Annotated in this window: 108 protein-coding genes, 1 tRNA gene and 1 pseudogene (2 of these 110 cut by a window edge); 74 read left to right on the top strand and 36 right to left on the bottom strand. The window is 69.2% G+C overall.

All coding sequences use genetic code 11. The features are described from left to right. The 7 genes from ACLJPX_RS25375 to ACLJPX_RS25345 all read left to right on the top strand — a co-directional run. Positions 1–1,049, top strand: the 3' portion of a protein-coding gene (locus tag ACLJPX_RS25375; RefSeq protein WP_410602262.1) for an Hsp70 family protein. Its footprint begins 859 nt before the window's first position; 1,049 of the gene's 1,908 nt are visible here — the last part of the coding sequence; its start codon lies beyond the left edge, outside the window; it ends in the stop codon at positions 1,047–1,049. A 980-nt stretch (positions 1,050–2,029) separates the two neighbouring features. Next, the gene (locus ACLJPX_RS25370; protein WP_410602261.1) at positions 2,030–2,224 is read left to right on the top strand and encodes a DUF3046 domain-containing protein; all 195 of its coding nucleotides are present in this window, start codon (positions 2,030–2,032) and stop codon (positions 2,222–2,224) included. A 206-nt stretch (positions 2,225–2,430) separates the two neighbouring features. Then, on the top strand, positions 2,431–3,471 hold the full coding sequence (gene recA, locus ACLJPX_RS25365; protein ID WP_101606377.1) for a recombinase RecA: 1,041 nt from the start codon (positions 2,431–2,433) through the stop codon (positions 3,469–3,471). A 79-nt stretch (positions 3,472–3,550) separates the two neighbouring features. After that, positions 3,551–4,078: a regulatory protein RecX gene (locus tag ACLJPX_RS25360; protein WP_174720528.1), complete on the top strand. Its 528-nt coding sequence runs from the start codon at positions 3,551–3,553 to the stop codon at positions 4,076–4,078. Between the two features lie 158 nt (positions 4,079–4,236). Beyond that, on the top strand, positions 4,237–4,860 hold the full coding sequence (locus ACLJPX_RS25355; RefSeq protein WP_410602260.1) for a glyoxalase: 624 nt from the start codon (positions 4,237–4,239) through the stop codon (positions 4,858–4,860). A 50-nt stretch (positions 4,861–4,910) separates the two neighbouring features. After that, complete coding sequence (locus ACLJPX_RS25350) at positions 4,911–5,351, top strand: iron chaperone (RefSeq protein ID WP_410602259.1); 441 nt, start codon at positions 4,911–4,913, stop codon at positions 5,349–5,351. 95 nt (positions 5,352–5,446) lie between these two features. Then, positions 5,447–5,884 carry a GNAT family N-acetyltransferase gene (locus ACLJPX_RS25345; RefSeq protein ID WP_410602258.1) on the top strand — a complete coding sequence of 146 codons (438 nt, stop codon included), beginning with the start codon at positions 5,447–5,449 and terminating at the stop codon, positions 5,882–5,884. Positions 5,885–5,929: 45 nt separating this feature from the next. Here ACLJPX_RS25345 and eda read toward each other — a convergent pair whose 3' ends face one another. Then, a complete protein-coding gene (gene eda / locus ACLJPX_RS25340; RefSeq protein WP_005164729.1) occupies positions 5,930–6,550 on the bottom strand; it encodes a bifunctional 4-hydroxy-2-oxoglutarate aldolase/2-dehydro-3-deoxy-phosphogluconate aldolase in 621 nt (206 codons plus the stop codon). Next, on the bottom strand, positions 6,547–8,436 hold the full coding sequence (gene edd / locus ACLJPX_RS25335) for a phosphogluconate dehydratase (protein ID WP_410602257.1): 1,890 nt from the start codon (positions 8,434–8,436) through the stop codon (positions 6,547–6,549). The genes eda and edd overlap by 4 nt, the downstream gene beginning before the upstream one ends. A gap of 263 nt (positions 8,437–8,699) precedes the next feature. On the opposite strand from edd, the gene ACLJPX_RS25330 reads away from it, so the two are divergent. From ACLJPX_RS25330 to ACLJPX_RS25310, 5 genes are all read left to right on the top strand, one after another. Next, positions 8,700–8,987 carry a hypothetical protein gene (locus tag ACLJPX_RS25330; RefSeq protein ID WP_101606383.1) on the top strand — a complete coding sequence of 96 codons (288 nt, stop codon included), beginning with the start codon at positions 8,700–8,702 and terminating at the stop codon, positions 8,985–8,987. Further along, positions 8,984–9,814 carry a hypothetical protein gene (locus ACLJPX_RS25325; RefSeq protein WP_410602256.1) on the top strand — a complete coding sequence of 277 codons (831 nt, stop codon included), beginning with the start codon at positions 8,984–8,986 and terminating at the stop codon, positions 9,812–9,814. The genes ACLJPX_RS25330 and ACLJPX_RS25325 overlap by 4 nt, the downstream gene beginning before the upstream one ends. A 51-nt stretch (positions 9,815–9,865) precedes the next feature. Beyond that, complete coding sequence (locus ACLJPX_RS25320) at positions 9,866–11,782, top strand: fumarate reductase/succinate dehydrogenase flavoprotein subunit (RefSeq protein WP_410602255.1); 1,917 nt, start codon at positions 9,866–9,868, stop codon at positions 11,780–11,782. Then, entirely contained in the window at positions 11,779–12,531 is a 753-nt protein-coding gene (locus ACLJPX_RS25315) for a succinate dehydrogenase/fumarate reductase iron-sulfur subunit (RefSeq protein WP_410602254.1), read from the top strand. Before ACLJPX_RS25320 ends, ACLJPX_RS25315 begins: the two co-directional genes overlap by 4 nt. Positions 12,532–13,181: 650 nt before the next feature. Then, positions 13,182–13,253 (top strand) — tRNA-Arg (locus ACLJPX_RS25310). A gap of 205 nt (positions 13,254–13,458) precedes the next feature. On the opposite strand, the gene ACLJPX_RS25305 is transcribed toward ACLJPX_RS25310, so the two are convergent. From ACLJPX_RS25305 to ACLJPX_RS25285, 5 genes are all read right to left on the bottom strand, one after another. Further along, positions 13,459–13,902, bottom strand: coding sequence for a class I SAM-dependent methyltransferase (locus ACLJPX_RS25305; protein ID WP_410602253.1), 444 nt, complete (start codon positions 13,900–13,902; stop codon positions 13,459–13,461). Between the two features lie 149 nt (positions 13,903–14,051). Further along, positions 14,052–14,918, bottom strand: coding sequence for an amino acid ABC transporter permease (locus ACLJPX_RS25300; protein ID WP_410602251.1), 867 nt, complete (start codon positions 14,916–14,918; stop codon positions 14,052–14,054). Beyond that, positions 14,915–15,562, bottom strand: coding sequence for an amino acid ABC transporter permease (locus ACLJPX_RS25295; RefSeq protein WP_410602250.1), 648 nt, complete (start codon positions 15,560–15,562; stop codon positions 14,915–14,917). Before ACLJPX_RS25295 ends, ACLJPX_RS25300 begins: the two co-directional genes overlap by 4 nt. A gap of 85 nt (positions 15,563–15,647) precedes the next feature. Next, positions 15,648–16,565, bottom strand: coding sequence for a glutamate ABC transporter substrate-binding protein (locus ACLJPX_RS25290; protein ID WP_410602249.1), 918 nt, complete (start codon positions 16,563–16,565; stop codon positions 15,648–15,650). Positions 16,566–16,621: 56 nt separating this feature from the next. Beyond that, entirely contained in the window at positions 16,622–17,350 is a 729-nt protein-coding gene (locus tag ACLJPX_RS25285) for an amino acid ABC transporter ATP-binding protein (RefSeq protein WP_410602587.1), read from the bottom strand. A gap of 383 nt (positions 17,351–17,733) precedes the next feature. Between ACLJPX_RS25285 and ACLJPX_RS25280 the strand changes: the two genes are divergently transcribed. Next, positions 17,734–18,423, top strand: a complete 690-nt coding sequence (locus tag ACLJPX_RS25280; RefSeq protein ID WP_410602248.1) for a response regulator transcription factor — start codon at positions 17,734–17,736, stop codon at positions 18,421–18,423. 4 nt (positions 18,424–18,427) lie between these two features. After that, the gene (locus ACLJPX_RS25275; RefSeq protein ID WP_410602247.1) at positions 18,428–19,831 is read left to right on the top strand and encodes an ATP-binding protein; all 1,404 of its coding nucleotides are present in this window, start codon (positions 18,428–18,430) and stop codon (positions 19,829–19,831) included. A 6-nt stretch (positions 19,832–19,837) separates the two neighbouring features. Here the strand turns inward: ACLJPX_RS25275 and ACLJPX_RS25270 are convergent, their stop codons facing one another. After that, positions 19,838–20,749, bottom strand: coding sequence for a TAXI family TRAP transporter solute-binding subunit (locus ACLJPX_RS25270; RefSeq protein WP_410602246.1), 912 nt, complete (start codon positions 20,747–20,749; stop codon positions 19,838–19,840). A gap of 16 nt (positions 20,750–20,765) precedes the next feature. Here ACLJPX_RS25270 and miaB point away from each other — a divergent pair, with 16 nt between their 5' ends. Further along, positions 20,766–22,280, top strand: a complete 1,515-nt coding sequence (miaB, locus tag ACLJPX_RS25265; protein WP_410602585.1) for a tRNA (N6-isopentenyl adenosine(37)-C2)-methylthiotransferase MiaB — start codon at positions 20,766–20,768, stop codon at positions 22,278–22,280. Beyond that, positions 22,277–22,738, top strand: coding sequence for a hypothetical protein (locus tag ACLJPX_RS25260; RefSeq protein ID WP_410602245.1), 462 nt, complete (start codon positions 22,277–22,279; stop codon positions 22,736–22,738). Before miaB ends, ACLJPX_RS25260 begins: the two co-directional genes overlap by 4 nt. Positions 22,739–22,833: 95 nt before the next feature. Here ACLJPX_RS25260 and ACLJPX_RS25255 read toward each other — a convergent pair whose 3' ends face one another. Next, entirely contained in the window at positions 22,834–24,147 is a 1,314-nt protein-coding gene (locus tag ACLJPX_RS25255; protein ID WP_410602244.1) for a DUF349 domain-containing protein, read from the bottom strand. Positions 24,148–24,382: 235 nt separating this feature from the next. Here ACLJPX_RS25255 and ACLJPX_RS25250 point away from each other — a divergent pair, with 235 nt between their 5' ends. From ACLJPX_RS25250 to dapF, 3 genes are read left to right on the top strand one after another with little or no spacing between them, the layout of a single operon-like run. Continuing rightward, positions 24,383–25,069, top strand: coding sequence for a class III extradiol dioxygenase subunit B-like domain-containing protein (locus tag ACLJPX_RS25250; RefSeq protein ID WP_410602243.1), 687 nt, complete (start codon positions 24,383–24,385; stop codon positions 25,067–25,069). Beyond that, the gene (gene miaA, locus ACLJPX_RS25245; RefSeq protein ID WP_410602242.1) at positions 25,066–25,968 is read left to right on the top strand and encodes a tRNA (adenosine(37)-N6)-dimethylallyltransferase MiaA; all 903 of its coding nucleotides are present in this window, start codon (positions 25,066–25,068) and stop codon (positions 25,966–25,968) included. Before ACLJPX_RS25250 ends, miaA begins: the two co-directional genes overlap by 4 nt. Positions 25,969–25,978: 10 nt before the next feature. Then, on the top strand, positions 25,979–26,806 hold the full coding sequence (gene dapF / locus ACLJPX_RS25240) for a diaminopimelate epimerase (protein ID WP_410602241.1): 828 nt from the start codon (positions 25,979–25,981) through the stop codon (positions 26,804–26,806). On the opposite strand, the gene ACLJPX_RS25235 is transcribed toward dapF, so the two are convergent. Then, on the bottom strand, positions 26,803–28,047 hold the full coding sequence (locus ACLJPX_RS25235) for an MFS transporter (RefSeq protein ID WP_410602240.1): 1,245 nt from the start codon (positions 28,045–28,047) through the stop codon (positions 26,803–26,805). The genes dapF and ACLJPX_RS25235 overlap by 4 nt on opposite strands. A gap of 60 nt (positions 28,048–28,107) precedes the next feature. On the opposite strand from ACLJPX_RS25235, the gene ACLJPX_RS25230 reads away from it, so the two are divergent. The 3 genes from ACLJPX_RS25230 (at position 28,108) to ACLJPX_RS25220 (ending at position 31,282) form a co-directional block, all read left to right on the top strand. Next, a complete protein-coding gene (locus ACLJPX_RS25230; RefSeq protein WP_101606400.1) occupies positions 28,108–28,605 on the top strand; it encodes an ArsR/SmtB family transcription factor in 498 nt (165 codons plus the stop codon). A gap of 43 nt (positions 28,606–28,648) precedes the next feature. Beyond that, entirely contained in the window at positions 28,649–30,082 is a 1,434-nt protein-coding gene (gene hflX / locus ACLJPX_RS25225; protein WP_101606401.1) for a GTPase HflX, read from the top strand. Between the two features lie 186 nt (positions 30,083–30,268). After that, positions 30,269–31,282 (top strand): hypothetical protein, encoded by a 1,014-nt coding sequence (locus tag ACLJPX_RS25220; protein ID WP_410602239.1) that lies wholly within the window; start codon positions 30,269–30,271, stop codon positions 31,280–31,282. 117 nt (positions 31,283–31,399) lie between these two features. Here ACLJPX_RS25220 and lexA read toward each other — a convergent pair whose 3' ends face one another. Further along, positions 31,400–32,116 carry a transcriptional repressor LexA gene (gene lexA, locus ACLJPX_RS25215; RefSeq protein WP_184902249.1) on the bottom strand — a complete coding sequence of 239 codons (717 nt, stop codon included), beginning with the start codon at positions 32,114–32,116 and terminating at the stop codon, positions 31,400–31,402. Between the two features lie 322 nt (positions 32,117–32,438). Here lexA and ACLJPX_RS25210 point away from each other — a divergent pair, with 322 nt between their 5' ends. From ACLJPX_RS25210 to ACLJPX_RS25195, 4 genes are all read left to right on the top strand, one after another. Next, positions 32,439–32,933, top strand: a complete 495-nt coding sequence (locus tag ACLJPX_RS25210; protein ID WP_410602238.1) for a LysM peptidoglycan-binding domain-containing protein — start codon at positions 32,439–32,441, stop codon at positions 32,931–32,933. A gap of 301 nt (positions 32,934–33,234) precedes the next feature. After that, positions 33,235–33,723 carry a transcriptional regulator NrdR gene (gene nrdR / locus ACLJPX_RS25205; protein ID WP_026467942.1) on the top strand — a complete coding sequence of 163 codons (489 nt, stop codon included), beginning with the start codon at positions 33,235–33,237 and terminating at the stop codon, positions 33,721–33,723. 33 nt (positions 33,724–33,756) lie between these two features. After that, positions 33,757–38,934: an adenosylcobalamin-dependent ribonucleoside-diphosphate reductase gene (locus ACLJPX_RS25200; protein ID WP_410602237.1), complete on the top strand. Its 5,178-nt coding sequence runs from the start codon at positions 33,757–33,759 to the stop codon at positions 38,932–38,934. A 147-nt stretch (positions 38,935–39,081) separates the two neighbouring features. Further along, on the top strand, positions 39,082–39,489 hold the full coding sequence (locus tag ACLJPX_RS25195; protein ID WP_410602236.1) for a hypothetical protein: 408 nt from the start codon (positions 39,082–39,084) through the stop codon (positions 39,487–39,489). On the opposite strand, the gene ACLJPX_RS25190 is transcribed toward ACLJPX_RS25195, so the two are convergent. The 3 genes from ACLJPX_RS25190 to ACLJPX_RS25180 are packed head-to-tail and all read right to left on the bottom strand — an operon-like array spanning position 39,477 to position 41,531. Further along, positions 39,477–39,833, bottom strand: a complete 357-nt coding sequence (locus tag ACLJPX_RS25190) for a DoxX family protein (protein WP_410602235.1) — start codon at positions 39,831–39,833, stop codon at positions 39,477–39,479. The two genes, ACLJPX_RS25195 and ACLJPX_RS25190, sit on opposite strands and share 13 nt — an antisense overlap. A 39-nt stretch (positions 39,834–39,872) precedes the next feature. Further along, positions 39,873–40,913, bottom strand: a complete 1,041-nt coding sequence (locus ACLJPX_RS25185; RefSeq protein WP_410602234.1) for a DUF2293 domain-containing protein — start codon at positions 40,911–40,913, stop codon at positions 39,873–39,875. Between the two features lie 18 nt (positions 40,914–40,931). Continuing rightward, complete coding sequence (locus ACLJPX_RS25180) at positions 40,932–41,531, bottom strand: CGNR zinc finger domain-containing protein (RefSeq protein ID WP_410602233.1); 600 nt, start codon at positions 41,529–41,531, stop codon at positions 40,932–40,934. Between the two features lie 55 nt (positions 41,532–41,586). Between ACLJPX_RS25180 and ACLJPX_RS25175 the strand changes: the two genes are divergently transcribed. After that, positions 41,587–41,982 (top strand): SRPBCC domain-containing protein, encoded by a 396-nt coding sequence (locus ACLJPX_RS25175; RefSeq protein WP_410602232.1) that lies wholly within the window; start codon positions 41,587–41,589, stop codon positions 41,980–41,982. On the opposite strand, the gene ACLJPX_RS25170 is transcribed toward ACLJPX_RS25175, so the two are convergent. Then, positions 41,983–42,570, bottom strand: coding sequence for a TetR/AcrR family transcriptional regulator (locus tag ACLJPX_RS25170; protein WP_410602231.1), 588 nt, complete (start codon positions 42,568–42,570; stop codon positions 41,983–41,985). 92 nt (positions 42,571–42,662) lie between these two features. Between ACLJPX_RS25170 and ACLJPX_RS25165 the strand changes: the two genes are divergently transcribed. Together ACLJPX_RS25165 and ACLJPX_RS25160 are read left to right on the top strand one after the other, a co-directional pair. Continuing rightward, a complete protein-coding gene (locus ACLJPX_RS25165; RefSeq protein WP_410602230.1) occupies positions 42,663–43,319 on the top strand; it encodes an FMN-dependent NADH-azoreductase in 657 nt (218 codons plus the stop codon). Further along, positions 43,319–43,633, top strand: coding sequence for a DMT family transporter (locus ACLJPX_RS25160; RefSeq protein WP_410602229.1), 315 nt, complete (start codon positions 43,319–43,321; stop codon positions 43,631–43,633). The genes ACLJPX_RS25165 and ACLJPX_RS25160 overlap by 1 nt, the downstream gene beginning before the upstream one ends. Positions 43,634–43,711: 78 nt before the next feature. On the opposite strand, the gene ACLJPX_RS25155 is transcribed toward ACLJPX_RS25160, so the two are convergent. Next, on the bottom strand, positions 43,712–45,718 hold the full coding sequence (locus ACLJPX_RS25155; protein WP_410602228.1) for a prolyl oligopeptidase family serine peptidase: 2,007 nt from the start codon (positions 45,716–45,718) through the stop codon (positions 43,712–43,714). A 117-nt stretch (positions 45,719–45,835) separates the two neighbouring features. Here ACLJPX_RS25155 and ACLJPX_RS25150 point away from each other — a divergent pair, with 117 nt between their 5' ends. The 3 genes from ACLJPX_RS25150 to ACLJPX_RS25140 are packed head-to-tail and all read left to right on the top strand — an operon-like array spanning position 45,836 to position 47,726. Then, positions 45,836–46,768 carry a neutral zinc metallopeptidase gene (locus ACLJPX_RS25150; RefSeq protein WP_410602227.1) on the top strand — a complete coding sequence of 311 codons (933 nt, stop codon included), beginning with the start codon at positions 45,836–45,838 and terminating at the stop codon, positions 46,766–46,768. Then, positions 46,765–47,247 (top strand): hypothetical protein, encoded by a 483-nt coding sequence (locus tag ACLJPX_RS25145; protein WP_410602226.1) that lies wholly within the window; start codon positions 46,765–46,767, stop codon positions 47,245–47,247. The genes ACLJPX_RS25150 and ACLJPX_RS25145 overlap by 4 nt, the downstream gene beginning before the upstream one ends. Before the next feature lie 47 nt (positions 47,248–47,294). After that, the gene (locus tag ACLJPX_RS25140) at positions 47,295–47,726 is read left to right on the top strand and encodes a CBS domain-containing protein (protein ID WP_410602225.1); all 432 of its coding nucleotides are present in this window, start codon (positions 47,295–47,297) and stop codon (positions 47,724–47,726) included. Between the two features lie 53 nt (positions 47,727–47,779). Here ACLJPX_RS25140 and ACLJPX_RS25135 read toward each other — a convergent pair whose 3' ends face one another. Continuing rightward, positions 47,780–49,588, bottom strand: coding sequence for a glycoside hydrolase family 15 protein (locus ACLJPX_RS25135; RefSeq protein ID WP_410602223.1), 1,809 nt, complete (start codon positions 49,586–49,588; stop codon positions 47,780–47,782). 185 nt (positions 49,589–49,773) lie between these two features. Between ACLJPX_RS25135 and ACLJPX_RS25130 the strand changes: the two genes are divergently transcribed. Genes ACLJPX_RS25130 through ACLJPX_RS25120 form a run of 3 tightly spaced genes read left to right on the top strand, consistent with a single transcriptional unit; the run spans position 49,774 to position 51,922 of the window. Further along, positions 49,774–50,307: a DUF1269 domain-containing protein gene (locus tag ACLJPX_RS25130; RefSeq protein ID WP_410602222.1), complete on the top strand. Its 534-nt coding sequence runs from the start codon at positions 49,774–49,776 to the stop codon at positions 50,305–50,307. After that, positions 50,304–50,750 carry a hypothetical protein gene (locus ACLJPX_RS25125; RefSeq protein ID WP_410602221.1) on the top strand — a complete coding sequence of 149 codons (447 nt, stop codon included), beginning with the start codon at positions 50,304–50,306 and terminating at the stop codon, positions 50,748–50,750. Before ACLJPX_RS25130 ends, ACLJPX_RS25125 begins: the two co-directional genes overlap by 4 nt. Continuing rightward, positions 50,747–51,922 (top strand): AI-2E family transporter, encoded by a 1,176-nt coding sequence (locus ACLJPX_RS25120; RefSeq protein ID WP_410602220.1) that lies wholly within the window; start codon positions 50,747–50,749, stop codon positions 51,920–51,922. The genes ACLJPX_RS25125 and ACLJPX_RS25120 overlap by 4 nt, the downstream gene beginning before the upstream one ends. On the opposite strand, the pseudogene ACLJPX_RS25115 reads toward ACLJPX_RS25120, so the two are convergent. After that, positions 51,865–52,386: pseudogene (locus ACLJPX_RS25115) on the bottom strand (GAP family protein); the annotation flags it as partial. The gene ACLJPX_RS25120 and the pseudogene ACLJPX_RS25115 sit on opposite strands and share 58 nt — an antisense overlap. Before the next feature lie 385 nt (positions 52,387–52,771). Between ACLJPX_RS25115 and ACLJPX_RS25110 the strand changes: the two are divergent. Then, on the top strand, positions 52,772–52,990 hold the full coding sequence (locus tag ACLJPX_RS25110; RefSeq protein WP_410602219.1) for a hypothetical protein: 219 nt from the start codon (positions 52,772–52,774) through the stop codon (positions 52,988–52,990). Then, entirely contained in the window at positions 52,975–55,635 is a 2,661-nt protein-coding gene (locus tag ACLJPX_RS25105) for a LuxR C-terminal-related transcriptional regulator (protein WP_410602218.1), read from the top strand. The genes ACLJPX_RS25110 and ACLJPX_RS25105 overlap by 16 nt, the downstream gene beginning before the upstream one ends. 36 nt (positions 55,636–55,671) lie before the next feature. Here the strand turns inward: ACLJPX_RS25105 and ACLJPX_RS25100 are convergent, their stop codons facing one another. Next, positions 55,672–57,243, bottom strand: coding sequence for a DUF4139 domain-containing protein (locus tag ACLJPX_RS25100; protein WP_410602217.1), 1,572 nt, complete (start codon positions 57,241–57,243; stop codon positions 55,672–55,674). A gap of 82 nt (positions 57,244–57,325) precedes the next feature. On the opposite strand from ACLJPX_RS25100, the gene ACLJPX_RS25095 reads away from it, so the two are divergent. The 3 genes from ACLJPX_RS25095 to ACLJPX_RS25085 all read left to right on the top strand — a co-directional run bounded on the left by ACLJPX_RS25095 (position 57,326) and on the right by ACLJPX_RS25085 (position 61,363). Continuing rightward, a complete protein-coding gene (locus ACLJPX_RS25095; protein ID WP_101606423.1) occupies positions 57,326–59,137 on the top strand; it encodes a Xaa-Pro dipeptidyl-peptidase in 1,812 nt (603 codons plus the stop codon). A gap of 158 nt (positions 59,138–59,295) precedes the next feature. Next, positions 59,296–60,150: a M23 family metallopeptidase gene (locus ACLJPX_RS25090; RefSeq protein WP_410602216.1), complete on the top strand. Its 855-nt coding sequence runs from the start codon at positions 59,296–59,298 to the stop codon at positions 60,148–60,150. Positions 60,151–60,298: 148 nt separating this feature from the next. Next, positions 60,299–61,363 carry a DUF4192 domain-containing protein gene (locus ACLJPX_RS25085; RefSeq protein ID WP_410602215.1) on the top strand — a complete coding sequence of 355 codons (1,065 nt, stop codon included), beginning with the start codon at positions 60,299–60,301 and terminating at the stop codon, positions 61,361–61,363. On the opposite strand, the gene galE is transcribed toward ACLJPX_RS25085, so the two are convergent. From galE to ACLJPX_RS25070, 3 genes are all read right to left on the bottom strand, one after another. Next, positions 61,332–62,291, bottom strand: a complete 960-nt coding sequence (galE, locus tag ACLJPX_RS25080; protein ID WP_410602583.1) for a UDP-glucose 4-epimerase GalE — start codon at positions 62,289–62,291, stop codon at positions 61,332–61,334. The genes ACLJPX_RS25085 and galE overlap by 32 nt on opposite strands. A gap of 608 nt (positions 62,292–62,899) precedes the next feature. Continuing rightward, entirely contained in the window at positions 62,900–64,081 is a 1,182-nt protein-coding gene (gene galK, locus ACLJPX_RS25075; RefSeq protein WP_410602214.1) for a galactokinase, read from the bottom strand. Continuing rightward, complete coding sequence (locus tag ACLJPX_RS25070) at positions 64,078–64,797, bottom strand: metal-dependent transcriptional regulator (RefSeq protein ID WP_101606427.1); 720 nt, start codon at positions 64,795–64,797, stop codon at positions 64,078–64,080. Before ACLJPX_RS25070 ends, galK begins: the two co-directional genes overlap by 4 nt. A 108-nt stretch (positions 64,798–64,905) precedes the next feature. Between ACLJPX_RS25070 and ACLJPX_RS25065 the strand changes: the two genes are divergently transcribed. From ACLJPX_RS25065 to ACLJPX_RS25055, 3 genes are read left to right on the top strand one after another with little or no spacing between them, the layout of a single operon-like run. Then, positions 64,906–65,754, top strand: a complete 849-nt coding sequence (locus ACLJPX_RS25065; protein WP_410602213.1) for a sulfurtransferase — start codon at positions 64,906–64,908, stop codon at positions 65,752–65,754. A 57-nt stretch (positions 65,755–65,811) separates the two neighbouring features. Beyond that, on the top strand, positions 65,812–66,984 hold the full coding sequence (locus ACLJPX_RS25060; protein WP_101606429.1) for an acetoin utilization protein AcuC: 1,173 nt from the start codon (positions 65,812–65,814) through the stop codon (positions 66,982–66,984). A gap of 1 nt (position 66,985) precedes the next feature. Continuing rightward, the gene (locus ACLJPX_RS25055) at positions 66,986–69,682 is read left to right on the top strand and encodes a GNAT family N-acetyltransferase (RefSeq protein ID WP_410602212.1); all 2,697 of its coding nucleotides are present in this window, start codon (positions 66,986–66,988) and stop codon (positions 69,680–69,682) included. A gap of 28 nt (positions 69,683–69,710) precedes the next feature. Here the strand turns inward: ACLJPX_RS25055 and ACLJPX_RS25050 are convergent, their stop codons facing one another. From ACLJPX_RS25050 to ACLJPX_RS25030, 5 genes are all read right to left on the bottom strand, one after another. Next, positions 69,711–70,136, bottom strand: coding sequence for an SgcJ/EcaC family oxidoreductase (locus ACLJPX_RS25050; protein ID WP_101606431.1), 426 nt, complete (start codon positions 70,134–70,136; stop codon positions 69,711–69,713). A 25-nt stretch (positions 70,137–70,161) separates the two neighbouring features. Continuing rightward, positions 70,162–71,256: an alpha/beta hydrolase family protein gene (locus tag ACLJPX_RS25045; RefSeq protein WP_410602211.1), complete on the bottom strand. Its 1,095-nt coding sequence runs from the start codon at positions 71,254–71,256 to the stop codon at positions 70,162–70,164. Positions 71,257–71,342: 86 nt separating this feature from the next. Continuing rightward, the gene (locus tag ACLJPX_RS25040; RefSeq protein WP_410602210.1) at positions 71,343–72,854 is read right to left on the bottom strand and encodes a long-chain-fatty-acid--CoA ligase; all 1,512 of its coding nucleotides are present in this window, start codon (positions 72,852–72,854) and stop codon (positions 71,343–71,345) included. Then, positions 72,851–73,924 (bottom strand): acyl-CoA dehydrogenase family protein, encoded by a 1,074-nt coding sequence (locus tag ACLJPX_RS25035; protein ID WP_410602209.1) that lies wholly within the window; start codon positions 73,922–73,924, stop codon positions 72,851–72,853. The genes ACLJPX_RS25040 and ACLJPX_RS25035 overlap by 4 nt, the downstream gene beginning before the upstream one ends. A 9-nt stretch (positions 73,925–73,933) precedes the next feature. After that, a complete protein-coding gene (locus ACLJPX_RS25030) occupies positions 73,934–75,115 on the bottom strand; it encodes an acyl-CoA dehydrogenase family protein (protein ID WP_410602208.1) in 1,182 nt (393 codons plus the stop codon). 102 nt (positions 75,116–75,217) lie between these two features. Here ACLJPX_RS25030 and ACLJPX_RS25025 point away from each other — a divergent pair, with 102 nt between their 5' ends. The 13 genes from ACLJPX_RS25025 to ACLJPX_RS24965 all read left to right on the top strand — a co-directional run bounded on the left by ACLJPX_RS25025 (position 75,218) and on the right by ACLJPX_RS24965 (position 86,985). Continuing rightward, the gene (locus ACLJPX_RS25025) at positions 75,218–75,409 is read left to right on the top strand and encodes a ferredoxin (RefSeq protein ID WP_410602207.1); all 192 of its coding nucleotides are present in this window, start codon (positions 75,218–75,220) and stop codon (positions 75,407–75,409) included. A gap of 71 nt (positions 75,410–75,480) precedes the next feature. Continuing rightward, a complete protein-coding gene (locus tag ACLJPX_RS25020; RefSeq protein WP_410602206.1) occupies positions 75,481–76,365 on the top strand; it encodes a 3-oxoacyl-ACP reductase in 885 nt (294 codons plus the stop codon). Between the two features lie 10 nt (positions 76,366–76,375). Beyond that, positions 76,376–77,137 (top strand): glucose 1-dehydrogenase, encoded by a 762-nt coding sequence (locus tag ACLJPX_RS25015; RefSeq protein ID WP_410602205.1) that lies wholly within the window; start codon positions 76,376–76,378, stop codon positions 77,135–77,137. Positions 77,138–77,255: 118 nt separating this feature from the next. Beyond that, entirely contained in the window at positions 77,256–78,014 is a 759-nt protein-coding gene (locus ACLJPX_RS25010; RefSeq protein WP_101606438.1) for an MlaE family ABC transporter permease, read from the top strand. A 1-nt stretch (position 78,015) separates the two neighbouring features. After that, the gene (locus ACLJPX_RS25005) at positions 78,016–78,864 is read left to right on the top strand and encodes an MlaE family ABC transporter permease (protein ID WP_101606439.1); all 849 of its coding nucleotides are present in this window, start codon (positions 78,016–78,018) and stop codon (positions 78,862–78,864) included. Further along, positions 78,861–80,177 (top strand): MCE family protein, encoded by a 1,317-nt coding sequence (locus ACLJPX_RS25000; RefSeq protein ID WP_410602204.1) that lies wholly within the window; start codon positions 78,861–78,863, stop codon positions 80,175–80,177. Before ACLJPX_RS25005 ends, ACLJPX_RS25000 begins: the two co-directional genes overlap by 4 nt. Positions 80,178–80,313: 136 nt before the next feature. Then, entirely contained in the window at positions 80,314–81,351 is a 1,038-nt protein-coding gene (locus ACLJPX_RS24995; RefSeq protein ID WP_410602203.1) for an MCE family protein, read from the top strand. Next, positions 81,348–82,379: an MCE family protein gene (locus ACLJPX_RS24990; protein ID WP_410602202.1), complete on the top strand. Its 1,032-nt coding sequence runs from the start codon at positions 81,348–81,350 to the stop codon at positions 82,377–82,379. The genes ACLJPX_RS24995 and ACLJPX_RS24990 overlap by 4 nt, the downstream gene beginning before the upstream one ends. Further along, positions 82,376–83,566: an MCE family protein gene (locus ACLJPX_RS24985; protein WP_410602201.1), complete on the top strand. Its 1,191-nt coding sequence runs from the start codon at positions 82,376–82,378 to the stop codon at positions 83,564–83,566. The genes ACLJPX_RS24990 and ACLJPX_RS24985 overlap by 4 nt, the downstream gene beginning before the upstream one ends. Further along, on the top strand, positions 83,563–84,774 hold the full coding sequence (locus ACLJPX_RS24980; protein ID WP_410602200.1) for an MCE family protein: 1,212 nt from the start codon (positions 83,563–83,565) through the stop codon (positions 84,772–84,774). The genes ACLJPX_RS24985 and ACLJPX_RS24980 overlap by 4 nt, the downstream gene beginning before the upstream one ends. Further along, complete coding sequence (locus tag ACLJPX_RS24975; RefSeq protein WP_168214265.1) at positions 84,771–86,006, top strand: MCE family protein; 1,236 nt, start codon at positions 84,771–84,773, stop codon at positions 86,004–86,006. Before ACLJPX_RS24980 ends, ACLJPX_RS24975 begins: the two co-directional genes overlap by 4 nt. After that, on the top strand, positions 86,006–86,494 hold the full coding sequence (locus ACLJPX_RS24970) for a hypothetical protein (protein WP_410602199.1): 489 nt from the start codon (positions 86,006–86,008) through the stop codon (positions 86,492–86,494). The genes ACLJPX_RS24975 and ACLJPX_RS24970 overlap by 1 nt, the downstream gene beginning before the upstream one ends. Continuing rightward, on the top strand, positions 86,491–86,985 hold the full coding sequence (locus ACLJPX_RS24965; RefSeq protein WP_410602198.1) for a hypothetical protein: 495 nt from the start codon (positions 86,491–86,493) through the stop codon (positions 86,983–86,985). The genes ACLJPX_RS24970 and ACLJPX_RS24965 overlap by 4 nt, the downstream gene beginning before the upstream one ends. Here ACLJPX_RS24965 and ACLJPX_RS24960 read toward each other — a convergent pair whose 3' ends face one another. Next, positions 86,986–87,489, bottom strand: a complete 504-nt coding sequence (locus ACLJPX_RS24960) for a hypothetical protein (protein ID WP_410602197.1) — start codon at positions 87,487–87,489, stop codon at positions 86,986–86,988. 176 nt (positions 87,490–87,665) lie between these two features. Here ACLJPX_RS24960 and ACLJPX_RS24955 point away from each other — a divergent pair, with 176 nt between their 5' ends. From ACLJPX_RS24955 to ACLJPX_RS24945, 3 genes are all read left to right on the top strand, one after another. Continuing rightward, the gene (locus tag ACLJPX_RS24955; RefSeq protein ID WP_410602196.1) at positions 87,666–88,910 is read left to right on the top strand and encodes an aminotransferase class I/II-fold pyridoxal phosphate-dependent enzyme; all 1,245 of its coding nucleotides are present in this window, start codon (positions 87,666–87,668) and stop codon (positions 88,908–88,910) included. A gap of 87 nt (positions 88,911–88,997) precedes the next feature. After that, positions 88,998–89,945, top strand: coding sequence for a ferritin-like domain-containing protein (locus ACLJPX_RS24950; protein ID WP_410602195.1), 948 nt, complete (start codon positions 88,998–89,000; stop codon positions 89,943–89,945). A gap of 67 nt (positions 89,946–90,012) precedes the next feature. Continuing rightward, positions 90,013–91,113 (top strand): FAD-dependent oxidoreductase, encoded by a 1,101-nt coding sequence (locus ACLJPX_RS24945; protein WP_410602194.1) that lies wholly within the window; start codon positions 90,013–90,015, stop codon positions 91,111–91,113. A gap of 64 nt (positions 91,114–91,177) precedes the next feature. Here ACLJPX_RS24945 and ACLJPX_RS24940 read toward each other — a convergent pair whose 3' ends face one another. Beyond that, positions 91,178–92,974, bottom strand: a complete 1,797-nt coding sequence (locus ACLJPX_RS24940; protein WP_410602193.1) for an AMP-dependent synthetase/ligase — start codon at positions 92,972–92,974, stop codon at positions 91,178–91,180. A gap of 126 nt (positions 92,975–93,100) precedes the next feature. On the opposite strand from ACLJPX_RS24940, the gene ACLJPX_RS24935 reads away from it, so the two are divergent. From ACLJPX_RS24935 to ACLJPX_RS24905, 7 genes are read left to right on the top strand one after another with little or no spacing between them, the layout of a single operon-like run. Next, positions 93,101–93,511, top strand: coding sequence for a polyketide cyclase / dehydrase and lipid transport (locus tag ACLJPX_RS24935; protein ID WP_233224250.1), 411 nt, complete (start codon positions 93,101–93,103; stop codon positions 93,509–93,511). Between the two features lie 24 nt (positions 93,512–93,535). Next, a complete protein-coding gene (locus ACLJPX_RS24930; protein WP_101606453.1) occupies positions 93,536–94,324 on the top strand; it encodes a metallophosphoesterase in 789 nt (262 codons plus the stop codon). Positions 94,325–94,351: 27 nt separating this feature from the next. Continuing rightward, positions 94,352–94,792 carry an SRPBCC family protein gene (locus ACLJPX_RS24925; RefSeq protein WP_101606454.1) on the top strand — a complete coding sequence of 147 codons (441 nt, stop codon included), beginning with the start codon at positions 94,352–94,354 and terminating at the stop codon, positions 94,790–94,792. A gap of 15 nt (positions 94,793–94,807) precedes the next feature. Beyond that, a complete protein-coding gene (locus ACLJPX_RS24920; protein ID WP_410602192.1) occupies positions 94,808–95,950 on the top strand; it encodes an ArsA family ATPase in 1,143 nt (380 codons plus the stop codon). Continuing rightward, positions 95,947–96,369 (top strand): hypothetical protein, encoded by a 423-nt coding sequence (locus ACLJPX_RS24915; protein WP_410602191.1) that lies wholly within the window; start codon positions 95,947–95,949, stop codon positions 96,367–96,369. Before ACLJPX_RS24920 ends, ACLJPX_RS24915 begins: the two co-directional genes overlap by 4 nt. Before the next feature lie 16 nt (positions 96,370–96,385). Then, positions 96,386–97,345 carry an ROK family protein gene (locus ACLJPX_RS24910; RefSeq protein WP_101606457.1) on the top strand — a complete coding sequence of 320 codons (960 nt, stop codon included), beginning with the start codon at positions 96,386–96,388 and terminating at the stop codon, positions 97,343–97,345. 4 nt (positions 97,346–97,349) lie between these two features. Continuing rightward, positions 97,350–98,213: an NUDIX domain-containing protein gene (locus ACLJPX_RS24905; protein WP_410602190.1), complete on the top strand. Its 864-nt coding sequence runs from the start codon at positions 97,350–97,352 to the stop codon at positions 98,211–98,213. Here ACLJPX_RS24905 and ACLJPX_RS24900 read toward each other — a convergent pair. The 3 genes from ACLJPX_RS24900 to ACLJPX_RS24890 are packed head-to-tail and all read right to left on the bottom strand — an operon-like array spanning position 98,210 to position 100,688. Then, a complete protein-coding gene (locus ACLJPX_RS24900) occupies positions 98,210–99,352 on the bottom strand; it encodes a glutamate--cysteine ligase (RefSeq protein WP_101606459.1) in 1,143 nt (380 codons plus the stop codon). The two genes, ACLJPX_RS24905 and ACLJPX_RS24900, sit on opposite strands and share 4 nt — an antisense overlap. A 20-nt stretch (positions 99,353–99,372) precedes the next feature. Continuing rightward, on the bottom strand, positions 99,373–99,921 hold the full coding sequence (locus ACLJPX_RS24895; RefSeq protein ID WP_101606460.1) for a hypothetical protein: 549 nt from the start codon (positions 99,919–99,921) through the stop codon (positions 99,373–99,375). Beyond that, a complete protein-coding gene (locus ACLJPX_RS24890) occupies positions 99,918–100,688 on the bottom strand; it encodes an alpha/beta hydrolase (RefSeq protein ID WP_410602189.1) in 771 nt (256 codons plus the stop codon). The genes ACLJPX_RS24895 and ACLJPX_RS24890 overlap by 4 nt, the downstream gene beginning before the upstream one ends. Before the next feature lie 214 nt (positions 100,689–100,902). On the opposite strand from ACLJPX_RS24890, the gene ACLJPX_RS24885 reads away from it, so the two are divergent. Together ACLJPX_RS24885 and ACLJPX_RS24880 are read left to right on the top strand one after the other, a co-directional pair. Beyond that, the gene (locus ACLJPX_RS24885; RefSeq protein ID WP_101606462.1) at positions 100,903–101,664 is read left to right on the top strand and encodes a lysophospholipid acyltransferase family protein; all 762 of its coding nucleotides are present in this window, start codon (positions 100,903–100,905) and stop codon (positions 101,662–101,664) included. A 20-nt stretch (positions 101,665–101,684) separates the two neighbouring features. Then, entirely contained in the window at positions 101,685–102,170 is a 486-nt protein-coding gene (locus ACLJPX_RS24880) for a polyadenylate-specific 3'-exoribonuclease AS (RefSeq protein WP_101606463.1), read from the top strand. Positions 102,171–102,252: 82 nt separating this feature from the next. Here ACLJPX_RS24880 and ACLJPX_RS24875 read toward each other — a convergent pair whose 3' ends face one another. Beyond that, a complete protein-coding gene (locus ACLJPX_RS24875; RefSeq protein WP_410602188.1) occupies positions 102,253–103,329 on the bottom strand; it encodes a 3-deoxy-7-phosphoheptulonate synthase in 1,077 nt (358 codons plus the stop codon). A 283-nt stretch (positions 103,330–103,612) separates the two neighbouring features. Between ACLJPX_RS24875 and ACLJPX_RS24870 the strand changes: the two genes are divergently transcribed. Further along, positions 103,613–104,638: a 6-phosphofructokinase gene (locus ACLJPX_RS24870; protein ID WP_101606465.1), complete on the top strand. Its 1,026-nt coding sequence runs from the start codon at positions 103,613–103,615 to the stop codon at positions 104,636–104,638. 133 nt (positions 104,639–104,771) lie between these two features. After that, a complete protein-coding gene (locus ACLJPX_RS24865; protein WP_410602187.1) occupies positions 104,772–106,283 on the top strand; it encodes an amidohydrolase family protein in 1,512 nt (503 codons plus the stop codon). Here ACLJPX_RS24865 and ACLJPX_RS24860 read toward each other — a convergent pair whose 3' ends face one another. The 3 genes from ACLJPX_RS24860 to ACLJPX_RS24850 form a co-directional block, all read right to left on the bottom strand. Next, a complete protein-coding gene (locus ACLJPX_RS24860) occupies positions 106,284–106,721 on the bottom strand; it encodes a VOC family protein (protein ID WP_101606467.1) in 438 nt (145 codons plus the stop codon). It lies immediately after the preceding gene. 83 nt (positions 106,722–106,804) lie between these two features. After that, positions 106,805–108,247, bottom strand: a complete 1,443-nt coding sequence (locus ACLJPX_RS24855) for an aromatic amino acid ammonia-lyase (RefSeq protein ID WP_410602186.1) — start codon at positions 108,245–108,247, stop codon at positions 106,805–106,807. A 36-nt stretch (positions 108,248–108,283) separates the two neighbouring features. After that, the gene (locus tag ACLJPX_RS24850; RefSeq protein ID WP_410602185.1) at positions 108,284–108,754 is read right to left on the bottom strand and encodes a group II truncated hemoglobin; all 471 of its coding nucleotides are present in this window, start codon (positions 108,752–108,754) and stop codon (positions 108,284–108,286) included. A 437-nt stretch (positions 108,755–109,191) separates the two neighbouring features. Between ACLJPX_RS24850 and ACLJPX_RS24845 the strand changes: the two genes are divergently transcribed. The 4 genes from ACLJPX_RS24845 to tesB form a co-directional block, all read left to right on the top strand. After that, positions 109,192–110,412: a glycoside hydrolase family 18 protein gene (locus ACLJPX_RS24845; RefSeq protein ID WP_410602184.1), complete on the top strand. Its 1,221-nt coding sequence runs from the start codon at positions 109,192–109,194 to the stop codon at positions 110,410–110,412. A gap of 91 nt (positions 110,413–110,503) precedes the next feature. Then, entirely contained in the window at positions 110,504–111,169 is a 666-nt protein-coding gene (locus ACLJPX_RS24840) for a DUF2461 domain-containing protein (protein ID WP_101606471.1), read from the top strand. 110 nt (positions 111,170–111,279) lie between these two features. Next, complete coding sequence (gene pyk, locus ACLJPX_RS24835) at positions 111,280–112,704, top strand: pyruvate kinase (RefSeq protein ID WP_101606472.1); 1,425 nt, start codon at positions 111,280–111,282, stop codon at positions 112,702–112,704. A 179-nt stretch (positions 112,705–112,883) separates the two neighbouring features. Continuing rightward, a protein-coding gene (tesB, locus tag ACLJPX_RS24830; RefSeq protein WP_410602183.1) for an acyl-CoA thioesterase II crosses the window boundary here: on the top strand, positions 112,884–113,194 show its start. The gene runs 589 nt beyond the window's last position; the window shows 311 of its 900 coding nt (coding positions 1–311); it begins with the start codon at positions 112,884–112,886; its stop codon lies off the right edge, out of view.

Here is a 113,194-nt window from a genome sequence, read left to right as displayed (position 1 = left end):
CGTCGATGCTGCGCAGTGTCGAGCTGATGGCGCGGGTGGTCCGCTCCGCCGGGATGACCCCGGACCGGCTCGCCGGTATCTACCTCGTCGGCGGTTCGAGCAGGCTTCCGCTGGTCGGCAGCCTGATCGCGGAGAAGCTCGGCGTCGTCCCCGGCAGCCTCGACCAGCCCGAGACCGCTGTCGCGCTCGGCGCGCAGCACGTCGCCTCCGACGGGATCAGCACGCGTACGCAGGGCGTCGAAGGCCAGGTCGCGGCGGGAACCGGCGCGCACCAGGTCGGCCCCGGCGTTTCGGGCCCGTACGCGCCGCCGCAGCAGGTCGCGTCGATCCCCGGTTACCAGAGCGGACCCGGCCAGTCCGGCGGCTTCCCGCAGTCGGGCTACCCCAACAGCGGCCCGCAGCAGGTGCAGCAGCCCGCGCCGACGAACTTCCCGACGTACTCCCTGGCCGGGCAGACCCCCGCCGACAAGGCACCCGCGAGCAAGAAGAAGCCGCTCGTCATCGGCGCCATCGCGGCGGTCGTCGTGCTGATCGCCGCCGGGCTCGTGTACTTCCTGACGGCCTCGTCGGCGACGACCTACACCGCCGACGAGTGCAAGACGGCGAGCTCGGCCGACGACAAGGGCCTCACCGGCTGCCTGCGCCAGCTCGCCGGGAAGATCGCCGACACCGGCGACTGCAAGCCCGGGATGGGCAACGGACCGGCCAAACCGGCGGAGAACCTCGGCGTGACGTCGACCTGTTCCGCGCCGGGGCGCGCCGGGACCCAGGTGACCTACCTGCAGAGCGATTCCGCGGAGAAGCTCAAGGCCTACACCGACGGACTGCTCAAGGCGGCGGGCGGCGACCGCACCGAGGCCAAGTGGGCGGGCAACGCCCTCGAAGGCCAGTACTCCTCGGCCGCCGGGCGGAACGCGGCCGTCCTGGTGTTCACCGTGACCGACCGGCCGCTGGTCGGCTTCATCTACCAGGTCCCGGCCGAAGGACAGACCCCGACGCCGGGTGAACTGGCCGACTACTTCGAGAAGAGCGTCCAGCCGGGGGAGTAGCTGGGTTCGGGCGGAAGTCCGTGAAGGGCTCCTTGAGGGACCCAGGGTCCCTCAAAGTTCCCCTCGTACGCTCGGAACCGCACCCTTGGCCTCAAGTGACCTCATGGCTGCGGCGCTTGAAGGCTCTTCCCTCGGCTGAGCCGAGGGAAGTCGATCTTCGCGCCTTCCCAAGTACGTGAAGGACCCCTTCCTTGCGTCTAGCGCCAGGGTCTCGGCGAAGTCGGCTATCCGCACGTGTCAGGTTTCGAACGTTTTCAGCGGGCTGGTTGTCGCATGGTGGGGTCGTGAGTGACAAAGAGCGTTAGAACGACTCTTACCGCTCACGACCTCCTCGCGAACCGCCTAAATCGGGCAAAGATGCGCCGGAAGTGTCCTCGGCGGACATTCGGGGAGTGTGTCAGGCCATGGATGAAGAGCCCCACTCCGTCACCCCTGCTGCCAGCGGATAGCCGACTTTGCGGGAACCCTGGCGCTAGACGCAAGGAAGGGGCCTTCACGTACTGCAGGCGATCAGGGTACCGAATCGCAGGGGGCTCGTGAGTGGCTAGAACGGACCGGTATTTGCCTACCCACACCTGGCCAGCGCACATGCGAACTGGCAGCGGCGGCGCGGTCGAGCGTGAAGGAATCGGGACGTCGAGTGTCCCAAATCCTTCATCGTCGAGGTGCGTTCCGGTCTCTTGGGCTTGATCAACGGAGGATTGGGGACACTCAACGTCCCCAATCCTCCGTTGATCAAGACCAGCCCACTCCCCGTACCCGTCGAGCGGGGAAGATTCCGGACGTTGAACGTCCCCAATCCTCCACGCTCGCCCACGTCAGCAACCAGAACAAGCCCACCGAGATGGCATCGGGATCCAGTGGGTAGGCAAACACGGGTCCACCAACCGTCCTAGCCACTCACGACCCCAAGCTCGCCCACATCGGCAACCAGGGGCCTTCACGCGTTTCGAGCCGGAGCCCGGGCTAGACTCCGTCCGATGCGTATCACGGTCTTCCGGCGGCTGATGGCCGACGAATTCGGTCCCGGACGTGCGGAAACCCTTTCCAGGGATCACGTCTTCGGTGAACTCGGGGGCCGGACCGTCGAACAGGCCCTCGCCGCGGGAACCTCGGCCAAGGACGTCTGGCGGGCGGTCTGCGATGCCTTCGAGGTCCCGCAGGAACGGCGCTGACCTCGGTGAAAGGGCAAGAACTCTAGCGCGACGGCGTGTCGGCCACGGGCTCGAACACACGTTCGTCTAGGGTGTTGTCCACAACGGGGTCAGCGATCCACAGCTTGGGCGCGAGGCCTGGAATTGTCGGTGGTCGCCCGTAGCGTCGGACCCGACAGCTCAGAACTGAAACAAGCCTTACCGGCTCAACCAACGAGGTGGACTCCATGGCACCAGCAGCACCCGACAAGGACAAGGCGCTCGAACTGGCCCTCGCCCAGATCGACAAGCAGTACGGCAAGGGCTCGGTCATGCGCCTCGGCGAAGAGGGCCGTGTGCCGATCGAGGTCATCCCCACCGGTGCCATCGCCCTCGACGTCGCGCTCGGGATCGGTGGCCTGCCCCGCGGCCGGGTCATCGAGATCTACGGTCCGGAGTCCTCCGGTAAGACCACCGTCGCGCTGCACGCGGTCGCCAACGCGCAGCGGAACGGCGGCATCGCCGCGTTCATCGACGCGGAGCACGCGCTGGACCCGGATTACGCCCAGAAGCTCGGCGTCGACACTGACGCGCTGCTGGTCTCCCAGCCGGACACCGGTGAGCAGGCGCTCGAGATCGCGGACATGCTGATCCGCTCCGGCGCGCTCGACATCCTGGTCATCGACTCGGTCGCCGCGCTCGTGCCGCGCGCCGAGATCGAGGGCGAGATGGGTGACAGCCACGTCGGTCTCCAGGCCCGGCTGATGAGCCAGGCGCTGCGGAAGATGACCGGTGCGATGAGCAACTCCGGCACCACCGCGATCTTCATCAACCAGCTGCGCGAGAAGATCGGCGTCATGTTCGGCTCCCCGGAGACCACCACCGGTGGTAAGGCGCTGAAGTTCTACGCGTCGGTCCGGCTGGACGTCCGCCGCATCGAGACGCTGAAGGACGGCGGCGAGCCCGTCGGTAACCGCACCCGCGTCAAGGTCGTGAAGAACAAGGTCGCGCCGCCCTTCAAGCAGGCCGAGTTCGACATCCTGTACGGCAAGGGCATTTCGCGCGAGGGCTCGCTGATCGACATGGGTGTCGACCAGGGCATCCTGCGCAAGTCCGGCGCCTGGTACACCTACGAGGGCGACCAGCTGGGCCAGGGCAAGGAGAACGCGCGCAAGTTCCTGCTCGAGAACCCGGACATCGCCAACGAGGTCGAGAAGCGCATCAAGGAGAAGCTCGGTATCGGTGCCGTCGTCGACGCCGAAGCCGCTCCCGCGCCGGTCGACTTCTAGGAGCCCCCGGACCCCCGGCCGTGGTCGTGCCGGGTGGATGACTTGCGACTGGAGTGAGAGCTGAATGCGTGCGCCCAAGGTGGATCCGGCGGAGCTGCCGCCGGACGAGCGGAGGAAGAAGGCCAAGGAGATCTGCTTCGATCTCCTGGCCGCGCGCCCGCGTTCCACGGATGAACTTCGTCAGGCGTTGAAGCGCAAAGGCTTCGACGAGGAGACGACGGAGACCCTGCTCGGTAAGCTGGACCAGGCAGGGCTCATCAACGACGCCGAGTTCGCCGAAATGTGGGTTCGTTCCCGGCATGCCAACATGGGCCTGTCGCGGAACGCTCTCGTGACCGAACTCAAACGCAAAGGAATCGATGGGGATATCGCCGTCCAGGCCGCCGACGAGGTGGACCGAGAGGCAGAGGAGCAGCGCGCCCGAGAGCTGGTACGGAAACGCATGCGCTCCTTGGGCAACGTCGACGAGCAGACGGCGATCCGCCGCCTGCTGGGCTTCCTCGCCCGCAAGGGCTATCCCCAGGGGCTGGCCTACACCGTGATCCGTGACGAACTCCGCGAGTTCGGCGCCGAAGCGGCACTCCTGGACGACGCCGCCCTCGACTGAGATCCTGCGTCACCCCACACTTGAGCTGCTCACCGGCCGAGCGGGCCCGTTGCCCGCCGGCCGGTGTTTGTTGTCCGCGGAAAGCTCTGACCTGCGTCGATGCGACCGATCAGGAATCGAGAAGCACCGGACGCCCACTGAGAAATAGCGTTACCGGCATGAACTTCATCGACGCCGTGACCCTCGAAGTGGCCGACACCGAGGCCGCCGAACGCTTCTACACCGCCGCTTTCGGGCTCGACACCCAACTGCGCCTGCGGGCCGCGCAAGAGCCGACCACCGGCTTCCGCGGCTACACCCTTTCCCTCGTGGTTTCCCAGCCGGCCAACGCCGACGCTCTCATCGACGCCGCCGTCGCGGCCGGGGCGACCGTCCTCAAGCCCGCCACGAAGTCGATGTGGGGCTACGGAGGCGTCGTCCAGGCCCCGGACGGCGCGATCTGGAAGATCGCCACCTCCGCGAAGAAGAACACCGGCCCGGCCACCCGCGAGATCGACGACATCGTGTTGCTGCTGGGTGTCACCGACGTGGCCGCGAGCAAGAAGTTCTACGTCGAGAACGGCTTCACCGTCGGGAAGAGCTTCGGCCGCGTGTACGTCGAGTTCGAATCCGGGTCGAGCCCGGTCAAGCTGGCGCTGTACCGGCGCAAGGCCCTGGCCAAGGACGCGGGAGTGGCCCCCGAGGGCACCGGCTCGCACCGTATCGCGATCTGCGGTGCCGCCCCGTTCACCGATCTGGACGGGTTCGCCTGGGAGACCTCCACGCTCGCCGCCCAGTCCTGATGTGCCACTACCGGATGCCCCCGCTCGCCGCCTACCAGGGAGAAAACGCCATGAGCACCACGTACGAAGGATTCACGGCCGAAGAAAAGGCCGCGATGAAGGAACACGCCCAGGACATGAAGAAGGCCGCGCGCCGCGGTTCGAGCGCCGGCAAAGCGGCGGCGGCCGAGCAGGACGTGGTCACGAAGATCGCCGAGATGCCCGACGAAGACCGTGTGCTGGCTGAGCGGGTCCACGCCATCGTGAAGGCCAACGCCCCGATGCTCGCGCCGAAGCTCTGGTACGGCCAGCCCGCTTACGCGCTGGACGGCAAGATCGTCTGCTTCTTCCAGGGCGCGTCCAAGTTCAAGACGCGCTACGCCACGCTCGGCTTCAACGAAGAGGCCCGGTTGGACGACGGTGAGATGTGGGCGACAGCCTTCGCGCTGACCGAGGTCAACGCCAAGGTGGAGAAGCGCATCGCGACCCTGGTGAAGCAGGCGGTGAGCTGATCCGGGTCGTGAGTGGCAGCTCGCTTTACCGCGCGATTGGCCACTCACGGCCCGGCGACCGGCGCCTAGGCTCGGGTGATCACCGGGAGGACACCATGATCACCATCGCGCCGCCGCAACCCGAAGACCGCGAAGCCTGGGAGAATCTCTTCCGCGCTTACATCGCCTTCTACGAACGCGTTGCGCCCCAAGAGGTCTACGACCGCGCTTGGCGCGAATTCCGTGAGGGACGACGGATGCACGCGCTCGGTGCCCGCCTGGACGGGAAGCTCGTCGGAATCGTGCACTTTCTGGTGCATCCCAGCACTTCCGCACTCACCGACGTTTGTTACCTGCAAGACCTGTTCACCGTGCCGGAAGCCCGTGGCAAAGGGGTCGCGCGAGCCTTGATCGAAGCCGTCGCGGACTGGGCCCGTGACCGTGACTGCGAGCGCGTTTACTGGCACACCAAGGAATCCAACGCCACCGCGCGACGGCTGTACGACCAGGTCGCGATCAACCGGGGCTTCATCCAGTACCAGCTCCCACTCTGAGAACGGTGAAGGCCGCCTTCGTGAAAGCGGCCTTCACCCTACGCATCAGAGCTTCGAAGCCTCCGCAGCGAAGGCTTCGATCTTCCCGAAGTCCTTGGCCGCCAACGCGTCCTTCGGTGTCAGCCACGAACCGCCGATGCAGCCCACATTGGACAGTGCGAGGTAGTCCGGCGCGGTCTTCACGGTGATCCCGCCGGTCGGGCAGAAGCGCAGCCCGGGCAGCGGCCCGCCGATCGACTTCAGGTACGCCACGCCGCCGCTGGCCTCGGCGGGGAAGAACTTCAGCGCGGTCAGCCCGCGTTCGGCCAGCCGCATCGCCTCGGACACCGTGCTCGCGCCCGGCAGGAACGGCAGGCCGGTGTCGAAGGCGGCGTCCAGGACCGAGTCCGTGCAGCCCGGGGTCACCAGGAACTTCGCCCCGGCGTCGGCGGCCTGCTTGGCGTGCTCGGGGGCGGTGACCGTGCCGGCGCCGATGACGATCTCCGGGACCTCCGCGGCGATCCGCTCGATCGAGGCGAGTGCCGCCGGGGTGCGCAGGGTCAGCTCGATCACGCCGATCCCGCCCGCGAGCAGTGCCCGCGCGGTGGGGACCGCGTCGGCGGCGTCGTCGAGGACGACGACGGGCATCACGGGGGACAGGCCGAGCAGGTCGGCGCCGGTGGTCACTGGGTTACCTCCACAGGGGTCAACGTGTGCGCCGGAGCGCCGAAGTGTTCCGGCGTGAGCGGTCCGAACACGCTCGCGCCCTGATCGGCGGGGCCGACCGCGCGGCGCAGCGCCGCGAACAGCTCCCGGCCGGTGCCGGTCCAGGATGCCTCCGAAGGCGGGGAGTCCACCAGTTCACGGCGGGCGAGTTCTTCGTCACCCACGAAGACGTCCAGCGTCCCGGCCCTGGCGTCGAGACGGACGACGTCGCCGTCGGCGATGCGCGCGATAGGGCCGCCCACAGCGGCTTCCGGGGTCACCTGGATCGCCGCCGGGATCTTGCCGGACGCGCCGGACATCCGGCCGTCGGTGAGCAACGCCACCTGGTGCCCGCGGTCCATCAGCACCCCCAGCGCGGGGGTGAGCCCGTGCAGTTCCGGCATCCCGTTGGCCTGCGGGCCCTGCTGCCGGATGACCACGACGACGTCGCGGTCCAGCTCGCCGGCCTCGAAAGCGTCCTTGAAGGACTTCTGGTCGGTGAACACCCGCGCCGGGGCCTGGACGACCCGGTGTTCCGGGGCCACCGCCGACACCTTGATCACCGCGCGGCCGAGGTTGCCCGCGACCATCCGCAGCCCGCCGTCGGCGGCGAACGGCCGCCACGCGGGGCGCAGGACGTCTTCGTCGAGGCTGAGCGTCGGCACGTCGCGCCAGACGAGCTCACCCTCGGACAGGATCGGCTCCTGCCGGTAGCGGTGCAGTCCCGGCCCGGCGACGGTCTGGACGTCTTCGTGCAGCAGGCCCGCGTCGAGCAGCGTGCCGACCAGGAACTGGATGCCCCCGGCGGCGTGGAAGTGGTTGATGTCCGCGCTTCCGTTCGGGTACACGCGCGCCAGCAGCGGGATCACCGACGACAGGTCGGAGAAGTCGTCCCAGGTCAGCTGGATGCCCGCGGCCGCCGCGATCGCGACGAGGTGCATCGTGTGGTTGGTCGAGCCGCCCGTGGCGAGTAGCGCGATGACACCGTTGACGACGGCCTTCTCGTCGATCACCCGCGAGACGGGCGTGTACTCCTCGCCGCGCGAAAGCTTCACCACACGCCGCCCGGCCTCTTCGGTGAGGACGCGCCGCAGCGGCGAGTTCGGCTGCACGAAGCTGGCGCCCGGCAGGTGCAGGCCCATCACCTCGACGACCATCTGGTTCGAGTTCGCCGTGCCGTAGAAGGTGCAGGTGCCCGCCGAGTGGTACGAAGCCGCTTCGGCGTCCAGCAGGTCTTCGCGGGTCGCCTTGCCCTCGGCGTAGAGCTGGCGCACGCGCGCCTTTTCCTTGTTCGGCAGGCCCGAGTTCATCGGCCCGGCGGGTACCAGGATCGCCGGGAGGTGCCCGAAGGACAGCGCGCCGATGAGCAGGCCCGGCACGATCTTGTCGCAGACGCCGAGCAGCAGCGCCGCGTCGAACATGTCGTGGGACAGCGCGATCGCGGTCGACATCGCGATCACCTCGCGGCTGAACAGCGACAGCTCCATGCCCGGACGGCCCTGGGTGACGCCGTCGCACATCGCGGGCACGCCGCCGGCGAACTGGGCCACCCCGCCCGCCTGGCGGACCGACCCCTTCAGCATGGCGGGGTACTCCTGCATCGGCTGGTGCGCCGAAAGCATGTCGTTGTAGGACGAGACGATCGCGACGCCCGGCGCCCGCGCGGCGCGCAGTGCCGCTTTGTCGACACCTTCCATCGCGGCGAAGCCGTGGGCGAGGTTGCTGCAGTCGAGTCCGCGCCGCACGGGACCTTCTTCGTGGGCGGCGGTGACGCGCTCGAGATACGCGGCGCGGGTTTCGGCGCTGCGGGCGGCGACGCGCTCGGTGACTTCGGCGATGATGGGGTGGACGTTCGGGGCGGTGCTCATTGTCCGGCTCCGGATCACAGGTCGTGGTGGTCCGCGGGACGGCAACGCTGGCGCCGCTGGGTCGTGACAGTGGCCACAGTAACCCAGGGGAAAGCCCGAATCAAAATCGATACAGAAGATCGACTCGCGTGACCTCCGTCACGCCACTGGGTTCTACTGTGCTACTTGTCACATTGCACAACGCGCGGCAGAGTCGGGATGGCGAGGATCGCTTGCCCTCTCAGGCTCAAGCGGCCAACCGAACCGACCATCGGGAGGTACCGATGTCCACCACAGAGATCGCCGAGCTTCGGCGAGCCATCGGTCAGCTGAGGCAGTGCGTCGGCGCGCTGCGGTCCCGATACGGCGACGCGTCGGCGGTACAACGCCTGGCGAACGACGTGGAGCGACTCGACATCGACGCGACCGATCTCGACACGACCCCGAACGCGGTGCCCGCGCAAGCGAAGGCCGCCGACCGTGTCCAGATACCCGACACGCCCTACGACCCGGCGCTCTGGCACGGCGCCGATGACGAAGGCGTCGGCGGCTACAAGCGCGACCAGCGGTGAGCGCCCCCGCCGGCAAAGAGGCCGGACGGGGTACGGGGGTCCGCGCACCGTCGCGGGCCCGGATCGCCGAACGAACGCTGCGCACCGACCGGTGGTGGCTCTCCCCGCTGCTGACCGTCCTCGGCCTCTCCACCTTCATCATCTACGCGACGATCAGGGCCTTCGTGCGCACCGCCTACTGGGTGCCCGAGTACCACTACCTGACGCCGTTCTATTCGCCCTGCGTCTCGGAATCCTGCGTCGAAGGCTCCCGGCACTTCGGGGCCTGGTTCGGCGAACTGCCGGGCTTCATTCCGCTCGGCTTCCTGGTCCTGCCGTTCCTGCTCGGCTTCCGGCTGACCTGCTACTACTACCGCAAGGCCTACTACCGGGCCGTCTGGTTCTCGCCGCCCGCCTGCGCGGTCGCCGAACCGCACGCGAAGTACACCGGTGAGACCCGGTTGCCGCTGATCATCCAGAACGTCCACCGCTACTTCTTCTACGTGGCCGTGGTCGTCTCGCTGGTCAACACCTACGACGCGATCACCGCGTTCCGCGGCCCCGACGGCGGGTTCGGTTTCGGGCTCGGCAACATCGTGCTGACCGGCAACGTGATCCTGTTGTGGGCGTACACGTTGTCGTGCCACTCGTGCCGTCACGTGACCGGCGGCAGGCTCAAGCACTTCTCGAAACATCCGGTCCGCTACTGGATCTGGACGCAGATCACGAAGCTCAACACCCGGCACATGGCACTCGCGTGGACGACGCTCGGCACGCTCGTGCTGACCGACCTCTACGTGATGCTCGTGGCCAGCGGTGCGATCTCGGATCTGCGGTTCATCAACTAGCGGCGAGGGAATCTCCCGTCCCCGGCGACAAGCTTTGAGGTGGCTCTTTCTATGACCGAGGTCGAACGGCTCAACTACGACGTGGTGGTGATCGGTGCCGGCGGTGCCGGTCTCCGCGCGGTCATCGAGGCCCGTGAACGCGGCTTCAGCGTCGCGGTGGTGTGCAAATCGCTGTTCGGCAAGGCGCACACGGTGATGGCCGAAGGCGGCTGCGCGGCGTCGATGGGCAACGCGAACTCGAACGACAACTGGCAGGTGCACTTCCGCGACACCATGCGTGGCGGGAAGTTCCTCAACAACTGGCGGATGGCCGAACTCCACGCCAGGGAGGCGCCGGACCGGGTCTGGGAACTGGAGACCTACGGCGCGCTGTTCGACCGCACCGCCGACGGCCGGATCAGCCAGCGCAACTTCGGCGGGCACACGTACCCGCGGCTCGCGCACGTCGGCGACCGCACCGGACTCGAACTGATCCGCACGATGCAGCAGAAGATCGTTTCGCTGCAACAAGAGGACTTCAAGGAGACCGGCGACTACGAGGCGAGGATCAAGGTCTTCGCCGAATGCACGATCACCGAGCTGCTGACCGAGGACGGCCGGATCTCGGGCGCTTTCGGGTACTGGCGCGAGAGCGGCCGGTTCATCCTGTTCGAGACGCCGGCGGTGGTACTGGCCACCGGCGGTATCGGGAAGTCGTTCAAGGTCACCTCGAACTCGTGGGAGTACACCGGTGACGGGCACGCGCTGGCGCTGCGGGCCGGGGCGACGCTCATCAACATGGAGTTCGTCCAGTTCCACCCGACGGGCATGGTCTGGCCGCCGAGTGTGAAGGGGATCCTCGTCACCGAAGGCGTCCGCGGCGACGGCGGTGTCCTCAAGAACACCGAGGACAAACGGTTCATGTTCGAGTACGTCCCCGACGTGTTCAAGGGGCAGTACGCGGACAGCGAGGAAGAAGCCGATCGCTGGTACACCGACCAGGAGAAGAACCGGCGCACCCCGGACCTGCTGCCACGCGACGAGGTGGCGCGCGCGATCAACTCCGAGGTCAAGGCGGGCCGGGGATCGCCGCACGGCGGGGTCTTCCTCGACATCGCCAGCAGGCTGCCCGCGGAGGAGATCCGCAAACGGCTGCCGTCGATGTACCACCAGTTCAAGGAACTCGCCGACGTCGACATCACCAAGGAGCCGATGGAGGTCGGCCCGACCTGTCACTACGTGATGGGCGGGATCGAGGTCGACCCGGACACCGCGTCGTCGAGCGTGCCGGGGCTGTTCGCCGCGGGCGAGTGCTCGGGCGGGATGCACGGGTCGAACCGGCTCGGCGGGAACTCGCTTTCGGATCTGCTCGTCTTCGGCCGCCGCGCGGGACTCGGCGCCGCGTCCTACGTCGCGGACCTGAAGGACCGCCCCAAGGTCGATCAGTCCGATGTGGACGCCGCCGCGGCGATGGCGCTCGCGCCGTTCGACCCGCCGGGCGACGGCGTCGAGGAGAATCCGTACAGCCTGCACACCGAACTGCAGCAGTCGATGAACGACCTGGTCGGCATCATCCGCAAGTCGGAGGAGATCGAGCGGGCGCTGGAGAAGCTCGGGGAACTGCGCGAGCGGATCAAGCGGGTCACCGTCGAAGGGCACCGGCAGTTCAACCCCGGCTGGCACCTCGCCGTCGACCTGCGGAACATGCTGATGGTCAGCGAATGCGTGGCACGGGCCGCGCTGCTGCGGACCGAAAGCCGCGGCGGGCACACGCGCGACGACCATCCTGGCATGGACGCCCAGTGGCGCAACAAACTCCTGGTCTGCTCGGCCGCACCCGGTGACAACCCGGTGGTGCCGGAGATCGGCATCGAGGTCAAGGCGCAGACCCCGCTGCGGCAGGACCTGCTGGAGCTGTTCGAACTGTCCGAGCTCGGGAAGTACTACACCGACGAAGAACTGACTTCGCACCCCGGGGGTCCGGCATGAGCTACAAGGCGAGTTTCCGGGTCTGGCGCGGCGACGCGGATTCGGGTGAGCTGCAGGACTACAGCGTCGAGGTCAACGAGGGCGAGGTCGTCCTCGACATCATCCACCGGTTGCAGGCCACCCAGGCCTCGGATCTGGCGGTGCGGTGGAACTGCAAGGCGGGCAAATGCGGTTCGTGCTCGGCGGAGATCAACGGCAAACCGCGGTTGCTGTGCATGACCCGGATGTCGACCTTCACCGAGGACGAGGTCATCACCGTGACGCCGATGCGGACGTTCCCGGTGATCCGCGACCTGGTGACCGACGTGTCGTTCAACTACACCAAGGCCAGGGAGATCCCGTCGTTCACGCCGCCCCCGGAGCTGAAACCGGGGGAGTACCGGATGCAGCAGATCGACGTGGAGCGCTCGCAGGAGTTCCGCAAGTGCATCGAATGCTTCCTGTGCCAGAACACCTGCCACGTCGTGCGTGACCACGAGGAGAACAAGGAGGCCTTCGCCGGGCCTCGGTACCTGATGCGCATCGCCGAACTCGAGATGCATCCCCTCGACGTCGCCGACCGGCGTGACGAGGCGCAGGAAGAACACGGGCTCGGCTACTGCAACATCACCAAGTGCTGCTCGGACGTGTGCCCGGAGGGTATCCACATCACCGACAACGCGCTGATCCCGATGAAGGAACGCGTCGCGGACCGGAAGTACGACCCCATCGTGTGGCTGGGGAACAAGCTTTTCCGGCGGGACCAGTAGACCGGCCTCGTGAGTGGTAAGGACGGTTCTAACCGTCCTTACCACTCACGAGGCCAGGGCGAAGGTGTGGTGCGGTAGTCGAGGGGTCGCTCCCGTCTCGGAGTTCGATGACACCGGACTCTCACCGTGGCACGTTCGAGTGTGGAGGATTTGGGACGTTGAACGTCTTAAATCCTCCACACTCGGTTGGGTGGCGGCTCACGCGTGTGCCGGGCGTTGACGATGAAGGAATGGGGACGTTGAGTGTCCCGATTCCTTCATCGTCGAGGGGTCGCTCCGGTCTTGGTACTTGATCGACGGAGGATCGGGGACACTCAACGTCAGACCTCGCGGCTGGCAGTCGGCATCCAGAACAAGCTCTACAAGCTCGCCGACATGACATCAGGATCCAGTGGGTAGGCAAATACGGGTCCACCAGAACCGTCCTTACCACTCACGAGCCCTAAATCGTTTGCCCCCGCTCACCCGCCCGTTGCACACTACTCGCACCCCAGTCCAGGAGGAGGACACATGCCGCGACGCCGCTACGCCATGGCTTGCCTCTTCCTTGGCATGGAAGAGAAACACGGCTCCCCGCCGTCGTCCTAGTACGACGTCGTGACAGTGAGCCGCCCTTCGGGAAACCGAACCGGGCGGCTTTTTCATGATGAACCCTTGTAGCTCAACGGAAAGAGCGCGGCACTACGAATGCCGAAGTCCAGGTTCGATTCCTGGCAGGGGTACTTCTGGAACGAGACGCCTCCGGTGCGCAGTGTGCACCGGAGGCGTGTTCCAGGCCAAACCCCCGGCACGGCGGGGAAACCTGTTCCGTCGTACCGGTGCGGCGGTGTGGGGTCCGTGCGCTCCACACCGCCAGACGCGCACGGTCCGGCGACCGGCCGGGATTCATAGCCCCGGCCAGCCTGGCTCGACACCAGGGTGCGCGACTCAGGACGCCTTGCGGGCGCTGTGCACGTCGCCGCTTTCGTGGCGGTGCAGCACGATGTCCCGGAAGCCGTTGTCCCGTAAGCCTTCCTCGAACGAGAGCCCGTTCGTGGCCACGACCACGAGCAGTCCGCCCGCCACCAGGCTCGCGGTGACACGGCCGAGCCGGCCGGGGGAGTCCAGGAAGGCCAGGACGATCTCGAAGGTCCCCATCACCGGCAGCCGGTCGAGCCGATGGACCTCGTAGGAGATCCCGATGGGATTCCGTTCTTCTTCGCGCTGGGCGACCGCGATCAGCACCTGGTCCGCGTCGACCCCGACGACCCGGCCGGCGCCCTCGCCGCGAAGCAGCCGGGGATAGCGGCCATCGCCGCACCCGACGACCAGGACCGACCTGCCCGCCAGGTCCGGCAGCACTTCGAGCAGCGCCGCGGCCTGGTCCGCCATAGCCCGACGCTAGCCGACGAGGTCACCGTCCCGACAGGACCAAGAGGCCTATCCCGGACCAGGGCCGTGCCCGTATCCGGGATGAGCCGGACAGCAAGAAGCCCCGCCGCGCGATACGCGGCGAGGCTTCTTGTGAACTGTCGAAACCGTCAGGTGGCCGCAGAGCCGAGCACGGTCTCCTCGGCCTTGTTGTCGGTCAGCGCGATGTGCTTCTTGCTGCGCCGGTTGCGCTTCTCGAGGTACGTCGCCAGTGCCGTCAGCAGGAGGCACAGACCGACGTAGATGCCGGTCGCGACCAGCGTCGAGGGCACGATCGGGCGGCCGAACTCGCCCTGCGTGCCGATGTAGCGCGCGTAGTACAGCAGTTCCTGGAACGTGATGATGAAGCCCAGCGCGGTGTCCTTGAGCAGCACCACCAGCTGGCTGATGATCGTCGGCAGCATCGCCCGGATCGCCTGCGGCAGCAGGACGAAGAACATCACCTGGGTCTTGCGCATGCCGAGGGCGTACGCGGCTTCCGCCTGGCCCTTGGGCAGCGCCTGGATACCGGCGCGGAAGACCTCGGCGAGCACCGAGCCGTTGTACAGCGTGAGACCGAAGACCACGCCGAGGAACGGGGTCATCGGCACGCCGACGGCCGGAAGACCGAAGTAGAAGAGGAACATCAGGATCAGCGCGGGGATGGCGCGGAAGAACTCCACGATCGCCCCGGAGATCCGGCGGATCCAGGCGTGGTCGGACATCCTGCCCGCCGCGAACACCGCACCGAAGACCAGCGCGAGGGCTGCCGCCACCGCGAAGGCCCGCAGGGTTTCGAGCACGGCGTTGAGCAGGTCGATCTGGACCTGCTGGTACTGAAGCCATTCCCACTTGCGCGCGGCGAACTGGCCGGTGTCGTAGAACCGGTAGACGACGAACGCGATCAGGGCGGCGATGGCGAGGACGCCGATGACCGCGTACAACCGGTGACGCATCCGGGCCTTGGGGCCGGGGACGTCGAACAGGACACTGCTCATCGGGCCACGCTCCAGCGCTTCTCCAGGCTCCGCTGGACGAAAGAAAGTACGGCGACCAGGATGATGAAGCCCAGCGCGACCCACAGGAGGCCGATCAGCTGGTTGTCACCCCGTTCGGAGAGGTAGGACCGGATCGCGCCCGCCTCGGCGACCGAGAAACCGGCGGCGATCGTGGTGTTCTTCAGCAACGCGATCAGGGTGCTGATCATCGGCGGCGCCACCGAGCGCAGCGCCTGCGGCAGGATGATCTGGCCGAGGATCTGGCCGAAGGTCAGCCCCAGCGCGCGCCCGGCTTCGGCCTGGCCGACCGGGACGGTGTTGATGCCGGACCGGACGACCTCGCAGATGAACGCCGAGGTGTACACGGTCAGCGCCACGACCGCGGCGGTGAAGAAGCTGAGCTTGACGATGTCCAGCAGCGGGTAAGCGAACACGAAGAACGCGAACACCAGGGTCAGCGGAGTGTTGCGGATGAGGGTCACGTAGGTCGTGCCCGTGGCGCGGAACGCCACGACCGGACTCACCCGCATCATCGCCAGAATCGTGCCGAGGATCAGGCTGCCGAAGGCGGACCAGATGAACAGTTCGATCGTGGTGAGGAAGAACGGACCGTAGAGGTCCAGGTTGTCGAGCAGGACGTTCATGGAGCCTTTCCCCGCTGCCGTCGACTGGAGGTGGGTGTGGAGCGGCCGGTGAACCCATCACTGGTCCACCGGCCGCGGGACTACATCAGTACTTCTGCAGGGTGGGCTTCTGCGCCGCCGAACCCGACTTGCCGAGGGTGGCGTCGTAGATCTTCTGCCAGGTGCCGTCGTCCAGCGCCTTCTGCAGGGTGTCGTTGATCTTGTCGCGCAGGACCTTGTCGTCCTTGTTCAGGCCGATGCCGTAAGGCTCCTTCGAGAAGGTCTTGCCGACGACCTTGAAGCTCTCGGAGTCCTCCGAAGCGAAGCCCTTGAGGATCGCGTCGTCGGTGGTGACGGCGTCGACCTCCTTGGTGGAGAGCTTCTCGACGCACTGCGAGTACTTCTGGAACTCGACGATGTTGCCGGGCTCGGTCAGGCCCTGGTCGCGAACGCGCTGGATCGGGGTCGAACCGGTGACCGAGCAGACCTTCTTGCCCTTGAGGGTCTCCGGGCCGGTGATCGAGGTGTCGTCCTTGCGCACCAGCAGGTCCTGGCCTGCCTCGAAGTACGGGCCCGCGAAGGAGATCTGGGCCTTGCGCTTGTCGGTGATGGTGTAGGTGCCGACGTAGTAGCCGACGTCGCCGTTCACGATGGACTGCTCACGGGCACCGGAGTCGACCGTCTTGAAGGTGATCTTGTCTTCGCCGAAGCCGAGGCTGGCGGCGACGAGCTTCGCGATCTCGATGTCGAAACCGGCGAACTTGCCGCTGGTCGGGTCCTTCTTGCCGAGACCGGGCTGGTCGTCCTTGACGCCCAGGGTCAGCTTGCCGTCGGCCTTCATCTTCGCGAAGACCGGGGAGCCCGCCAGGTCGACGTTCGACGCCACCGTGTACTGGGGCAGCTGCGCGCCGGCGTTCGCGCCTTCGGAGCTGGCGCCGGGCGAGCTGGGCGTGCCTTCCTTGCCACAAGCGGTCAGTGCGAGACTGCCGACGAGCAGTCCCACCGCAAGGGTGCGGATCCTCATGTGAACCTCTCCTGTTTCATCCGTCGATGCGGCACGCGCCCGCGCCGCGGAAATGCCTAGTGGGTCAGGATCTTGCCGAGGAAGTCCTTGGCACGGTCCGTCTTCGGCTTCGTGAAGAACTCTTCCGGGGTGGAGTCCTCGACGATCTCGCCGTCGGACATGAACACCACCCGATTCGCCGCACGCCGCGCGAAGCCCATCTCGTGGGTGACGACGAGCATCGTCATCCCGTCCTTCGCGAGCGTGGTCATCACGTCGAGGACCTCCTGGACCATCTCCGGGTCCAGCGCCGAGGTCGGCTCGTCGAACAGCATCACCTTGGGGCGCATGGCCAGCGCGCGGGCGATCGCCACGCGCTGCTGCTGCCCGCCGGAAAGCTGCGCCGGGTACTTGTCGGCCTGGTTCGCGATGCCGACACGTTCGAGCAGGTCCATCGCGGTCTTGCGGGCCTCGGCCGAGTTGACCTTGCGGACCTTCGTCGGCGCGAGCATGACGTTCTCGACGATCGTCTTGTGCGCGAACAGGTTGAACGACTGGAACACCATGCCGACGTCGGCCCGCAGCGCGGCCAGCGCCTTGCCTTCGGCGGGCAGCGGAACACCGTCCACGGCGATCTCGCCGGAGTTGATGGGCTCCAGCCGGTTGATCGCCCGGCACAGCGTCGACTTGCCAGAACCGGACGGCCCGAGCACGACCACGACCTGCCCACGCGGCACCTCGAGGTTGATCTCCTTGAGCACGTGCAGGTCGCCGAAGTACTTGTTCACGGCGGCCGCCTTGATCATCGGCGCCGCCACCTCCGCGGTCATCTGGCCTCCAGGAGCGTTCGTTTGCAGGGGACTGCGGGGTCAGGCACCACGCGATGGCGGAAACCTACTCCCGTCGGACCGCTTGTAAAGGCGGCTTGACCAATACTTAGGGTTTCAAGTCCGTATCGTTCCAAGCCACCGGACGGACCCGGTCCACCTCCGTCCGGCGCTGATCAGCCTAGACAAGGCAGGGGTGTCCCGTAACCGGGGTCACACGACATCTGTGACGCATCGTGACCGGACGGGCCGCCCACTAGGCCGGACGGCCCAGCGGTACGGGCAGCGCGAGAGGTGACTCACCCCATAGAGTCGTTCTTCAGTCGTCGCGGTGCGGGGACGGCGTGAAAGGGAAAACACGGGTGCGGGTACTGCTGGTGGAGGACGACGACCGGGTCGCGGGTGCCTTGACGCCCGCGCTGGCCCGGCGCGGCCTGACGATCAAACGCCTGGCCTCCGGCGCCGGGGTGCTCGAGCTGGTGCACGAGGTCGACGTCGTGCTGCTCGACCTGGGGCTCCCCGATATCGACGGGATCGTCCTGTGCCGCCGGATCCGGGCGGTCAGCGACGTCGCGGTGATCGTCGTTTCGGCGCGGGGCGAGATCGACGACCGGATCCAGGGCCTGCGGTCCGGCGCCGACGACTATCTGGTGAAGCCCTACGACGTCGACGAGCTCGTCGCCCGCGTCGAGGCCGTGCGCCGTCGCCGGGGTGAACGCCCGGCCGCGCCCGAACCGGCCGCCGTCATTCGCGCGGGTGATGTCTCGGTCGACATCGGACGGCATGAGGTGCAGGTCGACGGGCAGCCGGTTTCGTTGTCCCGCAAGGAGTTCCAGGTACTCGCGCTGGTGGTCACCGCCCGCGGCGCGGTGTGCGCCCGCGACCACGTGCTCAGCGAGGTCTGGGGGCACCGGGGGCCGGCGGAGAGCCGCTCGCTCGACGTCCACGTCGCCACCCTGCGGACCAAACTGGGCAGGCCCGCGCTGATCGAGACCGTCCGCGGCGTCGGGTACCGGCTCGGCGGCGCCTACGGCCCGGCCGAAGAGGGCTGATCAGGTGCGCGTCCGGCTCCAGGCGATCGTGCTGACGCTGGTCGCGGCGCTCGTGTTCGGTCTCGGCATCCCGCTCGCGCTCAGCGTGGCGGCCAGTGTGCAGCTCGACCTCTTTCTCGACCGCCTCACCGACACCTCCCGGTTCGCGTCACTGGCCCAGCGCCCGCTGGTGGAGAACCGGCCGGACCTGGTCGAGGACGAACTCCGCCGCTACACCGAGGTCTACGGGGTCCCGGTGGCGATCGCCGACCAGGACGGCGAGGCCGTGGCCGGCGGGCGTGCCGAAGCCACGAAGATCGACCTCAAGGACCCTGTCATCGCTTCGCATCTGCAGCAGGCGCTCGCGGGACGGCGGTCCGAGCCCGGTCCGCTGCTGATGCCGTGGGCCACCGAGCCGCTGGTGCTGGCCGAGCCGATCCTGATCGACGGCGAGGTGCGGGGCGCGGTGATCACCCTGTCCTCGACCGAGAAGGCCCGCGCCGACCTCTTGTGGTGGTGGCTGCTCATCGCGGCGGGAGCGGTGGTGGCGTTCGGGCTCGCGCTGCTGGTCGCGGTGCCGGTGGTGCGCTGGATCCTGCGCCCGGTCCGGCGGCTCGACGACGCCACCGGTGCCCTGGTTGCCGCCGTCGTCAGCGGCCGTGAGGTCGAGCGGGTGGGGGAGTCGGGCGGTCCGCCGGAACTGCGTCAGCTCGAACGGTCCTTCGACCGGATGGCCGCCAGCGTCGACGAGGCGCTGTCGGCGCAGCGCGCGTTCGTCGCCGACGCTTCTCACCAGCTGCGGAACCCGTTGACCGCGTTGAAGATCCGGCTCGGCAACCTCGACGGGCACGTCGACGACGACCTGGCCGCGGCCGACCTCGAAGCCGCCGTCGTCGACGCGCGGCGGCTCAACCAGATCCTCGACGAACTCCTTTCACTGGCCCGCGCCGAAGCTTCGGGCGGCGAGCTGGTGCCGGTCGGCCTCGACGAGGTGATCGGTGCCCGGGTCGCCGACTGGACCGTGGTCGGCGCGACGCGCGAGGTCACGCTGGTCTCGTCCGGACTGGGCGGCGGCCTGCGGGTGCTGACGCCCGCGCGCGGCCTCGAAGTGGTACTCGACGCGCTGCTGGACAACGCGCTCAAGTTCACCGAGCCGGGAACCGAGGTGCGGGTCGCCGTCACCACCGCGGACGGGAAGGTCGACATCGCCGTCCGCGACCACGGACCGGGCCTGCGCGAGGAAGAACTGGAGCGCGCGGCGGACCGGTTCTGGCGGAGTGCCGCGCATCAGAACGTGCCCGGCTCCGGCCTCGGCCTGGCGATCGTCACCGAGATCATGGTCCGCTCGGACGGTTCGCTGCGGCTCGGCTCACCCGAAGGCGGTGGTCTCGAAGTGACCGTGACCCTGCCGGTCGCTAGTCAGTGCTAGTCAGTGCTAGTCCTTGAGCGACCGGAAGTACCGCAGAGCACCCGGATGCAGCGGCAGGGGAGAGGTCTCGATGGCGGGGTGGACGTCGATCGACAGCGCGGCCCCGGCCGCCTTGCCCAGCTCGTCGCGTGCCTTGAACAGCCCTCGGACCAGCGCCTCGGCGACGTCGTCCGACATCGAGGCGGACACCACCAGGAAGTTCGGCAGCACGAGCGTGGTCACCGGCCCCGGCAGGTCGTAGGCCGTCGCCGGGATGGTCGCGGTGCGGTACACCGGGCTGGTGGCCCGCAGGGCGTCCGCGAGGTCGGTGATGTCGAGCAGCCGCAGGTCGACCGTCTTCGCCCGCTCCGTGATCGAAGGCGTCGGCACGCCGCCGGACCAGATGACGGCGTCGATCTGCCGGTTCTCCAGCGCGGGCAGCGCTTCGTTGAGCCCGAGGTTGCGGCGGTCGATCGCGCCGGTCAGGCCGGACGCCTTGAGCAACTGCTTCGACAGGAACTCGACGCCGGAGTCCGGCGAACCGATCGCGACCTTGTGCCCGCGCAGCTGCGCGAACGACTTGATCGACGAGTCGGCCCGCACGACGACGTGCAGGTAGTCGTCGTGCACGCGGGCCAGCGCGGCCAGCCCTGCGGTGTTCTCGGTGGCGACGTCGGCGGCCACGAACGCGACATCGGCCTTGCCCGCGCGGACCCTGGCGATGTTGTCCGGGGAGCCCTCGGTCACCTGGACCTCGGGGCGTTCGGCGTCCAGCTCCGCGGCCCAGGCGTCGGCCAGCGGCTCGGCGAGCTTGTCGTAGACGCCGCCGTTGAGCCCCGCCGCGATGCGCACCCGCGTCCTCGACAGGTCGGGCCCGCACCCGGTGACCAGGACGCAGACCACGGCCAGTCCCGCCGCCAGCACGCCCCGTCTCCTCATGAGGGTCGATCGTGCCATGGAACCCCGCCCGCGTACCCTCGAAGGCGAGATGAGCGCGCGCACATACCAGATCCGCACCTTCGGCTGCCAGATGAACGTGCATGACTCCGAACGTCTTGCCGGGCAGCTCGAGGACGCCGGCTACGTTCCGGGTGACGGCGAGGCCACACCCGACCTGATCGTGTTCAACACCTGCGCGGTGCGGGAGAACGCGGACAACAAGCTGTACGGCACCCTGGGGCACATCCGGCCGCAGAAGACCGCGAAACCGGACATGCAGATCGCCGTCGGCGGCTGCCTCGCCCAGAAGGACCGCGGCGAGATCGTCAAACGCGCGCCCTGGGTCGACGTCGTGTTCGGCACGCACAACATCGGCGCGCTGCCGACGCTGCTGGAGCGCGCGCGGCACAACTCCGAGGCCGAGGTCGAGATCCTCGAAGCGCTCGAAACGTTCCCCTCGACGCTGCCGGCGAAGCGCGATTCGGCGTACGCGGGCTGGGTGTCGATTTCGGTCGGCTGCAACAACACCTGCACCTTCTGCATCGTCCCGGCGCTGCGCGGCAAGGAACGCGACCGCCGTCCCGGCGAGGTCCTGGCCGAGGTCGAGGCGCTCGTCGCCGAAGGCGTGCTCGAAGTGACCCTGCTCGGCCAGAACGTGAACTCCTACGGCGTGGAATTCGGCGACCGCCTCGCGTTCGGGAAGCTGCTGCGCGCCTGCGGTTCGGTGGAGGGCCTGGAGCGCGTCCGGTTCACCTCGCCGCATCCCGCGGCGTTCACCGAGGACGTCATCGACGCGATGGCCGAGACGCCGAACGTGTGCCACCAGCTGCACATGCCGCTGCAGTCCGGCTCGGACCGGGTGCTGCGCGAGATGAAGCGGTCCTACCGTTCTGCGCGCTACCTCAAGATCCTCGACCGCGTGCGCGAGTCGATGCCCGACGCCGCGATCACCACCGACATCATCGTCGGCTTCCCCGGCGAGACCGAGGAAGACTTCCAGGCCACGCTCGACGTGGTCGCGCAGGCGCGGTTCTCCAGCGCGTTCACCTTCCAGTACTCGATCCGGGCCGGTACGCCCGCCGCCGAGATGGACGGGCAGCTGCCGAAGGAGGTCGTGCAGGAGCGCTACGAACGGCTCGTGAAGCTGCAGAACGACATCTCCTGGGACGAGAACAAGAAGATCGTCGGACGCCGCGTCGAGCTGCTCGTCGCCTCCGGCGAAGGCCGCAAGGACAGCGAGACGCACCGTATGAGCGGCCGCGCCCGCGACGGCAGGCTCGTCCACTTCACGCCGGCCGGGCCGCTGGTGGACCGCTCGGTGCGGCCGGGCGACGTCGTCGAGACCGTGGTGACCTACGGCGCTCCGCACCACCTGGTCGCCGACGGCGACCTGCTGTCGCACCGCCGCACGAAGGCGGGCGACAACTCCGAGGCCGGGCTCCGGCCGAAGACCAACGGCGTGACGCTGGGCCTGCCGGGCTTCGGTGCCCCGGCCGTCACGCCGGAACCGGTGAGCGGGTGTGCACTGTGACCGAACCGAAGATCGACGAACTCGCCGCGGAGATCGACGAGGTCGGCGAGCGCGCGGCCAAGACGATCGAGCTGGGCAGGCGCGGATTCTCCATCGCGGTACTGGCGTTCGTGCTGCTGGTCGCGCAGCTGCTGCCGTGGGTCGGCGAACACGCGGGCTGGGAGGTGCTGCTCGGCAGGGGCGGCGGGATCCCGCAGCTGTTCGCCGCGACCTCCACCGGCATCGGCGTCTTCGCCACCGCCGTGGCGCTGGTGACCCGGCGCTGGTGGCTGGCCTGGGTCTGCGCCGCGGGCGGCTGGTTCGCCTCCGTCGACGGGATGCTCGCGATCTGGTCCCAGCAGTCCTCGCACGCGACCGGCGCCGCCGGTGGCGGTCCGGGCTTCGGGATGATCCTCGCCTGGTTCGCCACCGTCGGGCTGGCCATCTACTGGATGCGCGCCGCCTTCTCACGGAGCTGACCCGGCGGCGCCGCTCGACCTCGCGTAAACGCTATGAAAGGCCCGTTACTTGCAAAATTTGCAAGTAACGGGCCTTTCATAGCGCGCTCTGGGGCTTACCGGTCCGCGATGGCCGCTTCCGCCGCTTCGAGCCACTCACGCCACTGCGCGGCCTGCTCGTCCGCCTTCTTCGCGCGACGCTCGTCGCCCGCCGCACGGGCCTTCTCCGCTTGCGACTCGAACTGCTCGACCCGCTCGCGGAACTGCGCCGCCCTGGCCTGCGCCTCCGGGTCGGTCCGCCGCCACTTGCTGTCCTCGGCCGACTTGACCGCGTCCTGCACGGCCTTCAGACGGCCGTCCAGCTCGCGGATGCGCTCGCGCGGGACCTTGCCGATCTCGTCCCACTGTTCCTGGATCTTGCGCAGGTGGTTCTTCGCCGCGTCGAGGTTCGAGGCCGGGTCGATCTTCTCGGCCTCGACGAGCAGCTCTTCCTTCTGCTGCGCGTTGGTCGCGAACTCGGCGTCCCGCTCGGAGAACACCGAAGACCGGCGCGCGAAGAACTTGTCCTGCGCGGCGCGGAAACGCTGCCAGAGCGCCTCGTCGCTGTCCTTGGGCGCGCGACCGGCGGCCTTCCACTCGGTCATCAGGTCCTTGTAGCGGCCCGCCGTGTCGCCCCAGTCCGACGACTCCGAGATCGACTCGGCTTCGGCGATCAGTTCTTCCTTGCGGTTCTTGGCACCCGCGCGCTGCTTGTCCAGCTCGGCGAAATGCGAGCCCCGGCGCCGGTTGAACGCCTCGCGGGCCTTGGAGAACCGCTTCCACAGCTCGTCGTCGGTCTTGCGGTCGACGCCTTTGACGGTCTTCCACTCGTCCAGGATGGCGCGCAGCCTGTCGCCGGCGGCCTTCCACTGGGTCGACTCGGCGGCGAGCTTCTCGGCTTCGTCGGCGAGGGCCTGCTTGCGGACGACGGCGGCCGCGCGGGCCTCTTCCCGCTCCTGCTTCGCCGAGGCCAGCGCCTTTTCGGCGTGGGCGATGACCTGCTCGATACGGCCGCCCAGCGCGGCGATGTCGCCGACGACGGCGGCTTCGGCGAGGCCGTCACGCAGCTGCGTCGCCGTCGCCAGGGCGTGCTTCGGGTCGCCCGCGCCGGACTCCAGCCGCGTTTCCAGCAGCTCTACCTCGGTGCGCAGGTCGTCGAAACGGCGCGCGTAGTGGAGCAGTCCCTCGTCCGGGCTCCCGGCCTGCCAGACACCGACCGCGCGTTCGCCGTCGGGCGTGGTGACGTAGACCGTGCCTTCGTCGTCGACCCTGCCCCAAGCGGACGGGCTGGGCTCGGCGGGCGGCACGGGGGGTGCGGGGTGCCCGCCACCGAGCGCGTGCGGCACCGGGTGCGGCGCCGGGGTACCGGTGGTCGTGTTCTCCTGGGCCATCGCAGGCTCCTTATCGCCTGTACGCCCGCTGGCGCGGGCGCCCCGCCTAGCGACGGGGCCGGGTAATGCGTTGCCGTCTTGCTTCGGGGGTATCAACCCCTTGCGGCATTCAAGCAGCTCAGCGTCCACCGTGGAACCGGATGAACCACCCGAGGGCAGTGATCCTACTTCCGGAGGACCCTCCGTGGCGGTGGGTTGCCGGTCCTTCGGAGCGGGGAAGGTAACGTCGGCGGCCGTGATCCGCCGTGTCGCCGTGCTCCCGCAGCCCCCTCTGCTCATCCCCGAACTGGCCGCCGGAGCGGCGGACGAGTGCGCCGAGCTGCGCGAAGCCTGCCTCGCCGCCGCGCGGCGCCTGACCAGTTCTTCGCCGGATTGGGTCGTCGTCGGCGCGGCCGCGGGCGCCCCCGAGGTGCCGGAAAACGCGAGCGGCTCTTTCCGGGGATTCGGAGTCGACCTCGGAGTCTCACTCAGCCGGGTGACAACGCCCGAAACGGAGCTGCCCCTGCCCGCGCTCGTCGCCGCCTGGCTGCGCGAGCAGGGTGGCGCGTCATCCGCCCGCGTCCACCTCGTCGACCCCGCGACTCCTCCCAGCCAGTGTGAACTGTTTGGCCGCGAGCTGGGGGAGCCCGCCGCGGTGCTCGTCCTCGGCGACGGTTCTAGCAGGCACGGTCCGCGTTCCCCCGGTGGTGAGGACGAGCGCGCGGAAGGGTTCGACGCCGGGATCCGTGACGCGCTGGCCAAGGCCGACACGGGCGTGCTGGCCGCGCTCGACCCGGCCTTGGCCACCGAACTCGGGGCAGGGGGCCGCGCGCCTTGGCAGGTCCTCGCCGGGCTGGCGGACGGCGACTGGACCGCCGACGTCCTCTACTCGGCCGCGCCGTTCGGCGTCGGCTACCACGTCGCGGTCTGGGAGCGGGCGTGATCCGGCCGGTCGCGGTCGTCGGCCCCACGGCGACCGGGAAGACCGCGCTGGCGGTCGAACTCGCCCTCACCCTCGGGGGTGAAGTGGTCAACGCCGACGCGCTGCAGCTGTACCGGGGAATGGACATCGGGACGGCCAAGGCGACCGCCGAGGAGCGGCGAGGCGTGCCACATCACCTGCTGGACGTCCTCGACGTCACCGAGACGGCCTCCGTGGCCGCGTACCAGCGCGACGCACGCCAGCGTGTCGAAGACCTTCTCGCCGCCGGCCGCGTGCCGGTCCTCACCGGCGGGTCGGGGCTCTACGTCCAGGCCGTGCTCGACGACCTCAAGTTCCCGGGCACCGATCCGGACGTGCGCGCGCGGCTGACCGCCGAAGCCGACGAGATCGGCGTCGCCGCGATGCACGCCCGGCTCACCGGACTGGATCCGATCGCCGCCACCGCCATCCTGCCGACCAACACCCGCCGCATCGTGCGCGCGCTCGAGGTCATCGAGATCACCGGCGAACCGTTCTCGGCGAACCTGCCGAAACCGGGGCCCGCGCGCTACGGCACCGTGCTGATCGGCATCGACCGCGAACCGGCCGAACTCGACGCCCGCGTCGACCGCCGCGTGGAGATCATGTTCGAAGCCGGACTCGTCGGTGAAGTCCGGACGCTGCTGGGGCAAGGACTCCGCGATGGGCTCACCGCGTCGAGGGCTTTGGGCTACCAGCAGGTGATCGCCGCCCTCGACGGCGACGAGGACTTCCAGGCCGCCGCCGAGGCCACTGCGCAGGCGACCCGGAGGTTCGTGCGGAGGCAACGTTCCTGGTTCCGGCGGGACAAGCGCATCCAGTGGTTCGACGGCGGTTCGGAGCGGCTGGCCGAGCGCGTCCTCGAAGTGGCGGCCCAGTAATCTTGCGCCCATGGGCGGCATCGAATTCCTTAAGGGACACGGCACACAGAACGATTTCGTGCTGCTTCCCGACCCCGACGGCCGCCTCGAGCTGACCGAAGCGCGGGTGGCGGCGCTGTGCGACCGTCAGCGCGGTCTCGGCGCCGACGGCGTGCTGCGCGTCGTGCGTTCGGCGGCTTTGGGTGTGGAATCCGAAGGCGAATGGTTCATGGACTACCGCAACGCCGACGGATCCATCGCGGAGATGTGCGGCAACGGCGTCCGGGTCTTCGTCCGCCACCTGGTCGATTCCGGCCTGGTGACCGAGCGCGACTTCGTCATCGGCACCCGCGCCGGCGATAGGCCGGTCCAGCTGCACGCCGACGGCTCCGTCACCGTGCAGATGGGACCGGCGACGATCACCGGCACCTCGGTCACCGTGGTCGCCGGGCAGCCGTTCTCCGGTGTCGCGGTCAACGTCGGCAACCCGCACCTGGTGTCCGTCGTCGAGGACGACGTCGACGACCTGGACCTGCGTGACCAGCCGGACTTCGATTCCGACGTGTTCCCGGAGGGGGTGAACCTCGAGTTCATCAACCTCCTGGGGGACAACGCGCTGAAGATGCGCGTCCACGAACGCGGTGTCGGCGAGACGCGGTCCTGCGGCACCGGCACGGTCGCCGCGGTCGCCGCCGCCCTGCACCTCGCGGGCACCGACACCGGTGAAGCGACCGTCGACATCCCCGGCGGCCAGGTGGTCGTGGAGATCCGCCGCGGCGGATCCACGCTGACCGGACCGGCGGAGATCGTCGCCCGCGGCGAACTCGACGAAGACTGGTGGGCCGGGCTCGGCGGTTAGCCGACCGCGATCGGTTCCGTGGGAAGGTCGCGGAGCTTCCGGAGCGGGGAGAAGACGACCCACAACAGAGCGGTCGCTTCACCGATCATGGCGAACCACACGGTGGCGCGGATCCCGATCGTCTCTCCGAGCACGCCGCCGAGCAGCCCGCCCAGCGGCAGCATTCCCCACACCACGAACCGCACGCTCGCGTTCATCCGGCCGAGCAGCCGGTCCGGGCAGACCGCTTGCCGGTAGGACACCTGCGCGACGTTGTAGATGATGATCCCGAACCCCGTGAACAGCAGTGCCAAGGGAATCAGCGCGACCTTCCAGCCGGGCTCCGCCAGCGGGATCAGCAGTTGCAGCGGCCAGGTCACCAGCGGCACCAGCCAGATCGATCGCGCTTGCCCGAGTCGCGCGGTGACCTTGCCCGCGACGACCGCGCCGACGATCCCGCCCACGCCGCCGATCGCGAGAACGATGCCGACGGCCGCCGGTGGCAGCCCCAGTGTCCGGTTCAGGAACAGGATCTGCACCGCGGTGAAGGCGCCGTTGAACAGGTTGGACGTCGCCGTGCAGGCGACGATCGAACGCAGGGTGGTGTCGGTGAACACGAACCGCAGCCCCTCGGCGATCTGGGGGAGCAGCTTCGCGTCTTCGTGCCGCTCGGGAACCTCTTCGACGGTGCGGATCCGCAGCAGGCACAGCGCCGAGGTCAGGAAGCCCGCCCCGGTCATCAGCACGGCGTTGGCCGCTCCCGCGAGCTGGACCAGCCCGCCACCGATCCCGGGGCCGGTCAGGTACGCGACCGACTGGCTGGCCTGGAGTTTCGCGTTGCCTTCGAGAAGATGCTCGCGGCCGACCAGCGACGGCAGGTACGACTGGTAGGCGACGTCGAAGAACACCGTCGCGACGCCGACGAGCGTGGCGACCACGATGAGTTGCGTCAGCGACAGGACCCCGGCCCACCAGGCGACGGGGATGCTGAGCAGCAGTACCGCGCGGACGAAGTCGGCCCGCAGCATCAGCGTGCGGCGCCGCATCCGGTCCACCCACACCCCGGCCGGGAGCCCGATGATCAGGAACGCGATGGTCTCGGCGGCGGTGAGCAGCCCCATCTGGAACGGCGTCGCGGCCAGCACGGTGGCCGCGAGCAGGGGAATCACGGTGTGACCGGCGAAAGTGCCCAGCTGGCTGGCGGTGTCACTCGCCCAGAGCCGCCGGAAGTCCGCGTGGAAGAAGAGGGAGTCTCTGCGCACGACGCCACCTTGGCGCGAGTGATTGGAAACTGTCAATCACTTTCGCTCTAGGCTGTCCCGGTGCCCACTCCACGACGTGCCGCCACCGAGGCCGAGATCGCCGCGATGGCCTCCGGAATAAGGCTGCGCATCATCCGGTTGACGTACTCCGAGGCGCTGACCAACAAGGAACTCGCCGAACGGCTTGATCGGGACCCGGCGACGACGCTGCACCACGTTCGCAAACTCGTCGACACGGGGTTCCTCGAAGCGCTCCCGCCGAGGCGCGGCACGCGCGGTGCGAAAGAAATTCCGTATCGCTCGACCGGGTTGTCCTGGCATCTTGATTCCCGCGACAGGGGGATCGATCAGGCGATCTTCGAGGCCTATCTGGCCGAGATCGCCGATGTGGGATTCGACGACGTGCAACAGACACGAATGGTCGTCCAGGTACCGGACGAGCAGATCGCCGAGTTCGAAGCACGGCTGATGGAGCTCGTCGACGACTTCATCACCAGGCCGGTCGACCCGGACGCGAAACGGACGGCGATCTACCTGTCGAAGTATCCCAGCAGGTAATGAATTCGGTCCCGCCGCCGAAACGTGGGACCATGGAGGCACGATGACGGAACTGACACACAACGATCTGAACGACATGGACCCTTCGACCGGCGAATTGGAGCTCGAGGACCGCGCCTCGCTCCGCCGGGTAGCGGGCCTGTCCACCGAACTCGCGGATGTCACCGAGGTCGAATACCGGCAGCTGCGCCTGGAGCGCGTCGTTCTGGTCGGTGTGTGGACCGAGGGCAGCGCCCTCCAGTCCGAGGCCTCGCTCGCCGAACTCGCCCGGCTCGCCGAAACAGCGGGCTCCGAGGTACTGGAAGGCCTGGTGCAGCGGCGGATCCGCCCGGATCCCGCCACCTACATCGGCTCGGGCAAGGTCAAGGAACTGCGCGAAATCGTGGCGGCCACCGGGGCCGACACGGTGATCTGCGACGGTGAGCTCTCGCCGGGCCAGCTGCGCCAGCTGGAGGAGAAGGTCAAGGTGAAGGTCATCGACCGCACCGCCCTGATCCTCGACATCTTCGCGCAGCACGCCCGCTCCAAGGAGGGCAAGGCCCAGGTCGAGCTGGCCCAGCTGCAGTACCTGATCCCGCGGCTTCGCGGGTGGGGTGCGGCGCTGTCCCGGCAGGCCGGTGGCCGGGCGGGCGGCGCCAACGGTGGCGTGGGCCTGCGTGGGCCCGGTGAGACGAAGCTCGAAACCGACCGGCGGCGGATCAGCAAGCGAGTGTCGAAGCTGCGCCGTGAGATCGCCGCGATGGACACCATCCGCGAGACCAAACGCGGTCGGCGGGTGGCCAACGAGGTGCCGAGCGTCGCGATCGTCGGCTACACCAACGCCGGCAAGTCGAGCCTGCTCAACGCGCTGACCGGCGCCGGAGTGCTCGTCGAGGACTCGCTGTTCGCCACGCTGGATCCGACGACCCGCCGGGCCCAGACGCCCGACGGCCGCACCTACACGCTGACCGACACCGTCGGTTTCGTCCGGCACCTGCCGCACCAGCTGGTGGACGCGTTCCGTTCGACGCTGGAGGAGGCGGCGAGCGCCGACCTGCTCGTGCACGTCGTCGACGGTGCCGACCCGACGCCGGAAGAGCAGGTCAACGCGGTCCGCGAAGTGCTCGCCGAGATCACGAAGCGCCGTTCCGAGCCGCTCCCGCCGGAGCTGCTGGTGATCAACAAGGCCGACGCCGCCGACGAGGTGTCGCTGGTCCGGTTGCGGCACCAGATGGCCGGTTCGGTGCAGGTGTCGGCACGGAAGGGCACCGGGATCACCGAGCTGGCCGAGGTGATCGCGGAGCGGCTGCCGAGGCCGGAGGTCATGGTCGAGGCGCTGATCCCGTACTCGCGGGGCGAACTCGTCTCCCGCGCCCACGCCGATGGCGAGGTGCTGGAAGAGGAGCACGTCGAGACCGGCACGCGGCTGCTCGTCCGGGGCAGGCCCGAGCTGGCCGCGGCCCTGAGCGACTTCCAGACGGACGGCTCGGCTCTGTAAGCAAGTACGTACAACCTCGTGAGTGGTAAGGACGGTTAGAACCGTCCTTACCACTCACGAGTCGCTGTTCGCTGAACGTGGCCTACGCGACATTCCGCCCCATCTCGGCGTTCGCACCGAACTGCGCGCCGTCCCGGACGTCTCCGTAGTGTGGGGCTTCAGGGGTTCCACGGTACGGAGGTGGATGTGCGGGGGATTGTCGCGGCGACGGTCGTGCTGGCGGCGTTCATCGGCGGGGTCGCTCCCGCCGCGGCGCAGGAGGTCCCGGCCCCGCAGCCGGTGTGCAAGAACAGCGATTCCCGGCTCAGTGAGCTGTCCGGCCTCGTTTCGGACGGCGATCACCTGTACGCCCTCAACGACGGCGGCACCAAGACACAGGTCTTCGTGCTCGGCCGTGACTGCAAGGTCCAGAAGGTCATCTCGGCCGCGACGGATCCTTACGACCCCGAAGACCTCGCCCGTACCGCGGACGGCACCTTCTGGCTTTCCGACACCGGCGACAACCGCAAGCGGCGGGACACGGTCGCGCTGATCTCGCTCACCCCGCAGGGCAAGGCGACGCTGCACCGGCTCACCTATCCCGACGGCCAACACGACGTCGAAGCGCTGATCATGGATCGCTCGGGTACGCCGTACCTGATCACCAAGGATTTCTTCGGCAACTCGAAGGTGTACCGGCCCACAGGGCCGCTCGCCAGTCCCGGGCCGACCCCGTTGGAGAACGTGGGTTCGCTGCAGATCAAGGAAACCTCGACGCCGGGCGGGCCCGGCGGGTCGATCGGTTCGATGACGGTGACCGGGGCGGCGTCGATGGCCGACGGGTCGGTGGTCGCGTTGCGCACCTACACCGACGCCTATCTCTACGCCGTCACCGACGGAGACTTGAAGAGCGCGTTGCAGCGCGAACCCGTGCGCGTGCCCCTGCCGAACGAGAAGCAGGGGGAGGCGCTCGCCTTCGACCCGGACGGGACCCTGCTGTCCGGCGGGGAGGGCGTCGGAGAGCAGATCCGCGCGGTGAAGGGCGCGGCGGCACTGGCCGTGGACGCGGCCAAATCCGAGGGCAGCACCTCGGGCGGAACGTCGGCGGCGGCCGGGCAAGGCCAGGATTCTGGTTTTCCGTACGTGCAGGTCGGTATCGCCGCGATCGTCGTGATCGGCGGCCTCCTCCTGGTCGGCAGACTCCGCAAGCGGCGCGCCTGAACGAGGAGGACGTGCCCTGCCGAAGCTTGCCGGGTCTGACCCGTGGTCTCGTCCGACCCCGGGATCCCGGCGTGCTCCGGCTTTGGACTGAACGGCTCTGGACTGAACGGCTCCGGACTAAAGCCTGCGGAGAACGGCGACGACCTTGCCGAGGATCGTGGCGTCGTCACCCGGGATGGGGTCGTACGCCTCGTTGTGCGGCATCAGCCAGATGTGGCCGTCCTTGCGCTTGAACGTCTTGACCGTGGCCTCGCCATCGATCATCGCCGCCACGATCTCGCCGGGGTCGGCCGTGGGCTGCTGGCGCACGACGACCCAGTCGCCATCGGTGATGGCGGCGTCGACCATCGAGTCACCGGTGACGCTGAGCAGGAAGAGCTCACCCTCACCGACGATTTCCCTCGGCAGCGGGAAGACGTCTTCGATCGCCTGCTCGGCCAGCACAGGCCCACCGGCGGCGATCCGGCCGACGAGAGGCACATACGCGGCCTTCGCGGCCGACTGCGGCTGCTCGACGTCGATGCCCATCGGGTTGTCGTCCGTCGTGGCGAGCACCCCGACCGCGCGCGGGCGGTTCGGGTCGCGTCGCAGATATCCCTTGCGCTGCAGGGCCTGCAACTGGTGCGACACCGATGAGGTGGAGGTCAGCCCGACCGCCTCGCCGATCTCACGCACACTCGGCGGGTAACCGAACCGGCTCACCCACATCTTGATCACGTCGAGCACCTGCTGCTGCCGCACGGTCAGGGTCTCGTCCACCTCGTAGACCTCGGGCAAGGCGCGCACCTTACCCGAGCCCCTAGGCGCGTTCCCCGCCTTGCTCTCCTTAGCCACCGTCGTGCTCCTTCATCTCCTGCGCCGCCTCCCAGTACGTCCGGTCGCCCGGACCGACTTCGCGTGTCTTCGCCGGTGGCGGACGATCTTGCCGCCCACGGCACCGGCGGCGTCCGCATAGCAGACGCCCTGGTCAACGACGTTAGCCCGACGGGACGACGATTTCAAACATCTGTTCGATGGACACGCCGTGTCGCTCGATTTTTGTCGGTGGAAGGTGGTACACATTCGCACGGACGTTCGATAGAACGCCTGTTCGACCTTGATCGCCGGGTCCGCCCGGCGCTGGACCTGAGTGAAGCAGGACTGCGAGGAGGTTCCGATGTCGATTCTGGCCGACCGAGGACTGGTGCGACCCAGTTCCCCCGGGCCCGTTCCGGCAGGGGTGACCCGGCCCGTGCGGGTGGTGCGGGGCAAGCGCGCCGAACCCTTACGCCCGCCGACCAGGGCACGGGTCGTGGCGGGCCGCCGTCCCGGTGTCGCCACCGCCTCCCCGGCGTGCCCGGCGCCCCGGAGGCTCCCGCTCCGGTGGCCGTCGCTCGTCGCGATGGCCTTGTTGATCGCCGGACTCGTCACCGGATTGGGTCTGTTCTTGGCCGGTGTTCCCGGCGCCGCGGTGCCCGAACGGACCACCACGGTGTCCGTTTCCGCGGGGGAGACCCTGTCGGATCTCGCGGCGCGATTCGCGCCAGGCAGCGACACCGGCGCGGTCATCGCCAAGATCAAGGAGCTCAACGCCCTGGAAGACGCCGTTCTCGTGCCCGGACTGCCGCTCACGGTCCCGGTCGCGGCCGAGGTCGCGGGGGGAGGAAAGTGATCCGGGGGACCGCTCTCACCCGCCATGGGTGACCTCCCCGTTCGTGTCTGATCGACTCGGCCGTTGCGCTTGCGTGCGTCCGACCTGCGATCTAGTCTCCACCGCTATATGTAGTAGTTACATGGCTGTAGTTGGTCCATAGCTTGGGGTAGACTCGGTACCAGTTGTCCACAGCTGGCCGGTGTTCACCCACCGGATGTCCACAGATCGATCCACATGTCGATCTTTTCCGTCGTTGCGTGGCGACGGAAGCGGGCGTCCACTCGGGACCGGCCGGCGCGGAGGGGAAGGTGATCGGCGGATGAGGTGCCCGTTCTGCCGGCATGCGGACTCTCGGGTCGTCGACTCCCGAGAGGTGGATGAGGGTCAAGCGATCCGGCGGAGGCGCTCGTGCGCCGCTTGCGGCCGGCGCTTCACCACTTCGGAGACGATGGTGCTCGCCGTCGTCAAGCGTTCCGGGGTCACCGAGCAGTTCAGCCGGGACAAGGTGGTCCGGGGGGTGCGCCGCGCCTGTCAAGGCAGGCCGGTCGACGACGACGCGCTGCAGCAGCTGGCTCAGCGGGTCGAGGAGTCGATCCGATCGGCGGGGCTGGCGGAGATCCCGAGTCACGAGGTCGGCCTGGCGATCCTGGGCCCCCTGCGCGAACTCGACGGCGTCGCCTATCTCCGGTTCGCCAGTGTCTACCGCTCCTTCTCCTCGGTCGAGGACTTCGAGAAGGAGATCTCGGACCTCCGTGAGGCCATGGCTGCCGCACCGGACGAGAGCGATCGAGACGCGAAAGACGGCTGATGCCGCCTCCCGCGTGGGAGTGAGGGAAGACCCATGACCGAGACCGTGGGATCAGGCAACCCGGCCACAGCGCGGACGAGTGGGAAGAAGAAGCAGGCCGGTGGGCTCACCGTGCGGCGTGTCTTCACCACCGAGGGCGTCCACCCGTACGACCAGGTCACCTGGGAGTCTCGGGACGTCGTGATGACGAACTGGCGCGACGGCACGGTCAACTTCGAGCAACGCGGTGTCGAGTTCCCCGACTTCTGGTCGGTCAACGCGACGAACATCGTCACCAGCAAGTACTTCCGCGGCGCCGTCGGCTCGGCCCGGCGCGAGCAGAGCCTCAAGCAGCTGATCGATCGTGTCGTCCGTTCCTATGTCGGCGCGGGGCGCGAACACGGCTACTTCGCGAGCCCCGCCGACGCCGAGGTCTTCGAGCACGAGCTGACCTGGATGCTGCTGCACCAGGTGTTCAGCTTCAACTCGCCGGTGTGGTTCAACGTGGGCACGACGTCGAAGCAGCAGGTGTCCGCCTGTCAGCCCTATGACGCGCTGGTCAACACTCCCGCGGGCGCGGTACCCATCGGGCGCATCGTCGAGCTGAACGCGGTGGGCGCGAAGGTCTACGACGCGCACGGCCTGACCAAGGTCGTCGCCACGAAAGCGAACGGGATCAAGGAAGTCCTGCGCCTGACGACGAAGTCCGGTCACCGTCTCGACGTGACCGCTGATCATCTCGTCTGGCGCTCGACGGGAAGCGGTGGCTCCTTCTTGCCCGCCGGTGAACTCCGGGTCGGGGACACCCTCGAATGGCATCGGCGCGATGCCTTCGGCGAGACCGAGATCAACGAGCGGGACGTGGCCGAAGCCGCGCTCGCGGGCTGGCTGCAATCGGATGGCTTCGTCGGCCAGTACAAGGGGACCAACCGCTCGCTGACGATCGAGGCCATGACGGTCACCGACGCCGAACTCGCGTGGGTGCAGCGCGCTCTCGACAGGGTCTTTCCCGATGTCCATCGGCACGAGCGGAAGGTCGAGACACAGGATCTGACGCTGGACTGCCGCCGCACCCGTCTTTACGGGACCAAGCTGGAGACCTTCGTAAGCGAGTGGGGTCTGCGTGCTCGTGGTTGTGACATGACGGTTCCCGAGGATCTGAACACCGCGCCGCTGCCCGTGGTCGCCGCCTACCTCCGTAGCATCTTCCAGGCCGAGGGCTACGTATCCGAACGCGAGCGGTCGACGCTGGTCGGGCTCGACATGATCAGCGAAGAGCTCATCCGCGGAATCCAGCACCTTCTGTCCAGGTTCGGAATCTTCGCGCGGGTCGGCCGCAAAACCGAGAAGCGGGCCAACCGGCACGACCTCTGGGGAATTCGCATCCAGAACGCGGGAGACCGCCGGATCTTCGCCGACGCCATCGGTTTTCTCGACCCGGTCAAGGCGGAGAAGCTCGAGGCGTCGTTCGAGAAGCCGGGACGGCCTGCCCTGGAGGCCAAACGGCTGCAGATCGCCGGTATCGAAAGCCGTGGTGAGATGCCGGTCTTCGACATCCAGACGGAGTCCGGGGAGTACCTGTCCGGAAACCTCCGGGTCCACAACTGTTTCATCCTTTCGGTTGACGACACCATGGAGTCGATCCTCAACTGGTACCGCGAGGAAGGCCTGATCTTCAAGGGCGGCTCCGGGGCCGGCCTGAACCTTTCGCGCATCCGTTCCTCACGTGAGCTGCTGTCCTCCGGCGGCACCGCGTCCGGCCCGGTCTCCTTCATGCGCGGCGCCGACGCCTCCGCGGGCACCATCAAGTCCGGTGGCGCCACCCGGCGCGCGGCGAAGATGGTCGTCCTCGACGTCGACCACCCGGACGTCGAGGAGTTCGTGCAGACCAAGGCGCGCGAAGAGGAGAAGATCAAGGTCCTCCGCGACGCCGGGTTCGACATGGACCTCTCCGGCTCGGACATCACCTCCGTCCAGTACCAGAACGCGAACAACTCGGTCCGCGTCTCCGACGAGTTCATGCAGGCCGTCGAGAACCAGGGCGACTTCGGCCTGCGGGCCAGGATGACCGGCGAGGTCATCAACCGGGTCGACGCCAAGAAGCTGTTCCGCACCATCTCGCAGGCGGCCTGGGAGTGCGCGGATCCTGGCCTGCAGTACGACGGCACGATCAACGACTGGCACACCTGCCCCGAATCGGGCCGGATCACCGCGTCCAACCCGTGTTCGGAGTACATGCACCTGGACAACTCCAGCTGCAACCTCGCCTCGCTGAACCTGCTCAAGTTCGCCACCGCCGACGGTGGTTTCGACGCGCAGCAGTTCGCGAAGGCCGTCGAGCTGGTCATCACCGCGATGGACATCTCGATCTGCTTCGCCGACTTCCCGACCGAGGCGATCGGCGACACCACGCGCAAGTTCCGGCAGCTGGGCATCGGGTACGCGAACCTCGGCGCGCTGCTGATGGCGCTCGGGCACGCCTACGACTCCGACGGCGGCCGCGCGCTCGCCGCCGCGATCACTTCCTTGATGACCGGCGTCTCGTACCGGCGTTCCGCCGAACTCGCCGCGGTCGTCGGGCCGTACGAGGGTTACGCACGAAACGCCGAAGCGCACCAGCGGGTCATGCGCAAACACGCCGCGGCCAGCGAACTGGTGCGGACCTATCACGCCAACGACGCCGCGGTCCGCGCGCTCGCGACCCAGGAATGGAAGCGCGGCATCGAACTGGGCGAGATCAGCGGATGGCGCAACGCGCAGGCGAGCGTGCTGGCGCCCACCGGATGCCTGACCGCGGACACCCTGGTCACCACCGACCGCGGACTGGCCCGGCTCTCCGAACTCGGTGATCTGTACGGGGATCACTGGCAGGACGTCGAGTTCACCGTCGCGACCGACGAAGGCCCGCGCCAGGCCACGAAATTCTTCGTCAATGGCGAGGAGCCCACTCGCCGGATCGAAACCAAGGGCGGATATCGGATCCAGGGCACGCTCGCCCACCGGGTCAAGGTAGTGGAGCCGGAGACCGGATCCTGGGTCTGGAAACGACTCGCCGACATCCGGTCCGGCGACCTGGTACCCCTGCAACTGGGCGGTCTGGTCGGCGATCCCCGCCGGGTTCCGCTGCCGGTGCTCGACCAGGCGTACTACGCGGGTGACCGTGATATCCGGGTGCCGGACGAGGTCACCGCCGATCTCGCGGAACTGGTGAGGTACTTCGAAGGCGACGGCAGCCTGCACGCGAAGGGCGTTCGGCTCTGCGTGGCCGACACCGATCTGGATGTCGTCGACCGCTTGCGAATTCTCAGTAAGGATCTCTTCGGTCTGGAACCCGCGGTCCGGCAGTGTCAGGGCTACCAGGAGGTCACCCTTCAGTCCGTCCGGCTGGCCCGCTGGTGGCAGGCGGCGGGATTCGCGAAGGACCTCCCCGGTCCCGACCACACCGGCAAAGGATGGACTCCGCGGGTCCCCGCGAGCATCCGGGAGACCAACGATCCCGAGGTGTACGCCGCGTTCCTGCGCGGGGTCTTCGAGGCGGACGGGACCGTGCTCGAAGGAGTTCCGAGCGTCTCCACTTCCTCGGAGCTTTTCGGCGAAGACCTGCGGAGCCTGCTGCTGGCCCTGGGCATGGTGACCACGACCCGCCGGACGACCAGCGGGTTCGGCGGGACGATTCTGCAGATCCGGCTGCGCAACGTCGACCACGCGATGATCTTCGACGAGATCGTCGGTTTCATCAGCGAACGCAAGGCGCGGTCGTTGGTATGCCTGGAGCCGAACGGATCGGCCAAGGGCGATCGAGTGCACCTTCCTCGGCCTGTGTGGGACGTACTCGTGCCCCTGGGACACGAGTACCGCGATGCGGTCGTGCAGTCGCTACAGAAGACCGGCGGAGTGGCGCGGATGCTGGCCCGCCGGATCTACTCCGAGACCTTCGATCCCCGGCTCGGCCGGGCGCTCGAGTACCTCTTCGAACCCATTGAGTCCAATGAGGACGGTGGCGTCCAGCCCACTTACGACCTGTCGGTGCCGGACAACGTCACCTATGTCGCCAACGGCTTCGTCAGTCACAACACCATCGGCTTCATGATGGACTGCGACACGACCGGCATCGAGCCGGACTTCTCGCTGGTCAAGTTCAAGAAGCTGGTCGGCGGTGGTTCGATGCAGATCGTCAACCAGACCATCCCGCGCGCGCTGACCGCACTCGGCTACCAGGCCGAACAGGTCGAAGCGATCGTCGAGTACATCGCCGAACACGGGCACGTCGTCGACGCCCCCGGCCTGCGTCCCGAGCACTACGAGGTGTTCGACTGCGCGGTGGGGGAGCGGTCCATCGCGCCGATGGGCCATGTCCGGATGATGGCCGCGGTGCAGCCGTTCCTGTCCGGCGCGATCTCCAAGACGGTCAACATGCCGGAGTCGGCGACCGTCGAAGAGGTCGAGGAGATCTACTTCCAGGGCTGGAAGTACGGCCTGAAGGCGCTCGCGATCTACCGCGACAACTGCAAGGTCGGCCAGCCGCTGTCGACAGGCAAGAAGGAGAAGGCCGAGTCCGAGGCCGAAAAGGTCGTCGAGTACCGGCCGGTCCGCAAGCGCCTGCCGAAGAAGCGTCCGAGCCAGACGGTGTCGTTCACCGTCGGCGGCGCCGAGGGCTACCTGCACGCCGGGTCCTACCCGGACGACGGGCTCGGCGAGATCTTCGTGAAGCTCGGCAAGCAGGGCTCGACCCTGTCGGGCGTGATGGACGCCTTCTCGATGTCGATCTCCGTCGGCCTGCAGCACGGGATTCCGCTGGAGTTCTACGTTTCGAAGTTCTCCAACCTGCGCTTCGAGCCCGCCGGCATGACCGACGACCCGGACATCCGGATCGCCACCAGTGTCATGGACTACCTGTTCCGCAGGCTGGCGCTGGACTATCTGCCGTACGAGAAGCGTGCGCAGCTCGGCATCTTCACCGCCGACGAGCGTTCCGCGCAGGTCGAGGCGACCTACGGCGCCACTCCCGCCGCCGAACCGGAGAACGTCGACATCGACGCCCTTCGGTCCACTGTGGACTCGTCGTCGGTGGACCCCGCCAAGCGGGTCGCGCACTCGACGGCGGAACTGGTGGAACTGAACCTCGGCACCGCTTCCGACGCGCCGCTCTGCATGACCTGCGGCACCAAGATGCGGCCCGCCGGTTCGTGCTACGCCTGTGAAGGGTGCGGAGCGACCTCCGGCTGCAGCTGATCTTCCGCGAGTGTCATGAAAGGGGCTTTCAGGACGAATAGTGTCCTGAAAGCCCCTTTCATGACATCGGAGGCGAGTACGTGACGAAGAAGAACGGTCCGGTCGTGGATCCTTCGGCACACGTGGGTCGACACCACTCCCGAACGGATGGCGGCCGACACGCTCGCCGGGTTCCCGGTGCGGTTCGAGTGGGCGCTGGACGATCTGCGCGCGCTGGTCTCAGGACGCCCGATCCTCGCCGAGGGCTGGGGACTGCGCCCGGAACTCGTCGCGCCTCTCCTGGATTCGACGCGGCGGATGATCGTCATGGTGCCCACCGGCGACTTCCGAGAACACCAGCTCCGCGTGCTGCCCCGAGCCGCCGCGATCGCGCACCACGTCAGCGATCCCGAACGGGCGCAGCGCAACCGGATCGCGCGAGATCGTCTGGTGGCCGAGGACGCGGTCCGCGCCGCGAAGGCTCTCGGTATCCGGGTGCTGGAGATCGACGGCTCGCGTGACGCCGAAGCGGTCGCGGACGTCGTCGCCGGGCACTTCGGTCCTTACCTGGCTTGAGCGAGATCGAGGACGAAGGTCGCCACCGCCAGCGCGAGGAAACCGGCGGGGAAGGCGATGTTGTACAGCACGCGGGCGCGCACATGGGTGATGACGGCGCCGACGTAGAACAGCACCAGCCCGGCCGCCGCCGCGGTCCCGAGGTACGGCACCCCGAGCAGGCCGAGCAGCAGTCCGGCCGCGCCCGCGGCCTTCAGTGAGGCCAGCGGCGGGATCCAGGACGGGGGAACGTCGACTTCGGCGGAGTTCTTGAGGACGAACGGGACCCGCGCGAAGTCGGCGGCGGCGATTCCGGCGTTGATCACGATCGTCACGATGGCCACGGTCAGGTAAGCGGAGTACATGCCCCTTGGACGAGTCGCGCGCCCGAAAGGTGACAGCGGTCAGGATCGCCAGCGGTCGAGCACGGCCTCGATGGTCGAGTGGATGCGGTCCCGGGCGGCTTGCCGTTCCACCCCGGCCATGAGGAGGTCGTCGTAGTCGGTGTCCAGGTGCCGGATCGAGGCGACGACGGCGAGGAACACCGCTCGTTCGGCCAGTTCCCGCCCGGCGGCCGACCGGCCGACCCGGCCGCTGCCGCGCAGGCCGGCGTGTTCGGCGATGGCGCGGGCCCGCTCCGGCGGGCAGCCGGGGAACATCTCGGTGATCGCGGCGAAGAACCGGGCGGTGAACTCGACGTCCTCCCTGTCGCGCCGTTCACGATCACGCCCGCGGCGCCGCTCACGGACGTCCTCGTCGGCGAAGCACTGCTCCTCGGCGTCGCGCAACGCCGAGTCCTCGACCAGGATCCCTTGCCGGTCATGGCGTTTCCGTGACCGGTTGAAGCGGGTGACGACGGCGGAAAGCCGGCTCGCCTTCTTCGCCCGGCGGGTCAGGGCGGTGTCGCCCGCGGGCAGGAACACCAGGTGGCCGAGGTCGGCGCAGTCGAGGCAGTGCGGTTTTTCGTTCTCCACGAACTGCAGGTCGCCGGTGCCGCCACAGTCGGCGCACGTCCAGTCCTGCAGCGCCACGGAGACCATGAGATCCGGCGCCTTCCGTTGCCGGGCCTCGACTTGCGCCCGCTTGGCCGCCGACAGTCCCGGCATGATCCACTGCGTCCGGAACAAGGGCTCGAGGTCGCCCGAGGCAGCCTTGAGAGGGGCTCGGTCGCGAGTCGCCCCGATGTGCTCGATCGCCGAACTTTCGAGGTCCTTCGCCGTCGCCCATCGCTGAAGCGCGCTGAGAGCGAAGCTCAGCTTCTCCGTGCTCACCGGCAGTGCCGCGGCCAGCTCGGGAGTCCTGCCCTGCTGCCAGGCCTTGAGAACGTTGTCCGGTAGCCACCCGATCCCGGTCAGGACGTCGAGCGCGGTCACCGATTTCCGTGTGGACAACAGCTTCTCCGCCGTCACCACGACGCGCTGCTCCAGTTTCGCCTCACCCTGCATCGCCGGAAATCCTAGCGATCACGCGGTTTCGGTGCGCGCCCGGTAGGCCCGGATCTTGGCGCGGTTGCCGCAGCGCTCCATCGAGCACCAGCGGCGGTTGCCCGAGCGGGAGGTGTCGAAGAAGAGCAGGTAGCAGTCGTCCGCCGAGCATTCGCGGACGCGGCCGGACCGGTCGCCCGCGACGAGACCGATGGCGTCGCGGGCGACGGCGCCGAGCAGCTGGTTCCCGGTGACGGGCGGCGCCCAGGCGAGTCGCCGCGTTTCGGGGTCGATCACCGGCCGCGGGGTCGCTCCGGTCGCGTCGTTCAGCAGGGTGAGGTCGGCGTCCGACGGTGCTTCGCCATGGGCGAGGGCGGGTGCGACGCGGTAGAGCGCGTCCCGGAGTTCCTTGAGCGCGGCGAGTTCGGACGGCCGGACCTGGACGTCGGTCAAGGGCGCGGTCAGCGCCAGCCGGGAGCCGGTGAACCACTCGGCGAGGTCGGGCGGCGTGTGCGCGATCTCGTAGCGCTCGTACGGGCCGGGGCCGCCGGTCAGCATGAGTTCGAGGCTGAGACTGCCCGGATCGAACCGGTACCGCTCGCCCTGGGCGTTGACGAGCAGTCTTGTTCCCGGAGTCATGTAACCACTATAGTCGGTTTCAGAAACCAGGTAAGACGGTTACGGCGGAGGCATCATGATCGGGAAGACCAAGGACGCGGGCTGGGAGATCGGCGTGTCCAAGACGGTGCCGTATCCGCTGGACCACGTTTGGGAGTACCTCTCGGGACCGGGGCTGACGGCTTGGCTGGGCGACGTGCGGCTCGACCCGGTGAAGGGCGCGCCGTACGAGACGGCCGAGGGCACCGTCGGCGAGGTCCGCGGCTACCGCGAACGCGAGAAGATCCGTCTCACCTGGTGGCCGAAGGGCTGGGACCACGAGAGCACGGTCCAGGTGGCGCTCCGGAACGCCGGGCCGGACAAGACCGTCGTGGTCTTCCATCAGGAGCGGCTCGCCGGGCCGGAAGAACGTGCCGCGCAACGTGAGCACTGGCAGGCCGTGATGAAGGTCGTCGTCGACGGCCTCGGCTGATCAGGACAGTGCTCGCCGCGCCTGCTCGCTCAGGGCGCCGGTGATCCGTTCGGGACTCAGGCCGAGTTCGCCGGTCTGGTAGAGGAAAACCTCCGGGGCGAGCGGTGCCAGCAGGATGTCGGCGAGCGCGTCCGGATCCTGGGCGCCCGCCTGTTCGGCGAGGAAACGGACGTGGGTGCGCCACAGCCGGTACGGGCCGGTGGTGAACCGTGAATGGCCGACCTCGGTGCCGAGCACGAGGTGCGCGTGCCGGGTGAGCAGCCCGATCATCGCCGCGTAGAACGCCGCCAGCCGCTCGGCGGGTGACGCGCCGGGGCCCAGTGGGGGAGGGCCGGTGAGCAGCCGTTCCTGCAGTTCCCGCTCGTGTTCGTCCAGCAGGGCGACGGCGATCGCGGAGCGGTCCGGGTAGCGGCGGTACAGCGTGGCGCGGCCGACCCCGGCGGCTTGGGCGATGTCCTCCATGGTGACGTCCGCGGCCGGGCGTGCGGCGAAGAGCTCTTCGGCGGCCTTCAGGATCTTCGCGCGGTTACGGGCGGCGTCCGAGCGTTCCCGGCCCGGGCCGTTCGCGAGGAGATCTTCTGTCGGCATGTCCGCAGCCTAGGGAATATCCGGACGTGACGTCCACTTGTACCGGGCGAAGCAAGTGGACGCCGTGTCCACTTCCTGGTCCGGGAGGCCCGATGAGCCACCTTCTCCACCTCGACTCCAGCGCCCGCAGCGCGTCGTTCTCCCGCGAGCTGAGTGCTCGCTTCGCCGATGTCTGGCGGGCCGCGCGCCCCGGCGCGGGTTACACCTACCGCGACCTCGCCGCCCGGCCGGTCCCGCCGATCGGCCAGGCCTGGACCGAGATCTGCGACGCCCTCCTGATGGCGGGCATCACCGATCCGGAGGGCTACGCCTCGGTGGTGAAGACGCCGGAGCAGCGCGAGGCCTGGGCCGTGATCGAGCCACTGCTGGCCGAACTGCTCGCCGCCGACGTCGTGCTGATCGGGGCGCCGATGTACAACTTCTCGATCCCCGCGACGCTCAAGCTGTGGATCGACCAGGTGACGTTCCCGAAGATGTCCTTGGCGGGCAAGGCTTTCGTGGTCGCGGGTGCCCGTGGCGGCACCTACCTGCCGGGAACGCCGCGTGAGCCTGTCGACCATCACGAGCGCTACCTGCGGGACTTCTTCGCCGGGCACTACGACGTCCACGACGTCACGTTCCTGCACGCCGAGCTCACGAACGCGCTCGTCGACCCGCGACTCGGCCCGCGCGATCCCGACCGGGCCGCGTCGCGGGAGGCGGCGCTGCGGGCGGCGGAAACGCTCGCCTCGACCGGAACGGCCGCCTGATGGGCTGGGGAGTCCTGCTGCTGGCCGGAGTCGTCGAGGTCGCCTGGTCGCAGAGCATCAAGCCCACGGAGAACTTCACGCGGCTCTGGCCGACGGTGCTGTGTTTCGTGCTCGGCGTCTCGGCGGTCTACCTGCTTTCGAAGGCGATGGACTCGCTTCCGGTGGGGACCGCGTACGCCGTGTTCACCGGGATCGGCGCGGTGGGCGCGATCGTCTTCGGCATCGTGATCCACAATGACCCGCTCAGTTTCGGGCGGTTCGCGGCGATGGCGCTGATCGTCGGAGGGGTGGTGCTGGCGAAGGTGACGGAGTGAACCGGGTGTCAGGAAAGGGGCTTTCCGGACGAACAGCGCTGATTCAAAGCGTGTCCTGAAAGCCCCTTTCCTGACCCGTCAGGCGAGCTTCTCCCACAGGAATTCGAGCATCAGCGCCCATTTGAACGCCAGCTGCTCGTTGTCGGCCGCCGCGCCGTGCCCGCCCTCGATGTTCTCGTGGTAGCGCACGTCGTGCCCCTGCTCCAGCATCCGCGCGACCATCTTGCGCGCGTGGGCGGGATGCACCCGGTCGTCCCTCGTGGAGGTGACGAACAGAATCGGCGGGTAATTCTGTCCACTGTGGACGTTCTGGTACGGCGAGTACTTCCCGATGAAGTCCCATTCCGCCGCGTCGTCGGGGTCGCCGTACTCGGCCATCCACGACGCGCCCGCGAGGAGCTTGTGGTACCGCTTCATGTCCAGCAGCGGCACCTGGCACACGATCGCGCCGAACAGATGCGGGTAGCGCGTGAGCATGACTCCCATCAGCAGCCCGCCGTTGCTGCCGCCCTGGATCCCGAGCCGGGACGGTTCGCTGATGCCACGCTCGACGAGGTCGGCGGCGACGGCCGCGAAGTCCTCGTAGACCTTGTATCGCTTGGCCTTGGTCACCGAGGTGTGCCAGTCCGGCCCGTATTCGCCGCCGCCGCGGATGTTCGCGACGACGTAGGTGCCGCCGCGCGAGAGCCAGCCGCGGCCGATCACGCCGCTGTAGCCGGGGGTCAGCGAGACCTCGAAGCCGCCGTACCCGGTCAGCAGCGTCGGGCCGCCTTCCGCGCCCGAGGGACGGACGACGAAGTAGGGGATCTTCGTGCCGTCCTCGGACGTCGCGAAGTACTGCGAGACCGTCATGCCTTCGCTGTCGAAGAACGCAGGAGCGCGCTTGAGGACCTCGACGTCGCCGCCGACGTGCCCGTAGCTCAGCGTCGACGGCTGCGTGTAGCCGCTGGAGTCGAGCAAGTACTCGTCACTGACGTCGGGATCGGTGCCGGTGATCTGCGCGGTGCCCAGCTCCGGGGCGCCGGCGAGGGGCTGGGAGCTCCAGCCGTCCGAAGGCGTGAGCACGCGCAGTTCGGTCCGGACGTCGGACAGCGTCGAGAGCAGCAGGTGGTTGTGCGTCCAGGCCCAGTACTCCAGCGACGTGTGGGCGTCGGGGGTGAAGAGCGTCGTGAAGGTGCGCTCGCCCGCCATGAAGGCGTCGAACCCGGAGGCGAGCAGGGTGCCGGACGGATAAGTGGTGCCGTCGACGGTCCAGTCGGAGCGGAGCCGGATCAGCAGCCATTCGCGGTGCGAGGACGTCTGCGCGTCTTCGGGGACCTCGATCCGTTCGAGCCCGCCGGGCGTCCGGACGTACCGCTCCGTGCGGTAGAAGTCGATCGACCGGTAGGCGAAATCGCGCTCGTATCCCTCGGTCGGGTCGTGGTGGGCGGACACCGAGACGTCGTCCGGTTTGCCCTCGAAGATCACCGTCGCCTCTTCGAGCGGGGTGCCGCGCCGCCATTCCTTCGCCAGCCGCGGGTAGCCCGAACTGGTCAGCGACCCCGGACCGAAATCGGTGCCGACGTAGACGCGGTCGCGGTCGATCCAGCCGATCCGGGTCTTGGCCTCGGGCACGGAGAAGCCGTCCTCGACGAAGCGGCGCTCGTCGAGATCGAACTCGCGGACCACGGTCGCGTCGGCGCCGCCGCGCGACAGTTCGACCAGCGCGCGCTGGTAGCCCGGCCGGAGGACGGCCGCGCCCTGCCACACCCAGTTCTCGCCGTCGGCCTCGGCCAGCGCGTCGACGTCGAGCAGGAGCTCCCACTCCGGCGTGTCGAGCCGGTACTGCTCGAGGGTGGTGCGGCGCCACAGGCCGCGGGGGTTGGCCGAGTCCTGCCAGAAGTTGTACAGGTACTCGCCGCGGCGCCGGATGTACGGGATCCGGTCGTCGGCGTCGAGCACCTCGCGGACCTCGTCACGGATCCCGGCGAACCGCTCGCCGGTGGACAGTTCCGTCAGGGCCTCGGCGTTGCGGGCTCGCACCCAGTCCAGCGCGTCTTCGCCGGTCACGTCTTCCAACCACAGGTACGGGTCCTCGTCACTCATGCTGACAGTCTCGCCGGGGCCTCCGTCCCGGCGCCACCAGGTGTCCGTTTCCGGCGCGTGTCTTCGCTGACCTGCTTCTCCTCCGTATGCTGGAGACTCGCACGCCCGAGGGAGACCATGACCGGCATCGACGAGGTATCCGGACGGCCCGTGCCGTCGCCGCCTCGCCCCGAAAACCCCCGTAACACGGGTACGGCCGTGATCGGCCTGCTCGTCGTGGCCGCCTTGACCGCCGCCGGGATGGCGATGGCGGGCGGACCGCGGAAGATCGACGGTCAGGCCCTTCCGGCGTCCGGCGCGTTCACCTCGGAAGGGGCCAAGGCGCCCGCCGGGACCGCGAAACCCGCGCCCAAGGAGGTGCGGGAACTGGAAACGAACCCGCTGCTGGCCGAAGGGGTCGTGCTCGGCGCGGTCACCTGCCGCCTGCCGGCGATCAGCCGCGACCCCGTGAAGCTGGAGACGTACTACAAGACCTTCGCCTCCTGTCTCGCCGAAGCCTGGAAACCGGCGTTGGACCAGGCGAACGAGCCCACGCTGACGGCGACCGTGCAGGTGACGCTGCCCGAGACCAGCGCGTGCGGGAAGGTGCCCAGCGAGACCGAGGCCGTCGCCTACTACTGCGGCGGTGACACCACGATCTACGCGCCGACCGAGTGGATGCTGAGCGACGCGGGCCTCGAACGGTCCCGTCATCTCGCGACGATGGCCCACGAGTACGGGCACCACGTCCAGCGCTCCAGCGGGATCCTGTCGGCGGCCGCGGAGAAGATGTCCTCGCCGGAGGAGGACTCCCCGGCCGACAAGGAACTGGTCCGCCGCATCGAGCTGCAGGCGAACTGCTTCGGCGCGCTCGCCGTCGCGGCGGCCGCCGGACGCGGGTCCATCAGCACCTCGCTGGCCAAAGCCGCGCTCGACGACTACGGCAACACCGACGACAGCGACACCCACGGAACCCGTCGCAACCAGCTGAAATGGGCGAAGGCCGGGTTCTCCGGGAAGACGACGGCGTCGTGCAACACCTGGGCGGCGCCCGCTTCGGAGGTAGCGTGACCGACGACGTGATGGCCGAGATCAACGTCGGCCTCCAACTGCACATCTCCGGCGACCGGGCCGGTGCCCGCGAGAAGTTCGCGGCGCTGTGGGAGCGGATCGGCGAGGACGGCGATCCGCTGCACCGGTGCGCGCTCGCGCACTACATGGCCGACGTCTGCGACGATCCGGCCGACGAACTCGCCTGGGATCTCCGCGCGCTCGCGGCGGCCGATTCCCTGACCGACGAACGCGCCAAGGAGTACCACGCGACCCTGGCCGTCCGCGGGTTCTACCCGTCGCTGCACCTCAACCTCGCCGAGGATTACCGCAAACTGGGTGATCACGGGGCCGCGAAGGCCCAGTGGGAGCTCGGGCGGGCGACCCTCGGCGCGCTCGGCGACGACGCCTACGGCGCCGGGATCATCGAGGCGTACGACGCGCTCGCGACCAGGCTCGGCATCGAAACGGACTCTCCGGACTTTCGCGCACGGCGGTGAGGCCATAACCTGGAGTGACTCAGGTCACCCATCCGGGAGGAGCGCGTATGCGGATTTCCGATCTGTTGCGGAACAAGGGGGCGGCCGTCGCGACCGTCTCGCCGGAGACGAACGTCACCGAACTGCTCGAGAGACTCGCGGAGCACAACGTCGGGGCGCTCGTGGTCGTCGATGACGACGGCGGGATCGTCGGGATCGTCTCCGAACGGGACGTGGTGCGACGGCTCAACGAGCGCGGACCCCAGCTACTCGACGGATCGGTGGCCGCGATCATGACGAAGCTGGTCGCCAGCTGCACCCCCGAGGACTCGGTGGATCAGCTGTCGGTCCTGATGACCGAACGCCGGATCCGGCACGTCCCGGTCCTGGTGGACGGCAAGCTCGCGGGGATCGTGAGCATCGGCGACGTCGTGAAGACGCGGATGGAACAGCTGGAGAAGAGCCAGGAACAGCTCGAGGCGTACATCTCGCAAGGCTGAGCCGGAGGGCCGTTCCCGGGCAGCCGTCCGGGAACGGCCCTTTCGCGTCCCGGCTAGCCGATGGCGCCGTCGAGGGTGAGCGCGGCGTCGATGAGCCCGAGGTGGGTGAACGCCTGCGGGAAGTTGCCGAGCTGCTCCCCGGTCGGGCCGATCTCCTCGGCGTACAGGCCGACGTGGTTGGCGTAGGTCAGCATCTTCTCGAACACCAGCCGCGCCTTCTCCGGATACCCGGCACGGGCGAGGGCGGTGACATAGCCGAACGTGCACAGCGAGAACGTCCCCTCGTCACCGCGCAGGCCGTCGGGGGAGGCGCTCGGGTCGTAGCGGTAGACGAGGCTGTCGGTGACCAGGTCCTTCTCGATGCCGGCCAAGGTCGCCAGCCAGCTCGGGTCGTGCGGGGTGACGAAACCGACGTCGGCCATGCGAAGGAGTGACGCGTCCAGGGAGCTGGAACCGTAGCGCTGGACGAAGGCCTGCTTGAGCGGATTCCAGCCGTGCTCCCAGATCTGGTCGTACACGCGATCCCGTTCGCCGCGCCAGGAATCGAGCGCGCAAGGCTGGCCGTGCGCCGTCGCGAGGCGGATGCCGCGATCGAAGGCGACCCAGCTCATGAGCCTGCCGTAGGTGAAGTCGGCCTTGCCCTCCCGTGTCTCCCAGATTCCCTCTTCCGGCTGATCCCAGTTCGCCGCCAGCCAATCGAGCAGGCCCGCCAGCGCTTTCCAGCCGTCGTGCCCGATCTCGGCGCCCCGCCGATCGGCCTGGTACACGGTGTCGAGCAGTTCGCCGTAGACGTCGAGCTGGAGCTGGCCTGCCGCGGAGTTGCCGATCCGGACCGGCACCGAGCCCCGGTACCCGGTCCAGTGCGCGAGCGATTCCTCCAGGAGATCCGGTGAGCCGTCGACGCGGTACATGATCTTCAGCCCGCCGTCGCCGCGCAGGTGGCGTTCCCGGAGCCAGCCGGCGAAAGCGACCGCTTCGTCGGTGAAACCCAAGGCCAGCAAGGAAGAGACCGCCAGCGACGCGTCCCGCACCCAGGTGTAGCGGTAGTCCCAGTTCCGTTCGCCGCCGATCTGCTCCGGCAGGCTCGTGGTCGGCGCGGCGACCATCGCGCCGGTCGGGGCGTAGGTCAGCAGCTTGAGGGTGATCGCGGACCGGTCGACCATCTCGCGCCAGCGTCCTCGATACGTCGACTGGTTCAGCCAGTCGCGCCAGAAGCCGACGGTGTCTTCGAAGGCCTTCTCGATCTCGGAGACCCGGGTCGCGCGGGGTTCCCCGCCGTCCGATTCGAGCACGAAACCGCGGACCTGCCCGGTCTCCAGGGTGACCGAGCCGTAGACGCCGCCTTCGATGACGTGGGCGTGGGCCAGCCGCGGATCCCCCGGTTCCCGGACCGCGTGCAGGGTCAGGGCGAACTGCCCGCTGTCGAAGAGCACGCCGTCCGCGGTGACGGTGGTGGTGTGCGGCCGCCGCGCGTAGTCGAAGCGCGGGACGACGTCCACGGCGAACTCGACGTGCCCGCGCACGCAGCGGATCATCCGGACCAGCCGGTGACCCTGGCCGGCGTGTGGCCCGGTCGCCGGGCGCATGAAGTCGATGACCTCGCCGGTGCCCAGCCTGGTCATGAACCGCGTGATCAGGACGGCGGTGCCGGGGAAATAGAACTGGCGCGACGTGTACGGCTCGCCGACGGGCCGGATCCGGCAGTGCCCGCCACCGGGATCCAGGAGCGCGCCGAACACGCTCGGGGAATCGAAGCGGGGACAGCAGAACCAGTCGATCGCGCCGCCGGTGCTCACCAGCGCGGCGGTCTGCAGGTCGCCGATCAGCCCGTGGTCGGCGATCGGTGCTTGGTGGTGGGTCACGCGAAACTCCTTGCCGGAAGGGGTTTTTCGACCAGCCTGACCCGGCGGCGGAGAGCTGGCGTCACCCCGGCCGGATGACTTCCCGGCCGCACTGGCGCTCATCCGTCCGAGGTGATGTGCGCACCCCCGCCGCCGCTGTGCGATGGCCACCGTCAGATCACCCATTTCAGAAGGGACGGTGAGCCGTGGACACGTTGACCATCTGGTTGTTCCGCTCGGCCGACGGCGCGGACGGCGCGGCGGAGACGGTGAAGGGCTTGGCGAAGAACCAGCTCATCTCGGTACACGACGCCGCGACGGTGTCGTGGCCGGAAGGGGCGTCCAAGCCGAAACTCCGCCAGTTGCGCAACCTGGCGGGCCGTGGCGCGCTGAGCGGCGCGTTCTGGGGACTGCTCTTCGGCCTGATCTTCCTCGTGCCGCTGCTCGGGGCGGCCCTCGGTGCCGCGGCGGGCGCTTTCGGCGGGTTGACGTCGGACTACGGCATCGACGACGACCTGATCAAGAGGGTCAGGGGAGAGGTCACCGAAGGCACGTCGGCCTTGTTCCTGCTCAGCTCGGGCGCGGTCGTCGACAAAGTGCGGGACGCCTTCACCGGCGAAAACGCGCCGGAGCTGATCTTCACGAACCTGAGCGCCGAACAGGAGCAGGCCTTGCGCGAGAGCTTCTCGATGGAACTGGAACAGCAGACCGCCGAGGCTCCGGGAACGGGGCCGAAATGAGCGCGCAGTGGGGTGCCGAAGCCGATCTCGCCGACTCCCGGCAGGGAGAGCGCCGGCCGGCCTGGGCCGGATGGATCGTCTTCGCCAGCGTGGTCATGCTCATCCTCGGCGTCTTCGACGTCATCGCCGGGATCGTGGCCCTGTTCCAGGGCGGCTACTACATCTCGGGCCCGGAATACGCCCTCGTCCTGGACGTGACCGGGTGGGCGTGGGCCCATGTGGTGGGCGGTGCGCTGGTGGCGGTCTCCGGTGGCTTCCTCCTCACGGGCGCGATCTGGTCGCGGGTGGTCGCGGTGCTCTTCGCGGCCGGGAACGCGGTGACCCACCTGGTGTTCCTCTCGGCGCATCCGGTGTGGTCGATGATCGTGATCGTCCTGTGCGTGACGGTCATCTGGGCGGTCCTCGTCCACGGTGACGAACTACCGGATCGTGGGTTGTGGTGACGGAACAGCCCACCTCCCGAACACCACGAGCGCTCGCCGTCCTGCTCGGGGCGGCGGCGATCGTGGTCGGTGTCGCGGGGGTCAAAGCGGTCGCTTGGCTGGCGGCGCCGACCTTGCTGGCGCTGGTCATCGTGATCACGCTCAGTCCCGCGCACGGCAGGCTGCGGCGTCTCGGTTTCCCCCGCTGGGCGGCGACGGCGGCGCTCGTGGTGTTCGTCTACGGGATCCTCATCTCCTTCTGTGTCGCGATGATCGTGTCGGTGGCGCAACTCGCGGCGCTCCTGCCGCGCTACGCCGACCGGATCACCGCTCTGTACGCCGAAATCGCGGGTGTGCTGGCGAAATTCGGTGCCGGGCCCGCCCAGTTGCGTGATCTCGTCGCGTCTCTCGATCCCGGCAAGCTCGTCTCCTACGCCGGTGCCCTGCTCGCCGATCTGACCGGTGTCACCACGAGCCTGGTCTTCCTGCTGGGGCTGTTGCTGTTCCTCAGCGCGGAAACGGCGGACATCGACGGCCGCATCGCCGGGATCGCGGGTGAGCGGGCGCGGACGGCGGAGGCGCTGCGCGACTTCGGCCGCCGCGTCCGGGTGTACCTGGTGGTGACCACGGTCTTCGGGCTCGTGGTCGCCGCGCTGGACGTCCTCGCGCTGGTGGTGCTCGGCGTGCCGCTCGCGCTGTTGTGGGGACTGCTTTCCTTCGTCACCAACTACATCCCGACGATCGGTTTCCTGCTCGGCCTCGCCCCGCCCGCCACGCTCGCGCTCCTCGACGGCGGCCTGCCGGTGATGCTGGCGGTGGTGGTGGTCTACGTCGTGCTCAACTTCGTGCTGCAGTCGCTGATCCAGCCGAGGTACGTCGGCAACGCCGTCGGGCTGTCGGCCACGGCGACGTTCGTCGCGCTGGTGTTCTGGGCCTGGGTGCTCGGACCGCTCGGGACGCTGCTTTCGGTACCGGCGACCCTGCTCGCGCTGGCCGTCCTCGTCGACGACCCCGGCCGCAGCTGGGTCACGGCGCTGGTCGGTTCGCCCCGGCGGGGACCGGAGGGCGGTCAGGACAGGATGAGCACGACGAAGAAGAGGCACGCCACGATGTTCAGCAACCAGCCGTGGTCGTTCGTCCAGTCGCGGACGGCGGGCATGACCCGCGCCGCGCGCCGCCGGAAGAGGAGGTAGGCCAGGAGCGGCAGGGCGGCGAGCAGCGTGGTGGCCGAAAGGAACGGGACCGCCGCGCCGAAACCCGCCCCGCCGCGGCCGAGGTCGAGGCCGACGGCGCACATCACGACGATGTCCGACGGAAAGAACGCGATGAGCAGGAATCCGGTGCGGAATCCTCGCCGCGGACCCGCCGTCATGAGCGATCCCAGCCATTTCGGCGGTTCCGCGGTTTCGCGGTGTGCCCAGTTCCGGATCGCGATTCCCAGCAGGAGCGCCACCAGCCCGAATTGGACGATCGCGTAGAGGGAACCGTCCGAACCGGAAACGAGGGGATCGGGCGGGAGAAGCCCCGCCAGCCAGGTGGTGAGCGCGGTCCCCGCCGTCGCGGCCGTGGCGACCCCCGCCACGAACGCGAGCGAGGTCGGGACGGCGCGTTTCGTCGTGATCAGGATCAGCGCGGACACGAACTGCGGTCCGGCCATCATGGTGATCGCGAGCGGGAGCACCGTGAGCGAGCCGTCCGTCATTTCCGTGACTCCCGTCCGAGGCCGTTCGACAGCGAATCGCGTTGCCCGCCACCGGTGTCCCGACGGCGACGGGCAACGCTCGCGCGGCGGTCCACCGCCGGAGCCCGAGGCTTCGTGATTCGCGATCTCCAGAATGCGCCGCCACGACAAGGAGTTCTTCCTTCGTGGCGGGTGAAAACGAGTGCCGGGTTTCGTCACCCACGGCGAGAAATCCTTTGTTTCAAACACTCTTCGCTACGAGTGTCACCCCGACTCACCCGCCAGGGAGGAGGTGACCGCCGCGCGGGGTGAGCAAGATCGGTCCCCTCACTCGTTCTGGGGAATCGAAGGGAGACAATCGGTGAGCACTGAGCCGCGTCGTCGGTCCAGAGCCAAACTCGTCCTGACGGCACTGACCTTCGTGCTGGTCCTTTCGGCGCAACCGGGGGAAAGCGGGGCATCGGGAAAGGCGGACGCCGTCCTTTCCGGTCTCGCCTTCGCCATCAGCGGGACTTCCCGCGTTTTCGCGTTCGTCTGGCACGTCCTTTCCAGTGCGGCGATGTCATGCGCCGGCCGGTGACCCGCGTCGAAGGCACCCCGGCCCACGGCGGGGAAACCGTCGTGGTGCCGTCGCCGAAACTCGCCCCGCCGCCACCCGCCTCCGACGTTCTCGAACGGGACCGTCTCCTGGACGTCCTCGATCAGGCCACCTCCGGCGAAGTCCCCAGTGTCACGCTGCTCAACGCGCCGGCGGGATCCGGCAAGACCGTGCTGCTCGGCAGCTGGTTCCGGCGGCGGGCGCGACAGCACGCGACCGGTGAGCATCGGGCGTGGATCTCCTTGGACGCCAATGACAACAAGGTGTACACGCTGTGGTCGTCGATCCTCCGCGCGTTGTACCGGAGCGCCGGGGAGAGCTCGATCCCGGAGACAGTGCTCCTTCGGGACGCTTCCGCGCACGAATACGTCGGCGCGTTCATCGACGTGTGCGCCCGGCTTCCGTGCCCGGTGATCCTGGTGCTGGACAACGCACACGAATTGTCCGCACCGGACGCGGTGAGGAACGTGAACCTGCTGCTGCGCTATCTGCCGCCGGGAGTGCGGGTCGTCATCGCGACCCGGTTCCCGCCCCCGCTGATCCTGCCCCGGATCCGGCTCGAAGGGCGGCTACGGGAGATCACCGCGCACCAGCTGAACTTCACCGAGGAGGAGACCGGAAAGCTGCTCGCCGGGCAGAACCTCGCGCTGACACAGGCGGATCTGGACGAGATCTCCACCCGGACGGAGGGCTGGGCGGCGGGGCTGCGGTTCCTCACCCTCGCGCTGGCCGCCACGCCGGACACCGGTGCGGCGATCCGGGCCTTCACCGGTGACGACCGGCTGCTGGCCGAATATCTGGGCGGGGAGATCGTCGGCCCGCAGCCCGCGCACGTCCGCGAGTTCCTGCTGAGCACGTCGGTGTGCCCCGACATCAGCGACGAACTGGCCACCCGCCTGACCGGGCAGGAGAACTCCGGGCAGATCCTGTACACGCTCACCCGCACCAACGCGCTGGTCACCCGGCACGGCCCTCGTTACCGGTGCCACCCGCTGCTGCGCGGCTACCTGCGCGCGGAGCTGAACCGGCGTCACCCCAGGGCCCACCGCAGGCTCCACCGGTCGGCGGCCGAATGGTTCACCGACTCCGGCGACGTGCTCGCGGCGTTGGAGCACGGTATCGCCGCGCAGGACGACGAGCTGATCACGCGGTACATCCAGCGGTTCGGGCTGCGGACCGTCCTCGACGGACACGGGGCCCGGTTGCACGCGCTGCTCGGCGCGATGCCGGAGCACATCCTGGCCCGGCCGCAGGTGGCGCTCATCGCCGTCGTCGCCGCGCTCGACGTCCACGACCTCGTCGCGGCGGACCGGTACCTCGGCAGGGGCGACAATTCCGCCCAGTCGCTGCGTTCCGGGCGGCTGCGCGCGCTGAACGCCGTGGCCGTCCTCTACCGGGCGAGGTACGGCGGGCAACTGGACAAGGCGCTCGCGGAACTCCGCGCCACGAGCGCGGGTGACACCGGCGACGTCGACCTCGACCTGCTGGCGCTGGCCACCCAGGGGACCGCGTCCTTGTGGCTGGGCGACCTCCCCGGCGCCATCGGTGACCTGGAACGCGCGCTGCGGATGGCCACGCTGGAGCGGCGCGACGCCGTCCGGCTGCATTGCGAGATCCACCTCGCGGGGATCGCCCGGGTCCAGGGCGATCTCGGCGGGCTGGCCGTGCACACCAGCGCCGCCCTCGAACTGGCCCGGTCCCGCGGCTGGACCGAGACTTCGCGGACCGCGTTCCTGTACGCCGTGCTCGGGATGGCGGCCTACCAGCGGCTGGACCAGGAGAGCGCCCGCCGGTTTTCCGCGCTGGCGACCAGGCTCTCGCCCGCGGTCGTGGACCCGGCGGTGGAGCTGCTGACGGTGACCCTCAGCGCCGCCGTCGAATTCGGTCTCGCGGCCGATCCGCACGCCGTCGTCGAAACACTGCGGGGTCACCGCAAACGGCTCGCTGCCGAACCGGTCGCGCCCTGGCTCGTCGCCTGCACGGCCCCGATCGAACAGCGACTCGCCCTGCGCGTCGGGGAACCCACCTGGGCGATGGACGTGACAGAACGGCATCGGCACCTGCTCGCGCCCTACGCGGAGCACGCGCTGCTGAGCACTCTCGTGCACCTGCACCGCGGCAGGACCGGTGCCGCGCGCCGCCGTCTGCAGCCGGTCATCGAGCGGCAGACCAGGCCGCTGGTGGCGCACACCCTGATCGAGAGCTGGCTGCTCGAAGCGGTTCTCGCCGATCAGGCCGGTGAACGGAACCAAGCCCACAACGCCGTCGGCCGCGCGCTCGACCTCGCGGCACCCCAGCAGGCGCTGCGGCCGTTCCACGACGCGGGCAGGCACGTCCGGGAACTCCTGGTGAGCGGGGCCGGGAGGTTCGGGCGTACGGAAGAGTTCGCGAGCACCGTCCTGCAGTCCTTGCCCGCCCACCCCGGGGGCCCGGTCGACCCGCTCACCTCACGCGAGCTTGAACTCCTCACCGAGCTGCCGTCGATGCGCACCACCGAGCAGATCGCCGATTCGCTCTTCGTGTCGGTGAACACGGTCAAGACCCACCTTCGCGGCATCTACCGGAAGCTCGGCGTCAACCACCGCAGGGACGCCGTCGTCGCCGCGCGACGGCGCGGCCTGTTGTAGGTCCCGCAGCCCGACAGCGTCGTCGGGCCTTTCCGGCTACTCGCGCCACCCCGACAGCTCGACACCCTTGGCGACGTCCACCCGGTACCCGAGCGTCACGACGCCCTTCGCGCCCGGAGCGAGCGTCAGCCGCCAGGTGATCTCGCCCAGCTCGGTCCGTTCCACCGGATCCGGGACGGCGCGGACGTCGCGAACCGTGATCGCCTCGTCGCGAGAGACCGGCGCCTGGTCCAGCACGGTCACGACGGCTTCGCGCGGGCTGTGGTTGACGATCGTCGTGGTGTAGGCGGCCTCCCGCTTGCGGACACCGGACAAGGCCGCCTTGCTCGCCGTGCGGTGCGAGAGTTCCCGGTCGATCCGGATCCGGTCGTCCACGCCGAGGGCGAGTTCGAGCTCCTCACCCGGTGCCCAGACTTCGAGCCGTGTGGTGCCGACGAACTCCGTCTCGTGGAACACGGACGCCTTACCCGGCCGCAAGGTGTGCTCCGACGTGTTGACCACGGTGGCCCGCAGGAACGCCTCCGGTGACCGGGCCGGGGCGGTGATGTAGCCCAGCTTCGCGGTCAATTCGAGGTGTGCCAGCGTCGTGCGGTGGCCCTGCGCTCCCGAAGGCACCGCCACCGGGCGTCCCGGCCGGTAGGTGACCGCGGTGGCGCCCTCCTCGGCGGACGCGGTGCGCACCGCCATCGCCGGGGCGGGCGCCGCCAGGTTCCGGAAACCCGCCGCTTCCGGCATCCCGCCGCCCGCCGGTGACGCGCTGCCGTACGCGGCCCGCGCCATCACCGGTTCGACCGGGCGCACGCGGTCGAGGAACCACGGATCGAGTTCCGGTACCTCCACGGTGTTCGCCGGGCGCGCGGTCGAGAGCGCCAGCTCGCATTCGGGCCAGTCCTCGCCGGTGTGCTGGGTGATCCGTCCGTACCAGGTCACCGAGACGTCCTCGCCGCGGACGCGGACGTCGTAGCCGGGCTCCCAGCTCGCGTTCGCGACCACATAGGACAGTTCGAGCCCGATTTCCGCGCCGTCCTCCTGGCTTTCCAGCTCGACCGTGACCGTCGCGCTGTCCACTTCGGACTGACCCTGTTTCGCCTGGATCTCCCGGTCCAGCGCGCCGAGGTCGTCGCGGAGCGCGGCCAGCCGGATGCCGAGTTCGCGGCGTTTCCCCAGCGCCTCGGCCAGCTGCGTGCCGAGCGCGTCGGTGACTTCGGCGACCCGGGGCGGTTCCGCCGTGCCCGCCGCGAGCGCCTTCGCGAAACTGCCGCCACTCCGCTTCGCCACGCCGGTCAGCAGGTCGACCTTCGCGCTCTCCGCGGCGACGGCGTCGGCGACCTCGTCGACCGTCGCCTGGTCGGCCCGCCGCCGCTCGGTCAGCGCGCGCAGGGACGCGTCCGCGGGCGCGGGGTGGCGCTCGACGGCGACGTCGACCCCGGCGATGACCGCCGGACCGGAACCCGTGACACGGACCGAATCGCCGTCCAGATTCCACGGCAACCCGGCGAAGCTGAACCGCGTCTCGTTGTCAAGGCGTGCCGACGCCCGTCTCGTTATCCGGGCATGGTGGGGGTAGACGGTGACGGCGACGATCGGTGCTTCCACGGTGCTCGGCATGCCCCCGACGTTAGTCTCTTGACACCTGTTCGGGGGGCCGGAAGCCTCAGCTGCGTCTTGCCCACCCGCCCTTGGGGGTCCTGTGAGAGTCGCCAGGCTCGCCGCCCTGTTCACCGCCGTCCTGGTTCTTCCGGCGACGGCATTGCCCGCCCAAGCCGACGCTCCACCGACGCCGGTCTTCAAGGACGGTCAGGCGCAACCGGTGTTCAACCCGGCGGACGTCATCCGGGAGAACGTCTGGGTCACCGCGCCGGTCGACAGCGACGGCGACGGCAAGGACGACCTCGTGCACGCCGAGGTGGTGCGGCCCCGCGCGACCCAGCAGGGGATGAAGGTCCCGGTCGTCTACCAGGCCAGCCCGTACTACGCGGGCGGCAACGACGTCGCGAACCACAACGTCGACGTCGAGCTGTACGTGCCCGGCGCCAAGCGCGCCCCCGCGGGCCCGCGGATCGCGACCAGCACCGTCGGCCCGAACGCGGCGCCGATCAGCTGGCGCTACCAGGACTACTTCACCGCCCGCGGCTTCGCCGTGGTGTACGGGGAGTCGCTCGGCAGCGGCCAGTCCACCGGCTGCCCGAGCACCGGCGACGTCAACGAGACCATCGGCGCGAAGTCCATTGTGGACTGGCTGAACGGCAGGGCGACGGCGCGTGACGCGTCGGGCAAGGCCGCCGTCGCGGACTGGAGCACCGGCAAGACCGGCATGACGGGCGTTTCCTACAACGGGACGCTGCCCAACGCGGTGGCCAGCACCGGCGTCGAAGGGCTGGAGACGATCGTCCCGATCGCGGCGATCTCCAGCTGGTACGACTACTACCGCAACGACGGCGCCGTCGTCGCGGCCGGTGGTTACCAGGGCGAGGACGCGGACGTGCTCGCCGACTACGTCTACACGCGCCAGGACCGCGCCGTCTGCCGTCCGTTGATCGACGGCATCGCGGTCGACCAGGACCGGGTGAGCGGCGACTACAGCCCCTTCTGGGACGTGCGGAACTACCGCAACGACGTGCGCAAGGTGCGGGCCTCGGTGCTCGTGGTGCACGGCCTCAACGACTGGAACGTCAAGACCGACCAGGGCACCCGCTGGTACGAGGCGCTCAAGCAGCACGGCGTCGAGCACAAGATCTGGCTGCACCAGTCCGGCCACGCCGACCCGTACAGCCTCCGCCGCGACGTCTGGCTCGCCACGCTCAACAAGTGGATGTCGCACTACCTCTACGACCTGGACAACGGCATCGAGCGCGAGCCGAAGGCCACCATCCAGCGCGAGGACAATTCGTGGGTGGACGAGGCCGAGTGGCCGCTGCCCGGCACCCAGGACGTGAAGCTCTACCCGTGGCCCGGTGGCTCCTCGAAGGGCAAGCTCGACACGGGCAACGCCGTTCCGGGCAAGCCCGCCGTCGAGAAGCTGGCCGACGACGCGAGCAAGACCGTCGAACAGCTCGCCAACGCGGCCTCGTCGGGTAACCGGCTGCTGTACTCGACCACCGCGGCGAAGCAGCCCGTACGCCTTTCCGGCACCGCGAAGGCCGGACTGTCGGTGTCCTTCGACAAGCCCGCCGCGAACGTGACGGCGGTGCTCGTCGACCGCGCCCCGAACGGCACGGCCAAGGTGATCAGCCGCGGCTGGACCGACCCGCAGAACCGTCGCGACCCCGCCCGCACCGACCCGATCACCCCCGGTGAGAAGTACCAGATCGAGGTCGAGCTGGTGGCGAAGGACTACCTGCTCGCGACCGGGCACAAGATCGAGTTCCTGCTGGCCTCCAGCGATCACGACTACACGCTCCGGCCGAAGGCGGGAGCGGGGATCTCGCTCGAGCTGAACCGCACCACCGTGGTGCTGCCGGTGGCGGGCGGGAAGCCCGCGCTGCGCGCCGCCTTCGGCTGAGTCCCGGCCGGTCCGCCCCCGAATGCCACGTCCACCCGGACGTGGCATTCGGCGTTTCCGGGTGGAAAAAGCCGACCCGACCTCGGGCTTGTATGGAAAATGTATTTCCTCCGGCTTTGCTTCGCCGCGTCCGGCTTCCCCACCAGATGGAGGTCTCCATGTCCAGGTTGCGCCGCTTCGCAGCGCTCGCCGCGGCCGCCGTTCTCCCCGCGCTCGGCCTGACGCTGGCCGGTACGGCGCAGGCGTCGGCCGCCCCGAACTTCCAGGTCCCGTTCAAATGCGGGGTGACGGTCACGGCCGCGACGTTCAGCGGGCACAGCCCGGCGAACTCGGTCGACTTCCAGAAGTCGGGGATCACCGGGATGCCGGTGCTGGCCTCGGCGGGCGGCAAGATCACCCGGGTCGCCAACGAAGGCAGCACGAGCTACGGGCGCTGGGTCGAGATCGACCACGGTGGCGGCTGGACCACCCGCTACGCCCACCTGTCGACCCAGTCGGTCTCGGTCGGCCAGTCGGTCAGCCTCGGCAAGCAGATCGGCACGGCCGGGGCGACCGGCGGCGTGACCGGTCCTCACCTGCACTTCGAAGAGCGGCTCAACGGAACGGCGCAGAAGGCGAAGCTGAACGGGGTCGCGGTGCCGTACTACGGCCACACGAACTTCACCAGCAAGAACTCGTGCGGCGGCAACCCGTACGAGGCCACCGAGGTGTGCGGCAGCGGCTTCTCCGTGGTCGACTCGCAGGCGCTCGCCGGCGGTTCCGGCACGGCGTACCTGCTCTACAACGCTTCGACCAAGGCCAACTGCGTGACCACGCTGAAGGCCGTTTCGCTCGGCACCGCGTCGCCGGTGTCGGCGTTCCTCGAAGTCCAAGGTTCGGCGCGCACGACCGATTCCGGCAGCTTCACCTACTACGCCGGGCCCGTGAAGAAGACGGCCGCTTCGACCTGCGTCAAGTGGGGCGGCTCGGTCGGGACGAACGCCTACGAGAGCCCGTTCGAACACTGCGGCTGATCCCGAGGAGCCGGGCACGGTAGACCACCCCACCGACAGGATCGGCGCCCCAGGCCGATCCCGGCGACGGTTGTCCACAACGGTCCCGGCTGTCCACAGATCTGTCCTGCCCCACCCAGCGGCCCCATTCCCGCCGCAGGGTGGGGGCATGACCACATCCACCCCGACCGGCAGGACCAAGGTCGACCTGAAGGATCCGGCGGACCTGCTCGCCGCGATCCCGTACATCCTCGGGTTCCACCCCGAGAACTCCGTCGTCGTCTTCGGGCAGCAAGGGCCGGACCGCAAGCAGCAGGGCCTCACCCTGCGCGTGGACCTCCCGCCACCCGGCCTGGAGAGAGACCAGGCGCTCGACCTCGCGGCGCGGCTCGCCGCGACCGCGCACACCGGCGCCACGGTGGCCGTCGTCGGTGGAGGCGCCCCGAACCCGGCCGGGCGGCCACCACGCCGCCGCTTCGTCCGGCGCCTGGAATCCTCGCTCGCCGGATACGACATCCCGTTGCTGCACTCGCTCTGGGTGCCGTCCTTCACCGCGGGCGTCCGATGGGGGTGCTACCGCGAGAAGACCTGCGGCGGCATCCTCCCCGACCCTCGCGAGTCGGTGATCGCCGCGGTCGCCATCGGCGACGGCCGCGTCATCCGCGAGAGCAGGGAAGAGCTGGAGCGCCTCTTCGAAGCCGGTTCGGCAGAGACGCTCGCGCGGCGTGCCGATCTCCTGAACCGGCTGGCCGACCCGCCATGGGGAGACGACGCCGTCGTCGAAGGAGGGCTCGCCGAGGTCAACGCCGCACTCGCCCGTTCCCAGCGGGGTGACCTGACGCTCACCGACGATCAGGCCGTCCGACTGGCCTGGGCGCTTTCCCTGGTCGAGGTCCGGGGCGCCTGCCTGCTCACCGCGGCTCCCGCCGACTCGCCTTTGGCACGGGTCGCGGAAGATCTCTGGCTCCGTCTCGCCAGGGAGTTACCGGAGCCGGAATCCGCCGAAGCGCTGTGCCTGAAAGCGCACGCCGCCTACGCTCGCGGCGATCTCGCCTCCGCCGGGATAGCCCTGGCGAGGGCCTGCGAAGTCGATCCGGACCACAACCTGGCCAGGCTGCTGACCGCCGCGCTGGACACGATGCTGGCGCCGTCCGAAGTGGCCGGAATCGTCCTTCAACAGCGAGAGGAAGCGCCGCCCGCGCTCAGCCTCGAGCCGCTTGGCGGGACTGAGTGAACGCCCACGCGTCGGCCACGATGCCGTCGAGGTCGGTGCGTTCGGGCTTCCAGCCGAGTTCGCCGTTCGCCCGCTCGCTGGAGGCCACCAGCACCGACGGGTCGCCCGCCCGGCGCGGCGCGACCGCGGCGGGGATCTCGTGACCGGTGGTGCGGCGGCACGCCTCGATCACCTCGAGCACGGAGAAACCGGTGCCGCTGCCGAGGTTGTAGATGCGGTGCTCGCCGTCCACCGCGTGGCGCAGGGCCAGCTGGTGCGCGTCGGCGAGGTCGACCACGTGGATGTAGTCGCGGATGGCGGTGCCGTCCGGGGTCGGGTAGTCGTCACCGAAGATCTGGATCCGCTCGCGGTCCCCGGTGGCGACCTGGAGCACGAGGGGGATCAGGTGGGTTTCGGTGGTGTGCCGTTCGCCGAAGGTGCCGTAGGCGCCCGCGACGTTGAAGTAGCGCAGGCTGACGGCGGCGATGCCGTGGGCACGCGAGAACGACGTGATCGCGTGGTCGATGGCCAGCTTCGTCGCGCCGTAGGTGTTCGTCGGCTGCGTCGGCGCCGTCTCCGGGATGGGAGAGGACTCGGGCTCGCCGTAGGTGGCCGCGGTGGAGGAGAACACCAGCCGCTTCGTGCCGTGGTCGCGCATCGCCTCGAGCAGGCGAAGCGAGGTCAGGACGTTGCCCTCCCAGTACTTCGCCGGATCCGTCATCGACTCGCCGACCAGCGACTTGGCGGCGAAGTGGAGGACACCGTCGAAGCCGTCGCCGAGAAGGCGCCGCGCGACCTCGGCGGCGTCGCCCTCGACGAAGGTGGCGTCCGGGTGCACCGCGTCGGCGTGCCCGGTGGAGAGGTCGTCGACCACGGTGACGTCGTGCCCTGCCTCGATGAGGCGGGCCGCGCAAACGCTGCCCACATAACCGGCTCCGCCCGTCACCATCAGCTTCAGGGTCTTGGTCGGTTCGTCGGTCACGTTCGCGCCTTTCTGCTGCGGATGCGGTGGGTGCCCAGTGTCCTCGCCCCCGGGCACCTGCCGCGCCCGGGGGTGGGGGTCGAAAGGCTTCTCTTGAGGGATGCGGTGAAGGTGGCACTGGGTCGTGGCGCTGACCGGCTCGATCGCGGCGGTAGGCAGCCGGGCTCTCAGCAGAGAGCTGTTGAGGAGAGGGGCGAACGTGTCGTGTTCGCGGTCGGGTCGTGCCGGGCGGATCCGGACTGGCCGACGAGAGCCGACCGCACTCTGACTTGCCCACTCGAGAACGGAACACCCCATCGACGATGAAGGAATCGGGACACTCAACGTCCCAATTCCTTCATCGTCGACACCCGGCACGCGCTGAGCCGCCACCCCGTAGTGGTCAGGTGGCCGCGTGAACCGAGTGTGGAGGATTTAGGACATTGAACGTCCCGAATCCTCCACGCTCGAACCTGTCGCGGTGAGATTCCGGTGTCATCGAGCTCCGAGACCGGAGCGATCCCCTCGACTACCGCACCTCACCTTCGCCCTGGTCACGCGCAGGTAAGCAAATACCGGTCCGCTCCAACCCTTCACTAAAGCGTGTCGCGGCCCGCGCCACGCGAAGGCACCGCGGTGAACAGCCTGGGGTGGCGCAGATCCGCCGCCTCGTACGCGGCCTTCACCGCCCGCCCCACGGTGTCCACATCGGACTCGCGGACCAGGGCGATGGCCGAACCGCCGAAGCCGCCGCCGGTCATCCGCGCGCCGAGCGCCCCGGCTTCGCGGGCCGAATCGACGGCGAGGTCGAGTTCACGGGTGGAGATCCGGTAGTCGTCGCGCATGCTGACATGCGAGGCGTCCAGCAGCGGGCCGATCTCGGTGATCCGGCCGGCACGCAGCAGCTCCACGGTGTCGAGGACCCGCTGGTTCTCCGTCACGACGTGGCGCACCAGCGGCACCAGGTCTTCCGGCAGCTTGGCGAGCGCGGCGTCGAGCCCGTCGACGCCGATGTCCCTCAGTGCCTTCACTTCGAGCAGTTCCGCGGCGCGTTCGCAGCCCCGGCGGCGTTCGCCGTAGCCGCCCTCGGCGTGCGAGTGTTTGGTGCGGCTGTCCATGATCAGGATCCGGACGCCGGATTCCTCCAGCGGGAACGGCACCTGCTCCATCTCGCCGGACCGGACGTCGAGGAACAGCACGTTCGATTCCGTGCAGCACAAGGAAGCTGTCTGGTCGAGCAGACCGGTCGGCGCGCCGACGAAGTCGTTCTCCGAACGCTGCACCCAGCGCGCCACCTCGTGCAGGGCGGGCGAACCCGCGCCGCTCCCCGGAGTGCGGCCCGCCAGACCCAGGAGGGCGAGCGCGACAGCGCATTCGAGCGCGTGGGAGGAGGACAGGCCCGCCCCCGAGGGCACGTCCCCCGCGATCGCCACGTCCGCGCCGGCGCCGAGCCCCTGGTCACGCAGTACCCAGGCGACCCCCGCCGGGTACGCGGCCCACCCGTCGACCGAGCCGGGCCGCAGGTCGGCGATGGTGAGCGGGCCGGATTCCTGGACCCGGCCGTCCGAGCCGAGGGTGGCCACGGTCAGCACGCCGTCCTCACGCGGGGACGCCGCCGCGGCGAGCCGGTGCGGGAGGGCGAACGGCAGCACGAAACCGTCGTTGTAGTCGGTGTGCTCACCGATCAGGTTCACCCGGCCGGGTGCGGACCAGACGCCCGCCGGAGCCCGGCCGTGCAGGGTCCGGAAAGTCCCCGCAGCGTCGGACGCGGCGCTCACCTGGCCTGCGCCAGCACGGCGTGCAGCGCCGAGACCGGCACCTGGGCGGTGTTGTTCCCGCCGGTGACCTCGATGGTCCCGCCGGGCGCCGTCTTGCCGACCTTGACCCGGCTGCCGGGCACGATGCCGACCGACTTGAGCTCCGTCATCAGCGTCTCGTCGAGCTGGACGTGTTCGGCGATCCGGCGGATCTCGACTTCGCCGCCACCCATGCGGGCGAACTCGTCGAGCCGCACCAGGTCGGCTTCGGCCGGCGGGGCGGGATCGCCGTCGCCGAGCTTGTCCAGTCCCGGGATCGGGTTGCCGTAGGGCGACGTGGTGGGGTGGTCGAGCAGCTTGACCAGCTTGCGCTCGACGGCCTCGCTCATCACGTGTTCCCAGCGGCAGGCCTCGTTGTGGACGTGTTCCCACTCCAGCCCGATCACATCGACCAGGAGGCGCTCGGCGAGCCGGTGCTTGCGCATGACCGCGATGGCCAGCTCGCGGCCGTGTTCCGTCAGTTGCAGGTGCCTGTCGTCCGCGACCACGACCAGCCCGTCGCGTTCCATCCTGGCGACGGTCTGGCTCACGGTCGGGCCGCTCTGCTGCAGCCGCTCCGCGATCCGGGCCCGCAGCGGGACGACACCCTCTTCTTCGAGTTCGTAAATCGTACGCAAGTACATCTCTGTGGTGTCGATGAGATCGTTCACGCTGTCCCCTTCGTCCGCGTTGCTCATCGTAGTCGCTGGCACTGACAGCGACGCACGCGTGGGGACAACAAGCTCCGAGGCGGGAAAAGTCCCCCAAGCTGGGCGTGGAGCCGCGGGGCACGGGAAGATGGGCCCATGCGCCCCATGATCACCACCAGCGAACTCGTCGCGCAGCTCTCCGGGCCGGAATCGGCACGCTCCGTAGTCCTCGATGTCCGCTGGCGGCTCGCGGGCCCGCCGGGCGCCGATTCCTATCGTGAGGCACATCTCCCGGGCGCGGTGTACGTCGACCTCGACACGGCGCTCGCCGGGGAGCCGGGCGACGGCGGCCGTCACCCGCTGCCCGAGCCGGAGACGCTGCAGCGGCATCTGCGGGCGGCCGGGATCCGCGCCGGTCACCCGGTCGTGGTGTACGACGACTCCGACGGGTCGGTCGCGGCGCGGGCGTGGTGGCTGCTGCGCTGGGCCGGGCACACCGAGGTCGCCGTGCTGGACGGCGGATTCGCAGCCTGGGCCGAGGAAGAGCGCCCGCTCACCGGCGAGATCCCCTCGCCGGAAGAGGGAGACATCGTGGTGGAGCCCGGCGGCATGCCGGTGCTGGACGCGGCCGGGGCCGCCACGCTGGCCAGGGAAGGGCTGCTCTTCGACGCCCGCGCCAAGCCGAGGTACGCGGGGGAGACCGAGCCGATCGACCCGCGCGCCGGGCACATCCCCGGCGCGGTCAACGCGCCCTTCTCCGGGCATCTGGCGGAGGACGGCCGCTGGCGTGACGCCTCGGAACTGGCCGAGCGGTTCGAAGGACTCGGCGTGGATCCGGAAACCCCGGTCGGTGTCTACTGTGGATCGGGCGTCACCGCCTCGTCCGTCGTCCTCGCGCTCGAGGTCGCCGGTCACCCGGAGCCCGCGGCGTTGTACGCGGGTTCGTGGTCGCACTGGTCCCGCGATCCGGAGCGCCCGGTGGCCACCGGAGACCTGCCCGGCTGACCCGCGCGGCGGCCGGGGACGGGGCATGAGCCGCTTCCGGGCACTAGAGTCCGTGCCATGCGAGCACCGGCCGTCGTATGGGACTCCTCGCTGCTGGGTTACGACCTCGGCGGCGAGCATCCGTTCAATCCGGTGCGGCTCGAACTGACGATCCGGCTCGCCACCGAACTCGGCGTGCTCGACGGGGTCGAGCTGCTCGTTCCCGGGCCCGCGGGTGAGGACGAGCTGCGCCGCGTCCACATCGGCGAGTACATCGAGGCCGTCCGGCAGGCGCCGATGACCGGTGCCGATTTCGCGCACGGGCTCGGCACCGAGGACAACCCGGTGTTCACCGGGATGCACGAGGCTTCGGCCCTCGTGGTCGGCTCGACGTTGCTGGCCGCGCGCAAGATCGCCGAGGGCGAGGCGACCAGGGCGGTGAACATCGCCGGCGGGCTGCACCACGCGATGCCGGACAGGGCGTCGGGCTTCTGCGTCTACAACGACTGCTCGGTGGCCATCTCGTGGCTGCTGGACCACGGTTTCGACCGCGTCGCGTACGTCGACACCGACGTCCACCACGGCGACGGCGTGCAGGCGGCGTTCTACGACGATCCCCGGGTGCTGACCGTTTCCCTGCACCAGCACCCGTTCACGCTGTGGCCGGGCACCGGCTACTCGGCGGAGATCGGCAAGGGCGGCGCCGAGGGCACCGCGGTCAACCTCCCGCTGCCGCCCGGCACCCGCGACGGCGGCTGGCTGCGGGCGTTCGACGCGGTGGTGCCGTCGCTGCTGGAGCAGTTCCGACCGCAGATCCTCGTCACCCAATGCGGCGTCGATTCGCACGAAGAAGACCCGCTGGCGGATCTGTCGCTCTCGGTGGACGGCCATCGCGCCATCTACCGGCGGCTGCGGGAACTGTCCGAAGCGCACGCGGGCGGCCGCTGGCTCGCCGTGGGCGGCGGTGGCTACCAGCTGATCCGGGTGGTGCCGCGGTCCTGGACCCATCTGCTCGCCACCGTGCTCGACCGCGACGTCGACCCGGCGACGGCGCTGCCGCCGAACTGGGTCGCGTCGATCTCCAGGGCGGCGCCGAACGCCGAGATCCCGCCCAGCATGTCCGACGACCGCGAAACCGCCTTCGTCCCGTGGGGAGACGGGGCGGACGAGCCGGTCGACATCGCCATCCGCGACACCCGCCGCGCGATCTTCCCGCTGCACGGTCTCGATCCGGACGATCCGAGGGACTGACATGACCAGTGAGGGCACCGGTAACCGCGACCCCTTCGACTTCCCGCGCGAATGGGAGGCCGACGTCCTGCTCTCCGACGGCGGCACGGTGCACCTGCGCCCGGTGATCCCCAGCGACGCCGACGGGCTCGTCGCCTTCCACGGCCGGTTGTCCGAACGCACCCGGTACTTCCGGTACTTCGGCGCCTATCCGCGGATCCCGCAGCGCGACCTCGAACGGTTCTCCGTCGTCGACCACCACGACAGGGTCGCCTTCGTCGCGCTGCTGGGCGACGACATCGTGGCGGTCGGCCGCTACGAACGGCTCGAACACGGGCCGTCGGCCGAGGTCGCGTTCGTCGTCGACGACGCCCACCAGGGGCGCGGGCTCGGATCGATCCTGCTGGAGCACCTGGCCGCGGCCGCTTCGGAATCCGGGCTCCGCCGCTTCGTCGCCGAGGTGCTCGCCGAGAACGCGGCGATGGTCCGCGTGTTCCGCGACGCGGGCTACCAGGTCAGCCGCGAGATCGAAGAAGGCGTGCTGCACCTGGAGTTCGACATCGACCCGACCGAGGAATCCCTCGCCGTCGCCCGCTCCCGGGAACAGGCCGCCGAGGCCCGCAGCGTGCACAACCTGCTGCACCCGAAATCGGTCGCGGTCATCGGCGCGTCCACCGATCCGACGAAGATCGGCTACGTCGCCCTCACGAACCTGCTGAGCGCCGACTTCGCGGGCACCGTCTACCCGGTCAACCCGGAGCACAAGTCCGTCCGCGGCGTCCACGCCTATCCGTCCGTCGTGGACATCCCCGAGGACGTCGACCTCGCGCTGGTCGCCGTCCCCGCCGAGGCCGTCGAGTCCGTTTTGGACGGTGCGCTGGCCAAGGGGGTCAAGACCCTTCTGATCGTCTCGGGCGGGTTCGCCGAGGCCGGGCCGCACGGGCTGCACGCCGAACTGAGGCTGGTCGGGGAGGCAAGGGCGCACGGCATGCGCGTGGTCGGCCCGAACGCGCTGGGCGTGCTCAACACCGACTCCGCGGTCCGGCTCAACGCCACCCTGGCGCCCCGGCTGCCCGCCCGCGGCCGCACCGGGTTCTTCTGCCAGTCCGGCGCGCTGGGCACCGCGATCCTCGCCGACGCCGAAGCGCGCGGCCTCGGCCTTTCGACGTTCGTCTCGGCGGGGAACCGGGCCGACGTCTCCGGCAACGACCTGCTCCAGTACTGGGAGACCGATCCGGCGACCGATCTCGTCCTGCTGTACCTGGAATCGTTCGGCAACCCGCGCAAGTTCGCCCGGCTCGCCCGGCGGCTGGCGCGGACGAAGCCGGTGGTGGCGGTGAAATCCGGCAGGCACGCTGTCCGCCCGCAACTCGCCGCGACCTCGGCGGAGGTCGACGAGTCCAGCGTCCAGGCGCTGTTCGAGCAGGCGGGCGTCGTCCGCGTCGACACGCTCGCGCAACTCTTCGACACCGCGCTGGTCTTCGCCCATCAGCCGTTGCCTGCCGGGCCGCGGATCGCCATCGTGGGCAACTCCAGCGCCATCGGGCTGCTCGCCGCCGACACCGCGCGGGCGCAGGGCCTCCGGCTGGCCTCGGACCCGGTCGACGTCGGGCCGCAGGCGGGCCCGGAGGAGTTCGCCGCGGCCGTGCGCGAAGCACTCAACTCACCGGAGACCGACGCGCTCGTCGTGGTCTTCGTGCCCCCGCTCGCCATCCCGGGGACCGCCTACGCCCGCGCGCTGCGGGAGGCCGTCGTCGAGATGGACAAGGACAAGCCGATCGTGTCGACCTTTCTGGCCGTCGAGGGCGTGCCGGACGAACTGGCCGTGCTATCCGAGGACGGCGTGCCGACGCGGGGTTCGGTCCCGTCGTACCCCAGCCCCGAACGCGCGGTGAACGCGCTCGCGCGGGTCGTGCGCTACGCGGCCTGGCGGCAGCGTCCGCAAGGCAATCTGGTGCGGCCCGCGGGACTGCACGCCGAGCAGGCCCAGGCGATCGTCAACGAACTGCTGACGGGCGAGGACGGCAAGACGACCCTGCTCTCCGACGACGACGTGGTCCGGCTCCTGGGCTGCTACGGCATCGACGTCGTCCCGTTCCGGGTCGTGACTTCCGCGGACGAAGCGGTGAAGGAGGCCGAGGACCTGGGATTCCCGGTCACCCTCAAGGCCGTCGACGAGCGGCTGCGCGGCAGGCCGGACCTCGCCGGGGTGCGGCTCGATCTGTCCTCTGTGGACGGAGTGCGCCGGGCGTACCTCGACCTGCGGGAGATCTCCGGCGACGACGAGGTCTACGTCCAGCGGATGGCGCCCAAGGGCATCTCGTGCGTGATCGGGCTGCAGGACGACCCGTCGTTCGGCACGCTCGTGTCGTTCGGTCTCTCCGGGCTGGTCAGCACGCTGCTGGGGGACCGCGCCTACCGCGCCGTCCCGCTCACCGACGTCGACGCCGCCACGTTGCTGCGCGAGCCGCGGACGTCGCCGCTGCTCACCGGATACCGCGGCGACGAACCGGCGGATCTGGCGGCGCTGCAGGACATCGTGCTGCGCGTCGCGGCGCTCGCCGAGGACAACCCCGAGGTCCGCTCGATGACCCTCGACCCGATCCTGGCCTCACCGGACGGCGCCTTCGTCGCCAACGCCCGGATCGTGCTGGGCCCGCCGCCGTCCCGCCCCGACACCGGGCCGCGGCGGCTGCGGCCGATCAACGCCCTTACCTGAGCCCGGGGAGTACGCGCGCCCTCGCCGATCAGGAATCCCAATCCTGGGGCGAGCGCGCGGCGAAATCCGCGTCGTGGCCGGTGAACTCCGCGATGTCGCCCCGGATCGTGTTGTGGAACGCGGCGACCCGCCCGTCCTGGACCACCATCGTCTGCACCGCGCGTTGCTCCCCGGCGAGGGGGCCCGCCGGGATGGACATCACCGTTTCGGTGTGCACGAGGTCGAGCCCGCCGCCGAGCGGGCGGCTCGACACCTGGCGGAGCTCCAGCCTGCTGCCCCGGTAGATGGTGTCGAAGATCTTCTGGCTTTCGCGGGCGATCGTCGCGCGGCCGCGCTGGATGCGGCCGACGACGTCGACGAAGTCCACGTCCTCGGCGAAGTTCGCGGCCCACGCCTCACCGTCACCGGTGTTCCAGGCGCGTTCCAGCGAAGTGATGATCTCCTCGGTGGTCATCGCTGTCCTCCCTTTGCAACGTCTGTCACCTGTTTAGCAGGAAGCGGACCGTGGTGTCGCTGCTCCGGTGACGCAGGTTCCTGCCGAAGAACGTGCTCAGTTCGGCTCGCTGGGCCGCGACGCTCCGCGCCGGGTCGATGGTGCCGATGAACGCGGCCGGGGCGTTGCCCAGCTGCGGCAACAAGGTCTGGTAGTCGGTGAAGCTGAAGTGCTCGCCGTCCGGCAGGCGCGTTTCGCGGGTCCAGCCGCGCTGGTTGCGCTGGAACTCCTGCCAGGAAGCGTCGGACGCGGCGCTGTGGTTGCCCGCGCTCATCAGCAGGAACGGCCGGTCCAGGCCCTCGTCGGCGACCCGGCCGAAGATCCGCTGCGACTGCGAGTGGGCCATGCTGCCGTCGAGGTCCGCCCCGGCGACGACGCGCCGGTCGGTCACCATCGTCTCGCCCGCGGTGAACCCGCCCGCGGAGTGGCCGAACATGCCGGCCCGGTTCAGGTGGAGCGAGTCGAGGACGAACCGCGTGTCCTGGACGCGGGTCTCGATCACCCGCTTCGACACCTCGATGCTCGAAGGCGGCAGGGCCTTCTTCTCGACGCGGCCACCGGGGAACTCGACCGCTTCCGCTTCGTGGGTGTGGTCGATCGCCACGACGACGTAGCCTTCGCTCGCGAGCTGCTCCTGCAGGGTGGTGCCGTGCGAACGGGACAAGGTGCCGCCGGGCGAATACAGCACGACAGGTCGCTTGCCGCCCAGCGCCGGCGCCCCGAGCCGCGAATGGGTGGGGAAGCGGTAGTCGATCAGGCTCGCGTCCATGCCCAGTTTGGCGGCGTCGCCTTCGGCCACCACCTTCGCGACTCCTGGTGCCATGTAAGGCGCTTTCGGCTTCCCGCTCGGCAAGGCCGGATACCGCACGGTGACCATGAGTTCCCGCGTGACGCCGGGAACCCACGGGTCCTGGCGGGAGTGGTCGACCAGATGGAGATCGGTGCTGCCGACCGCGTACGGCCCGGTCGGCGCGGTCAGGCTCAACCGGACGGGCGCCGCCGACGCGGACGGCGTGATGAGGACGGCGGGCAGTGCGAGCGCGGTGGCGAAGACGCCGATCCGGCGCAGTGTTCGTGTCATGGCACCGAACGTAGGGAGCGCGCCGGGTCCAGGGCATCAGGAAGATCACCGGTCCCGACCCTGGGATCCCACCCATCCCGGGGGGATCACGGGCGGGGGTAGCGGACTTCCCAGGCCTCGGCGACACCTTCGGCCGCGAGCTCCCGCTTGAGTATCTTGTGCGTCGCCGTCCGCGGCAGTTCTTCGACCACCCGCACGAACCGGGGCCGCTGCTTCGGCCCGAGATCGCCTTGTGCCACCACGAAAGCGGCGAACTCGCCCGCGTCGACCGGCGCCCGGCAGACCAGTGCGGCCATCACCTGGTCGCCCACCCGCGGATCCGGCACGCCGTACACGGCCGCCTCCCGGACCGCCGGATGCCGGAGGAGCGCGCGTTCGATCGGGGCGGTGCCGAGGTTCTCGCCGTCGACGCGGAGCCAGTCGCCGAGCCGCCCGGCGAAGTAGCAGTAGCCGTCCGCGTCGAGATAGGCCAGGTCGCCGGTGTGGTACATCCCGTCGCGCATCCGCTCGGCCTCGGCGGCCGGATCGCCGTAGTACCCGGCGAAGAAGCCCGCTCCACCGGTGTTGACCAGTTCGCCGACCGCCTCGGCGGCGTTGAGCAGCTTCCCGGCCGCGTCGAATTCCGCCGGGGGACAGGGTTTCCCGGTCTCCGGATCGAGGATGGCGACACCGTCGAGCAGGCGGCCGAGCGAACCGGCCGGGGTGGTGGCGTTCCGGCCGAAGTTCACGCCGCCCTCGGTCGAACCGAACGCGTCGACCACGTGGCAGCCGAACCGCTTGCCGAAAGCGGCGAGGTCGGCCTCCGTGCCTTCGTTGCCGTACAACAGTTTCAGCGGGTTGTCGGCGTCATCGTCCCGCTCGGGAGTGGCGACCACATAGGACAGTGGCTTGCCGACGTAGTTGGCGTAGGTCGCGCCGAACTCCCGGACGTCCGGGAGGAACCCGGAGGCGGAGAACCGGCGCCGCAACGCGATCCCCGCGCCCGCGGCGAGCCCGACCGACCAGCCCGCCATGATGGCGTTGGAGTGGAACATCGGCATCGACACGTACACCGTGTCCTGTGTGGACAGACCGAACCGGCCGGCCAGCATCGCGCCGGGATACGCGATCTTGCCGTGCGTGCACCGGACGGCCTTCGGGTCGCCGCTGGTTCCCGAGGTGAAGATCAGCATGAGCAGGTCTTCGGGCTTCGCCGCCACGGGAACGACCGCCTCCCGCAGCGGTTCGAGCTCGCTCAACGGCAGCACCGGGACAGCCGCCTCGGACAGCAGCGGAAGGTACTTCTCCTCCGCGAGCACCAGCTCGCAATCGGCCAGCGCGACGTCGCGGGCCAGCGCCGCGCCCCGGCGCGTCGGGTTCAGGCCGACCAGCACGTGTCCCGACAGCGCCGCGCCGCCGAGCAGGAACGAGAACTCGGGGACGTTGTCCGCCAGCAGCCCGAAATGCCCGCCGGGACGCAGCAGCCGGGTGAGCGCGGCCGCGTGACCGGCGCAGGCCCGGACGTGTTCGGCCCAGGACCAGCGCCGGTCCTCGAACAGCAGCCCGGTCGACGGGTCTTCTGCCCGGGCGAGCAGGAGTTCCGTGACCGTGGGCGTCATGCCGGGTCCGCGGCCAGGAGATCGCCGAGGCCCCGCGTCTGCGCGGTCGCCCCGCCGAAGGTGAACTCGAGCCGCTTCGCCGCGACGAAGTACCGGTGCAGCGTGTGGTCGACGTCGATGCCGACCCCGCCGTGGATGTGCACGGCGGTGTGCGCGACACGGTGACCGGCCTCGGCCGCCCAGAACTTCGCCGTCGCGACCTCTTCGGCCGCCGGAAGTCCTTCGCTCAGCCGCCAGGCGGCCTGCCACAACGTCAGCCGGACGGCTTCGACATCGACGTAGGCGTCGGCGAGCCGTTGCCGCACCGCCTGGAAACTCCCGATGAGGTGGCCGAACTGCTTGCGTTCCCGCGCGTACGCCGCGGTCAGTTCCAGCGCCCGTTCGACGACGCCGAGCTGCTGCGCGCAGACCCCGATCGTCCCGCGCAGCCGCAGCCATTCGCCGACGTCGCCCAGCGAGACCGCGGACTTCGCGCCGGACAGTTCGACCAGCGCCGCGTCGGCGTGGTCGACGGTCCGTTGCGGCGAGACGGTCACCGAGTCCCGGTCGAGCAGGAACACCTGACGGCCACCGTCGAGGGCGGCCTCGACGAGGAAACCGTGCGCGAAAGCGCCCGAAGGCACCGCGGTCTGCGCGCCGGTCAGCCGCCAGCCGTCGCCGTCGGCCTCGGCGGTGAAGCCGCAGGGCACGCCGTAGTCCGGCAGCGCCACCGCGAGAACGTGGTCGCCGCGCAGCACCGGGACCACCCAGCGCTCGGCGAGCCTGCCGTCCCCGAATTCGGAGACTGCGGCCGCGCCCATCACGACCGAAGTCAGGTAGGGCACCGGCGCGACCGCGCGGCCGATCTCGGCCAGGACGGAACACTGTTCCAGCAGCCCGAACCCGCCACCGCCCACCGACTGCGGCAGGGCGGCGTCGACCACTCCCGCCTGGGCCAGGGAGGTCCACAGTGGAGCGTCGAACCCGCCGGAACCGTGCGGCCCCAGCACGTCGGGGGTGACCTTGTCCGTGAGGATCCGGCGCGTGAGCGACGCGAGATCCTGTTGCGCTTCGGTGAGCGTGAAGTCCATCTGTGCCTCCTAGCGCGTGATGGGCAGGCCGAGGGCGGTCGCGGCGATCATGTCCCGCTGGATCTCGTTGGCGCCGCCGCCGAAGGTGAGGATCAGCGACGACCGGTGCAGTCGTTCGACCCGGCCGCGCAGCAAGGCGCCGGGGGAGCCCTCGCGGACCACGGCGCCCGCGCCGAGGATCTCCATCATCAGCCGGTAGGCCTCGGTCGCGAACTCCGTGCCGAACACCTTGGTCGCCGAAGCCTCCGCGGGGCCGAGATCGCTGCTCGCGGCCGCCCAGGCGATCCGCCAGTTCCGCAGTTTCAGGTACTCCGCGTGGGTGTGGATCCGCGCCAGGTGCAGCCGCACCCACGGCGCGTCGATGACGCGGGAGCCGTCGGGCAGTTTGGTCGTCTGCGCCCAGGTCCGCACTTCACGCAACGACGTCTGGATCGGGGCGGCCGAGGTCAGCGCGACCCGTTCGTGGTTGAGCTGGTTCGTGATGAGCGGCCAGCCCTCGTTCTCGCCCGCGACCCGGGAAGTCACCGGTACCCGCACGTCGTCGTAGTAGGTCGCGCTGGTGCCCGGTCCGGCGACCGTGCGCACCTTCGTCCAGGAGAAGCCGGGCGCGGACGTCGGCACGATCAGCATGCTCAAGCCCTTGTGCCTGCGGGCGTCGGGGTCGGTGCGGGCGGCCAGCCAGATGTAGTCGGCGTACTCGATCAGGCTCGTCCACATCTTCTGGCCGTTGATCACGTAGTCGTCGCCGTCGCGGACCGCGCGGGTGCGCAGCGCCGCCAGGTCGGTCCCCGCGCCGGGCTCGGAGTAGCCGATCGCGAAATGCAGTTCGCCGGCGGCGATCTTCGGCAGGTAGAACGTCTTCTGCTCTTCGGTGCCGTAGCGCATGATGGTCGGCCCGACGGTGTTCACCGTGAGGAACGGGACGGGCACCCCGGCGGCGGCCGCCTCGTCGGTGAAGATGAGCTGGTCGAGCATCGGCCGGTCCTGCCCGCCGTACTCGCGGGGCCAGCCGATCGCGAGCCAGCCCGAGCTGCCGAGCTCGCGCACGATTTCCTTGTACACCACACTGTCGCCGTACTCGCCGCCTTCGCCGGACAGGGCTTCACGGCGTTCGGGGGTCATCAGTCCGGCGAAGTACTCCCGCAGTTCCCCGGCCAGTGCGCGCTGTTCCGGCGTGTAGTCGATCCGCATCCGTCACCTCTGCCGTCGGTGCTCGTTACTGGTGCCATGGCCGCCCGCGGCGGTAGGGTAGAACCTGTTCTAGTTGTACCAGTGCGGCGGCGAGGAGGGAATATGGAGATCGACGTCGATCGCTCGCTCTGCGAGGCGAACGCGATCTGTGTCGGCTTCGCGCCCGAGGTCTTCGATCTCGACGACGAGGAGGAGCTGGTCCTCGCGTCCGGCGAAGTTCCGGCGAATCAAGTAGAACGTGTTACTCAAGCTGTGGCGAGCTGCCCGAAGAACGCGCTGCTCATACGTGGTTAGCACCGTTTATTTAGGTCTTGCACGGAGCAAGAACAGATTCTAGTGTGTGCGGAGAGGCAAGGAGGCCCGGAGTGAGTTTGGACGGCAAGACGGCCATCGTCACCGGAGCCGGCGCGGGACTCGGCCGGGCCGAGGCGCTGGCGCTGGCCGCGGCGGGAGCCTCGGTGGTGGTCAACGACGTCTCGACGGCGGCGCAGGTGGTGGCCGACGAGATCGAGGCCGAGGGCGGCAAGGCCGTCGCGGTCACCGGCGACGTGTCGGAGTCCTCGACCGCGGACGCGCTGCTCACCGCCGCCGTCGACCATTTCGGCGGACTCCACGTCCTGGTCAACAACGCGGGCGTCCTGCGTGACCGGATGCTGTTCTCGATGTCCGACGAGGAATGGGACACCGTGCTCGGCGTCCACCTGCGCGGGCACTTCCTGCTTTCCCGCAACGCGGGGGCGTACTGGCGCGACAAGTCCAAAGTGGACGGCGCGCCGGTGTACGGAAGGGTGGTCAACACCGCGTCGGAGTCCTTCCTGCTCGGTGCCCCCGGCCAGCCGAACTACGGCGCGGCCAAGGCGGGCATCGCCGCGCTCACCGTCTCCACCGCGCGCGGCCTCTCCCGCTACGGCGTCCGTGCCAACGCGATCTGCCCGCGCGCCCGCACCGCGATGACCGAAGCGGTCTTCGGGGCCGACGCGCCAGAAGGAATCGACCCGCTTTCGGTCGACCACGTGGCCCCGTTCGTGTCCTTCCTCTGCTCGCCCGAGTCCGACCGGGTCAACGGCCAGGTGTTCCTCGTCTACGGCGGGATGGTCGCGCTCATGCGGCCGCCGTCGGTGGAGCAGCGGTTCGACACCGCCAACGGCACCTGGACCACCGAAGAACTCGCCGGATCCGTGGGCGGCTACTTCGCCGACCGCGACCCGGAACGCATGTTCTCCGCATCCGAAATCATGTCGCTGCCGTGAGGAGATGACGATGGGCAGGCTCGACGGCAAGGTAGCCCTGATCACCGGCGGTGCCCGTGGCCAGGGTGAGGCGGCCGCACGGCTGTTCGTCGCCGAGGGCGCGCGGGTGGTGATCGCCGACATCAACGACCTCGACGGCAAGAAACTCGCCGCGGATCTCGGCGAGGCCGCCGTCTACCAGCATCTCGACGTCGGCGACGAGGCCGAGTGGGACGCCGCGATCGAGCGCACGGTCTCCGAGTTCGGCCCGCCGACGGTGCTGGTCAACAACGCGGGCATCCTGCATTTCTCGGAACTCGGCAAGACCACGCTGGCCGACTACGAACGCGTCATCCGGGTCAATCAGATCGGGGCGTTTCTCGGGATGCGTTCGGTCGTTGAACCGATGACCGGGGCCGGAGGCGGCTCCATCGTCAACGTGTCCTCTGTGGAAGGACTCGCCGGGATGCCGTTCCTCGTCGCCTACACCGCGAGCAAGTTCGCGATCCGCGGGATGACCAAGGTCGCGGCGCTCGAACTCGGCGCGAAGAACATCCGGGTCAATTCGGTCCATCCCGGCGCGATCGACACGCCGATGGTCGCCGCGGCGGCGGGCGGGCAGAAGATCGACATGTCGTGGGTCGGCAAGAAAGTCGCCTTGGGCCGCGTCGGGCAGCCGGAAGACATCGCGAAACTCGTGTTGTTCCTGGCCAGTGACGAAAGTTCGTACAGCACGGGCTCGGAATTCGTCGCCGACGGCGGCGCGACGGCCACACACGCACTCAAGTTCTAGCGCGGAGGTGCCGAGAGCAAAGTGAACACCGCTGACGCAATGGGGCGTTGACAGGTGGAGTAAGACTCGGGGCAGGCTACTGGGAGGTTCTGTGGGAGCGTCGGTGTCCGTCCCGGGTATGGGTGCGCTCACACAGGTCGGCAGGCTCGCGACCCTGTCGTGGGAGGTCCTGCGCGCGATCTTCAAACGCCCGTTCCAGTTCCGCGAATGGATCCAGCAGTGCTGGTTCTTCGCCAGCGTCACCATCCTGCCGACGGCGCTGGTGGCGATCCCGTTCGGCGCGGTCATCGCGCTGCAGCTCGGATCACTGACGCAGCAGATCGGCGCGCAGTCGTTCACCGGCGCGGCCAGTGCGCTCGCGATCGTGCAGCAGGCCAGCCCGCTGATCACCGCGCTGCTGGTGGCGGGCGCGGGCGGCAGCGCGGTCTGCGCAGACATCGGCGCCCGCAAGATCCGCGAAGAGATCGACGCGATGGAGGTGCTCGGGGTCAACCCGATCCAGCGCCTGATCGTGCCCCGCGTCCTGGCCGCGATCGTGGTTTCGGTGCTGCTGAACGGTTTGGTCAGTGTCGTCGGGGTGCTCGGCGGCTACTTCTTCAACGTCGTCATGCAGGGCGGCACCCCGGGCGCGTACCTCGCCAGCTTCAACGCGCTCGCGCAGGTGCCGGACCTGTGGATCAGCGAGATCAAGGCGCTGCTCTACGGCTTCGTCGCCGGGGTGGTCGCGGCCTTCCGCGGGCTGAACCCGGCGGGCGGGCCGAAGGGCGTCGGCGACGCGGTGAACCAGGCCGTGGTCATCACGTTCCTGCTGCTGTTCCTGATCAACGTCGTGCTGACGGCGATCTACCTGCGGATCGTGCCGCCGAAGGCGATGTGACATGGCAGCCGAACCCGCTGTTTCGGACCGGACCCTGGAGATCATCGCGCGCCCCGGCGCGATGCTGGAGGGCTTCGGGGGGCAACTGTCCTTCTACTTCCGTGCGCTGGCCTGGACGCCGCGCACGATCCGGCGCTACGGCCGTGAGGTCTTCCGCCTGCTGACCGAAGTCAGCTTCGGCACCGGCGCGCTCGCGGTGATCGGCGGGACGCTCGGCGTGATGATCGGGATGACGCTGTTCACCGGTCTCATCGTCGGCCTGCAGGGCTACTCGGCGCTGAACCAGCTCGGCACCGCCGCGCTGACCGGGTTCATCTCGGCCTACTTCAACACCCGCGAGGTCGCGCCGCTTTCGGCCGGGCTCGCGCTTTCGGCCACCGTCGGCTGCGGCTTCACCGCGCAACTCGGCGCGATGCGGATCTCCGAGGAGATCGACGCGCTCGAGGTGATGGGCGTGCCGAGCATGCCCTACCTCGTGACGACACGGGTGATCGCCGGCGTCACCGCGGTCATCCCGCTCTACGCCGTCGGCCTGCTCTCGTCCTATCTCGCCTCGCGGCAGATCACCATCTGGCTCTACGGCCAGTCCGCGGGCACCTACGACCACTACTTCACGCTGTTCCTGCCGCCCGAGGACGTCCTCTGGTCGTTCCTCAAGGTGATCATCTTCAGCGTGCTCGTCATCCTGTCCCATTGCTACTACGGCTACACCGCCAGCGGTGGGCCCGCCGGGGTCGGGGTCGCGGTCGGCCGCGCGGTGCGGACGGCGATCGTGCTGATCTCGGTGCTCGACTTCTTCCTGAGCCTCGCGATCTGGGGCGCCACAACGACGGTGAGGATTTCCGGGTGAACAGGGGGACACTGCTGCAGCGGCTCCGGCACCAGGTGCTCGGGCTGGTCTTCCTCGTGGTGGTCGTGCTGTTCTTCGTCACCACCATCGCCTTCTACCAGAAGGCCTTCACCACGGTGACCCTGGTGAAACTGGAGACCGACCGCATCGGCAACCAGATGCGCGAGGGCGCGGACGTCAAGGTGCGCGGGATGGTCGTCGGCGAGGTGCGGTCGATCCGGGCCCACGGTGATCGCGCGACGATGGACCTGGCGCTGCAGCCGGACATGACGCCGGTCATCCCGTCCAATGTGTCCGCGCGGCTGCTGCCGAAGACGTTGTTCGGTGAGCGCTATGTCGCTTTGCAGATTCCCGAACGGCCGGAGCGGCACATCGGCGAGGGCGACGTCATCCCGCAGGACCGCAGCAGCAGCGCGATCGAGCTGGAAACCGTACTCGGCAACGTGATGCCGCTGCTGCAGGCCGTCCAGCCGGAGAAGATGGCCAGTACGCTCAACGCCGTCGCGTCCGCTTTGGACGGTCAGGGCAAGCAGCTCGGCTCGACGCTGGCGGGGCTTTCGGACTATCTCGGCAAGGTGAACCCGTCGCTGCCCGATCTCAAGGCCGACATCACCGGACTGGCCGACGCCGCCAAGATCTACGACAAGGCCGCGCCGGATCTGCTGGCCGCGCTGTCGGACCTGACCACCACGAGCAAGACCCTGGTCGAGAGCCAGCGCGGTCTCGCCGACGTCTACTCGACGGTGACCGCGGCGTCGCTCGACCTGACGAGCTTCCTGAAAGTGAACCAGGACAACCTGATCCGCCTCACCAGCAGCCTCCAGCCCACTTTGGACGTCCTCGCGAAGTACGCGCCGGAGTACCCCTGCCTGCTCAAGCAGCTGGCCGGATCGGTGCCCCGTGCGGAACTCGCGTTCGGCAAGGGCACCGCGCATCCCGAGGTCAGCCGGGTGACGATCGAGTTCACGCCGAGCCGCGGCAAGTACCTGCCCGGCGTCGACGAGCCGAAGTACAACGACAAACGCGGCCCTCGGTGCTATCCGGAGGTCCCGCCGCCGGGACGCTGGCCGCAGTACCCGCCGGACGGCGCGATCGACGACGGGTCCTCGAAACCCGCGCCGCCACGTGATCCCGACGGCACCCTGCCTTCCGGCGGGAGCGCGGGCGGCTCGGTGGTGAACACGCCGGACGAGCAACGGCTGATCGACCTGCTCGTGTCGCCGGCGATGGGGACGACGCCGGACCAGGTGCCGAACTGGGGCAGCCTGCTGGTGGGGCCGCTGTACCGGGGCGCGGAGGTGGAACTGCGATGAGGACCACGTCAGCCGTTCGGGCCGGGCTGAAGGGGCCCTTCGCCGCATGCGACGCGGTGAAGGGAGCTTTCACCGCGTCTGATGAGGGCAAGGCGTCCTTCAGCCCCCGCGCCGCGGTAGACGGGAGGGCGGTCCGATGAGGTCCTTCGTGCCGGATCTGGTCAAGATCCTCGTCTTCGCCGTGGTCACCGTGCTGCTCACCGCGATCCTCGGCGCCACCATCGCGAACACCAACTTCGGCGAGACCTCGGGCTACACGGCCAAGTTCACCGACGCGTCCGGGCTCAAGGAGGGCGACGACGTCCGCATCGTCGGCGTGAAGGTCGGACAGGTCGGCGCGATCGAAGTCGAGGAGGGTGAGAAGAACTTCGCCCAGGTCCACTTCGACGTCCAGACCACGCACCGGCTGCCCGCCTCGGTGACCGCGACCATCAAGTACCGCAACCTGGTCGGGCAGCGGTACCTCTCGCTCGGCACGGACCTCGGGGACGAGAAGTCGTTGCCGCGCGGCGGGATCATCCCGCCCGAGCGCACCAAACCGGCACTGAACCTGACCGTGCTCTTCAACGGGTTCAAACCGCTTTTCCGCGCGCTGAACCCCGAGGACGTCAACAAGCTCTCCTACGAGATCATCCAGGTCTTCCAGGGCGAGGGCGGCACGATCACCAGCCTGCTCGCGCACACCGCGTCGGTCACGTCGGCCATCGCGGGCAAGGACAAGATCATCGGTGACGTCATCGCGAACCTCAACACGGTGCTCGGCACGGTCGAGAAGCGCTCGCCGCAGCTGGGCGAGCTGATCGACCAGACCCAGCGGCTGGTCACCGGGCTCGCCGAGCAGCGGAAGCCGATCGGGGAGGCGGTCACGGCACTGGGTGACCTCACCGTCGCCACGACGGGCCTGCTCGCCGACGCCCGGCCCGCGCTCAAGGACGACGTCGTCCAGCTCGGGGCCCTGTCGCAGAACCTCGGCGACTCCGAACAGCTGCTCGACCATCTGCTCCAGGTGCTGCCGGGCAACCTGCAGAAGTTCACCAGGACGCTGAGCTACGGCAGCTGGTTCAACTACTACCTGTGCGGGATCTCCGGCAGCATCGGCATCAAGTCGCTCAACATCGAACTGCCGATCACGCCGCTGCCCGGCACGCAGCGACCGGAGAGGTGCGGGCCGTGAAGCCGCTGAAGCAACGCAACCAGGCCGCGGTCGGGGCGGTGACGCTCATTCTGATCGTGCTGATCACGGCGACGACGTACTTCTCCGACCGGATCCCGTTCTTCGGCAGCGGGACGACGTACTCGGCGTATTTCGGCGAATCGGCCGGATTGGCGCCGGACAACGAGGTCCAGATCGCCGGGGTCAAGGTCGGCCAGGTCAGCTCGGTGGAACTGGCGGGCAAGAAGGTGCTGGTGAAGTTCCGGGTCAAGGATGCCAGGGTCGGCGACGCGACCTCGGCGTCGATCGAGATCAAGACGCTGCTGGGCGAGAAGTTCCTGGCGCTGACGCCGAAGGGCAAGGCGAGCCAGGATCCGAACGCCACCATCGGGCTCGACCGCACGCGGACGCCGTTCGAACTGCAGGACGCGTTCCAGCAGCTCTCGGGCACGGTCGGCGAGATCGACACCGCGCAGCTGGCGTCGAGTTTCACCGTCCTGTCCGACGCGCTCAAGGACAGCCCGCAATACCTGAAGGACGCGCTGGGCGGGCTTTCCTCCCTGTCCAGGACGGTTTCCTCGCGCGACGGCGACTTGAAGACGTTGCTGGCCAACACGAGCAAGGTGTCCAAGACGCTGTCCGATCGCAACGCCCAGCTGAAGCGGATCCTCGATGACGGCAACCTCCTGCTCGCCGAACTGCAGAACCGGAAGGACGCGATCAGCACCTTGCTCAAGGGCACGCAACAGGTTTCCGCCCAGCTGTCCGGTCTCGTCGCCGACAACCGGCAGCAGTTGAAGCCGACGCTGGAGAAACTCGGGAAGGTCACCGACATCCTGCAGCGCAACCAGGACAACCTCAGCCGCAGCCTCGCGCTGATGGCGCCGTTCGCGCGGGTCGGCGCCAACGCGACCGGCAACGGGCGCTGGTTCGAAGGCTATCTGTGCGGCCTGCTGCCGCCGACGATCATCGCGGGCGCGTTCCAGGTCAACCCGGAGGGCTGCACCCCGCCGATCGCGGCGCCGAACCAGGGGGTGGGCGGACGATGACCATCCACACCCGCACCGGGCGCACCGTCTACACCTGGGTCGCGTTCGCCTGCGTCCTCGTACTGATCGTGACAGCCGGTCTGTGGCTGGTGTTCAAGGAGCCCGGCGGGACCAGGATCAGCGCCTACTTCGGGAAGACCGTCGGGCTCTACGCGGGATCGTCGGTCCGGGTGCTCGGGGTGAAGGTCGGCGAGATCACCGGCGTGACGCCGCAGGGCGAAGCGGTCCGGGTCGACATGCGGATCGACGACGGCACCCCGATCCCGGCCGACGCGGGAGCCGTCGTCGTCTCGCCGAGCCTGGTGAGCGACCGGTACGTCCAGCTGACCCCGGCGTACGAGAGTGGCCCCGAAATGGCCACGGACACGGTGATCACCAAGGAGAAGACGGCGACACCGGCCGAACTCGACGACCTCTACACGAGCCTCGACAAACTCTCGACGAGCCTGGGACCCAACGGCGCCAACAAGAACGGCGCGCTGTCCGACGTGCTCGACACCGCCGCGGCGAACCTCGACGGCAACGGGAAGAACCTCAACACGACGGTGACGAGGCTGTCCGAACTGGCCAAGACGCTGGACGGGTCCAAGGGCGATCTGTTCACCACGGTGCAGAACTTGAACTCCTTCACCGGCGCGCTCGCCGACAGCGACAAGCAGCTCAACGAGTTCTACCGCCGGGCCGCCGACGTGAGCGGGTTCCTGGCCGCGGACTCCGCCGACGTCGGCGCCGCGCTGAGCTCGCTGGCGACGGCGATGGGCGACGTCGAGAAGTTCGTCGCGGAGAACAAGGACCTGCTCTCGTCCAATGTGGACAAGCTGGCCGGGCTGACGAAGGTGCTCGTGGACCAGCGGGCCTCGCTCGCCGAGGTGATCGACATCGCGCCGACCGGGGCGACCAACTTCATCAACTCCTACGACGCGGCGTCCGGCACGATCGCGGTGCGGGACAACCTGAACGAACTGACGCATCCGCCGATCCTGACCGTCTGCCGCCTGATCAGCGCGAGCACGCCCAAGCCGATCCCGGACGCGCTCGGCGGCATCTGCAAGCAGCTCGCGCCGATCCTCGACGGCACGCTGAAACTCCCGTCCGTCCCGCAGGTCTTGGCCTCGCTGCAGAGCGGTGAACTGCCGCCGCTGCCGCTCCCGCTGATCGACGTCATGAGCAAGGGGCTCCCGAAATGAGGCGGCAGCGGCAGAAGATCGCGGGGGTGATGGCGGGCGTCCTGGTGCTGGCCGGCTGCAGCGACGGCGGTTTCTCGGGGCTGTACAACACCCCGCTGCCCGGTGGCGCCGACCTCGGTGACCATCCGTACCGGCTCTCCGCGCAGTTCTCCGACGTGCTCGACCTCGTTCCGCAGGCGAGTGTGAAGGTCAACGACGTCCCGGTCGGCAGGGTCGAGAAGATCGACCTCGCGCCGGACACCCGCTCGGCGTGGGTGAGCATGGTCGTCAACGGCGACATCGCGCTCCCCGCGAACGCGCGTGCCGAACTCCGGCAGTCGAGCCTGCTGGGGGAGAAGTTCGTCGACCTGCACGCGGCGTCCGGTGTCAAACCCGAAGGCGCCCTCGCCGAGGGTGCGAAGATCCCGCTGGACCGCACGAACCGCAACCCCGAGGTCGAAGAGGTCCTCGGCGCGCTTTCCCTGCTGCTCAACGGCGGCGGGGTCGAGCAGATCCAGAAGATCAGCCACGAACTCAACGAAGCGCTCACCGGCAACGAGGCCGAGGTCCGCGCGCTGCTGTCCCGGGTGGACACGCTGGCCACCGAACTCGACGGGCACAAGGGCGAGATCCTGCGGGCCATCGACGGTCTCGACAAGCTGTCCAAGACCCTGGTCGGCCAGACGCAGAACCTCACGAACGCGCTCGACAACCTTTCGCCGGGACTCAAGGTCGTGACCGAGCAACGGGATCAGCTCGTCGGCATGCTGCGGTCGCTGAACACGCTGTCCGGGGTCGCGACCGACACGATCAAGGCCAGCGGCGATCAGCTGGTGGCGAACCTCCGGGCGTTGCAGCCGACGCTGAAGAAGCTGACCGAGGCGGGCCAGGACCTGCCGACCGCGCTGCGGATCCTGCTCACGTATCCGTTCCCGGACTACGCGGGCAACGTGATCAAGGGCGACTACGCGAACGTGGAAGCCAAGATCGACCTGAACCTGGACACGTTCCTCGAGAACATGAACAACTCGTCGCAGCCGATCATCCAGCTGCCGGGGAGCCAGGGCACCGGAACTCCCGGCGCGATCCCGTTCAACAACGGCGCCGCGCCGCCCGTGCTGCCGCTGCCCACCGGTGATCTCCCGCAGGCGCCCCGGACACCGCAAGGGGATGTGCTGGGCGGCGTCCTCGGCGGGCTCCTCGGGCCGATCCTGGGAGGTGGCCGGTGATCACGCGCAAGACCAAGATCCAGCTCGCGGTGTTCGTCGTCATCGCGGTGGTGTCGGTCGTCTACGCGGGCGGCAAGTACGCGGGGCTGGACCGGCTGTTCGGCACCCGCGGCTATCTCGTCACCGCGCAGCTCGTGGACTCCGGCGGGATCTTCGTCAACGCCGAGGTCTCCTATCGCGGCGTCGCGGTCGGCAAGGTCGCCTCGATGACGCTCACCGAGCACGGCATCGACCTCGGCCTCGACATCGATTCGGGCGCGCCGAAGATCCCCGCGGACACGAAGGCCGCGGTCGCGAACCGGTCGGCGGTGGGGGAGCAGTACGTCGATCTGCTGCCCATGCACGAAAACGGGCCGTATCTCGCGCAGGGCTCGGTCATCAAGCGGGACAAGACGTCGATCCCGCTCGCGCCGGACACCGTGCTGTCCAATTTGGACAAACTGGTGTCGAGCGTGAAGCCCGAATCGCTCAAGACCGTCGTCGACGAGACCTACGAGGCGTTCGCCGACGCCGGCCCGGATCTGCGGCAACTGCTGGACAGCACCGGTTCCCTCACCGCGACGGCGACGCAATACCTGCCCGACACCCAGGGCCTGCTGGCCAACTCGCGGACGGTGCTGGACACCCAGCGGCGCCAGGGCGACAACATCACGAAGTTCTCCAGCGGGCTCAAGACGATCGCCGCGCAGCTGAAGACGTCCGACCCGGATCTCCGGCGCGTGATCGACGAAGCGCCCAAACTGAGCCGCCAGATCAGCGACGTGCTGGCGGTTTCGGGGACCGACCTCGGGGTGCTGTTCGCGAACACGCTCACCACCGCCCAGATCACCTCCGCCCGCACCGACGCGATCGAGGAACTCCTCGTCGCGTACCCGATCATCTCGGCGTTCTCGCGGTCGACGTCGCCGGACGGCACGGGGCACCTCGGCGTCGTGTTCAACTTCTTCGACCCGGTCTCGTGCACGAAGGGCTACGAGGGCACGAAACAGCGTCCTGCCAACGACACCACCGAAGCGCCGGTGAACACCCAGGCGTACTGTGCCGAGCCTCCAGGGAGCCCCACAGGCGTGCGAGGCTCGCAGAACGCGCCCTATGCCGGGAAGCCGCCTGCGGTGCCGGAGCGGCCGAAGCAGACCCCTCAGGCGGCGGAATCCGCGCAGCTGCCCGGCGTGCTGAGCCTGCTCAGCGGGTCCGGTCCGGGCGGGCTGGGCGCGCTGCTGGGCGGCAAGTGATGCTCACCCGCGCACTGACCGTCGTCGCCGCGCTGGCGGTCCTCGCGGCCGCCTGGTTCGGCTGGTCGTGGTGGAGCGCCTCCCAGGACGACGGCCTGGCCCGCGGCCGGGAACGGGAGGCCGTCCTCGCCGCCGCGTCGGGCCAGCTGGAAGTGCTCAACACGATCGACTACCGCACCGGTGCCCAGGACGTCGACCGCTGGCTCGGCGTCACCACCGGACGGCTCGGCAAGGACCTCACCGGCGACCGGCAGACCCAGATCGACCGGGCGAACACCGGCAAGACCGTCGCGACCGCGAAGCTCAAGCAGGCCGCGGTCACCGAACTCGACGCCGTCGCCGGGACGGCGCGGCTGATGGCGGTGCTGGACGTGCAGGTCAGCACCGGCGGCGGATCGGCCGCGCCCAAGGTGAGCAGGCTGACCGTGGACTACCAGCGCGTCGAAGACGGCTGGAAGGTCAGCGCGGTACAGGCGGCGGGTTCATGACCGGGCGTACGCAGCGGATCCTCGTCGCGATCATCGTGCTGGCCACCGGATGCGCGGTGTGGTTCGGCTTCCAGGCGTCTTCGCTGGGTTCAGACGGCAATGCGGCGCTGGTGGACCAGGCCGCCACGGCCGAGGTCGCGGACCAGGTCGGCGCCGGGGTGAAGGCCGTTTTCTCCTACGACTACAGCAACCTCGTGCGGACCGAGCGGGCCGCCGCCGACGTGCTGACCGGCGAGGCGACCGGGCAGTACCGGGACCAGTTCGCGTCGGCGCGCAAGCGGGCCGAAGAACAGAAGCTGGTGCGCACGACGACGGTTCGTTCGCTCGGTGTCCGGTCGTTGCGCGGCGACCAGGCGGAAGTGCTGTTGTTCCTCGACCAGCAGACGATCGCCGCGGGCGGGGGCGCGCCGCAGTCGTCGGTCTCCCAGCTTTCGGTCACCGCTGTCCGGATCGACGGCCGGTGGAAGGTCTCACAGCTCACCGCGCTGTGATCACGAGAGGCGCTTCATGTTCGCCCCGGTGATCGCGCCGCCGGAAACGGTGTAAGAACCGGAAAAAGTGCGTAGCGAACCATCGGTCTGCCGGGCCGAAAGATCGACGTACACGGTGTTGCCGCTCACGCTCGTCACGGTGAGAGCGGCCCACGAAGTCGTCGCGTATCCCTTGGCGTAGGAGGCATAAGTGCCGCCTTTCGCCAGCCGTTGGCCACCGAGATTCCACGCGGTGAGGAAATCACGCCGGTTGATCGCGTCGTAGTAGGCGATCACCGTTTGCGCCACCGGGACAGCGGGTGCGGGATAGACGGTCTGAGTCGCCGGCGGTGCGACATAAACCGTCTGCGGCGGTGCCGCGACCGCCGGTGGCTGGATCACGATCGTGTTCGGTGGAGGGGCCACCGCGACGGCCGGAACCGCCGTTCCCTGATGCGGTACCGCGCACGCGGCCAAGGCTCCCGCGGCCATGAGTGTCACCGCCGCCCACTTCTGTGTTTCCATTCTTCTCCCCTTTTCCTCCATGTACCGAGAATGCGGGAAAAGACGACTCGGTCACTAGGGGATTTGGCCTCGTTACGAATGGTGAAAAACGCGCCGGAACCGTTACCGGATCTTGTACGGGCCGTCGTTGGGCGACCCTCGTCTCACGCCGGACGCCGCCGGGTTTAGCGTTAGGCATGACCACTGCACCTGTCGATGTCGAGAGCGCCCGCCGCGACTACGCGGCCCTCGTCGACCGTGGCCTCTCCCTGGACATCACCCGCGGCAAGCCGTCCCCCCGCCAGCTGGACCTCGCCGACGGACTGCTCGCCCTCCCCGGAGATGTGCGCAAGGCCGAGGACGGCACGGACGTCCGCAACTACGGCGGCCTCAAGGGCCTGCCCGAGCTCCGCCGCATCTTCGCCGGGCCGCTGCAGGTCCCGGCCGAGCAGCTGCTGGCCGCGGGCAACTCCAGCCTGGAGCTCATGCACGACTCGATCGTGCAGGCCTTCCTCAGCAAGCTCCCCGGCGCCGAGCGCCGCTGGGCCGACGAGGCGAGCGTCAAGTTCCTGTGCCCGGTCCCGGGTTACGACCGCCACTTCGCGCTGGCCGAGCGCTTCGGCATCGAGCTGGTCCAGGTGCCGCTCACCGAGACCGGCCCGGACATGGACGTCGTCGAGCGCCTCGTCGCCGAGGACGCCGCGGTCAAGGGCATCTGGTGCGTGCCGAAGTACAGCAACCCGACCGGGGTCACCTACAGCGACGACACCGTGCGCCGGCTGGCCGCGATGACCACGGCCGCCCCGGACTTCCGGATCTTCTGGGACAACGCCTACGCCGTGCACCACCTCACCGACGTCGAGGCGCCGCTGGCGGACCTGTTCGCGCTGGCCGCGGAAGCGGGCAACGCCGACCGCGTGTTCGTCTTCGGCTCCACCTCGAAGGTGACCTACGCCGGTGGCGGCGTCGGCTTCTTCGGCGCCTCCGAGGCCAACCTGGCCTGGTGGACCGGCCTCATCGGCAAGCGGACCATCGGCCCGGACAAGGTCAACCAGCTCCGGCACGCGCAGTTCCTGCGCGACGAGGACGGCGTCCGCGAGCACATGCGCAAGCACGCCGGGCTCATCGGGCCGAAGTTCGCGGCCGTCGACGAGATCCTCACCAAGGAACTGGGCGAATCGGGCCTCGCGTCCTGGACCAAGCCGACCGGCGGGTACTTCATCTCGCTGACCGTGCCGTCCGGGACCGCCAAGGAGGTCGTGCGGCTGGCCAAGGAGGCGGGCATCGCCCTGACCCCGGCCGGTGCGACGCACCCGTACGGCGACGACCCCGAAGACGCCGTCATCCGCATCGCCCCGACGTACCCTGAGCTGGCCGAAGTCGAAGAGGCGATCCGCGGTCTCGCGGTCTGCGTTCGCCTTGCGGCGGCTACGAAGAAATAATTCCGAGATCTTTTCCAATCCGGGTCACGGGTGGTTCCGAACGTCCGAGTGGGTGGGTGTGCACCGCAAAGACGAGAGGAACCACTCGTGTTCGGAAAGCCCTTCGTTCGTACCCTGATTTCGCGCAGCGCCGAGAACCGCACGGATCGCCGCCGGTTCTTGAAGGCAGCCGGCGCGGCGGGGCTCGGTGTCGTCGGCGCGACCTACCTCGGGGTACAGGCCACTTCGTCCGCTTCGGCCACGGGTGACGCCGCTGCCGCCGCGGGCGCCCCCAGCGACGCGGCCGTGCTCAACTTCGCGCTCAACCTCGAATACCTCGAAGCCGAGTTCTACTCCTTCGCCGTCTACGGCAAAGGCCTGCCGGACGACCTCACCGGCGGTGCCGGCACCCAGGGCGGGGTGCGCGGCGGCAAGAAGGTGATGTTCCACGACAAGGCGCTGCACCAGTTCGCGAAGGAGATCGCGGGCGACGAGGTCGCGCACGTCAAGTTCCTGCGCGGCGCACTGGGCGAGGCCGCCGTCTCCCGCCCGGAGATCGACCTCAAGGACAGCTTCACCGCCGCGGCGCGGGCGGCCGGGCTGATCAGCGAGTACCAGCAGTTCGACCCGTTCGCCAACGAGAAGAACTTCCTGCTCGCGGCGTTCCTGTTCGAGGACGTCGGCGTGACGGCGTACAAGGGCGCCGCCCCGCTGATCACCAACAAGACCTTCCTGGACGCGGCCGCCGGCATCCTGGCCGCCGAGGCATACCACGCCGCCACCATCCGGACGTCGCTGTTCGACCGGGACCTCGGCGACGCGGCGGCCAAGATCTCCAACGCCCGCGACGCCCTCGACGGTCCCGGCGACGCCGACCAGGGCATCGTGCTCGGCAACCAGGCCAACATCGTGCCCGCCGACAACAACGGCATCTGCTTCGGCCGGAGCGCCGACAGGGTGCTGAACGTCGTCTACCTGAACCCGGGCCCGGTGAAGGAGGGCGGGTTCTTCCCCAAGGGAGTGAACGGCGACATCGTGGCCAGCGGCGGCGCGTGACCCCTCTGTCGTGTCGCCGTTTCCCGGTACCGTCGGGTGACGGCGACACGACAGGGGGTGGTTTGCGGTGAAGGCTGTGATCATCGGTGGCGGTATCTCCGGCACGGTGACCGCGATGGCGTTGCGGCGGGCCGGAATCGACGCGAGCGTCCACGAGGCGTTCCAGTCCGGCGGCGAGGACGCGGGCGCGTTCCTGACGCTCATGCACAACGGCATGGACGCCCTGCGCGCGATCGGTGCCGACGGACCGGTGATCGAGAACTCCTTCGCCGCCGCCGGTCTGGAACTCGTCACGCCGGACGGGCGGACCGTCGAGCGGCGTTCCTTCGACGTCGACGGTCTCGCCGGACCCCGGACGCTGACCCGCGCGGCGCTCTACCGGGCGCTGCAAGAGGAAGCCATCTCGCGCGGGATCACGTTCGAGCGCGGGAAGAGGCTTGTTTCGGCCACGCTCGGTGTCGCTCGCTTCGAGGACGGGACCGCGGCCGAGGGCGACATCCTGATCGGCGCCGACGGCCTGCGGTCGGTCGTCCGGAACCTCATCGACCCGTCGTGCCCGCCGCCGCGCTCGACCGGCCTCGACGTCGTCTACGGCTACACGACCGATACGAGTGTCCCGCAGGCGCCGTCCCTCTATCGGATGATCCAGAGCCTGCACGCTTTCTTCGGCTACACCAGCGCTCCCGACGGCTCGACGTACTGGTTCGCCCGGCTTCCCACGGCCGAAGGAGTGCGGACCGGTCTGTCGGCCGCTGAATGGCGCTCGACGGCCTTCGCCGCTTTCGACGGGGAACCGTTGCCCGCCGCGGAAATCATCCAGTCGACGGGGGGCGACGTCTTCGGCGGTCACTCTTACGACGTGCCTTCGACGCCGGTGTGGTCCAACGCGTCGATGGTGCTCGTGGGGGACGCGGCGCACGCGGCCTCGCCCGCCGCGGGGCAGGGCGCGTCGATGGCGCTCGAGGACAGTGTCGTGCTGGCGCAGTGCTTGCGGGATCTTCCTGACGTGCCAACGGCTTTCGCCGCTTACGAGCGGCTGCGGCGGGCGCGGGTGGAGAAGCTGGTGGCGGGTAGCGCGGCGGTGTCGTCGGGGACGACGCCCGACCGGGACCGGAACTGGCTCTATCAGCACCACATCGAGTGGGACGCGAAGATCCCGGCCGAGTGAGCGACCGGCCTCGTGAGTGGTAAGGACGGTTAGAACCGTCCTTACCACTCACGAGTCAGCTGGCTTACTTCTTGTACAGCGCTTCGATGTCGGTCGCGTAGTTCTTGTTCACGATGTTGCGCTTCAGCTTCAGGCTCGGCGTGATCTCGCCACCGGCCTCGGTGAAGTCCTTCGAGAGGATCGTGAACTTCTTGATCGCCTCGGCCTGCGAAACCGCGCTGTTGGCCTGATCGACGGCCTGCTGGACTTCGGCGCGCAGTTCGGCGTCACCGGCCAGATCCGACACCGTGGCGTCGGAAGGCTTGCCGTGCTGCGACTTCCACGACGGGAAGTACTCCTCGTCGATGGTGATCAGCGCGCCGATGAACGGCCGCTGGTCGCCGACCACCATCGCCTGGCTGATCAGCGGGCTGGACTTGATGGTGTCCTCGAGGCCGGACGGGGCGACGTTCTTGCCGCCCGCCGTCACGATGATCTCCTTCTTGCGCCCGGTGATCTTGAGGAATCCGTCACGGTCCAGTTCGCCGAGGTCGCCGGTGTGGAACCAGCCGTCCTCCAGCGCTTCCGCGGTCGCTTCGGGGTTGTTGAAGTAGCCGCTGAACACGACGTCGCCCTTGAGCAGGATCTCGCCGTCCTCGGCGATCCGCACGGAGGTCCCGGCGACCGGCCGTCCCACGGTGCCGACGCGGAACCCGTCCTGGGTGCCGACGCAGGCCGCGGCGGACGTCTCGGTCAGGCCGTAGCCCTCGAACACCGGGACGCCGATGCCGCGGAAGAAGTGCGCCAGCCGCACGCCGAGCGGGGCACCGCCGGACACCGCCGCGACGCACCGGCCGCCCAGCGCCGCGCGCAGCTTGCTGAAGACGAGCTTGTCGAACAGCGCGTGCTTGACCTTGAGGCCCAGCCCGGCGCCGCCGGTGTCCTGAGCCTGGCTGTAGGCGACCGCGGTGGCTTCGGCGGCGTCGAAGATCTTGCCCTTGCCGTCGCCGTGGGCCTTCTGCTTCGCGCCGTTGTAGACCTTCTCGAACACGCGCGGCACCGCGACGACGAACGTCGGCCGGAAGGTGCCGAGGTCGGCGACGAGGTTCTTGACGTCCGAGGTGTGCCCGAGGGTCACGCGCGCGCTGAGCGCCGTCACCGCGATGGCGCGGGCCAGGACGTGCGCGAGCGGCAGGAACACCAGCAGCGAGTTGCCCTGCTCCATCAGCTGCGGGAACGCGGCGATGTCGGCGCGGATCTCGGCCAGGAGGTTCCGGTGGGTCAGCTCGACGCCCTTGGGGCGGCCGGTGGTGCCCGACGTGTACACGATCGTGGCCAGATCGCCCGCCTTCACCGTGCGGCGGCGCTCGTGCAGGTCGTCGTCGCTCAGCTCGGCGCCCTGGGCGGTGAGGTCGTCGACGGCGGGCTTGGCGGCCTCGATCTGCCAGGTGTGCTCCAGCGTGTCGAGGCGCCCCTTGACGGATTCCAGCGTCGCGAGGTGCTCGTCGGTCTCGACGAACACGCCCTTCGCCGCCGAGTCCGAAAGGATCCAGTGGACCTGCTCGGCCGAGGAGGTGTCGTAGATCGGGACGGTGACCGCGCCGGCGGCCCAGATCGCGAAGTCGATCAGGGTCCATTCGTAGCGGGTCTTGGACATGAGCCCGATCCGGTCGCCCGGTGCGATGCCCGCCTGTGCCATTCCCTTGGCCACGGCGAGAACCTGGGCGGCGAAGTCCTTGGCGGTGACGTCCAACCAGGTTCCGTCGACCTGGCGGCGGAAACTCACGACATCGGAGAACCGCTCGGCGTTCGCCCAGACGACGTCCGCGAGGTTCTCGTCGTCGGTCACCGGATTGGCGGCGGGGGCGCTGTATTCGCGCACGAGGAACCTCCGTGTTCGCGTGCAAGTGGTGTGACCGGTGTTACCCGCCAGTCAACTTAGCGTGCCGTGCACCTTAAGACCATGCTGACGAATCGGCCATACCGAGGGCATGACATTCTGCCGCGTGTGAACCAGGCGCCGCCAGCTCTCGACATCGTTGACGAGACCTTCCTCGTGGTCCCGCCCTCCACCGTCGCCGCCGCCTTCGCCGATCCGCGATCTTGGTCACGTTACTGGCCGGACCTCGTTCTCGAGGTCTACACCGACCGCGGGGACGAAGGATTGCGCTGGACGGTGCGCGGTGCCTTGATCGGTACCATGGAGGTCTGGCTCGAGCCGGTGCTCGACGGCACTTTGCTGCACTACTTCCTGCGTGCCACTCCCGCCGGTCCGGACGGGGAGCCGCGCGCGCTGGAACCCCGGGACCTGCGGCGGGAGTTCGATCGCAGGGCCCGTGCCGCCAAGGCGATCGCGCTCGGGCTCAAGGAAGTCCTGGAGGACGGGCGCGAGCCTGGAGTAGGGCCACGCGCCGACTAGGCACGGGCGAACACAGGGGAGAGCATGCGGGTTCACGTGGTGTCGGACGTGCACGGCAACGCCGACGCGCTCAAACGCGCGGGGGACGGCGCCGACGCGCTGATCGTGCTGGGCGACCTGCTGGACTTCGTCGACTACCGCGAGCACGACAAAGGGATCATGGGCGCGCTGTTCGGCGCCGAGAAGGTCGGCGAGTTCGCGCGCCTGCGGCGTGAGGGCACTCGTGATGAGACCGTTGCCTTCTCGCGATCCTTGTGGGCCACTTTGGCCGATCCGGCGGCCGCCGTCGGCGAAGCGATCCTCGATCAGTACGCCGTCCTGTTCGGCGCCCTCACCGCGCCGACGTACGCGACTCCCGGCAACGTCGACGACCCGTCACTGTGGCCCGAGTTCGCCGGCGACGGTATCCAGGTCCTCGACGGTGAGGTCGCCGAGTTCGGCGGGCTGCGCTTCGGGTTCATCGGTGGCGCTCTGCTCCCGCCGAACGTGGTCCCGCGCCGCAACGGCTTCTGGCGGCCGTATCTGCGCACCCGCGAGGAGTACGACACCGCGGTCGGCGCGCTCGAGAACGTCGACGTCCTGTGCACCCACATCCCGCCCGCCATCCCGGAACTGACCTACGACGTGATCGCGCGGCGGTCCGAGATCGGGTCGGCGGCCCTGGTGGACCTCATCCGCGAGCAGCGGCCGCGCTGGTCGGTGTTCGGGCACGTCCACCAGCCGCTGGCCTCGCGGACGAGGCTCGGCAGGACCGAATGCCGTAACGTCGGTCACTTCAAAGAGACGGCACAGCCGTACGTGCTGCGCTGGTGACCCTCGGCTGCGGCTAGAGTTCGGGGCATGGCCGAGCAGTCCACGCAATCCATCGAGGTCGACGCCGAGCCCGAGCGGGTCATGGCCGTCATCGCCGACTTTCCCGCGTACCCGGAATGGGCCAAGGCCGTCCGGGAGACCGAGGTGCTCGGCGAGGACGACAAGGGCCGCGCCAAGCAGGTGAAACTCACCCTCGACGCCGGACCGATCAAGGACGTCTACACCCTCGAGTACGACTGGGACGCTGACGGCCAGGGCGTCAGCTGGCACCTGGTCAAGGGGCAGATGCAGAAGGCCCAGAACGGCCGCTACGCGCTCGAAGCGCTGGGCGCCGGCCGCACCAAGGTGACGTATACGCTGTCCGTCGAGCTGGCGCTGCCGATGATCGGGCTGCTGCGCCGCAAGGCCGAGAAGATGGTCATGGACACCGCGCTCAAGGAGCTCAAGAAGCGCGCCGAAGCATCCTGAGTTCGAAGGGTAGGCATGCGGATCCTGCTTTTCACCGGCAAGGGGGGTGTCGGCAAGACCACGCTGGCCGCGGCCACGGCGGCGGCACTCGCCGGGCGGGGCAGGAAGACGCTCGTCGTCTCGACCGACCCCGCGCACTCCCTCGCTGACGCCTTCGGCCGCGCGCTCGGCGCGGAACCGTCCGAAGTGGACGAGCTGCTGCACGCCGCCCAGATCGACACCCGCGGCCTCGTCGACAGCACCTGGCGCGAACTCCGGCAGGAACTGCAGACGGCGCTCGCGGGGGCGGGTCTCGACTCGCTCGACGCCGAAGAGCTGACTGTCGTTCCCGGCGTCGACGAACTCCTCGCCCTCACCGAGGTCCAGCGTCTCGCCGAGCACGGTCCCTGGGAGACGGTCGTCGTCGACTGCGGGCCGACCGCTGAAACGCTGCGCCTGCTGGCTTTGCCCGAGGCCGTCTCGGGTTATCTGACGCGGATGTTCAAACCGGGCGCGCGGCGGACGGCGACCGCGGTACGGCGCCTCGGCGCGCACCTGGAGTCGCTGCGCACCCTGCTCACCGATCCGGCCACGACCACCGTGCGGCTCGTGCTGACGCCGGAACGCGTCGTCGTCGCGGAGGCCCGCCGCACGCTCAGTTCCCTGGCCCTGCGCGGGATCCTGGTCGACGGCCTGATCGTCAACCGGCTGATGCCCGCGCCCGGGTTCTGGCGCGGTGCCGCGGCCTCGTGGATGCGGACGCGGCGCACGCAGCAGAACACCGTCCTCGCCGAACTCGCCGACGCGGGCTTCGGGCCCGGACAGGTGAAGCCCGTCGAGCACCGCGCCGTCGAGCCGGTGGGGCTCGAGGCGCTGCAGGAAATCGCGTACGAGCTGTACCAAGGCCTGGACCCCTTGGCCGGAAACGAAAAGGGTGTCACCCCGCTCCTGCAGGTGTCCGAATCGGACGGTGGCTACCGGCTGCGGATCGCCGTGCCGTTGCACCGGGAATCCGAAGTGGACCTGGCCAGAGTGGACGATGATCTCGCCGTCACCGTGGACGGTTTCCGGCGGCTGATCGCGCTGCCGGAGATGTTGCGCCCGTGCCGGATCACCGGTGCGGAATCCGACGCGCACGGCCTGGTCGTGAGCCTGGCCGGGAACCGGGGACCCGGGTGAGCGAGAACGACGGACGAACACGGACCGACGGCCTGAAACTGGCCGAAGAGATCCGGCTGCTGGTCGAACTGGTCGTCGAGCACGCCGCGCCGTGGCTGGAGGGCCTGATCTCCGCCGGGCACGGCTGCTCGGAACACGAGTCCGACGGGGGCTGGTGCCCGCTCTGCGCGGTCGTGGGGATCTTCCGGGGTGAGCGGCCCGAGTTCGTGGCACACCTGATGGAGCAGGCCGCGCAGCTCGTCGCGTTGCTGCGGGCCGTGCTCGCGGACCGCTGGGAGCCCGAGGGCGGGGTGCACATGCCGGGGTTCCAGCCTGCGCGGAAGGAGCCCGCGCGGGAAGATGCGCCGGTGGGAGCTTCGCGGGTCCAGCACATCACGGTGACCAGGCGCGACGCTTGGCAGCCGGACCGGGAGAGCTGAGTTGCTGACGGTAGGGGTGGACGTCGGGGGCACGAGTGTGCGCGCCGGCGTGGTGGACGAGCACGGCTCGCTGATGGACACCGCCAGGGTGGGTACCCCCGGCGAGGAGAACGCGCTCGAAGACGCCATCGCGGGGGTCATCGAAGACCTCCGCAACCGGCACGACGTCTCCGGTGTCGGGCTCGCGGTCGCCGGGTTCGTCGCCAACGACCGGCGGACGGTGATGTTCGCGCCGCATCTGTCCTGGCGGGCCGCGCCGGTCGCGGAGCGGATCGAGAAGCGCGTCGGCCTTCCCGTCACCCTCGAGCACGACGTGAACGCCGCCGCGATCGGCGAGTACCGCTTCGGCGCCGCGCGAGGAGCCCACGTCGCCGCGCTGATCGCGCTCGGCACCGGGATCGGCGCGGGCCTGCTGCTCGACGGCAAGATCTACCGGGGCGCGTACGGTGTCGCGCCGGAACTCGGGCACCTGACCGTCGTCCCCGGCGGGCGGGCCTGCCCGTGCGGGAAGTACGGCTGCTGGGAGCGGTACTGCAGTGGAACGGCCTTGGCCGCGACGGCGGTGGAACTGCTCGCGCGGCATCCCGGGCGCTCGACCGTGCTGGCGCGCGAGACCAGGGGAGACCCCGGCTCGGTCACCGGGCGGCGGGTCGCCGGTGCCGCCCGCGACGGCGACCCGATCGCCCAGCGCGCGATGACCGAACTGGCGAAGTGGCTGGCCGAGGGACTGGCGCTGGTCGCCGACGTCTTCGATCCCGAGATCATCGTGATCGGCGGCGGGGTGTCCGAATCGGCACCGCTGTTCCTCGACGAGGCGCGCGAGCACTACGCGGGCAAGATCACCGGCGCCGGGCACCGGCCGCTGGCCCGGATCCGCGCGGCCCAGCACGGGGACGACACCGCCATCGTCGGCGCCGCGGCCCTCGCCGTCGACGCGGCGAAGGCTCCCGGCGCCGAGGTCGGTGTGACAGGCTGAAGCCGTGACCCGTCAAGACGGCAACGGCTTCGTGAAATGCGACTTCGGGCATCTTCACTGGGGCCTGAACGGCGCCGCCGGGTTACTGCTGTCCGATCCCGCGCGCGGTGTCCTGCTGCAACGCCGGGCCTGGTGGGTGCATCACGGGCGCACGTGGGCGTTGCCGGGGGGAGCGGTCGAGGCGGGGGAGAGCCCGCGTGAGGCCGCCACCCGTGAGGCGCACGAAGAGGCCGACATCCCGCCCACCCGGGTCCGTCCACTGTCGGCCTCGCTCGTCGACCACGGGAATTGGCGCTACACCACGATCCTGGCCGCGCCGATCGGCACGCTCTCGGCGAGGGTGAAGAACGCGGAGAGCGCGGAACTGCGGTGGGTCCGCGCGGGCGAGGTCGCGGACTTCCGCCTGCACCGGGACTTCGCGACGGCGTGGCCGGGATTGAGGGAACACTTGGATCGCAGGCTGGTGCTGGTGGTCGACGGCGCGAACGTCGTCGGATCGCGGCCGGACGGCTGGTGGCGTGACCGGCGCGGTGCCGCGGAACGGTTGCGGGACAAGCTCGCGACCCTGGCCGGGACCGGGTTCGCCGATCCGGCGCTCCCCGGCGGCGGCGAGTGGTCCTGGTGGCCGAAGGTCGTGCTGGTCGTCGAGGGCAAGGCACGGGGAGTCGAAGCGGTGCCCGGTGTCGAGGTCTTCGACGCCGAGACGGACGGGGACTCCCAGATCGTCGCCGTCGCCCGGTCCGCTCGCGCCGAAGGACCGGAAGACCACGTCGTCGTAGTGACCGCCGATCGCGAACTGCGTTCCCGCGTCGAGGCCCTGGGCGCCTCCACCTTCGGCCCCGGCACCCTCCTGGCGCACCTCGGCTAGGGGCGCGCGATCTTTCCGTCTCGCATCTCCGCGATGAGCGAGGCGACGACGGCGCGCAGGCTGCCGTTGTACTGCTTCGCCACCGCGCGCTGACGCAGGTAGCTGGGCCCGTAGCGCAGGATCGTCTCCACCGACCGCAGCTCGTCGGCGCAGTCCAGGCGCCGGGCCACCGGTTCGAGCCGGTTCAACAGGTCGAAGGTGTCTTCGGTGACGGGCCGCTCGTTACCCGCGGCGTCGAGGATGACGATCGCGTCGACGCCGTAGCGCGCCGCGCGCCACTTGTTCTCCTGGACGTGCCACGGCGGCAGGGTCGGCAGGATCTCGCCGTCGTCCAGGCGCGCGCTGAAGTCGTCGACCAGGCATTGGGTCAGCGCCGAGATCGCGCCGACCTCCTCCAGCGTGGGCAGCCCGTCGCACACGCGCATCTCGATCGTCCCGAAATGCGGGGCGGGCCGGATGTCCCAGCGGATCTCGGAGAAGTGGTCGATCACGCCCGTGGTGAACATGTCGTCGACGTAGCTCTCCAGCTCGGTCCACTTCCGGAACTGGAACGGCAACCCCGCCGTCGGCAGCTGCTGGAACATCAGCGCGCGGTTCGACGCGTATCCGGTGTCCTCCGCGCCCCAGTACGGCGATGAAGCCGAAAGGGCTTGCAGGTGCGGCGCGTAGTTGAGCAGCGCGTCCAGGATCGGCAGGGCCTTGTCGCGGTGGTCGAGGCCGACGTGCACGTGGACGCCGTAGATCAGCATCTGCCGTCCCCACCACTGGGTCCGGTCGATGAGCTTGGCGTATCGCTCCTTGTCGGTGACCTTCTGCTGGTACCACGTCGAGAACGGATGCGACCCGGCCGAGAACAGCTCCACGCCCAGCGGGTCGAGCACCGAATGCACGACGTCCAGCGACTCGTTCAGATCCGCTTTGACCTCGGCGATCGTGTCGCAGATGCCGCTGATCACCTCGATGGTGTTGAGCAGCAGCTCCTGTTTGATCTTCGGATGCTCCTCCTCGCCGTCGGGACGGACGGCGTCGAGCACCTGTTCCGCGACCGACGAGAGTTCACCGGTCCGCCGGTCGACGAGGGCGAGTTCCCATTCCGCGCCGACCGTCGACCGGCGCGAGGGAGTGAAGTCGATCTTCATGTTCGGAATTGTCCGGCAGTTCAGACCTGCGCGCCGTTGTGCGGATCCGCGCCGGGGGGCGGCCCCTGGCGGACGCGCAGCAGGAGGAGCGCGATCGCGGTCGCGAGGGCGAGGATGCCGAGCGGAGTGCCGAGGCGCGTGCCCATGCCGATCAGGGTGGGCGCGATCAGGAGCAGGAGACCGAGCAAGAAGAACAGCAGGACGATGAACGCGCCCTTGCGCGGCCGCGGCAGGGGAGGCGGCTCGGGCGGCACGAAGTGGCCCTCGTCGTCGCTCGAGCCGGCGGGGTCGCCCTCGAAGAGGGTCTTGTCCCAGCTGGTGCCGCCACCTCGCCAGCCTGGTTCGGGCTCGGCCTCCGAGGTCTCGGGCCGGGGTGTCTTCTCCGAGGACCTTTCAGCCTTCTCCGGCTTCTCGGCCGTCTCGGATTTCTCGGCCTTTTCGGTGGCCTTCCCGGCGGGCTTCTCGAGTTCGCCCTCGGGGAACAGCCCGACGCCCTCCGCGCGGAGGTCGGCCACGATCTCGGCGAACGTCGCGTCGACGTCCTCCGGCCCGTCCTTGCCCCTGCTCATCCGGCGTCCACCTGTCCCGCCCGGCGCACGGACCGGGCGAAGTCCACCGTACGCGTGAAGATCAGGCTCGCGTCGTGGTCCTGGGTCGCGACGTGGAAGCTGTTTTCCAGCACCACCTCGGTGACGTCCTCGCTGCCGATCCCGTCGAGGATGATCCGCGAGTTCTCCGGCTCCACCACATGGTCGACGGCCGAGTGGAGCAGCAGCACGGGCTGAGTGACCTTGGCCAGGTCCGGCCGTACGACGGCCCACAGCTTCGCCAGGCTCGCGGCCGCGCGGACCGGGGTGCGGGGGTAGGCCAATTCGGTCTCGCCCGGCTTCGCGATGTCGTTCGCGATCGCCTTCACCGACGGCACCATGTTCGCCAGCAGCGGAAGCAGCTTCGTGTCCAGCCCGCGGCGCATGATCGAGGGGTTCACGAGCACGATCCCGGCGATCCGGTCGCCGAACTCCTCGGCCAGCCGCAGGGTCAGCGTCCCACCCATCGACAACCCGGCGACGAACACCGAGTCACAGGTCGACAGGAGCGCCAGCAGCTCTTCACGGACCGCGCCGTACCAGTCCTCCCAGCCTGTCCGGTTCATGTCCTGCCACCTGGTCCCGTGACCGGGGAGCAGCGGGCAGCGCACCGTGTACCCGGCCTCGGCCAGATGGTCGCCCCAGGCCCGCATACTCGCGGGGGTGCCGGTGAATCCGTGGCACAGCAGGAAACCTGCTTCGGTCGAACCGGTGTGAGCGAACGGTTCCGCGCCGGCGAGGACGGCCATGCGATCGCCTTCCGTGAGAGCTGGGTAGGTCTACTATGTTCGCACGAGCGGAGCTGCTTGTGGGCCCCCGGCCGTCGCCGGAATCGAGCCGGATCGGGTGTGAGATCCGTCGCTGGGTGCGGGTAACCGGGTGGACTTCGTTGTGCCGCGGGTGCGCGATTCGTAGTCTTGACCATCGGGCGCGGGGGTTGAGCTGCAAGGAGGAGTTTTCGCAGTGCTGTACTGGCTCATGAAACACGTGTTTATCGGGCCACTGCTCAAGGCGCTGTGGCCCACCAAGGTGGTCGGTGCGGAGAACATCCCCGACGACGGTGGCGTGATCCTCGCGGGCAACCATCTGGCGGTGGCGGACTCCTTCTTCATGCCGCTGCGGGTCAAGCGCAAGGTGACCTTCCCGGCCAAGTCGGAGTACTTCACCGAGAAGGGCCTCAAGGGCCTGCTGAAGAAGTGGTTCTTCACCGGCGTCGGCCAGTTCCCGATCGACCGCTCCGGCGGCAACGCGGCGCAGGCCGCGCTCGACACCGCGACCCGGCTGGTCCGCGAAGGGCATCTGCTCGGCATCTACCCCGAGGGCACCCGCTCCCCGGACGGACGGCTGTACAAGGGCAAGACCGGCGTCGCGCGGATCGCGCTCGACTCCGGCGGCCTCGTGGTCCCGGTGGCCATGGTCGGCACCGACAAGGTGAACCCGATCGGCTCGAAGATGTGGTGGCCGCGCCGCCTCGAGATCCGGTTCGGCAAGCCGCTCGACTTCTCGCGCTACGAGGGCCTCGCCGGCGACCGCTTCATCGAGCGGTCCATCACCGACGAGATCATGTACGCGCTCATGGAGCTCTCCGGCCAGGAATACGTCGACATCTACGCCGCCAAGGCGAAGGAACTGCTCGCCGCCGAAGAGGCGGGAATCCGCCCGAAGGTGCCCGCGCAGCCGTCCGCCAAGGACGTCGCCCGCATCCCGGACACCAAGGTCGGCTGAGCGCCCACTAGGGTTCTCCGGTGCGCTTTTTCTACGACACCGAATTCATCGAGGACGGCGTGACGATCGACCTGGTGTCGATCGGTGTCGTGGACGAAAGAGGCCGCGAGTTCTACGCGGTCTCGACCGATTTCGACCCCGGCAAAGCGGGCCCCTGGGTCCGCGACAACGTGCTCCCGAAACTCCCGTCGCCCGCCGACCCGGCGTGGCGCAGCCGCGAGAAGATCCGTACGGACCTGCTCGAGTTCTTCGGCAAGCCGCCCGGCGGGATCGAACTGTGGGCCTGGTTCGCCGCCTACGACCACGTCGCCCTGGCACAGCTGTGGGGGCCGATGCCCGCGCTGCCGCGCCAGCTGCCGCGATTCACGCGTGACCTGCGGCAACGCTGGGAGGACGCGGGCAAGCCGAAGCTCCCGGCCGCCCCGGACGACCAGCACGACGCTCTCGCGGACGCGCGGCACAACTTCCAGCGGTGGGGAACCATCGAGTCCTACTGGCAGCGTTAGGCGCCCCGCGCGCGCTATGAAAGGCCCGTTACTTGCAAAATTTGCAAGTAACGGGCCTTTCATAGCGCGCGCGACCCAGCACTCACCGCCGCGCGTCGACGGCCTCCGCCAGCGTGTCCAGCAGCTCGGCCGTCGTGTCCCACCCCAGGCAGGCGTCCGTGATCGACTGCCCGTAGACCAGCGACGAAGCCGAGCCCAGTTTCAGGTCCTGCCGCCCGTCCACCAGGAAGCTTTCCAGCATCAGGCCCGCGATGCCCCGCTCACCGGCGCCGATCCGCCCGGCCAGTTCGCGGACGACCGAGGCCTGGCGCACGTGGTCCTTCGCGCTGTTGCCGTGGCTCGCGTCGATGATCACGCGCTCCGGCAGCCCCGACTTCGCCAGCCGCGCCAGCGTGTCGGCAACGGTCGCGGCGTCGTAGTTCGGGCCGGCGGAGCTGCCGCGCAGGATGACGTGGCAGTCCTCGTTCCCCGCGGTGGTGATCAGCGCGGCGAGCCCGTCGGGGTTGATCCCGGCGAACACGTGGCTCGCGCCGGCCGCGCGGGTGGCGTCGACGGCGACCTGGACGTCGCCCTCGGTCGAGTTCTTGATCCCCACGGGCATCGACAGCGCGCTGCACAGCTGCCGGTGCACCTGGCTCGCCGCGGTCCGCGCGCCGATGGAACCCCAGGTCACGGTGTCGGAGATGAACTGCGGGGTGATCGGGTCGAGGAATTCGCAGCCGACCGGCAGGCCGAGCGCGGAGATGTCGAGCAGCAGTTTGCGCGCCATCCGGAGGCCCTGGTTGACCTCGTAGGTGCCGTCGAGGCCGGGGTCGTTGATCAGGCCCTTCCAGCCGAGCGTGGTCCGCGGCTTCTCGAAGTAGACGCGCATGACGATGTGCAGGTCGCGGCGGTGTTCTTCGGCTTTGGCGGCGAGGCGGCGGGCGTAGTCGAGCGCGGCGTCCGCGTCGTGCACCGAGCAGGGCCCGACGACGACGAGGAGCCGGTCGTCCCGGCCGTCGAGGATGTCGACGGCCGAGGCCCGCCCGGCTAGGACGGTATCGGCGGTTTCCGCGGTCATCGGATGCTCGTGCCGCAGCATCGCGGGCGACAGCAGCGGGTTGACGGCCGCCGTGCGGTGGCCGTCGAGGGCGATCAGGGTGTCGGCGGAGGGAGACATCGCGGGTCTGGTTCCTTTCGAAAGGGATACCGACCCGCGGGAACTCGCCGAGCCGGTGTGATTCCGGCTCGGGGTGGAAGTCAGCGCAGGTTCACGCCGCCGTGCCCACCCGGGGCCGGCTTCGTAAACCAGAAATAGCGCTGCACGACGCCAAGCTAGCACATCCCGTGACGTGTACCGATTCCCGAGGTGGTCCGCCCTGCACCGATCCAGAGAACTGCCGCTACCCTGGCGTCGGGACATGTGACTGTCATCTCTACGGAACACAAGACGGAGGCTTCTGATGCGTGTCGGTGTGCTGACCGGCGGTGGCGACTGCCCGGGACTCAACGCGGTGATCCGCGCTGTGGTGCGCAAGGGCATCGAGGTGCACGGCTGGGACCTCGTCGGGTTCCGCAACGGCTGGAACGGTCCCCTCACCGGGGACAGCCGCCCGCTCGGCCTGAACGACGTCGAGGACATCCTCACCCGCGGCGGCACGATCCTGCGCTCGTCGCGGACCAACCCGTACAAGGTCGACGGCGGCGTGGACAAGATCAAGGCAGTCCTCGCCGAGCAGCAGGTCGACGCGCTGATCGCGATCGGCGGCGAGGACACCCTCGGCGTCGCGAAGCGGCTCACGGACGACGGTATCGGCGTCGTCGGGGTGCCCAAGACGATCGACAACGACCTCGGCGCCACGGACTACACCTTCGGCTTCGACACGGCGGTCTCGATCGCCACCGAGGCCATCGACCGGCTGCACACCACGGCCGAGTCGCACCACCGCGCCCTGGTCGTCGAGGTCATGGGGCGGCACGCGGGCTGGATCGCGCTGCACTCCGGCCTCGCCGGCGGCGCGAGCGTGATCCTGGTGCCGGAGCGGCACTTCAACGTCGACCAGGTCGTTTCGTGGGTCGAGCGCCGCTTCGAGAAGGAGTTCGCGCCGATCATCGTCGTCGCCGAGGGCGCGCTGCCCGAAGGCGGCGAGGAGAAGCTGCTCACCGGCGAGAAGGACGCCTTCGGGCACGTCCGGCTCGGCGGGATCGGCACCTGGCTGGCCGACGAGATCGCCGCCCGCACCGGCAAGGAGTCCCGCGCGGTCGTGCTCGGGCACGTCCAGCGCGGCGGCACCCCGACGGCGTACGACCGCGTGCTCGCCACCCGGTTCGGCCTCAACGCCGTCGACGCCGTGGCCGACGGTGACTTCGGTGTGATGGTCGCGCTGCGCGGCACGGACATCGTCCGCGTCAAGCTCTCCGAAGCGACCGCCGAACTGAAGACCGTCCCGGCCGAGCGGTACGAAGAGGCCGAGGTCTTCTTCGGCTGAGCTGTGTTACAGGAGAAGGCCCCTTACTTTGTGCTGAGCTCGGGTAAGGGGCCTTCACTTTCCTTGCGGCCCCGCCCTCGCGGCGAGTTGAATCGGCCACCCGGGGGATCTGGGTGGAAGGGCGGGGGTTCTCATGACCGGAGCGGGATCCAGCAGGCGCGAGTTCCTGAAATGGCTGGCCGCGAGCGGGACCGGAGTGGCGCTCGCCGGGCTGCTGCCCGGCATGGCCGCGGCGGCCGAGGGCGAGATCGTCGTCATCAGCCGGGTCACGCTGATCGACGGCACGGGTTCGGCCCCCCGGCGTGACGTCTCGGTCGTCCTCGTCGGCGAGCGGATCGCCTGGGTCGGCGGCTCGGAGCAGCTCCCGGAAACCGGTGCCGCGCGGGTGATCGACGGCCGCGGCAAGTACCTCATCCCGGGACTGTGGGACATGCACACCCACGGCGCGGACCTCGAAGAGATCGTCCCGCCGCTGCACCTGGTCCACGGCGTCACGGGCGCCCGCGAGATGTGGGGTTACGCGGAGAACCGCGCGTCCCGGGACAAGATCGAACGCGGTGAGCTGCTGGGCCCGCGCATGGTGCTGGGCAGCGGGATCGTCGACGGACCGGTCACGCTCCTGAGCCCACCGGTGCTCCAGGTGTCGACCGATGCCGAGGCGCGGGCGGCCGTCCGCGCGGAGGCGGCGGCGGGCGCCGAGTTCGTCAAGGTCTACTCCTATCTCGGTCCCGAGGCGCTGCGCGCGGTCGCGGACGAGACCCGGGACCTGGGGCTGCGGTTCTCCGGGCACTGGCCGTACAAGGTGTCCCATTTCGAGGCGAGCGATCTCGGCCAGCACAGTTTCGAGCACTTCTTCGGGGTCTCCATCCACTGCTCCTCCCGGCGCGACGAGATCCTCGCCCGGTTGAGCGCGTTGCCTTACGACCCGGCGGCGCCGCGTGCCTTCTTCAACGTGGCACGGCAACTGGAGTTCGAGTCGGTCTCCGCGTACAGCCCCCACACGGCGTGGAACTACTTCAACCGGTTGCGGCGCAACGGCACCTGGCATTCGCCGACGCTGACCATCAACCGGGTCGTCACCCAGCCCGCCGAAACCCACAAGCAGGACGCGCGGCTGAAGTACCTGCCCGCCGACATCCGCGAGAGCTGGGCCGTGGGCATCGAGCGGTTCGCGCCGAAGACCCCGGCGGACATCGCCCTGCAGGAGCGGTACTACCAGGAGACGCTGCGGCTGGTCGGGGTCGCGCACGACGCGGGCGTCGGGATCATCGGCGGCACCGACTGTCTCAACCCGTACACCTTCCCCGGCAGCGGGCTGCACGAAGAACTCGCCTTCCTGGTCGAGGCCGGGCTTTCGCCGGTGCAGGCGCTGAAGACCGTCACGGGTGACGCGGCGAAGTTCCTCGGCAGGGAGCGGACCTCGGGCACCGTCGCGGCGGGGAAGGAGGCGGATCTCGTGCTGCTGGACGCGAACCCGGCCGCCGACATCCGCAACGTCGCGAAGATCGACCTGGTGATCACGCGCGGTCGCGTTCTCGACAAGACGGCTCGACGCCGGATGCTCGACGCCGTCGAGGTCGCCGCGAACCGGCCGGTCACGAGCGCCCGGCTCCACTCCCTGGCCCGCCGGGGCTGCTGTTGCTGATCAACCGAGCTTTTCGGCGAGTTCGATGATGATCCCGTCGGGTCCGCGCAGGTAGCAGAGCCGGAAGCTGTTCTCGTAGTTCACGACCTCGCCCACGAGTTCGGCGCCGTGCGGCCGCACGCGGTCGAGGACGGCCTCGACGTCGTCGACCTGGAAGGCGAGGTGGCGCAGGCCCAGCGTGTTGGCCGGGGCGTGCGAGTCACCGGCGTGGGACTCGGGCGTGAGGTACTGGATGAGTTCGAGGCACCCCTGATCGCCGGGGACCCGCACCATCGCGACCTCCGATTTGGCCTTGTCGACGGCGGTGATGCGGTCCGCGAGCTCGCTCTCCATCGTCATCTTGCCCTGGAGTTCGAGTCCGAAATCGACGAAGAACGCGACGGCGGCCGTGAGGTCGCTGACGATGACGCCGACGTGGTCCATCCGCTGGATGCTCATGCTGATCTCCTCGCTGTGGGTGCTTCCGGCCCAGGGACGGCGCCACTTCACCGTTCTCGACATCCTTCCCGCGAAACGCGGGGTCAGATGAGCGCGAGGGTGTCCAAAAGCGACACGGCACGGGCGATGTCCTCGGTGAGCGGCCGGTCCTCGACGCTCGGGTCGAGCACGGCCGCGGCGGCCTCGTAGGCGTCCCGCGCGGGCAGGGCGACGAGCTCGGCCTTCCGCATCCGCAGCGCGCGGACGGCCGCGACCAGTTCGCACGCCAGCACCTGCCGGTACGCCGTCCCCGCCGCGGTCGCCGCCCGCGCGGCCTGGGTGGAGAAGCTCGCGTGGTCCTCGATCCCGCGTGAGACGACGGCGGTGCCCAGCGTCGCCGGGAGCGCGGCCTGCCGCAGTTCGGTGAGCGCGTCGTGCGCGACGTACTCCAGGATCATCACGCCCGAACTGCCCGACGGCCCGGCCGCGAGGAACGGCCGCAGCCCGGTGAACTCCGGCTCCACCAGATCGCCCAGCCGGGCCACCGACAGCTCGGCGACCTGGTGGATGGTCGCGCGCACCTGGTCGAGCGCGGTCGAGACGTACGCGGTGTGGAAGTGCGCGTGGTGGTACGCGTCCTGGTGCACCGTCGAGATCATGGGGTTCTCGGTGCTGGCGTTGATCTCCACCGCGAGCACGTCGCGCAGGTAGTGGATCGCGTCCAGCGCCGGGCCCTGCACCTGCGGGAACGCGCGGAGCCCGAACGGGTCCTGGATCCGCCGCCCCGGTTTGGGCGTGCCCTCCATCCCGAGCAGCCGCCGCATCTCCGCCGCGCACGCCACCTGCCCGGCGTGCGGACGAGCTTCGTGCACGGGCGTCGCGTACGCCTCCGGGTTCCCGTCGAGCGCGATGTAGGTCAGCGCCGCGACGACGTGACTCGCCCGCGTCAGCGTGTCGAGCCGCATGGCCGCGAGAGTCGCCTCGGCGAGTGTCGCGGCGTTGCTGCTCATGAACGCCAGCGCGTCACCCGCCCGCACCGGAACCGGTGGCACGCCGCCCGCCAGCCACGGCCGTTCGCCGGTGAGGGCGAGCGCGGTCTCCGCGAGCGGGGCGAGGTCGCCGGTGCCGATCGCGCCGAGCCGGTGCACCAGCGGCAGCGACCCGGTCCGCACCGCGCCGGCCAGCGCGCCGATCAGCTCGGGGCTGAGCCCGGCGCGGCCCGCCAGCAGCTGGTTGAGCCGGATCAGCATCATCGCCCTGGTCTGGCCGGGGGACATGACGTCGCCGCTGCCCCCGGCGTGACTGCGCAGCAGCCGCAGCCCGTGATCCGGCGATTCGCCCTCGCCGACCGGGTCCTCCTTGTTGGCGCCGACACCGGTGGTGCGGCCGTAGACGATCCGGCGCGTGCTCAGCTCCTCGGCGAGTTTCCACGCGCTCTCGGCACCGCGCAGCGCGGCGATCGAAACGTCAATGTTCAGCGGTCCCTCGGTGCCCGCGGCGGTCACGACGTCCGCGCAGCGCAGGGTCCGGCCGTCGACCCGGATCACGGCGGCCTCCTTTCACGACCGCCCCACTATGAGCCATCAGTCCGCGGGCGGCTGCCAGGGCGGGCGGTTGCCCCAGTCCCACTTCGGCATCGGCTCGGGGACGGTGACCTCGCGGCCGGGCTGGGAGAACATCACCGCGAGCCTGCTGCCCCACTCGACATACGCGGCGAACGCGGAGCGGAACTCGGGATCGGCCGGGAGCCCGGCCTCGTCGGCGGCGTCGAAGAGCAGGTTCACCCAGCGGCGGCGCTGCTCTTCGGTGATGCCCTTGCCGAGATGACGCCCGACCATGTGCCGGTGCCCGCCGTGCTCGCCGCTGTAGGTCTCCGGCCCGCCGAACACCTCGGCGAGCCAGATCGCGACGTGCTCGGGGTGGCCGGGGTCCATGCCGCGGAAGACCGGCTCCAGTAAAGGATCCTTCAGGACATGGCCGTAGAAGATGTCGGTCAGCCGTCGCAGGGCGTCCAGCCCGCCCGCCCAGTCGTACAACGTCGGCGTCTCGGTCACGTAAGGTCCTCCCAGTGCGGTGATCCCCCGGTCAGGCAAGGCAACACCACCGTCCATCCGGCGGCAACCGCTTACTTTTCGGTGCGTACCAACGGGAGCGGTTACGCCCCGCACTCGAAGCGCTCTACGACTGGGGGAACGCGGCGGGCGACCGACCGGGGCGTCACGTTCGAGCCGTTACCTGTTCACTGACTGTCCTCGCCTGCCGGTGGCGCCGGTCGGCTGATCGGCCGTTCTCCGCGGCTCGGCGAGGCTCCCGGAAGTCCGCATCATGCAGGCAACGCGCCGTCCGCGACATATTCCCGTCAAGGAATGTTCGAAAATGTCCATCCGAAAGTCTTGGTCTGAACCATTGACGAGGTGGTCTAGTCCACTTAACTTGTGCGTGTCCCGCCGCAGTCCTCTCGTCACCGCTGGTGACCGTGAAGGGAGCACGCATGTCCCGTTCGAGCAGGCTCACCGCGATCGTGGGCGCCGCCGCCGTCGCGCTGGGCGCGCTGGCCGTCGCCGCGCCGGCGCAGCAGGCCACGGCCGCACCGGAAGCGCAGGACGCTTCGGTCGGCAAGGTACTCGGGTACTTCGCCGAATGGGGCGTCTACCAGCGGAACTATCACGTGAAGAACATCGACACGTCCGGTTCGGCGAGCAAGCTGACCCATATCAACTACTCGTTCGGCAACGTGACCGGCGGCGGCTGCGCCCTCGGTGACGCCGAAGCGGCGACCAGCAAGTTCTACGACGCGGCCTCCAGTGTGGACGGCGTCTCGGATACCTGGGACAACGGCGCGCTGCGCGGGAACTTCAACCAGCTCAAGAAGCTGAAGGCCAAGTACCCCAACCTCAAGGTGCTGTGGTCCTTCGGCGGCTGGACCTGGTCCGGTGGCTTCGGCGAGGCGGCGAAGAACCCCGCCAAGTTCGCCGAGTCCTGCTACAACCTGGTCAACGACCCGCGCTGGGCCGGTGTCTTCGACGGCATCGACATCGACTGGGAGTACCCGAACGCCTGCGGTCTCTCGTGTGACACCAGCGGCCCGGCCGCGATCAAGGATCTGGCGCAGGCGCTGCGGGCGAAGTTCGGCTCGAAGCTGGTCACCGCCGCGATCACCGCGGACGGCACCGACGGCGGCAAGATCGACGCCGCGGACTACGGCGGCGCCGGGCAGTACTTCGACTGGTACAACGTCATGACCTACGACTACTTCGGCGCCTGGGCCGCACAGGGCCCGACGGCCCCGCACTCGCCGCTGAACGACTACGCGGGCATCCCGACCGCCGGCTTCCACTCCGACGCCGCGATCCAGAAGCTCAAGAGCAAGGGCGTCCCGGCGGCCAAGCTGTTGCTGGGCATCGGGTTCTACGGCCGCGGCTGGACCGGCGTCACGCAGGACGCCCCCGGCGGCACCGCGACCGGTCCGGCGGCGGGGACCGAGCCGGGCATCCAGGACTACAAGGTCCTGAAGAACACCTGCCCGGCCACCGGCACCGTCGCGGGCACCGCCTACGCCAAGTGCGGCAGCGATTGGTGGAGCTACGACACCCCGGCGACCATCGGCGGGAAGGTCACCTACGCCAAGAACCAGGGGCTCGGCGGCGCCTTCTTCTGGGAGCTGTCCGGTGACACCGCCGACGGCGAGCTGATCACCGCTCTGGCCAAGTAAGGCCGAAGTACATGAAGGCCCCCTTCCTTGCGCCCAGGTACAGGAAGGGGGCCTTCATGTACTCGCCGGTGCGGGGGAATACCTTCTCCGCATGGGTTTCGAGGGTTTCGGTGAGTACGCCATCGACTTCTACGACGGCCTCGAGGCCGACAACTCCAAGTCCTACTGGGACGCGAACCTCGCCACCTACAAGGCCGACGTCCGCGCGCCGATGGAGGCGCTGCTCGCGGAACTGGTCCCGGAGTTCGGCGACGGTTTCGGCACGGGGAAGGTCTTCCGCCCGTACCGCGACGTCCGGTTCGCCAAGGACAAGACGCCGTACAAGACCCACTGCGGCGCGGTGATCGAGCAGGGCCGCGGCGGTGGCGCGTACTACGTCGAGGTCGGCCCGGCCGGGCTGCGCGTCGGCGGCGGCTGCTTCCACTTCGAGTCCGATCAGCTCGCCCGGTTCCGCAAGGCCGTCGACACCGAACTGCGGGGCGGCGAGCTGGCCAAGATCCTCGCGAAGCTGGAGAAGGCGGGCTGGGAGATCAAGGGCGACAGGCTCAAGTCGAAGCCGCGCGGGTTCGCGGAGGACCATCCCCGCATCGACCTGCTGAAGTATCGCTCCGTGTACGCCGTCCGGGGCTGGGAGCCGGACGACGTCCTGCACGAACCCGGCGCGCTCGACCGGGTGCGGAAGGCGTGGCGGCAGGTCCGGGCGTTCAACGAGTGGGCGCGGGACCGTGTCGGGCCGAGCGAGAAGCCGCGCCGATAACCGCCGAACCTCGTTCGACGGTTACGGAGAGCCCTGGTGAACTGACACTTTTCTTGAACTTTCGGTATCGGTAAAGACGTAGCTCCGATGAGGGACTACGCTGTGCGAACGTGAGCCGACGCGCGAAGATCGTTTGTACCCTGGGCCCCGCGACCGCTACGCCGGAGAAGATGCGGCAACTCGTCGACGCCGGGATGGACGTCGCGAGGATGAACTTCAGCCACGGGACACACGGCGACCACAAGCAGGTCTACGACCTCATCCGCACCGCCGCCGCCGAATCCGGCCGCGCGGTGGGCATCCTCGCCGACCTCCAGGGGCCGAAGATCCGTCTCGGCACCTTCGCCGGCGGGCCGGTCGAGTGGCACAACGGCGATATCGTGCGCATCACCGTCGAGGACGTCGCGGGCACCCACGACCGTGTCTCGACCACCTACAAGGGACTCGCCGACGACGCGAAGCCCGGCGACCGTCTCCTCGTGGACGACGGCAAGGTCGGCCTCGTGGTCAAGGACGTCGAGGGCCCGGACGTCGTGTGCGAGGTCACCGAAGGCGGCCCCGTCAGCAACAACAAGGGCGTCTCCCTGCCGGGTATGGACGTCTCCGTGCCGGCGCTGTCCGAAAAGGACATTGAGGACCTCGAGTTCGCGCTCGAACTCGGCGTGGACTTCATCGCGCTGTCGTTCGTCCGCTCGCCCGCCGACATCGACCTGGTCCACCAGGTGATGGATCGCGTGGGCAAGGGCCGCCTCCCGGTGGTCGCGAAGATCGAGAAGCCCGAAGCGGTCTACAACCTCGAAGCCATCGTGCTCGCCTTCGACGCGGTGATGATCGCCCGCGGCGACCTGGGCGTGGAACTCCCGCTGGAGCAGGTCCCGCTGGTGCAGAAGCGCACCATCCAGATCGCCCGCGAGAACGCGAAGCCGGTCATCGTCGCGACGCAGATGCTCGAGTCGATGATCAACAGCTCCCGCCCGACCCGCGCGGAGGCCTCGGACGTCGCCAACGCGGTGCTCGACGGCGCGGACGCCCTCATGCTCTCGGGCGAGACCAGCGTCGGCCGCTACGCCATCGACGTGGTCAAGACCATGGGCCGGATCATCGAGGCCGTCGAGACCGACTCCCCGGTCGTGCCGCCGCTGTCGCACGTCCCGCGCACCAAGCGCGGCGTCATCTCCTACGCGGCCCGTGACATCGGCGAGCGGCTCAACGCCAAGGCGCTGGTCGCCTTCACGCAGTCCGGTGACACCGTCCGGCGGCTCGCGCGGCTGCACACGCGGCTGCCGCTGCTGGCCTTCACGCCGGAGGAGAGCGTCCGCAGCCAGCTCGCGATGACCTGGGGCACCACGACGCGGATCGTCCCGAAGGTCGACTCCACCGACCAGATGATCCAGCAGGTCGACCACGCGATGCTCGAAATGGGCAAGTACGCCAAGGGTGACCTGGTGGTCATCGTCGCGGGCTCCCCGCCGGGAACCGTCGGCTCGACCAACCTCATCCGGGTGCACCGCCTCGGCGAAGACGACCACGCCTGACGCCGGTCACCTCGCCTGCCCCGCACGCGTGCAATGAAAGGCCCGTTACTTGCAAAATTTGCAAGTAACGGGCCTTTCATTGCACGCGCGGGCACCCAAAGCGTCCCGAAGGTGGCCTTCGCGACAAACGTCCCGCCTCGCAGGGGCCCGAAGCACCCTTACGGCCTAAGGTTCGGTACATGACTGAGATGGCCAGGGAGGCCGCGGCCGGCTTCGACAGCACCGGCGGCGTCGGCGGTCAGCCGGTACTCGACAGGCTGGTCGCGCTGCTGGACTTGGAGAAGATCGAAGAGAACATCTTCCGCGGCGTCTCACCGGCGCATTCGCCGGTGCGGGTGTTCGGCGGGCAGGTCGCGGGGCAGGCGCTCGTCGCCGCCGGCCGCACCGTGCCCGAGGAGCGGAAGGTCCACTCGCTGCACGCGTACTTCATCCGCGGCGGTGACCCGAGTGTCCCGATCGTCTACGAGGTCGACCGTATCCGCGACGGCCG

It is taken from the genome of Amycolatopsis sp. lyj-90, from assembly GCF_046549035.1.
Lineage (GTDB): Bacteria > Actinomycetota > Actinomycetes > Mycobacteriales > Pseudonocardiaceae > Amycolatopsis.
This window is presented reverse-complemented; position numbering and strand designations above follow the sequence as displayed.

Coding starts and splice junctions, on each gene's coding strand:
- ACLJPX_RS24970 (WP_410602199.1), top strand. CDS start 86,006: ATGCTCACCCGCGCACTGACCGTCGTCGCCGCGCTGGCGGTCCTCGCG.
- nrdR (WP_026467942.1), top strand. CDS start 33,235: ATGAGGTGCCCGTTCTGCCGGCATGCGGACTCTCGGGTCGTCGACTCC.
- ACLJPX_RS24925 (WP_101606454.1), top strand. CDS start 94,352: ATGGCCGAGCAGTCCACGCAATCCATCGAGGTCGACGCCGAGCCCGAG.
- ACLJPX_RS24900 (WP_101606459.1), bottom strand. CDS start 99,352: ATGAAGATCGACTTCACTCCCTCGCGCCGGTCGACGGTCGGCGCGGAA.
- ACLJPX_RS25155 (WP_410602228.1), bottom strand. CDS start 45,718: ATGAGTGACGAGGACCCGTACCTGTGGTTGGAAGACGTGACCGGCGAA.
- ACLJPX_RS25300 (WP_410602251.1), bottom strand. CDS start 14,918: ATGAGCAGTGTCCTGTTCGACGTCCCCGGCCCCAAGGCCCGGATGCGT.
- ACLJPX_RS25285 (WP_410602587.1), bottom strand. CDS start 17,350: ATGATCAAGGCGGCCGCCGTGAACAAGTACTTCGGCGACCTGCACGTG.
- ACLJPX_RS24930 (WP_101606453.1), top strand. CDS start 93,536: ATGCGGGTTCACGTGGTGTCGGACGTGCACGGCAACGCCGACGCGCTC.
- ACLJPX_RS25050 (WP_101606431.1), bottom strand. CDS start 70,136: ATGACCACCGAGGAGATCATCACTTCGCTGGAACGCGCCTGGAACACC.
- ACLJPX_RS25290 (WP_410602249.1), bottom strand. CDS start 16,565: ATGAGGATCCGCACCCTTGCGGTGGGACTGCTCGTCGGCAGTCTCGCA.
- hflX (WP_101606401.1), top strand. CDS start 28,649: ATGACGGAACTGACACACAACGATCTGAACGACATGGACCCTTCGACC.
- ACLJPX_RS25185 (WP_410602234.1), bottom strand. CDS start 40,913: ATGCAGGGTGAGGCGAAACTGGAGCAGCGCGTCGTGGTGACGGCGGAG.
- ACLJPX_RS24965 (WP_410602198.1), top strand. CDS start 86,491: ATGACCGGGCGTACGCAGCGGATCCTCGTCGCGATCATCGTGCTGGCC.
- ACLJPX_RS25195 (WP_410602236.1), top strand. CDS start 39,082: ATGGCGGCCGACACGCTCGCCGGGTTCCCGGTGCGGTTCGAGTGGGCG.
- ACLJPX_RS25170 (WP_410602231.1), bottom strand. CDS start 42,570: ATGCCGACAGAAGATCTCCTCGCGAACGGCCCGGGCCGGGAACGCTCG.
- ACLJPX_RS25165 (WP_410602230.1), top strand. CDS start 42,663: ATGAGCCACCTTCTCCACCTCGACTCCAGCGCCCGCAGCGCGTCGTTC.
- ACLJPX_RS25180 (WP_410602233.1), bottom strand. CDS start 41,531: ATGACTCCGGGAACAAGACTGCTCGTCAACGCCCAGGGCGAGCGGTAC.
- galE (WP_410602583.1), bottom strand. CDS start 62,291: ATGGTGACGGGCGGAGCCGGTTATGTGGGCAGCGTTTGCGCGGCCCGC.
- ACLJPX_RS25305 (WP_410602253.1), bottom strand. CDS start 13,902: ATGGCGGACCAGGCCGCGGCGCTGCTCGAAGTGCTGCCGGACCTGGCG.
- ACLJPX_RS25295 (WP_410602250.1), bottom strand. CDS start 15,562: ATGAACGTCCTGCTCGACAACCTGGACCTCTACGGTCCGTTCTTCCTC.
- ACLJPX_RS25005 (WP_101606439.1), top strand. CDS start 78,016: ATGGCAGCCGAACCCGCTGTTTCGGACCGGACCCTGGAGATCATCGCG.
- ACLJPX_RS24845 (WP_410602184.1), top strand. CDS start 109,192: ATGTCCCGTTCGAGCAGGCTCACCGCGATCGTGGGCGCCGCCGCCGTC.
- ACLJPX_RS25035 (WP_410602209.1), bottom strand. CDS start 73,924: ATGGACTTCACGCTCACCGAAGCGCAACAGGATCTCGCGTCGCTCACG.
- ACLJPX_RS24860 (WP_101606467.1), bottom strand. CDS start 106,721: ATGAGCATCCAGCGGATGGACCACGTCGGCGTCATCGTCAGCGACCTC.
- ACLJPX_RS25125 (WP_410602221.1), top strand. CDS start 50,304: ATGAGCGCGCAGTGGGGTGCCGAAGCCGATCTCGCCGACTCCCGGCAG.
- ACLJPX_RS25190 (WP_410602235.1), bottom strand. CDS start 39,833: ATGTACTCCGCTTACCTGACCGTGGCCATCGTGACGATCGTGATCAAC.
- ACLJPX_RS24865 (WP_410602187.1), top strand. CDS start 104,772: ATGACCGGAGCGGGATCCAGCAGGCGCGAGTTCCTGAAATGGCTGGCC.
- ACLJPX_RS24890 (WP_410602189.1), bottom strand. CDS start 100,688: ATGGCCGTCCTCGCCGGCGCGGAACCGTTCGCTCACACCGGTTCGACC.
- ACLJPX_RS25015 (WP_410602205.1), top strand. CDS start 76,376: ATGGGCAGGCTCGACGGCAAGGTAGCCCTGATCACCGGCGGTGCCCGT.
- ACLJPX_RS25270 (WP_410602246.1), bottom strand. CDS start 20,749: ATGAGGAGACGGGGCGTGCTGGCGGCGGGACTGGCCGTGGTCTGCGTC.
- ACLJPX_RS25105 (WP_410602218.1), top strand. CDS start 52,975: ATGCGCCGGCCGGTGACCCGCGTCGAAGGCACCCCGGCCCACGGCGGG.
- ACLJPX_RS24920 (WP_410602192.1), top strand. CDS start 94,808: ATGCGGATCCTGCTTTTCACCGGCAAGGGGGGTGTCGGCAAGACCACG.
- ACLJPX_RS25150 (WP_410602227.1), top strand. CDS start 45,836: ATGACCGGCATCGACGAGGTATCCGGACGGCCCGTGCCGTCGCCGCCT.
- ACLJPX_RS25070 (WP_101606427.1), bottom strand. CDS start 64,797: ATGAGCAACGCGGACGAAGGGGACAGCGTGAACGATCTCATCGACACC.
- ACLJPX_RS25370 (WP_410602261.1), top strand. CDS start 2,030: ATGCGTATCACGGTCTTCCGGCGGCTGATGGCCGACGAATTCGGTCCC.
- ACLJPX_RS24955 (WP_410602196.1), top strand. CDS start 87,666: ATGACCACTGCACCTGTCGATGTCGAGAGCGCCCGCCGCGACTACGCG.
- ACLJPX_RS25025 (WP_410602207.1), top strand. CDS start 75,218: ATGGAGATCGACGTCGATCGCTCGCTCTGCGAGGCGAACGCGATCTGT.
- ACLJPX_RS25030 (WP_410602208.1), bottom strand. CDS start 75,115: ATGCGGATCGACTACACGCCGGAACAGCGCGCACTGGCCGGGGAACTG.
- ACLJPX_RS25060 (WP_101606429.1), top strand. CDS start 65,812: ATGCGAGCACCGGCCGTCGTATGGGACTCCTCGCTGCTGGGTTACGAC.
- ACLJPX_RS24840 (WP_101606471.1), top strand. CDS start 110,504: ATGGGTTTCGAGGGTTTCGGTGAGTACGCCATCGACTTCTACGACGGC.
- ACLJPX_RS25085 (WP_410602215.1), top strand. CDS start 60,299: ATGACCACATCCACCCCGACCGGCAGGACCAAGGTCGACCTGAAGGAT.
- ACLJPX_RS25090 (WP_410602216.1), top strand. CDS start 59,296: ATGTCCAGGTTGCGCCGCTTCGCAGCGCTCGCCGCGGCCGCCGTTCTC.
- ACLJPX_RS25010 (WP_101606438.1), top strand. CDS start 77,256: ATGGGTGCGCTCACACAGGTCGGCAGGCTCGCGACCCTGTCGTGGGAG.
- ACLJPX_RS25355 (WP_410602260.1), top strand. CDS start 4,237: ATGAACTTCATCGACGCCGTGACCCTCGAAGTGGCCGACACCGAGGCC.
- ACLJPX_RS25210 (WP_410602238.1), top strand. CDS start 32,439: ATGTCGATTCTGGCCGACCGAGGACTGGTGCGACCCAGTTCCCCCGGG.
- ACLJPX_RS25140 (WP_410602225.1), top strand. CDS start 47,295: ATGCGGATTTCCGATCTGTTGCGGAACAAGGGGGCGGCCGTCGCGACC.
- ACLJPX_RS25065 (WP_410602213.1), top strand. CDS start 64,906: ATGCGCCCCATGATCACCACCAGCGAACTCGTCGCGCAGCTCTCCGGG.
- ACLJPX_RS24960 (WP_410602197.1), bottom strand. CDS start 87,489: ATGGAAACACAGAAGTGGGCGGCGGTGACACTCATGGCCGCGGGAGCC.
- ACLJPX_RS25255 (WP_410602244.1), bottom strand. CDS start 24,147: ATGGCCCAGGAGAACACGACCACCGGTACCCCGGCGCCGCACCCGGTG.
- ACLJPX_RS24870 (WP_101606465.1), top strand. CDS start 103,613: ATGCGTGTCGGTGTGCTGACCGGCGGTGGCGACTGCCCGGGACTCAAC.
- ACLJPX_RS24875 (WP_410602188.1), bottom strand. CDS start 103,329: ATGTCTCCCTCCGCCGACACCCTGATCGCCCTCGACGGCCACCGCACG.
- ACLJPX_RS25160 (WP_410602229.1), top strand. CDS start 43,319: ATGGGCTGGGGAGTCCTGCTGCTGGCCGGAGTCGTCGAGGTCGCCTGG.
- dapF (WP_410602241.1), top strand. CDS start 25,979: ATGGGCGGCATCGAATTCCTTAAGGGACACGGCACACAGAACGATTTC.
- ACLJPX_RS25040 (WP_410602210.1), bottom strand. CDS start 72,854: ATGACGCCCACGGTCACGGAACTCCTGCTCGCCCGGGCAGAAGACCCG.
- ACLJPX_RS25100 (WP_410602217.1), bottom strand. CDS start 57,243: ATGCCGAGCACCGTGGAAGCACCGATCGTCGCCGTCACCGTCTACCCC.
- ACLJPX_RS24895 (WP_101606460.1), bottom strand. CDS start 99,921: ATGAGCAGGGGCAAGGACGGGCCGGAGGACGTCGACGCGACGTTCGCC.
- ACLJPX_RS24995 (WP_410602203.1), top strand. CDS start 80,314: ATGAGGTCCTTCGTGCCGGATCTGGTCAAGATCCTCGTCTTCGCCGTG.
- ACLJPX_RS24985 (WP_410602201.1), top strand. CDS start 82,376: ATGACCATCCACACCCGCACCGGGCGCACCGTCTACACCTGGGTCGCG.
- ACLJPX_RS25055 (WP_410602212.1), top strand. CDS start 66,986: ATGACCAGTGAGGGCACCGGTAACCGCGACCCCTTCGACTTCCCGCGC.
- miaB (WP_410602585.1), top strand. CDS start 20,766: ATGGAACCCCGCCCGCGTACCCTCGAAGGCGAGATGAGCGCGCGCACA.
- edd (WP_410602257.1), bottom strand. CDS start 8,436: ATGAGCACCGCCCCGAACGTCCACCCCATCATCGCCGAAGTCACCGAG.
- ACLJPX_RS25320 (WP_410602255.1), top strand. CDS start 9,866: ATGACCGAGGTCGAACGGCTCAACTACGACGTGGTGGTGATCGGTGCC.
- ACLJPX_RS25330 (WP_101606383.1), top strand. CDS start 8,700: ATGTCCACCACAGAGATCGCCGAGCTTCGGCGAGCCATCGGTCAGCTG.
- ACLJPX_RS24980 (WP_410602200.1), top strand. CDS start 83,563: ATGAGGCGGCAGCGGCAGAAGATCGCGGGGGTGATGGCGGGCGTCCTG.
- ACLJPX_RS25200 (WP_410602237.1), top strand. CDS start 33,757: ATGACCGAGACCGTGGGATCAGGCAACCCGGCCACAGCGCGGACGAGT.
- ACLJPX_RS25350 (WP_410602259.1), top strand. CDS start 4,911: ATGAGCACCACGTACGAAGGATTCACGGCCGAAGAAAAGGCCGCGATG.
- ACLJPX_RS25045 (WP_410602211.1), bottom strand. CDS start 71,256: ATGACACGAACACTGCGCCGGATCGGCGTCTTCGCCACCGCGCTCGCA.
- ACLJPX_RS25315 (WP_410602254.1), top strand. CDS start 11,779: ATGAGCTACAAGGCGAGTTTCCGGGTCTGGCGCGGCGACGCGGATTCG.
- ACLJPX_RS25345 (WP_410602258.1), top strand. CDS start 5,447: ATGATCACCATCGCGCCGCCGCAACCCGAAGACCGCGAAGCCTGGGAG.
- recA (WP_101606377.1), top strand. CDS start 2,431: ATGGCACCAGCAGCACCCGACAAGGACAAGGCGCTCGAACTGGCCCTC.
- ACLJPX_RS25175 (WP_410602232.1), top strand. CDS start 41,587: ATGATCGGGAAGACCAAGGACGCGGGCTGGGAGATCGGCGTGTCCAAG.